Annotated in this window: 82 protein-coding genes and 1 tRNA gene; 42 read left to right on the top strand and 41 right to left on the bottom strand. The window is 48.8% G+C overall.

Going from position 1 to position 94,252, the window contains the following annotated elements; genetic code table 11:
• The 4 genes from ACN5NT_RS22270 to ACN5NT_RS22255 form a co-directional block, all read right to left on the bottom strand.
• Positions 1–221, bottom strand: a 221-nt coding sequence (locus ACN5NT_RS22270; protein ID WP_419176937.1) for a hypothetical protein, incomplete at its 3' end; no start/stop codon positions are given.
• A 65-nt stretch (positions 222–286) separates the two neighbouring features.
• Entirely contained in the window at positions 287–886 is a 600-nt protein-coding gene (locus ACN5NT_RS22265) for a stage II sporulation protein M (RefSeq protein ID WP_419176936.1), read from the bottom strand.
• Between the two features lie 104 nt (positions 887–990).
• Positions 991–1,365: a hypothetical protein gene (locus ACN5NT_RS22260; protein WP_136798481.1), complete on the bottom strand. Its 375-nt coding sequence runs from the start codon at positions 1,363–1,365 to the stop codon at positions 991–993.
• Between the two features lie 376 nt (positions 1,366–1,741).
• Entirely contained in the window at positions 1,742–2,083 is a 342-nt protein-coding gene (locus ACN5NT_RS22255; RefSeq protein ID WP_136798482.1) for a hypothetical protein, read from the bottom strand.
• A gap of 1,134 nt (positions 2,084–3,217) precedes the next feature.
• Between ACN5NT_RS22255 and ACN5NT_RS22250 the strand changes: the two genes are divergently transcribed.
• The gene (locus tag ACN5NT_RS22250; RefSeq protein WP_419176935.1) at positions 3,218–4,057 is read left to right on the top strand and encodes an AAA family ATPase; all 840 of its coding nucleotides are present in this window, start codon (positions 3,218–3,220) and stop codon (positions 4,055–4,057) included.
• A gap of 186 nt (positions 4,058–4,243) precedes the next feature.
• Here the strand turns inward: ACN5NT_RS22250 and ACN5NT_RS22245 are convergent, their stop codons facing one another.
• Positions 4,244–5,422 (bottom strand): mandelate racemase/muconate lactonizing enzyme family protein, encoded by a 1,179-nt coding sequence (locus ACN5NT_RS22245; RefSeq protein ID WP_419176934.1) that lies wholly within the window; start codon positions 5,420–5,422, stop codon positions 4,244–4,246.
• A 47-nt stretch (positions 5,423–5,469) separates the two neighbouring features.
• A complete protein-coding gene (locus ACN5NT_RS22240; protein WP_136798485.1) occupies positions 5,470–6,495 on the bottom strand; it encodes an alpha/beta fold hydrolase in 1,026 nt (341 codons plus the stop codon).
• Between the two features lie 162 nt (positions 6,496–6,657).
• Here ACN5NT_RS22240 and ACN5NT_RS22235 point away from each other — a divergent pair, with 162 nt between their 5' ends.
• The 7 genes from ACN5NT_RS22235 to ACN5NT_RS22205 all read left to right on the top strand — a co-directional run bounded on the left by ACN5NT_RS22235 (position 6,658) and on the right by ACN5NT_RS22205 (position 15,200).
• Entirely contained in the window at positions 6,658–8,142 is a 1,485-nt protein-coding gene (locus ACN5NT_RS22235) for a lytic transglycosylase F (RefSeq protein WP_136798486.1), read from the top strand.
• A gap of 304 nt (positions 8,143–8,446) precedes the next feature.
• Positions 8,447–9,565 (top strand): AI-2E family transporter, encoded by a 1,119-nt coding sequence (locus tag ACN5NT_RS22230; RefSeq protein WP_136798487.1) that lies wholly within the window; start codon positions 8,447–8,449, stop codon positions 9,563–9,565.
• Positions 9,562–11,085, top strand: coding sequence for an efflux transporter outer membrane subunit (locus tag ACN5NT_RS22225; RefSeq protein WP_136798488.1), 1,524 nt, complete (start codon positions 9,562–9,564; stop codon positions 11,083–11,085). The genes ACN5NT_RS22230 and ACN5NT_RS22225 overlap by 4 nt, the downstream gene beginning before the upstream one ends.
• On the top strand, positions 11,082–11,774 hold the full coding sequence (locus ACN5NT_RS22220; protein WP_136798489.1) for a potassium channel family protein: 693 nt from the start codon (positions 11,082–11,084) through the stop codon (positions 11,772–11,774). Before ACN5NT_RS22225 ends, ACN5NT_RS22220 begins: the two co-directional genes overlap by 4 nt.
• 25 nt (positions 11,775–11,799) lie before the next feature.
• Positions 11,800–12,951, top strand: a complete 1,152-nt coding sequence (locus ACN5NT_RS22215) for an HlyD family secretion protein (protein WP_136798490.1) — start codon at positions 11,800–11,802, stop codon at positions 12,949–12,951.
• A 9-nt stretch (positions 12,952–12,960) separates the two neighbouring features.
• Complete coding sequence (locus tag ACN5NT_RS22210) at positions 12,961–14,007, top strand: DUF2955 domain-containing protein (RefSeq protein ID WP_419176933.1); 1,047 nt, start codon at positions 12,961–12,963, stop codon at positions 14,005–14,007.
• Positions 14,008–14,201: 194 nt separating this feature from the next.
• Positions 14,202–15,200 carry a threonine ammonia-lyase gene (locus tag ACN5NT_RS22205; protein ID WP_136798492.1) on the top strand — a complete coding sequence of 333 codons (999 nt, stop codon included), beginning with the start codon at positions 14,202–14,204 and terminating at the stop codon, positions 15,198–15,200.
• A 41-nt stretch (positions 15,201–15,241) separates the two neighbouring features.
• Here ACN5NT_RS22205 and pyrC read toward each other — a convergent pair whose 3' ends face one another.
• From pyrC to ACN5NT_RS22160, 9 genes are all read right to left on the bottom strand, one after another.
• Positions 15,242–16,243: a dihydroorotase gene (gene pyrC, locus ACN5NT_RS22200; RefSeq protein WP_419176932.1), complete on the bottom strand. Its 1,002-nt coding sequence runs from the start codon at positions 16,241–16,243 to the stop codon at positions 15,242–15,244.
• Between the two features lie 72 nt (positions 16,244–16,315).
• Positions 16,316–16,846 carry a gamma carbonic anhydrase family protein gene (locus tag ACN5NT_RS22195; protein ID WP_136798494.1) on the bottom strand — a complete coding sequence of 177 codons (531 nt, stop codon included), beginning with the start codon at positions 16,844–16,846 and terminating at the stop codon, positions 16,316–16,318.
• A 205-nt stretch (positions 16,847–17,051) separates the two neighbouring features.
• Complete coding sequence (locus ACN5NT_RS22190; RefSeq protein WP_419176931.1) at positions 17,052–19,022, bottom strand: pyruvate carboxylase subunit B; 1,971 nt, start codon at positions 19,020–19,022, stop codon at positions 17,052–17,054.
• Positions 19,023–19,157: 135 nt separating this feature from the next.
• Positions 19,158–19,364: a hypothetical protein gene (locus tag ACN5NT_RS22185; protein ID WP_136798496.1), complete on the bottom strand. Its 207-nt coding sequence runs from the start codon at positions 19,362–19,364 to the stop codon at positions 19,158–19,160.
• A gap of 222 nt (positions 19,365–19,586) precedes the next feature.
• Positions 19,587–19,865, bottom strand: coding sequence for an antibiotic biosynthesis monooxygenase family protein (locus ACN5NT_RS22180; RefSeq protein ID WP_136798497.1), 279 nt, complete (start codon positions 19,863–19,865; stop codon positions 19,587–19,589).
• Positions 19,866–19,935: 70 nt separating this feature from the next.
• Positions 19,936–21,486: an acyl-CoA carboxylase subunit beta gene (locus ACN5NT_RS22175; protein WP_136798498.1), complete on the bottom strand. Its 1,551-nt coding sequence runs from the start codon at positions 21,484–21,486 to the stop codon at positions 19,936–19,938.
• 84 nt (positions 21,487–21,570) lie between these two features.
• A complete protein-coding gene (gene sucD / locus ACN5NT_RS22170) occupies positions 21,571–22,443 on the bottom strand; it encodes a succinate--CoA ligase subunit alpha (protein ID WP_136798499.1) in 873 nt (290 codons plus the stop codon).
• A gap of 32 nt (positions 22,444–22,475) precedes the next feature.
• On the bottom strand, positions 22,476–23,633 hold the full coding sequence (gene sucC, locus ACN5NT_RS22165) for an ADP-forming succinate--CoA ligase subunit beta (protein WP_136798500.1): 1,158 nt from the start codon (positions 23,631–23,633) through the stop codon (positions 22,476–22,478).
• A gap of 107 nt (positions 23,634–23,740) precedes the next feature.
• Positions 23,741–25,636 (bottom strand): propionyl-CoA synthetase, encoded by a 1,896-nt coding sequence (locus tag ACN5NT_RS22160; RefSeq protein WP_419176930.1) that lies wholly within the window; start codon positions 25,634–25,636, stop codon positions 23,741–23,743.
• 735 nt (positions 25,637–26,371) lie between these two features.
• Between ACN5NT_RS22160 and ACN5NT_RS22155 the strand changes: the two genes are divergently transcribed.
• The 3 genes from ACN5NT_RS22155 to ACN5NT_RS22145 all read left to right on the top strand — a co-directional run bounded on the left by ACN5NT_RS22155 (position 26,372) and on the right by ACN5NT_RS22145 (position 30,635).
• The gene (locus ACN5NT_RS22155) at positions 26,372–28,282 is read left to right on the top strand and encodes a cache domain-containing protein (protein ID WP_419176929.1); all 1,911 of its coding nucleotides are present in this window, start codon (positions 26,372–26,374) and stop codon (positions 28,280–28,282) included.
• On the top strand, positions 28,279–29,730 hold the full coding sequence (locus ACN5NT_RS22150; protein WP_419176928.1) for a sigma-54-dependent transcriptional regulator: 1,452 nt from the start codon (positions 28,279–28,281) through the stop codon (positions 29,728–29,730). The genes ACN5NT_RS22155 and ACN5NT_RS22150 overlap by 4 nt, the downstream gene beginning before the upstream one ends.
• Before the next feature lie 293 nt (positions 29,731–30,023).
• Entirely contained in the window at positions 30,024–30,635 is a 612-nt protein-coding gene (locus ACN5NT_RS22145; protein WP_136798503.1) for an acetate uptake transporter, read from the top strand.
• Here ACN5NT_RS22145 and ACN5NT_RS22140 read toward each other — a convergent pair.
• From ACN5NT_RS22140 to ACN5NT_RS22120, 5 genes are read right to left on the bottom strand one after another with little or no spacing between them, the layout of a single operon-like run.
• Positions 30,617–30,865, bottom strand: a complete 249-nt coding sequence (locus ACN5NT_RS22140; protein WP_419176927.1) for a hypothetical protein — start codon at positions 30,863–30,865, stop codon at positions 30,617–30,619. The two genes, ACN5NT_RS22145 and ACN5NT_RS22140, sit on opposite strands and share 19 nt — an antisense overlap.
• Before the next feature lie 25 nt (positions 30,866–30,890).
• A complete protein-coding gene (locus tag ACN5NT_RS22135; RefSeq protein ID WP_136798504.1) occupies positions 30,891–32,132 on the bottom strand; it encodes an ABC transporter permease in 1,242 nt (413 codons plus the stop codon).
• Positions 32,132–32,821, bottom strand: a complete 690-nt coding sequence (locus tag ACN5NT_RS22130; RefSeq protein WP_419176926.1) for an ABC transporter ATP-binding protein — start codon at positions 32,819–32,821, stop codon at positions 32,132–32,134. Before ACN5NT_RS22130 ends, ACN5NT_RS22135 begins: the two co-directional genes overlap by 1 nt.
• Before the next feature lie 17 nt (positions 32,822–32,838).
• Positions 32,839–34,287, bottom strand: a complete 1,449-nt coding sequence (locus ACN5NT_RS22125) for an efflux RND transporter periplasmic adaptor subunit (protein WP_419176925.1) — start codon at positions 34,285–34,287, stop codon at positions 32,839–32,841.
• Between the two features lie 8 nt (positions 34,288–34,295).
• Positions 34,296–35,807: a TolC family protein gene (locus tag ACN5NT_RS22120; protein ID WP_419176924.1), complete on the bottom strand. Its 1,512-nt coding sequence runs from the start codon at positions 35,805–35,807 to the stop codon at positions 34,296–34,298.
• 340 nt (positions 35,808–36,147) lie between these two features.
• On the opposite strand from ACN5NT_RS22120, the gene ACN5NT_RS22115 reads away from it, so the two are divergent.
• The 3 genes from ACN5NT_RS22115 (at position 36,148) to ACN5NT_RS22105 (ending at position 38,735) form a co-directional block, all read left to right on the top strand.
• The gene (locus ACN5NT_RS22115) at positions 36,148–36,795 is read left to right on the top strand and encodes a LysE family translocator (protein WP_419176923.1); all 648 of its coding nucleotides are present in this window, start codon (positions 36,148–36,150) and stop codon (positions 36,793–36,795) included.
• Between the two features lie 18 nt (positions 36,796–36,813).
• Complete coding sequence (locus tag ACN5NT_RS22110; RefSeq protein WP_419176922.1) at positions 36,814–37,020, top strand: hypothetical protein; 207 nt, start codon at positions 36,814–36,816, stop codon at positions 37,018–37,020.
• 536 nt (positions 37,021–37,556) lie between these two features.
• A complete protein-coding gene (locus ACN5NT_RS22105; RefSeq protein WP_419176921.1) occupies positions 37,557–38,735 on the top strand; it encodes an acyl-CoA dehydrogenase family protein in 1,179 nt (392 codons plus the stop codon).
• Positions 38,736–38,827: 92 nt separating this feature from the next.
• Here ACN5NT_RS22105 and ACN5NT_RS22100 read toward each other — a convergent pair whose 3' ends face one another.
• Complete coding sequence (locus tag ACN5NT_RS22100; RefSeq protein WP_136798511.1) at positions 38,828–39,268, bottom strand: hypothetical protein; 441 nt, start codon at positions 39,266–39,268, stop codon at positions 38,828–38,830.
• Between the two features lie 327 nt (positions 39,269–39,595).
• Between ACN5NT_RS22100 and ACN5NT_RS22095 the strand changes: the two genes are divergently transcribed.
• Positions 39,596–40,555: a bile acid:sodium symporter gene (locus ACN5NT_RS22095; protein ID WP_419176920.1), complete on the top strand. Its 960-nt coding sequence runs from the start codon at positions 39,596–39,598 to the stop codon at positions 40,553–40,555.
• A 31-nt stretch (positions 40,556–40,586) separates the two neighbouring features.
• Positions 40,587–41,453, top strand: a complete 867-nt coding sequence (locus ACN5NT_RS22090; protein WP_419176919.1) for a DUF2156 domain-containing protein — start codon at positions 40,587–40,589, stop codon at positions 41,451–41,453.
• 59 nt (positions 41,454–41,512) lie between these two features.
• Here the strand turns inward: ACN5NT_RS22090 and pyk are convergent, their stop codons facing one another.
• The 3 genes from pyk to ACN5NT_RS22075 form a co-directional block, all read right to left on the bottom strand.
• Positions 41,513–42,928 carry a pyruvate kinase gene (gene pyk, locus ACN5NT_RS22085; protein ID WP_136798514.1) on the bottom strand — a complete coding sequence of 472 codons (1,416 nt, stop codon included), beginning with the start codon at positions 42,926–42,928 and terminating at the stop codon, positions 41,513–41,515.
• Between the two features lie 136 nt (positions 42,929–43,064).
• Positions 43,065–43,424 (bottom strand): translation initiation factor Sui1, encoded by a 360-nt coding sequence (locus tag ACN5NT_RS22080; protein ID WP_419176918.1) that lies wholly within the window; start codon positions 43,422–43,424, stop codon positions 43,065–43,067.
• A 34-nt stretch (positions 43,425–43,458) separates the two neighbouring features.
• Positions 43,459–45,837: a DNA topoisomerase 3 gene (locus tag ACN5NT_RS22075; protein WP_419176917.1), complete on the bottom strand. Its 2,379-nt coding sequence runs from the start codon at positions 45,835–45,837 to the stop codon at positions 43,459–43,461.
• Positions 45,838–46,269: 432 nt separating this feature from the next.
• Here ACN5NT_RS22075 and ACN5NT_RS22070 point away from each other — a divergent pair, with 432 nt between their 5' ends.
• Entirely contained in the window at positions 46,270–47,574 is a 1,305-nt protein-coding gene (locus tag ACN5NT_RS22070) for a CDP-alcohol phosphatidyltransferase family protein (protein WP_136798517.1), read from the top strand.
• A 226-nt stretch (positions 47,575–47,800) separates the two neighbouring features.
• Complete coding sequence (locus ACN5NT_RS22065) at positions 47,801–48,133, top strand: hypothetical protein (RefSeq protein WP_419176916.1); 333 nt, start codon at positions 47,801–47,803, stop codon at positions 48,131–48,133.
• Positions 48,134–48,188: 55 nt separating this feature from the next.
• On the opposite strand, the gene ACN5NT_RS22060 is transcribed toward ACN5NT_RS22065, so the two are convergent.
• The gene (locus tag ACN5NT_RS22060; protein WP_136798519.1) at positions 48,189–48,560 is read right to left on the bottom strand and encodes a hypothetical protein; all 372 of its coding nucleotides are present in this window, start codon (positions 48,558–48,560) and stop codon (positions 48,189–48,191) included.
• Between the two features lie 409 nt (positions 48,561–48,969).
• On the opposite strand from ACN5NT_RS22060, the gene ACN5NT_RS22055 reads away from it, so the two are divergent.
• Entirely contained in the window at positions 48,970–49,431 is a 462-nt protein-coding gene (locus tag ACN5NT_RS22055; RefSeq protein ID WP_419176915.1) for a hypothetical protein, read from the top strand.
• 332 nt (positions 49,432–49,763) lie between these two features.
• On the opposite strand, the gene ACN5NT_RS22050 is transcribed toward ACN5NT_RS22055, so the two are convergent.
• The 6 genes from ACN5NT_RS22050 to ACN5NT_RS22025 all read right to left on the bottom strand — a co-directional run bounded on the left by ACN5NT_RS22050 (position 49,764) and on the right by ACN5NT_RS22025 (position 63,755).
• Positions 49,764–50,363 (bottom strand): superoxide dismutase, encoded by a 600-nt coding sequence (locus ACN5NT_RS22050; RefSeq protein WP_419176914.1) that lies wholly within the window; start codon positions 50,361–50,363, stop codon positions 49,764–49,766.
• 421 nt (positions 50,364–50,784) lie between these two features.
• A complete protein-coding gene (locus tag ACN5NT_RS22045) occupies positions 50,785–54,429 on the bottom strand; it encodes a DUF3683 domain-containing protein (protein ID WP_419176913.1) in 3,645 nt (1,214 codons plus the stop codon).
• A gap of 365 nt (positions 54,430–54,794) precedes the next feature.
• Positions 54,795–56,510 carry an exodeoxyribonuclease V subunit alpha gene (recD, locus tag ACN5NT_RS22040; RefSeq protein ID WP_136798523.1) on the bottom strand — a complete coding sequence of 572 codons (1,716 nt, stop codon included), beginning with the start codon at positions 56,508–56,510 and terminating at the stop codon, positions 54,795–54,797.
• Complete coding sequence (recB, locus tag ACN5NT_RS22035; protein WP_419176912.1) at positions 56,497–60,075, bottom strand: exodeoxyribonuclease V subunit beta; 3,579 nt, start codon at positions 60,073–60,075, stop codon at positions 56,497–56,499. Before recB ends, recD begins: the two co-directional genes overlap by 14 nt.
• Positions 60,068–63,253, bottom strand: coding sequence for an exodeoxyribonuclease V subunit gamma (gene recC, locus ACN5NT_RS22030; protein WP_419176911.1), 3,186 nt, complete (start codon positions 63,251–63,253; stop codon positions 60,068–60,070). The genes recB and recC overlap by 8 nt, the downstream gene beginning before the upstream one ends.
• Before the next feature lie 211 nt (positions 63,254–63,464).
• Positions 63,465–63,755 (bottom strand): hypothetical protein, encoded by a 291-nt coding sequence (locus tag ACN5NT_RS22025; RefSeq protein WP_136798526.1) that lies wholly within the window; start codon positions 63,753–63,755, stop codon positions 63,465–63,467.
• Between ACN5NT_RS22025 and ACN5NT_RS22020 the strand changes: the two genes are divergently transcribed.
• Positions 63,756–64,808: a hypothetical protein gene (locus ACN5NT_RS22020; RefSeq protein WP_419176910.1), complete on the top strand. Its 1,053-nt coding sequence runs from the start codon at positions 63,756–63,758 to the stop codon at positions 64,806–64,808.
• Between the two features lie 112 nt (positions 64,809–64,920).
• Here the strand turns inward: ACN5NT_RS22020 and ACN5NT_RS22015 are convergent, their stop codons facing one another.
• Complete coding sequence (locus ACN5NT_RS22015) at positions 64,921–65,415, bottom strand: universal stress protein (protein WP_419176909.1); 495 nt, start codon at positions 65,413–65,415, stop codon at positions 64,921–64,923.
• A gap of 322 nt (positions 65,416–65,737) precedes the next feature.
• On the opposite strand from ACN5NT_RS22015, the gene ACN5NT_RS22010 reads away from it, so the two are divergent.
• Positions 65,738–66,466 (top strand): MOSC domain-containing protein, encoded by a 729-nt coding sequence (locus tag ACN5NT_RS22010; RefSeq protein ID WP_217907603.1) that lies wholly within the window; start codon positions 65,738–65,740, stop codon positions 66,464–66,466.
• 96 nt (positions 66,467–66,562) lie between these two features.
• Positions 66,563–66,874 carry a DUF1820 family protein gene (locus ACN5NT_RS22005; RefSeq protein WP_136798529.1) on the top strand — a complete coding sequence of 104 codons (312 nt, stop codon included), beginning with the start codon at positions 66,563–66,565 and terminating at the stop codon, positions 66,872–66,874.
• A gap of 70 nt (positions 66,875–66,944) precedes the next feature.
• Here the strand turns inward: ACN5NT_RS22005 and ACN5NT_RS22000 are convergent, their stop codons facing one another.
• The 8 genes from ACN5NT_RS22000 to hisB form a co-directional block, all read right to left on the bottom strand.
• The gene (locus tag ACN5NT_RS22000; protein ID WP_136798530.1) at positions 66,945–68,888 is read right to left on the bottom strand and encodes an AMP-dependent synthetase/ligase; all 1,944 of its coding nucleotides are present in this window, start codon (positions 68,886–68,888) and stop codon (positions 66,945–66,947) included.
• Entirely contained in the window at positions 68,885–69,568 is a 684-nt protein-coding gene (ubiE, locus tag ACN5NT_RS21995; protein ID WP_228721361.1) for a bifunctional demethylmenaquinone methyltransferase/2-methoxy-6-polyprenyl-1,4-benzoquinol methylase UbiE, read from the bottom strand. The genes ACN5NT_RS22000 and ubiE overlap by 4 nt, the downstream gene beginning before the upstream one ends.
• A 42-nt stretch (positions 69,569–69,610) precedes the next feature.
• Positions 69,611–70,639, bottom strand: a complete 1,029-nt coding sequence (locus ACN5NT_RS21990) for a zinc-dependent alcohol dehydrogenase family protein (protein WP_419176938.1) — start codon at positions 70,637–70,639, stop codon at positions 69,611–69,613.
• A 231-nt stretch (positions 70,640–70,870) separates the two neighbouring features.
• Positions 70,871–72,244 carry an asparagine--tRNA ligase gene (asnS, locus tag ACN5NT_RS21985; RefSeq protein WP_419176908.1) on the bottom strand — a complete coding sequence of 458 codons (1,374 nt, stop codon included), beginning with the start codon at positions 72,242–72,244 and terminating at the stop codon, positions 70,871–70,873.
• Between the two features lie 20 nt (positions 72,245–72,264).
• Positions 72,265–73,158 (bottom strand): damage-control phosphatase ARMT1 family protein, encoded by an 894-nt coding sequence (locus ACN5NT_RS21980; RefSeq protein ID WP_419176907.1) that lies wholly within the window; start codon positions 73,156–73,158, stop codon positions 72,265–72,267.
• Positions 73,155–73,886, bottom strand: coding sequence for a tRNA lysidine(34) synthetase (locus ACN5NT_RS21975; RefSeq protein ID WP_136798533.1), 732 nt, complete (start codon positions 73,884–73,886; stop codon positions 73,155–73,157). The genes ACN5NT_RS21980 and ACN5NT_RS21975 overlap by 4 nt, the downstream gene beginning before the upstream one ends.
• A 182-nt stretch (positions 73,887–74,068) precedes the next feature.
• Entirely contained in the window at positions 74,069–74,692 is a 624-nt protein-coding gene (locus ACN5NT_RS21970) for a hypothetical protein (protein WP_419176906.1), read from the bottom strand.
• Between the two features lie 85 nt (positions 74,693–74,777).
• The gene (hisB, locus tag ACN5NT_RS21965) at positions 74,778–75,380 is read right to left on the bottom strand and encodes an imidazoleglycerol-phosphate dehydratase HisB (protein WP_217907604.1); all 603 of its coding nucleotides are present in this window, start codon (positions 75,378–75,380) and stop codon (positions 74,778–74,780) included.
• A 253-nt stretch (positions 75,381–75,633) separates the two neighbouring features.
• On the opposite strand from hisB, the gene ACN5NT_RS21960 reads away from it, so the two are divergent.
• The 5 genes from ACN5NT_RS21960 to truA all read left to right on the top strand — a co-directional run bounded on the left by ACN5NT_RS21960 (position 75,634) and on the right by truA (position 78,667).
• Positions 75,634–75,708, top strand: a tRNA-Gly gene (locus tag ACN5NT_RS21960).
• A gap of 70 nt (positions 75,709–75,778) precedes the next feature.
• On the top strand, positions 75,779–76,207 hold the full coding sequence (gene rplM / locus ACN5NT_RS21955; protein WP_136798535.1) for a 50S ribosomal protein L13: 429 nt from the start codon (positions 75,779–75,781) through the stop codon (positions 76,205–76,207).
• A gap of 18 nt (positions 76,208–76,225) precedes the next feature.
• Positions 76,226–76,618 carry a 30S ribosomal protein S9 gene (rpsI, locus tag ACN5NT_RS21950; protein ID WP_136798536.1) on the top strand — a complete coding sequence of 131 codons (393 nt, stop codon included), beginning with the start codon at positions 76,226–76,228 and terminating at the stop codon, positions 76,616–76,618.
• Positions 76,619–76,833: 215 nt separating this feature from the next.
• Complete coding sequence (argC, locus tag ACN5NT_RS21945; protein ID WP_419176905.1) at positions 76,834–77,874, top strand: N-acetyl-gamma-glutamyl-phosphate reductase; 1,041 nt, start codon at positions 76,834–76,836, stop codon at positions 77,872–77,874.
• 28 nt (positions 77,875–77,902) lie between these two features.
• Entirely contained in the window at positions 77,903–78,667 is a 765-nt protein-coding gene (truA, locus tag ACN5NT_RS21940; RefSeq protein ID WP_419176904.1) for a tRNA pseudouridine(38-40) synthase TruA, read from the top strand.
• A 101-nt stretch (positions 78,668–78,768) separates the two neighbouring features.
• Here the strand turns inward: truA and ACN5NT_RS21935 are convergent, their stop codons facing one another.
• On the bottom strand, positions 78,769–79,743 hold the full coding sequence (locus ACN5NT_RS21935; protein ID WP_136798539.1) for a LysR family transcriptional regulator: 975 nt from the start codon (positions 79,741–79,743) through the stop codon (positions 78,769–78,771).
• A gap of 289 nt (positions 79,744–80,032) precedes the next feature.
• Here ACN5NT_RS21935 and ACN5NT_RS21930 point away from each other — a divergent pair, with 289 nt between their 5' ends.
• From ACN5NT_RS21930 to ACN5NT_RS21860, 15 genes are all read left to right on the top strand, one after another.
• Positions 80,033–80,455 carry an NADH-quinone oxidoreductase subunit A gene (locus ACN5NT_RS21930; protein ID WP_136798540.1) on the top strand — a complete coding sequence of 141 codons (423 nt, stop codon included), beginning with the start codon at positions 80,033–80,035 and terminating at the stop codon, positions 80,453–80,455.
• Complete coding sequence (locus ACN5NT_RS21925; RefSeq protein ID WP_338031710.1) at positions 80,428–80,961, top strand: NADH-quinone oxidoreductase subunit NuoB; 534 nt, start codon at positions 80,428–80,430, stop codon at positions 80,959–80,961. Before ACN5NT_RS21930 ends, ACN5NT_RS21925 begins: the two co-directional genes overlap by 28 nt.
• 60 nt (positions 80,962–81,021) lie before the next feature.
• Positions 81,022–81,564 (top strand): NADH-quinone oxidoreductase subunit C, encoded by a 543-nt coding sequence (locus ACN5NT_RS21920; protein WP_136798542.1) that lies wholly within the window; start codon positions 81,022–81,024, stop codon positions 81,562–81,564.
• Positions 81,561–82,679, top strand: coding sequence for an NADH-quinone oxidoreductase subunit D (locus ACN5NT_RS21915; protein WP_419176903.1), 1,119 nt, complete (start codon positions 81,561–81,563; stop codon positions 82,677–82,679). The genes ACN5NT_RS21920 and ACN5NT_RS21915 overlap by 4 nt, the downstream gene beginning before the upstream one ends.
• 10 nt (positions 82,680–82,689) lie before the next feature.
• Positions 82,690–83,700, top strand: a complete 1,011-nt coding sequence (gene nuoH, locus ACN5NT_RS21910; protein ID WP_136798544.1) for an NADH-quinone oxidoreductase subunit NuoH — start codon at positions 82,690–82,692, stop codon at positions 83,698–83,700.
• Positions 83,701–84,141, top strand: a complete 441-nt coding sequence (locus ACN5NT_RS21905; RefSeq protein WP_419176902.1) for a NuoI/complex I 23 kDa subunit family protein — start codon at positions 83,701–83,703, stop codon at positions 84,139–84,141. It abuts the gene before it with no gap.
• On the top strand, positions 84,138–84,662 hold the full coding sequence (locus ACN5NT_RS21900) for an NADH-quinone oxidoreductase subunit J (RefSeq protein WP_136798546.1): 525 nt from the start codon (positions 84,138–84,140) through the stop codon (positions 84,660–84,662). The genes ACN5NT_RS21905 and ACN5NT_RS21900 overlap by 4 nt, the downstream gene beginning before the upstream one ends.
• Positions 84,662–84,988: an NADH-quinone oxidoreductase subunit NuoK gene (gene nuoK, locus ACN5NT_RS21895; protein ID WP_136798547.1), complete on the top strand. Its 327-nt coding sequence runs from the start codon at positions 84,662–84,664 to the stop codon at positions 84,986–84,988. Before ACN5NT_RS21900 ends, nuoK begins: the two co-directional genes overlap by 1 nt.
• Before the next feature lie 17 nt (positions 84,989–85,005).
• A complete protein-coding gene (locus ACN5NT_RS21890; RefSeq protein WP_136798548.1) occupies positions 85,006–86,499 on the top strand; it encodes a monovalent cation/H+ antiporter subunit D family protein in 1,494 nt (497 codons plus the stop codon).
• Positions 86,496–86,747 carry a hypothetical protein gene (locus ACN5NT_RS21885; RefSeq protein ID WP_136798549.1) on the top strand — a complete coding sequence of 84 codons (252 nt, stop codon included), beginning with the start codon at positions 86,496–86,498 and terminating at the stop codon, positions 86,745–86,747. The genes ACN5NT_RS21890 and ACN5NT_RS21885 overlap by 4 nt, the downstream gene beginning before the upstream one ends.
• The gene (locus tag ACN5NT_RS21880) at positions 86,737–88,527 is read left to right on the top strand and encodes a Na(+)/H(+) antiporter subunit D (RefSeq protein WP_419176901.1); all 1,791 of its coding nucleotides are present in this window, start codon (positions 86,737–86,739) and stop codon (positions 88,525–88,527) included. Before ACN5NT_RS21885 ends, ACN5NT_RS21880 begins: the two co-directional genes overlap by 11 nt.
• Before the next feature lie 27 nt (positions 88,528–88,554).
• The gene (locus ACN5NT_RS21875; protein WP_419176900.1) at positions 88,555–90,078 is read left to right on the top strand and encodes an NADH-quinone oxidoreductase subunit M; all 1,524 of its coding nucleotides are present in this window, start codon (positions 88,555–88,557) and stop codon (positions 90,076–90,078) included.
• 34 nt (positions 90,079–90,112) lie between these two features.
• Entirely contained in the window at positions 90,113–91,525 is a 1,413-nt protein-coding gene (locus ACN5NT_RS21870; RefSeq protein ID WP_136798552.1) for an NADH-quinone oxidoreductase subunit N, read from the top strand.
• Positions 91,526–91,672: 147 nt separating this feature from the next.
• Complete coding sequence (locus ACN5NT_RS21865) at positions 91,673–92,908, top strand: M48 family metallopeptidase (RefSeq protein ID WP_419176899.1); 1,236 nt, start codon at positions 91,673–91,675, stop codon at positions 92,906–92,908.
• Between the two features lie 189 nt (positions 92,909–93,097).
• Positions 93,098–93,991, top strand: coding sequence for a hypothetical protein (locus ACN5NT_RS21860; RefSeq protein ID WP_419176898.1), 894 nt, complete (start codon positions 93,098–93,100; stop codon positions 93,989–93,991).
• Positions 93,992–94,252: the final 261 nt, after the last annotated feature.

Here is a 94,252-nt window from a genome sequence, read left to right as displayed (position 1 = left end):
CCGTGCTGTTCATTTTCTAACGTCTTTTCTACAGACCTTGAACCAATTATCAATTCACCACGAAATTTCGCAGAGAAAATCTGCTTACGCAACTCTTGGTTGAGTTGCAAAACAGGAATATACATTTTCGAATCGCTACAAAGTTGGATGCTCTCTGTTTCTAGTGCTGCTCGAACTTCTGATTCGATTTCTTCCTTCGCTAACTGTTTGGGTAATTTCATTCGATTCCTATATTGCAGCTACGCACACAATGTTAAATCTAGGGGTGCGTGCCTGTTATGTTTTTTTAATTTATGCTTATCTCTATAAGTGCTACTTCGATCAAACCTGCCACGATTAATAACGGGATTATTATTAATATATAGTTGTGGGCAGCTCTTTTGAGGGTGGTTTTAATGTATTCAATTTTATTTGTATTAAAAGGCCATAGCCCCAATTTTACTCCTAGTGCTATTGCAAGCACAAAAGCTGGAATTTCAAAGATACCATGGGGTATTAACCGCAATATACTTTCAAGACTACTTATGCCGATATTACTTTTTGAAGTAGAAACAACACAACCTATTATCAATCCATTAGTTATAGCAGCAAAGACAGGAAAGATGGAAAAAATAATTCCAGCTAGTATTACAATCAATGCCGCTCTCGCATTTTGATAAAAAATCTTGGTAAACAGTTCAATTCCATGAAATTTTTGAAATTGAGCTACAAAAGTTAAAACCATTTTGTTTACTTCTTCGTTAATCCCCAGAACATCAGCAAATCCCGTGATACCGCCGACAATTAACATTAATACCGTAAAAAGGGTGTATTTTTTTTGCTCTTCAAATGAAGCCGCAACATATTGTATATAGATTTGAATGATTTGGTTACTGTTAAATTTCATTTATTTCAACGTATTTCATTGGGGGCTGGCCTACTTTTCTTAGAGTGCGTGCGTAGCCGGCACTTTGCCACTAAATTTTGCCTTTAGGCACACTTAGAACAGTATCATCTGTTTGTTTCCTGTTTGCTCGCATAATAATAGCTGTACGTCATAAGAATAATCAGAGCAATTGCAAAAAGAAACAGTGCCAAATTAAATTCAATAGTTTCGCCCAGAGAAAATATGGTTCTTACCATGGTGATCAATGTAACAACGATAATAGTTGGAATCAGCACCCACTTTCGTTCAATTGGTTTTCTGTCAGCCATTAGCAACATTAAGGTCCAAGAGAATGCAATGACAGAAAAGAGCCCCATCGGATAAGCAATTTCCTCTAAACCCATCCTTTCCGGTATCCAGGCAAGGATGGCAATAACGAAATCTGCTATTGCGGCGATCCAGTAACTCAACCTCAATAATAGTATCGTTTTTTTCATCATCTGTTCCGTTAGAAGACCTCAAATTCAGAGGCTGTCATGGTGGGATGAAATGAGTAAGTGACTAACACCCCACTCTCCGGAATTTCGAGAGCGAAGCGAGTTAAACTTCCAAGTTCGGTGCTTTACCAGTATGTTTATGTTTTAAATTTATAATATTTTTTAGAATAAATTGATTTTCCTTTGATTTTTTAAAGCCCAATTCCTCCAAGAAAAACACCAAAAAGATAGGCTCCATAGCACTCATTCTGGGTCCGTCCCGAATATTTATTGCATATAATTTTTCAAGGACAAAAGACCTTTTATCTATAAGATTGGAGACGAGGTACGTTCTTAGTGAGTAAACGAAGAACGAGTGTGCCAGCTAAAAATGACACTATCAATTAACACATTCTAACTTCTCATATATTGTTTCATAGCCTTGAGATATAGTATACTCAAGACCTGGATACTTTGCAGCAAAGTAATCAATAATAATTCCCTTAACTTTGTTATAGTTACGAACTTCTAAAAAATTTACTTCTAACTGATAGGCGCCGCTACTATGTCCATCGAATTCACCCAATTTCTTATTTTCTATTATTTCAGCAAGTTCATCAACTATAGCAAGGTGGCTGTTATCCCTAAAGAATGAATTTTCTTGTATCATTACCCATAATTCATTCTCGCCATCTTCTATACCATCTGATTTTCGAAATAATTTTCCAAATATTGTAAACATATTATTCTCTTTAACTATGACGTATGCAAGATTTAAGTAATAAGTGCAACACTCTTACCTTAAAAGGCTTCCAAGGGAGTTAGCCCTCCAAGTACCTTTCTCGGTGTTAGGTTTAACAATAAAATCCTATCCTCTATTTTCTGCTCCGACAGAGATGAGATATCAAATCCCTTGGGCCAGAAGCGCCTGATCCTGCCATTTGTGTTTTCATTGGTTCCACGCTGCCAACTCGCATCTGGCTTGGCAGATTAAATCTCCGCCCCTGTCGCTTCAGAAACTGTTAAATGATCGGCAATTTTCGAACCGTTAGCCAAGGGTAATTGTTCGGACCTCAGGCACTTTCTCAACAACGCTGTCATTACTGAGGCCACCTGATCTTTTGTTTTCTTAGAACTTCGTCGAACCAGTGTGAACCTGCTCATTCGAGCAACAAGTGTCATCAGGTAACCCTTTCTTGCCGTGGACAGCCTCCCTTTCCCAGTCACCAATGCGACTGCGCCTGGCTACAATTGCAGGTCTTTTTGAAATATCCTGTCGCTGAGGTATCAAACGAAGCTCCCGCCAGATGTCTTCTCTTGCCACCTTTCCAACGTTTTTTACCATGCCTTGGCAGTCGACTGAATAACATCCATCCACACGCTTTATCGTTATAAGTTCGTGTGTAGCCAGTACTAGGCATGGGGCCGATTCAGGCGGCAATTCAACTTTCATCCTCTGACTTATTGCTTCAGGAGACCAGCCAGGTGCTAAAGATTCAGAAATAATACGATCAGTTTCCGGAGATCGTTTGTTATGTTTATGGCTTCCTGAGCGTCTTTTGTCGGTAGTTTTTGTGTTGTTTCATACAGTGCAGACCTTGGTTAAGTGTAGGAGCTGACACCATGGACAACTCTCTCGCTTTTCCATCTTCAGTCTGTTGCACCTATTGTACGAATCCAGCACCTTTCGTCATAATAAATTAGCATAAATTATTATAGAGTTATACACTACTATGTAGTGGCTGTTATCGTCAGAGAACTGCAGTTCGTTTATCAGAATGTGAGTATTTCGTTTCTTCACTCTTCAAGATCTCCTTGTATGCCATAATCGCAGATTATGATGAATGCCTTAAAAGGCCAAACCTGAGGAGGACCTATGCCGGTCATAACAATTTCCAGAGGTTCATACAGTCGTGGTAAAGAAGTGGCGGAAAGACTTGCCGGGGAACTCAATTATGAGTGTATATCCCGCGAGATTCTGGTAAGTGCTTCAGACCAGTTTAACACCCCGGAAATTAAGCTAAAAAATGCTCTTCACAATGCTCCCTCAGTGCTGGATCGTTTCAGTAATGGACGGGAGAGATACATAAGCTTTTTCAAGACCTCCTTTCTTTCCTGTATGTCGAGAGGAAATATAATTTACCACGGCTTAGCAGGTCATTTCTTCCTTCAGGATATCCCCCATGTTCTCAAAATCCGGATAAACGCGAAAATGGAAGACCGGATTCAGGAGGAAATGAGAAGGGAGAAAAACAGTTCACCTGAAAAAGTTCTCTACAACCTGAAGAAAGATGATGAAGAACGACGGAAATGGGGGCTTAGCCTCTATGGGAAGGACACATGGGACAGCCGTCTTTATGATATGGTTTTCTGTGTAGATTCGCTAACAGTCGATGACATCGTAGATATTATTATTAAAACAATAGGGAAAAAGCAATTCCAGGAAACACCTGATTCAACAGCTCAATTAAGGAAAAAAGCTATGCTCGCCGAGATTGAGTCACAGGTTGTTCAATTGTCTCCCAAAACAAAAGTAACATTATCTGATGACTTTACCATTCAGCTTAGCGCAGTTAATGGGAAGCTGAAAGACTCTGATACCCGTGAACACTTTTTCAGACGGATGAAGGAGCAGTTCAATATTCAGCAGATAGTCTACCAGGAACCCTCTTCAAAAGGACATGTAAACAATTTCCATAATATTGATGCAGGCTAAACCACAAAGACCTGCCTGACAACCGTAACACTCTTACAGGAAGAGCCCCAGCAACTTGATATAATGAATCGATTCAAGGAGGGCCACTTGCCAATCTGCCACGTCTCACACCTGCCTCCTCTCACTTCACACCCCTGATCTTCTCCTTTTCAAGCCGAAGATCAGGGGTAATCAGAAATCAATACATCATTTCACTTCAACCGTTTTACGACTATAGCGCCTGAGCATTCCCTCATCCACCTCAATCCCGAATCCCGGACCGGCCGGCATTGGCGGCAGACTTCCGCCGTAACCAAACTGTTTGAGTGGGCTGACCGGATCCTCATGCAAAAGATACAGGCCGAAACACCCTTCGGCATACCGAACCTCGGGCACAGCCGCCAATAAAATGAGCTGGGCCGAAGACAGAAGAGAAGTTTCACCAACCTGAGCGCCTACCTGGATGATCATACCAGCCTCTATTGCGCGTTTGCAGCGGTTAAACGCGGCAACCAGCCCACCACACTTGGAAATCCGCACATTGACCGAAGTACAGGCCTCCTGCTCGATAAGTTTTTCCAGCGATTCAGCATCATTAAGGCTTTCATCCACCATTACTTCAAGCCCCGTTTCATTAACGAGCCGCGCCAGACCACCAATATCATCTGCCGCTGTCGGTTGTTCGAACGAGCGAATACCAAACTTTGCCAGCTCCTGCATAACCTCGACCGCCTCATCAATTTCCCAGGCCATATTGGCATCCACCCGGATATCGAACTTGCTGCCCAGAAGCTTTCGGCAAAATCCGGCTGCTTCGACCGCATCTCTTTTTTCTACTTTTAGCTTGGCCTGACGAAAACCATACAATCTATAGACAAGCGCCATTTTTACCGCCTTCCACCCCTTCTCGGCAGAAAGCACAGCACTATAGCGGATGTTATCAGCAGGTAATGCGTTGTTGGTCAGCTTGACCGGTTCAGCAAAAGCTCTACCAAACCCATCGAGCAGGGCAAGATCCACAGCGGCCCAGGCTGCAGTCTGAGGAGTCTCCGGATCAAGCCAATCAACCGGCGCTTTGCCATTGCATTCGGACAGGAAAGGAATCAACTGGGAAAGCGAATCAAACTCCATGCCCAGCAATGCAGGGAGAAGAGTGTCTTGTAACAGTTTAAACGCTCCATCGCGTGTTTCGCCGGTGACATAGGATCTTGGCAGACATTCGCCATAACCGTAGTGCACTCCGGGGGAATCAGCCCCATCACCACTTTCGACAGTACACTTGAGGAAAATACTGGAACTGGTTTTCCTGCTTGCTGCCGCATGCTTGAAAGAGTGTTTAAACGGGATGTCCAGTAAAAACAGTTCGAATGATCGTATTGCAGCCATAATAGTCTTTACGCTAAATTGGAATAACTACTCGCCCACCCTTCCATTCAATGGTGGACAAATTCATCCCGTTCATTCAGCCAGTTGAGAAGGTCTGTAAAAAACCGTTGTCTCTCAGGGCTGTATTCCAGAATGTGCCGGGCATCCTCGTATGTTACCAGCGTCTTATCCGGGTATGGTATCTTGTCGAAGAATTTTTCATTTTTCCGGTTATCACCAATGCGATCTTCACCGGCCAGGGCGACAAAGAGAGGTACTTTGAGCAAGTCTACCTGACGGGTGATAAATTTTCTCGCTTCATTTACCTGATAATAAAAATCTCCCGTTGCTGCCCGCAAGGCAAGGGTGTCACTTTCAATAAACACTTCGTATTCATCCAACTCAGAGAAGAGTTCCGGCTGTAGCATTACCGGCACCAGAAAATCCCGTTCTCCGGATTTACTGAAACCGATCCTCAGGATATCGCTGAAAGGAATACTGGTCCTGGTGTAGAACGCCGGTGTAGTAAGTACCAGCGCCTGCACTTTACCAGGATAAAGATATGCATACACCGTCGCCGGTATCGCACCGAAGCAGTGCCCGACCAGCAAATGTCGATCATAACCATGTCTGGCAAGCGCATATTCGGCGACTTCACTGATTTCTTTCGCCCATAATTTGAAATCTTTGATATCACCACGTGGAGCGGCACTTAGCCCGGAACCGCTTCGATCAAACACATAAACCGGATGGCCACGTTCAGCCAGTAAAGACGCTGATAAAGAAAACCATGCAGAATGACTTTGCAGACCATGGGTAAAAACAACAGGATAGTTTTCTCCCTCTTCACCAAACACCCGCACGGGAATCTGCACATTGTCATCCCGCTCAAGATATATCAATGATGACTGCTCCAGTGCCTCAATATACTCCGCCGGCGCAATGATATTCGAACGCCAGCTTTCCTCGGTGATGGCAGGCGTATCTTTTAAGCCGAGGTTACTCTTACTGCACCCCAACAACGCAATAAGCAGGAACAGGCAGCTGCAGAACTGTATTGCTGCGGGATGTCTTTTTGCCAAGGTGCCGATCATGAACTATATTATCTCAGGTTGATATTGCCCTTTACGCCAGTCAGCCAAGGAGAGACTACCGGTCTGATGGAAGTTGATATTCTCGTATTTTTCCTTATGCGGTAATTTTTTACTATTGTCTAAATCCACCAATTAATCCAGTTATTCGTTTCCAGTGTGTATATGTGTAATCACTCATTACTGAACAGGGCCTATCAGTTCATCTCTATTCTGCTGACAGCAATAACCGCAACCATGCTTATCCATCCGGCCTGTACCATTGCCGCTTTTCCAAACGAGATAGATCATGAGGCGATTCTTCAAAAGAATATTCCCTTTACCGGTGATTTCGATAAAATTCTTGAGCGCAGACTTATCCGCGTCCTTATTCCATACAGCAAAACATACTTTTTCTATGACGGCGCCGAACCTCGCGGGCTCAGCTATGACAGCGCTAAAAAGTTTGAAGCATACGTCAATTCAAAATTGAATAATCCCAGCCTCAGCATCTGGTTAGTTGTGGTACCCACCGCCAGGAAAGACCTTCTGACAAAACTTAATGAGGGATTCGGCGATATTATCATGGGGAATCTCACTATCACTGAAAATCGCCTGGAACAAGTGGATTTCAGTGATCCCTTCATGACAGACGTCAACGAAATCCTGATAACTCCCAAATCATACAAAACTCTGCATAGCGTTGAAGAAATTGCAGGGATTGAAATATATGTCAGGGAATCTTCCAGTTACTATGAGAATCTGCTGAAGCTGAACGAGCAGTTCAAGGAAAAAGGAATTGAACAGATCAATCTCACTATAGCCAACGAGAACTTTGAAGACGAAGACCTGCTGGAGATGGTAAACGCCAACATGATACCGGCAATCGTTATGGACGATCATAAAGCAGATTTCTGGAATGAAATTTTTGATAATATCCGCCTTCATCCCGATGTAAAGGTCGGGACTGAAGGGAACATTGCCTGGGGCATCCGTAAAAACAACCCTGAGCTTAAAAAAATAATCGACGAATTTCTGGCAACCCACAAACGGGGCACGCTCTGGGGAAACATACAGTTTGACCGCTACCTCAAAGACACCAGCTACATTACAGATGCTACCCACGCAGACAACCTGACTAAGTTCATGACGGTTGAGCCTTTTTTCGAAAAATATGGGACGAAATACGACTTTGACCCATTACTCCTCACAGCTCTTGCCTATCAGGAATCACGACTGGACCAGAATGCTATCAGCCTTAAAGGCGCCGTCGGAATCATGCAGATACTGCCTTCGACAGCCAAATCACAAGAAGTGGCTATCGGCAATATCAATACCTTGGAAAACAATATCCACGCAGGCACCAAATACCTGAGGTTCCTGGCAGACAGATATTTTTCCGAGTCTGAGAACATGGACCAGTTCGATCGCTGGCTGATGTGTCTGGCGGCATACAATGCCGGACCTGCCAAGATAATACAACTCCAGAAAGAGGCAGAAAATGAGGGCCTGAACCCGAATATATGGTTTGACAATGTCGAAATTATCGCCTCCAGGCGAATAGGTCGGGAAACTGTACGATATGTTCAGAATATCTTAAAATACTATGTTGCGTACAAAATGCTTACGGACAAGATCAAACGTAAGCGCGGCCTCACTGACGTCAAATGAAATACCAGGACATCCCGGTTACTTTCATACTCAGTACTGGTATAGCCTTGTTGTCTCCGCCACAGCACCTTGAGCTGGCCAAAGCCTATCCTTCTCCTGCAGCCCCTCACAATACAGAGATTTCTTTAATTTTCTCAATACAGGGCCTATACTGACTGTAGTATCAGCACACTAACAGCAGGGGACTCCACCTGTCCCGGCATACTTTCGTTTTCAGGCAGCTTGACGTCGTTCCCTCGCCGCAGATATGCATTTGCCGGATATTGTTTAACGTTCTTTCCTTTTGCCGAGCCAAAGGATTGTTATGGATACACGGGAAACACAACAGTACAACCTGGAGAAAGTTTTTGTAGAAGCAGCTATTCGTATTGCTCTGATCGCTATATTGGCCTTTGCCACAGTTCGCATAGTCACGCCCTTTATTATGCCATTTCTTTGGGGGGTAATTATTGCTGTCGCAGTCGCCCCGCTGATAGAAAAGCTTTCCGCGAAAGCAGCAGGTAAAAGAAAATTTTATGCAACTTTCTTTGCTCTCACGGTGATTACTGCCTTAGTTGTGCCTACGGTTATGCTGGTGGCCGAATCGGTGGAGAGTGTACAGACGTTTTCCGAACAGCTTGAAGAGGGCAACCTGCATATCCCCGCTCCACCCGAAAATATTCGCCAATGGCCGATTATCGGAGAGCCGTCATATTCGGCCTGGAAGCTTGCCTCCACAAATCTTGAATCGGCGCTGAAGCGCTTTAAACCCCAAGTGCGCTCTTTTGCAACCTTCCTGCTTGCCAAGGCAGGTTCAGGGATTCAAGGACTTTTGATGTTTATTCTCTCCATCGCCATCTCAGCGGTGTTACTTGCCACCGCCCCAAAGGGCGCTGTGGTCATGAACAAAGTTGCCAACCGTTTTTTAGGTAACAAAGCCAAAGAAATGGTCCCTCTTGCAACCGCTACAATCAGGGGAGTTATGCAGGGAGTCATCGGCGTCGCTATCATCCAGGCAACGCTTGCTGCTATCGGCATGGTCGCGGCAGGTGTTCCCGCTGCCGGATTCTGGGCGCTCGGTGTTTTGATTCTCGCCGTAATCCAACTACCTGCGGTACTGATACTGGGCCCCATTGCCGCCTGGGTATTTACCTTTACCTCTACCGTACCGGCGGTGGTCTTTCTGATCTGGGCTCTACTGGTCAGCGGTTGCGACAGTCTTCTCAAACCGATCCTCATGGGTCGTGGTGTTAATGCACCCATGATCGTGATCCTCATCGGGGCTCTAGGCGGTATGATTTCTTCTGGCATAATCGGGCTTTTCGTCGGGGCGGTTATCGTCGCAATAAGCTATACCCTGTTCATTGCCTGGGTGAACGATTACGATGAAAACAAATCACCAAAAGACAAGAACGAGCCACAACCAGACAAAGTACAAAAATGATCAGTCATAAAATCATATGGCCGACTCTCTTGTTGCTTATCGCCAACTGCGGTTGCAGTCCACTCGGCCCTGATTTCACAACCCCAGACGCCCCTATAGCTGATCAATGGTATTCCGACCAAAGTAACTATGCCACCCTGAGTCAGCGGGAAGAGTTATCCAGCTGGTGGCAGAAATTCAACGATCCGGTGCTCAGCACCCTGATCACAATGGCGGCAAACCAGAACCTCTCCCTGCAGGTGGCAGGCCTTCGCATTCTTGAGGCGAGAGCAAATCTAGCCAGAGTACGCGGTAATCTCTACCCTCAGCTTCAGGAGGCCAACGGCGAACTCTTAAGGACCGGCATACCGGAGCCCGCTCAAGAGAGATATTTCACGTCACTGGGCGCAGGCCTTGATGTTGCCTGGGAACTTGACTTCTGGGGTAAATTTCGCCGTGCCATTGAATCCGCTGACAGCTCTCTCTTCTCCTCGCTGGCAGACTATGATGATATTCTGGTGAGTTTAACTGCGGAGGTTGCTCAGACCTACATTGATATCAGAACGCTGCAGGAACGAATTGCACTCGCCCAAAAAAATGCCAAATTGCAGCAGGAGTCTCTGCAACTTATCCAAATTCAGCTTGAGGCCGGCGTAGTCACCGAACTTGACCTATTGCAGGCAGAGACACTGCAATCCACCACCCTGGCGACTATCCCCAACCTCAAGTCATCACTTCGCACTGCTCAAAACGGGCTGGCGGTGCTACTTGGCATGCTGCCCGGAGAAATAGAGGGGCTCATTGCGGAACGGGAAGGAATCCCTGAAGTATCTGAAAAAATTGCGATTGGTGCTCCTGCAGAATTATTACGCAGACGACCGGATGTAAAGCGCTCTGAAATGCAGGCCGCCGCCCAAAGCGCTCGTGTGGGTATCGCCATAACGGAACTCTATCCAAGCTTCAGCCTGTTGGGTTCACTTGGTTATTCCACTTCTGACAGTGGCTCAGATAACTTGGGAGATCTCTTCGACTCCGACAATTTCAGTTATACCTTTGGCCCGACTTTTTCATGGAAGCTTTTCCAATACGGCAGACTGAAAAATGATATCCGTATCCAGGATGCCCGGCTACAGCAGGCCATAGTCAGTTATCAGGATACGGTACTCAATGCAGCCCGGGAAGTTGAAAATGCCATGAGCAGCCTGGTTCTGGCCAAAAGAGAGGCCGAATATCTGCAGCAGGGTGTGCTGACCTCACAACGCTCTACAGAACTGTCGACCCTGCAATATACAGAAGGACTTACCGACTATCAGCGCGTACTCGATTCCATCAGGTCGCTCACCCAGAGGCAGGATCAGCACGCCCAGGCAAAGGGACGGATAGGCAGTTTTACCATAGCGCTCTATAAAGCCATGGGCGGAGGGTGGACAGCCGACAACAGGCCTGCCGCAATCTCCCAGCTCAACATCAACGCTATGGAAGTACGAACAGACTGGGGTCAATTTCTCGATAACATCCCTGCAGCCAAGGCAACTCAATGAAACAACACCGCTCAGAAGAGGCGATCAATACCAGCAGCTTTCGAAATCTGCTCGGGTTTCTGCTGATCTATCTCTTTGGTAGTCCCTTTCTCACGCCGTATCCATCGCTTGCGATTTTTGCCCATCTTATGCTCTCGGCCATACTATTTTTCAGCATCTATTCCGTTGCCAAATATAAGCATCACCGCTCAATCGCCATAGCTCTGCTTCCTGTTGTGCTGGTTCTCTATTGGCTCGGAATTTTTGAATTTATCAGACTCAGTAAACATGGCGCCTATGTTATGCAAATCGCCTACTTCGGGCTACTGATCTGGTCGTACGCCGGGCAGCTCAGAAAGACAGAGCGGGTAACTCTTGGAGTACTCTACGCAACCCTCTGCTTCTATCTGATTATGGGGATGTTGTGGGGTTCCGCCTACACACTTATGTATTTGCTGAGCCCCGACTCTTTCAGCGGCGCCCTGCTTGAACAAACAAGTGGAAATCATTTAATTGTTTTCAATTATTTCAGCATGGTCACCCTCACGACACTAGGTTATGGAGATATAACGCCTCAGACTCCCGGTGCCGGTGCATTGTGCCAGATGGAGGCAATTTTCGGGCAATATTTCATCGCTGTGATCATCGCCTGGCTGGTCGGTAACTACGCGGCTGACCGGAGGGAGTCTGGAGATAAGGTTCAAAAGTAAAAATCCTCATTCAGCTCAACAAGATATGACAGACGACAAGCAGAATACAGTTAACGGGCACTCTCAAAAGAGCAATCAGGAGACAGAGGCAACCGCTCCTGCCGAAACCAGCCCATCATCTTCGTCAGTCAATCGCTGGATTAGGGCCGCCATTGTTCTTTGCCTGCTTATCCTTGTCTGTTATGTGCTTGCAGACAAATTCACCCCGTATACAGCCAACGCCAGACTTGAGGCCTTTGTTGTACCGATAGTACCTCAAGTATCAGGACATATAACCGAAGTTACTGTCAGCAATAACTCACGTGTTGAAGAAAAACAAATTCTAGCTGTTGTCGACAGGGCCAACTACAACCTGGCCGTACAAAGGGCCAAGACAGAACTGCAGCAGGCAACCCAAAGCTCAGAAGCCGACGTGGCCGCAGTAACCACAGCCCAGGCAAAAGTTACCGAGGCGGAGGCAAATCTGGCCAACGCCGAGGTAAAAGGGAAGCGGATCATCGGCCTGGCAGCCAAGGGCGCAGCCTCACAATCAAGAGCAGACGATGCACGATCCAGGATTGCTGCCTCAAGAGCAAAGCTTGCCAGCGCCAGGTCGGAACTGAGTAAAGCAAAAAGCCAGCTGGGTTATGCTGGAGAAGATAACGCCAAAGTTCAATCCGCACTCATTGCACTTGAATCTGCCCAGCTTGATCTATCGCGAAGTTACATTCGTGCCCCATCTGAAGGCATAATCACCAACCTGCTCATTGATGTAGGTCATTATGCCAGCATCGGCACGCCGCTGATGACCTTTATCTCCACAAAATTAATCTGGATTCAGGCTAACTTCAGGGAAAACTGCCTGATGAACATCAGACCGGGCAACACGGTTGATATTGTCCTTGATTCGGCACCGGGCCAAATTTTTGAAGGCCGGGTTATGAGCATCGGCTATGGTGTTTCCGACAACGCCGACGATCCCATTGGCGGACTTTCCACTATTCAGCCAAGTCAGGGCTGGCTCCGGCAGGCACAGCATATGCCTGTTCTCATCACCTTCACCGATGACCGGGCCAACGACTATATGCGGGTTGGCGGCCAGGCAAATGTACTGGTCTACACAGGTGATCGGCCAATCCAGAACACTCTGGCCGGTTTCTGGATTCGCTTCATCAGCATACTCTCCCATCTCCATTGACGGCAGATCATGGATAAAGCAAGCCTGACCATATTACGGTTGGCCGTTGGCGTAACAACCTCTGTGGCGATAAGCTACGGGTTCAGTTGGCCCCTCTATTTTATCACCCCGATCTTTACTTTCATGTTCCTCGCCATACCCATGTGGATGGGCGCCAGATCAGCAATCACCCTGCTGTTTCGTCTCGTCTTTGCTCTGTTTTGTGGAATAATCATCAGTGAGTTTTTTCTTAACTACCCCCTGGTCTGTATTCCCCTGTATACAGTTCTGTTTTTTCTCATTTATTATAATGACACACCTGCTTCGCCACCAATGGCAACACTGTTCATGACCCTTGGTGTTACTCTGGTTCCTATCTCAGCCTTTGCCGGAGCAGGTGTAGCTCCGGTAGTTGCCACCTATCTGGTTTTGAACATGGCTGGCGGACTGCTATTGGCAGGATTTTTCCATGGACTCTTATCGACTTCTCCACCAGCTGCTGCCAACTTAAAAGCTGATGCTCGTAGCCAAGCGGTTACAGTGACGGTGCCACACTCTGAACGTATCCGCCTGGCCCTGGTCAGTACCCTGGTTGCATTAGCCGCCGTAATGATCTTCTTCTTCTTCAACCTGGGCCAGTATGCCCTGGCGATGATCTACATCTGCATCATGGCCGGCACACCGAACAAGAACAGTTCGATCAAGACACTAAAAGCTAATGCCACTGCCACCTGCATCGGCGGCATAGCAATCATTGTAAACTATAACTTGCTGGTACTTTGTCCAACCTACATTTTCCTCATCGCTGTTACATTTCTGGCCACCCTGCTCTTTGCCAGAATTATTGTAACCGGTGGGCCGATGGCACCCGCCTTCAGTTCCGGCTTTACTACTTTTCTTGTCCTGCTTGGCAGTTCCACTCAGGTAGATGCCACAGCCAGCGCGAACTTTTATCTGCGTATCGCCCAGGTCCTCTTTGCCGGGCTCTTTACCCTGGTCGCACTCATGATTGTAGAACGCCTGACACGCCCAAAAGCGTTCAGGATACTCGCAACTATTCGCCAACTTCACAGGTAATCTCAGCCAACCGGAGGGCAGATTACCGGAAATCCCGCCCTTCACCCCTCATTCTGTGCCGATTGGTTTTTTCTGATTTTGCATCTGTTTATCCGCCTTAACTACAGCTATTATTAGCCTTTGCAGAACAACTGCCCCCCCAATGGTGTATTTTCAGCAAACAGGATTGGTACCAAGTTTAAGGAGGAACAAATATGCAGGATTCTCTTCAATTATTGTCTTTATCCAACGTGCTGGCAGCCCGTGAAGTGCTGCGGCCTCTTCTAAGGCCAACCCCATTACGAAGTTATACCAGCCTCAACCGATTCATAGGTACTGAGGTTTATGTAAAACATGAAAATCAAAACCTCACAGGAACATTCAAAATCCGGGGCAGCATGAACCTGATGCATACCCTCAGGCGGAAGTCGTCACCACCAAACGGAGTGATCACCTATTCCACAGGCAATCATGGTATTTCTGTTGCCACCAGCGCACACCAATCTGAGCTCCCGGCAGTTGTAGTGGTACCCGAAGGTTCTAACCCGCTCAAAATGCAAGCCATTAGAGATGCCGGTGCAGAACTTATAGAACACGGCGCTAATTTTGAAGAAGCCGGCCAAAAGGTTAAACAGTTAGAAAATGAACGTGACCTTTACTTGGTCCATCCCGCCAACGAACCTCATCTGATCAATGGCGTCGCAACCGGTTTTTTAGAAATCCTTGAACAGGTGCCGGATCTGGATGTGCTTATCATCCCAATTGGCGCGGGGAGCGAGGCTGCGGCAGCCATCACCGTATGTAAACAGATCCGACCGCAGATTGATATTATAGGGGTCCAGGCCGAAGCTGCGCCTGCAGCGTATTCTTCGTGGCGGGAAAAAACTCTTGTCTCAGCTCCCAACACCACCTTTGCCGGGGGAGTCGCCACCGGCATCGCCTATGAATTACCCTTTATGCTCTATAGGGATCAATTGGCTGATTTCATTCTGCTCTCTGAAGATGAGCTTTACGAGGGAATTGCCCTGGCTGCCCACCATACCAGAAATCTGGCCGAAGGAGCGGGAGCATCGTGCTTGCGGGCGGCGATAAAAATACGTGATCGCATACAGGGCAGGAAGGTTGCCATCCAGATGAGCGGCGGCAATGCAGGGGCAGCTGAACTGAGGCAGGCGATGTCACTCCCCTGCCTGCAAGACGGTGTGGTTGATTAGCACAATTATTTCCAGCGATATAGAGGGGTGACTGGCGTCTGTTATTCCCCATCCCGCTTAACAGCCCAAAACAGACGTTCACCACCATAGAATGGTCGCACCGTGCCATATAACTCGGGCACCACCCATTCTTTCTCAGTAAGTGTTATCCGTTTTTCAGGTGGTGAGATCCGGTATCGTTTGCAGGCGTTATCAGAAACAAATGATTGCAATAGATCGAGACATCCTTCCTCCGCAAAGATTTGCGCCAGGAGTGGCAAAGCCACCGGCGCCGTGAAAACACCAGCCGCGCATCCCACACACTCTTTTCTGTGTCTGGGGTGCGGGGCAGAGTCGGAGCCAAACATAATTCTGGGATTGCCTGAAAACACTGCGGATCGTAGCGCCCCACGGTCCCTTGGCGTCTTTGCTATGGGTTTGCAAAACAGATCCGGCTGCATAAAGCCACCGACTACGTCATCGAGCGTGATCATCAGATGATGAAGAGTGACTGTAGCCGAAACATTGTCATACTTTTCCATAAACTCCACCGAATCCGCGGTGGTAATATGCTCCATAATGATATGCAACTTCGGGAAGTTGACCGCCAGATCTCTATAGACTTCAATAAATTCCCTTTCCCGATCCATCACGAAGCCACTGGTTTCGCCATGCACCAGGAGTGGAATAGAGAGATCCTGCATGTACTGCAGGGTTTCCTCAATTTCTGAGAAATCTGTTACCCCCGCTTCGCTCTGGGTAGTGATGCCGGCCGGGTACAATTTCAGGCCGATCACCTGATCTTTCACATTTTCAAGCTCAGCCAGACTGTACGGTTTGAAAAACAGCGTCATATACGGTGTGAACAGCTCCTGCCCACATACTCTTTCAATATCCCTTCGATACTGAGAGAGTTTATGTTCAGAATCCACCGGGGAAATGAGATTTGGCATAACCACCGCACCAGCGAAATCCCTGGCTGTCAGCGGTGCCACACATTGCAGCATCTCACCTTCCCGCAGATGCAGATGCATATCCAGTGGAGAATCAAGAATTATACTCATACAGATGGCCTCTATTGAATGGGCTAAGCCCGTATTTCTTATGAGAAACCAGGGCTCATACCCGGAGCTCTGTCAGTGTTGCTCTATCAATTCTTCTTTATACCATCCGGCATATTTTATGTAACTGTCAGCAATCCGCTCAACTTCACCGGAGATCAGCTCTTGGCTGATATTTTTGACCTTTTTGGCAGGAACACCGGCATATATCGATCCGGATTCTACGTGGGTTCCCTTGGTTATTACCGCACCGGCTGCGATGATCGTGTTGCTTTCCACCACACAGTCATCCATGACGATAGCTCCCATGCCGATCAGTACATTGTCATGGATAGTACAACCGTGAACAATAGCGTTGTGCGCAATGGAAACATTATTGCCGATATTTGTCGGTGACTTCTGGTAGGTACCATGGATTACCGCGCCATCCTGTACGTTCACCTTGTTCCCCATACGAATATAGTGAACATCACCTCGAACCACGGTGCTGAACCAGATAGAACAGTTATCGCCCATTATGACATCACCGATGATGGTTGCGTTCTCTGCTATAAAGCAATCCTTACCAAATTGAGGAGTGTGTCCATTTAGTTCTCGAATAATCATGATTTCGCCTTAAATGTGAATATATGCATAAAAAAACGGGTAGAATCCCTAAAGGTCTTCTACCCGTTTGCACTATTTGACCATATTTGTCAAATCAAGCAGCTATCCTGCCGGCGACTGATCATCATCAGCCCATACCTGCATAAGTGGAACCGGCGGATTCCAAGGCTTAATACTTCGGTCACAATGTTCGTGGAAATTCAGGCTAACCAATTACAGCAAGAGTCGCGCCTTTCACCACACTGTCACCAACACTAAAATTAACCGCATTAATGCTGCCGTCACAAGGTGCAACCAGGGCATTTTCCATCTTCATCGCCTCGAGAATCATAATGGTATCACCCTTTTTCACCGCATCTCCAACCTTCTTCTCAAAGCGTACGACCATCCCGGGCATCGGCGCAGTAAGCAGTGTGCCGTTGACCTCCTGGACCGACTCACCGTTTTTAGGTGCTGCCGCTGCAGTCGGTTTCGGAGCAGCCGCTGCCGGCGCTGGTGCTGCGGCACGTACAGGAGCAGGACCGGATGCAGAAATTACCGGCGCGCCGCCAACAGGGTCAACATCCACCGTAAAATACTCGTTGTCGATAAAGACATTGAAAGTCCTGGCAGCCTCTGATTTCTCCGGAGCATTTTCCGGTTTTTCAATTACTTTGCCCGCCTTGGCTTTCTTCACCAACTCATCGCGCTCTTTCACTTGCTCCATGGTAATCGGCTTGACGCTGTCCGGCACCTCGGCCTTGCCATACTTCCATTCCAGAAACTTCTTTCCGGTAACGGGGAAGATTGCATAGAGAATCTGATCGTCGATATCCTTTGCCAAAGATCCAATTTCTGCTTTCGCCTTCTCAAGCTCTGGCTCAAGCACCTCTGCCGGACGGCTGGTGATTGGCTCCTCACCACGCGGATACCCCTTAAGCGCCTTCTTCTGTAACTCAGGATCAATTGGAACTGCGGTTTTTCCGTACAAACCGTAGCAAAGATCTTTTACCTGACCGGTGATCATCTTATACCGTTCTTCCGGGGTATCGTGCAGTACGTTATTTACAGTCTGCACACCAACGATCTGACTGGTCGGGGTAACCAGCGGAATCTGTCCAAGCTCTTTACGTACTCTCGGCAGCTCTTTGTACACCTCGTCGATCTTATCGAGCGCATCCATCTCCCGCAGCTGGTTCACCAGGTTAGAGAGCATACCTCCCGGAGTCTGATGCAGGAGAACGTTGATATCGATAATGGACATTTTTGAATCGTCCAGCAGATGCTTGTACTTGGGCATTACCTCTTTTTCGAGGATTTCATTAATTACAGCCAGTTTCTTAATATCAAAACCGGTGTCACGGTTAGTACCCAAAAGTGTCATAACCAGTGGTTCCAACGCTGCGTGGGACGTACGGTAGGCATACGGGGTCATAACAGTATCGATAATATCAACACCCGCCTCAATTGCCTTGAGGTGCGTCATCGGCGACATACCGGAGGTAAAGTGGCTGTGCAGATGAATCGGCACCGTGACGTGTTTCTTCAGTTCCTTAATCAGGGCATACGCATCATACGGGGACATCAGCCCTGCCATATCTTTCAGGCAGATAGAATCGGCACCCATCTCTTCCAGGTCGCGGGCCTTCTTCACATAATATTCGATATTGTACACTTCACCACCCAGACGGGGTGCGGTAAGAGTGTAGCAGATACAACCCTGGAAGTGCTTACCGCACTTTTTGATCTGCTTAACTACAGTCTCAAAGTTACGGTAGTCATTCAAGGCGTCAAAGGTACGGAACACGTCCATGCCGTTTTCAGCAGCCCTGTCGACAAAAGCATAGGCAAGGTCATCGGCATAATTCCGGTACCCCACCAGATTTTGCGCCCTAAGCAGCATGGAGAACGGGGTCTTCTTAATATACTTCTTCAAAGTACGCAGACGCTGCCATGGATCTTCATTCAGGAAACGATGCATGGTATCGAAAGTCGCCCCGCCCCAGGTCTCGATGGCCCAGAAGCCTACCTCGTCCATGAGTTCTGCGACCGGGATCATATCTTCAGTACGTCCTCTGGTTGCAAACAGGGACTGATGTCCGTCACGCAGGGAAAGATCCATGATTTTCACAGGATTCTTTGCCGCCGGACGGTCAGCATCGTAATTCATTGCGGTCATTCTTACCTTGTCGCTCATTGTGCTGTCTCCTCTACTCATCTCAGTAGCCCTACCGAACTACCGTGAAATTCTGCAACCCCGCGCTGCCCTTTCCCTGCTTCTTCGATTCACTCTACTTTTTAAGCAGGTCACCATCAGCCGAGGCCGGCAATTTTATCGAAAACGATCAAAAACCCGTAACTGGACCAGGCGGCGCATAGCCATCATTTCCTGCCTGCCGCTGAAACTCCATTGACTGATCCCGACCTCAGAGGACACGGATGGCACTGCCGAGGCCTGCTGCACAGCTGCCTCTTCCTCCTGCATGTAGGCGCTCACAGCAGCCAAAGCCGCTGCCATCTTTTTCTTCTTATCTGCCATCTGTTCACCCTTTTATTTCGTTCATCAAACAAACTCTTCCGGGAGCCTGTCGGTGTTTGCAAATTTTTCCCCAAGCTAAGGCATCAAGTGAAAATTAGACTGACCCGCATAACCCAATATCTGCGTCTCACTCCGCTCGCTTATCTGCGAGCGGTCATTCTCCCTCGATGCCGAAGATTAGGAGAAAAAAAGCACCCTTCGACAACTACCTTTTGCGGGTAATCAGCCATATACCTCATACTCGGTCTGCTTACCGAGCAGGCTGTCAATTTCACCCTGGATTGACGCCCTGTCCGGGTTAGTAATCCAGGCGTTCCAGTCGTCCAGAGAGCGCCAGGTTGAAATCACCACACACTCACCCTCTTTGTCCATGCGTCGTAAAGTCTCACCGGAGACATAACCGGGCTGGTTCAGCGTAAGGGTACGAAGCTGTTTCAGCAGGTTTATCAATTCAACAAGACTTGCATCGGCTACCTTACGTTTAATAAAAACCTTTACCATATCTTGATCTCCCTGATGTATTACCTGATAATCGCGGGCATCCCAATCTCGTTTCCATACGAAAACAAGTCTATAGAGGAATATTCCCGTGCTTTTTCATAGGATTGGTATCCCGCTTATTCTGAAGCAACTGTAAAGCTCTGACAATACGCTCGCGTGTTCTGGCAGGTTCGATGATGTCATCGATATAACCGCGCTCGGCTGCAACATATGGGTTAGCGACAGTATTCTGGTACTCCTGCTCCTTTTCGGAAAGAAACTTCACCGGATCGTCTGTACTGTTGGCCTGCCGGCCGTACAGTACACCAACTGCGCCTTTCGCGCCCATTACAGCTATTTCTGCAGTCGGCCAGGCATAATTGATATCACCGCGAAGATGCTTGGAAGACATTACACAATAGGCGCCACCATACGCTTTTCTGGTGATGACCGTAACCTTGGGAATTGTGGCTTCGGCAAAGGCATACAGAATTTTCGCACCGTTTCTGATCACCCCGCCATACTCCTGAACGGTACCTGGCAGAAAGCCCGGCACATCGACAAAAGTGACGATGGGAATATTGAAACAGTCGCAAAAGCGGACAAAACGGGCACCTTTCACGGAAGAATCAATATCGAGAACCCCGGAAAGATGTGCCGGCTGGTTGGCAACCACACCCACACTCATGCCGTTATACCTGGCGAAGCCAACGATGATATTGGGGGCGAAATCTGCTTTCACCTCGAGGAAATTGCCGTCATCCACGGTGTTCAGGATTATCTCCTTCATGTCGTAGGCGGCATTGGGGTTTTCCGGAATAATCCCGTTCAACTCCTTCGTCGGACGCCCCGGAGGATCTTCACATGGAATAACCGGAGCGCTCTCCATGTTGTTTTGCGGCATGAAAGAAAGCAGTCCCTTGATATATTCAATCGCCTCAGCCTCGGAAGGCGCAGCGTAATCAGAAACACCGCTTCTGCTGGCATGCATTGCTGCACCGCCAAGCTCTTCAACCGTGACATCTTCATGGGTCACAGACTTCACCACTTTCGGCCCGGTCAGAAACATATATGACTGGTTCTGGACCATGGTTATGAAATCAGTCAGCGCCGGGGAGTAGACTGCGCCTCCTGCACATGGGCCGAAAATGGCAGAAATCTGCGGTACCACACCAGATGCCATTACGTTTCGCTGGAAAATTTCTGTATAGCCGGCAAGGCTCTCTATGCCTTCCTGGATGCGGGCGCCACCTGAATCATTTAGGCCTATGACAGGTGCCCCGTTTTTCATGGCAAGATCCATTATCTTGCAGATCTTTTCAGCAAAGGTCTCGCTAAGAGAGCCACCAAGCACGGTGAAATCCTGGGCAAACACATACACTACCCGGCCGTTCACTGTGCCATACCCGGTAACCACACCATCACCCGGATAGACCTGGTCCTCCATGCCGAAATCCCTGCATCTGTGGGTCTTGAACATGTCGAATTCTTCGAAGCTACCCGGGTCGAGCAACATATTAATCCTCTCCCGGGCTGTCATACTGCCTTTGGCGTGCTGCTTGTCTATTCTCTCCTGACCACCACCAAGACTCGCCTTTTGCCGCAGCTCCATCAATTGGTTGAGTCTATCACCTGTATCCATGCTGTCTCCTTGCACTGAAATTCTGCTGACAATCCTCTGCACTACAGACAAACATCTGACCCTGTCCTGTATCTGCTCAGCCTGTTATGAAAACGCCTCCTTACAAAGACGCCCCAAATGCCCCAGATCCTTACAGACGTAGATTCCACCCTCTTCCATAGCAGCTATTTTTGCTTCTGCTGTACCTTTTCCTCCACTGACGATCGCACCGGCATGCCCCATACGCCTACCTGGAGGTGCAGTCAGACCTGCAATAAAACCCACCACCGGTTTCTCCATGTTGGCCTTGATCCAGGCAGAAGCGTCCTCTTCAGCGGAGCCGCCTATTTCACCTACCATTACTACTGCGGTAGTCTCATTATCTTTGTTAAACTCCTCGAGACAGTCGATAAATCCTGTTCCGTTCACCGGGTCACCACCAATACCTACACAGGTGGTCTGTCCCAGACCGACTTCGGTAAGCTGGTGAACGACTTCATAGGTCAGGGTTCCTGAACGGGAAACGACCCCGACCGGACCACCAGCTGTATGAATCGCACCCGGCATAATACCTATTTTGCACTGGCCAGGAGTGATAATTCCAGGGCAGTTAGGGCCGATGAGCCTGCTGTTTGTCTGAGCCAGATAGTTCTTTACCTTGAGCATATCCATTACCGGCACGCCCTCTGTGATACAAACGATCAGCTCTATGCCCGCATCTGCTGCCTCGAGGATAGCGTCTGCGGCAAATGGCGGGGGTACAAAAATCATGGTGGCGTTGGCGCCTGTCGCTTTGCGTCCTTCGGCAACAGTGTTGTACACCGGTACATCATCCATTTTTTGACCACCTTTACCCGGAGTAACACCGGCTACGACGTTTGTTCCATATTCAATGCATTGTCTGGTGTGAAACTGCCCTTCTTTACCCGTTATGCCCTGCACCAGTAGACGGGTTGTATTATCAATAAAAATGCTCATGTCGCACCTTCACTTTGTTATGGTCATTACAGTTAGGCCACGATCCCAGCAACCTTGCCTGCAGCATCAGCCAGGTTAGTTGCATTAATCAGATTCAACCCGGATTCAGCAAGAATACGCCTGCCCTCTTCCACGTTGGTTCCTTCCATACGCACCACTACCGGCACATTCAGTTCTACCTTCTGGGCTGCCTGGACAACTCCCTGGGCCAAAACGTCACAGCGGAGAATGCCGCCAAAGATATTGATCAGGATGCCTTTTACATTCTTATCGCTTAAGATGATTCTGAAGCCATTCTCAACCATCTCTGCACTGGCCCCACCACCGACATCAAGAAAGTTGGCAGGGTTGGCCCCGGCCTGCTTGATGATATCCATAGTCGCCATAGCGAGACCGGCGCCATTGACCATATTGCCGACATTGCCGTCAAGCTTGATATAATTGAGATTGTACTGCGCAGCTTCCGCCTCGGTCGGATCATCCTCGAACGGGTCATGCATCTCTTTGACATCCGGATGACGATATACCGCGTTTGAGTCGATATCCATCTTGGCATCGAGGGCAATCACTTCGTTGTCTTCCGTCACTATCAAAGGATTGATTTCAACCATTGAGCAGTCATAATCAACAAACAGGCTGTAGAGATTTTTCAGAATCTGCCCGAAGGGCTTCATCAATTCCTTCTCCAGCTCGAGACCAAACATCACCTCGCGCAAGTGATAGCCCTGTATTCCAATCAATGGATTGATAAAAACTTTGATAATGCGGTCGGGAGTGGATTCTGCCACCTCTTCAATATCCATACCGCCATCCTGACTCGCAACTATTGCAATGGAGGCTGTCTCCCTGTCTGGAATAATTGAGAGATACATCTCTTTTTTAATGCTTACACCTTTTTCTATGAGCAATTTTCTTACCAATTGCCCAGAGGGTCCGGTCTGCTTGGTCACCAGCGTCATACCGAGGATATCCCCAGCTGCTGCTGTTAACTCATCCTGGGTTCTCGCGAGACGAACCCCACCACCTTTTCCTCTACCACCTGCATGAATCTGTGCTTTAACAGCAACCGGCAGGCCAAGTTCCGAGACAATTTTCTCTACCTGAGCAACTTCTTCAGCCACTCCTCCCTGCGGTGTGGGAACTTTGTATTTACGGAACAGTTCTTTGGCCTGATATTCATGAATCTTCATAAATACCCCCTCTGGGATACAACCGGCTCCCTCCCTCTCCAGGGGAGCCGGTTGTATCTATGGAAATAGTGAGATTTCAGCTATGGAACATAGCTGCTTGCTTGAAACTAAGCCTTTGGATAACCTATAGTTTTCAAGGTCTCGGTGATCTCGTCAAGAATTGCCGGATCATCGATGGTCGAAGGCATGTTGTACTCTTTGTTATTGGCGATTGCGCGCATGGTTCCACGTAGAATCTTGCCGGAGCGTGTCTTCGGCAAACGTGCAACCTGTGCTGAATCACGGAAGCAGGCAATCGGTCCGATCTGATCACGAACCATTTGTACCAGCTCTTTCTTGATATCTTCCTCCTTCCTGTCAACTCCAGCCTTCAACACAAAGAGTCCGACAGGCAGTTGGCCTTTCATGGTGTCGTGGGTTCCGAATACGGCACATTCTGCAACGTCTGGATGGGCGGAAATTACTTCTTCCATGGCACCGGTGGACAGGCGGTGACCAGCAATATTAATAACATCATCCATACGTCCCATGACGTAGACATAACCTTCTTCATCCATAAAACCACCATCACTGGTCTCATAGTAACCAGGGAAATTGGTCATATACGACTTGACGAAGCGTTCCTCGTTGCGCCACAAGGTGGTGAGGGTGCCTGGAGGCAGAGGAAGCTTAACAACAATATTACCTTCGGTATTAGGAGGTACCGGCTGGCAGTCGTTGTCTACGACCTGCACATCCCAGCCCGGCATAGCTTTGGTCGGAGAACCAACCTTAACAGGCAGCTCCTCAATACCACGGCAGTTGCCGACGATGGCCCAGCCAGTTTCGGTTTGCCACCAGTGATCTATAACAGGTACACCCAGCATATCTTTCGCCCAGTTCAGAGTATCAGGGTCTGTACGCTCGCCTGCCAGATAAAGGCACTCGAAAGAAGATACGTCATATTTCTTGTACAGCTCGCCGTTAGGATCTTCTTTCTTGATTGCCCGAAAGGCGGTAGGTGCGGTGAACAGGGCTTTGACCTTATGCTCAGAAATGACACGCCAGAATGCACCGGCATCCGGTGTTCCCACAGGTTTACCCTCATAGAAAACTGAGGTTGCTCCATAAATCAGAGGGGCATAAACGATGTAGGAATGACCTACGACCCAGCCTACGTCGGATGCCGACCACCAAACCTCGCCCGGATTAATATCATAGAGCGCCTTCATGGTGTAATGCAGGGCTACCGCATGACCACCATTATCTCTCAAGACACCTTTCGGCATACCTGTGGTGCCGGAAGTATAGAGAATATAAAGTGGATCGGTAGCATCAAGCTCAACACAATCAGCCGGTTTGGCATCTTTCACGAAGTCCTGCCAATCGATATCCTTGCCTTCTGTCATCTCGGCAGTGATAAAATCACGCTGAAACAGCACCACGGTCTCGACCTTATGGGTCGATTGCTCAATTGCAGCATCTACCAATGGCTTGTATGCCAGTTTTTTAGCGCCTTCAAGGGCACCTGAAGCAGTTATGATCAGCTTGGGTTGAGCATGATCGATACGAATTGCCAGTTCATGGGCCGCAAAACCTCCGAAGACTACAGAGTGGATCGCGCCAATTCGGGCACATGCCAGCATGGCAACAGCCGCTTCAGGGATCATCGGCATATAGATGATGACGGTATCCCCTTTAGTTACCCCTTGGGCCTGCAGTGCACCTGCGAAATTAGCCACCTGCCCTTGCAGCTCTTTGTAAGTGATTTTGCGGATGGTGTCGGTGACAGGGCTGTCATAAATGATTGCAGTCTGATCTGCCCGACCGTTCTCCACATGACGATCGACAGCGTTGTAGCAGGTGTTCATTTTCCCGCCGGAGAACCACTTGTAAAACGGTGGATTTGATGAATCAAGTACTTTGTCGCACCACCTATACCAGGTGATACCTTTTGCAGCTTCTGCCCAAAACTCTTCTGGGTTGTTGATACTACTTTGAAAAACTGCATCAAAACTAGTCATAATCACTCCCCTTTTGGTCTGATGTTTTGTCCACCTGTCCACCCTAACCACTCCCACTTGTATACAGCAATGTCAGCAATACATCAACACCTTTATTAAACATTGTTACATAAGCTCAACCTTATCTTGAAGACAAGAACACACTTTACCATGATTAATCCTTTTATATTCAGCATCTTCAACCAACATGGCTTCCCAGAGAACTTTTCACCCACAAGGGCTTCAAACAATACCGTTATTACCTTTATACCTACTGTATATACAGTAAATAACGCTATTTAATTGACACAACAGTCAAAACTTGGAATAGTTCGGATAACATTGTTACTGTCAACTTTTTTAGTGAAATTTAATTTATGAAAACTCCAACAATTCCTTATTGTTCCAGAACAACAGCCTGTAGCAGGGAGCAAAATATGCTGAACCCTATCCCACGGTTTTCATGTTTTTTTCATATATATGACAGGCTAGATATATTTCTTTGCACCTTGAACACCCGGCACACCGGCAACCAAATCAGCACAAGCTGAACAAGGGCATTTCTGGACAGGAAAAATATTGTTTCACATCAATGGAAATGAATTGAACCCCTTGAAATGCATACAGGCACCAGCCAATTTTGCATGAACATTCTGTCGCGACATGGAACACTGATGAACAATTCGGACTAAAAATCGATTCACAGACAGTTGCCCAGGTCATATCTGCACTTTGCATTCAGAATTACAGGATAAAATGGTTTCTTCTACTTCAACAAAAGCTGCAAGGTCTGTACCGCACACCATTCCGGTAAAAATAATCCTGCCGGTACTGCTCTCCATGTTTCTTTTTATCGCTACTTTTTTTGGCTATATTCTGCCAAGGATGGAAGAGCAGCTCATGGAGCGCAAGCGCGAAATGATTCTGGCACTCAGCACCTCAGCCATGAGTTCAATTCAGCACTATGCTAAAATGGCTGACGCAGGTGAACTGTCTATCAAGGATGCTCAGGCCAAAGCTATTGCACATCTGCGTGATCTACGATATGGCCCTGAAAACAAGGATTATTTCTGGGTCAACGACACGTACCCCCGAATGATCATGCATCCGTACCGGCCTGATCTGGAGGGGCGTGACGTTACTGATGAAACCGACCCTGCGGGCCAAAAACTCTTTCAGGACTTTCTCGCCGCCGTTAAGCAGGACGGGGCCGGTTACGTCACCTACCACTGGCAGTGGCAGGACGACCCAAATCGCATATTCTCGAAAATTTCCTACGTCCAGGAGTATAAACCATGGCATTGGATTATCGGCACCGGTGTCTATGTTGAAGATGTCCATAGCCAGATAGCCGCGATCACCCAGAATATGACGTTCTTTTTTCTGGCAGTGCTGATTGTCATTGCTTTTCTTTCGGTCTATATCATCCTGCAGAGTGCCACTGTCGAGAACAGACGAAGATTGGTAGAAATTTCTTTGAAAAAGAGCGAGACCCGATACCGGTTGCTGACCGAAACCGCTCGCGAGATGATCCTGCTGCTCGACCAGGATCTGAGGGTCAACTATGCCAATACAGCCTTCAGTAAAAACTGCAACTATCCTTTCTACATGATCCACGGCACCTCCATTCTCGATATTCTTCCCCAGACCAAGCATCAGCCATTCCTCAGGAAAATCGATTATCTCAACAGTGATGCCAGTGACGCCTCAATACTCGAGACGTACTTCATAACCAATGAGAGGAAGGAACTCCCCATCGAAGCGACTTTTGCCCGCATGGAATCACCTGAAGGATTACCCACTTTTCTCCTCACAGCCAGGGACATAACAGATAAGAAACGGGCAGAGGAAGAAGCCAGACTCCGACAGGAGCAGCTGATGCAAACCAGCAAGATGGTTGCTCTCGGTACCCTGGTAGCCGGCGTCGCCCACGAAATCAACAACCCTATTTCCTCAGTTATGCTTAACTTCCAGGTATATGAACGGTTCTGGAAGGCAGCTCAGCCTGTATTGGATGAGCATTGCGAGCGAAGCGGCCAGATCGACATCGGTGGCATGAATTACCAGCAACTCAAAGAACGAATGCCAAAGCTTCTGCAATACTCCCAGGAAGGCGTCTCGCGGGTGAAACGGATCGTCGGCGAGCTTAAAGAATTTTCACGTCAACACCCGGCCGATCTGCGTGAGGCAGTCAGCCTCAACCAGGTTGTTGAAACTTCAGTGGGATTACTGGCCAGCTTCATAAAAAAGGCGACCACCAACTTCAGTGTAGAGTATGATGACAATTTACCGACCTTCCCCGGCAACAGCCAGAGACTTGGCCAGGTGATTATCAACCTGCTGGTGAATGCCTGCCAGGCAACAAGCAGCACCGACATGCCAATTTCTGTCCGCACCTGGTATCTGGAGGAGTCTGAAGAAATCATCCTCGAAGTGCAGGATTCAGGTATAGGTATGACCCCTGAGCTGCTTGAGAGGATAAAAGACCCCTTTTTCACCACAAAACGGGACAATAACGGAACCGGCCTTGGCCTCTCTATCTCGGATACCATTATCCGCAACCACAGGGGCTGGCTGAACTTTAAATCAGAACCCGGTCGCGGCACAACCGCCACAGTAAGGTTGCCGCGTTATGACATGAACGAAGTTGCAGGAAGAATGATATGATGAACCTCAAAAATCCGTGCGACCCGATACTCGTGGTCGATGATGAAGAGTCCATTCTGCTCTCAGTTGACACCATTCTGCAAATGGCTGGCATGAACAACGTCATTACCTGTTCAGATAGTCGACAGGTACTATCCATTGTTGAACGCAATTCACCAAGTGTAGTGCTGCTTGATCTGAACATGCCCCACGTGAACGGGGAGGCGATCATTGAAAAACTGAGTGCACACTATCCGAGAATACCGATAGTCGTCATTACAGGACGAATCGATGCCGAAACCGCAGTGGATTGCCTGAAATCTGGTGCAGCCGACTATATTGTCAAACCGGTCGACGAAGAACGGCTTTTAGCAACCATCCGAAAAACACTGCGTTCAGGTGAATTGCGGGACAGCAAATCAGACTCGACCAGTAGCACTGGTGACAAAATTATCCGCCCGGAATGTTTTAGCCATATCATCACCCAGAGCCCGAAGCTGATAGAGATATTTGAGTACCTCGAATCTATCGCCTCCACCTCTGAACCGGTTCTCGTTCGCGGCGAGACAGGAACTGGCAAGGAACTCATCGCTCGGGCAATACATAATCTCAGCGGTCGAAAAGGTGAATTTGTCGCTGTTAATGTCGCAGGTCTTGATGACAACGTATTTTCCGATACATTGTTCGGCCACGTCAAAGGCGCTTTCACCGGTGCTGACATACAACGCTCCGGCCTTATCGAGCGGGCAGCTGAAGGCACCCTCTTTTTAGATGAAATAGGCGACCTCAGCCCTGCCTCCCAGGTAAAACTTCTGCGCCTGCTGCAGGAGCATGAGTATATGCCACTTGGTCAGGACAGCCTCCGCCGCAGCAGCGCCAGGATAATCACCTCCACGCATGTCGACATCTGGGATCTGCAACGCAGGAATATTTTTCGAAAAGACCTGCACTACCGGCTGCGAACCCACCGGGTCCTTATGCCGCCACTCAGGGACAGAAAGGAAGATCTGCCGCTGCTGCTGGACCATTTCATTGACAAAGCTTCGGACTCACTCCTTAAAAACCGCCCGAACAGGCCGCCGGAATTGCTCACGCTGCTTGAGACCTACACTTTTCCTGGAAATGTACGGGAACTACAGGCAATGGTCTTTGATGCCATTGCCCAGCACAAAAACGGCACCCTCTCAATGATTGTCTTTCGGGAACATATGGCCCGCATGAAACAGCTTGAAGCAGACGAACAGACCATACACTTCGCTGACATCACCGGAACCACGAACGAATACGCCGGCAGTCCGGCTTCATTCAAATCACTGGAGACCCTCCCGAGCATCAAACAGGCCACCAAGATGCTCATTGAAGAGGCGATGGAACGTGCGGATAACAACCAATCCATTGCCGCCTCACTCCTCGGCATCTCCCAACAGGCACTCAGCAAACGTTTAAAGAACCTCTCCCAGGAAAAATAATGTTGAGGCCCGCTATACGTTGCAGAAGCCCCTACAATAAAAGTTGTAACCACAACTTTTATTGTAGGGGCCCGGAATTGCCTGGTATAAGTGGATAAACGCTTTCCTTCCCTTCCCCTACAACTTTCGTTGTACCCCTCACCATCACACGGAATCTGCTTTAGACCCTGATTTATCGTCTATTTTATTAATATCACCATCTGGCACCAAACTTGCTCAATAATTACCAACATTAGGTCACCATCAGACAGAAAGGATGGCACACATAAACCCTTATTAATGGAGAGTAAAGTATGGCAGATGCAAAAGCTACCCCTATGGGAAATCCGGCAGTGGTCGGCCTGGCAGGTTTCGGTCTGACAACATTGATCCTCCAGTTCCATAACCTCGGTCTCTGTGGAATCGGCCCCGTCATCGCCCTGGGACTCATCTTCGGCGGTACGGCTCAGCTCATCGCCGGATATCAGGAGTTCAAGGTTGGAAACAATTTCGGCTACAGTGCCTTCTGCTCGTATGGCGCTTTCTGGATCGCACTCGCAATTATCCTGCTGATGAACAAGTTCGACATCTATAAGTCCAGCGGCACTGATGTTGGTTACTTCCTGGTAGTATGGACCCTGTATACCGGCATCATGTGGGTAGCCGCTATGCGCATCCATGGTGCCATGGCATCCACTTTCACCCTGCTTCTCGCCGGCTTCATCCTTTTGGATCTGGCCCATTTCGGCTTCCCGGCAATGACCAAAGTTGCCGCCTACGTACTTATCCTCTGTGCCCTGAATGCCTGGTACATGATGGCTCACGTCATCTTCATGCAGGTTTTCGGTCGTGACGTTCTGCCCGTCGGCAAGCCATGGATCGATCCCAAACCAGCCACAGCTGAGCTTCAATCCGCTAAAGCCTGATACAATTTGAGCACACAGTCGCTCATTTGACCCTTTCGGGAGTCAGCACCACCCACCACCCGCTGACTCCCGAAACTGCTGTACAGCTCGTCCCTGTCAGGTGACAGCTCACTTCCACCTGCCCTTCTTAAACCACCACCTTTTGAGATGGCCACCTGACAGGCATGAGTCCTCTTCTCATCGCCTGAGCGCACCAAACCGATTTCATTTGGCGTTATAACAACAGTCATTGGATGATCAGAAAATGAGCAAATGCTACGATTCGCGCAGGGCCTCCGCCGGATCAAGCATTGAGGCACTGTAAGCTGGATGCAGGCCAAAGACCGCACCAGTTGCCAGCGCAGACAAAGGAGCAAGCACAAAAGCCGGCGTTGAAAAGGCGATCTCCCACCCGGCATAGAGCTGTACCCCATAAGCAAGCAGCACCCCTGCCAATATCCCCCAGAGACCACCGGAGAACGTCATCACCATAGAATTCCACAAATAGAACCAGAGTATTCTTGCCCGACTCGCTCCCAAGGTCTTTCTCAAACCTATTTCCCGGGTCTGCTCCGAGACATTGGCCAACATCACATTCATCACCCCGATACCGCCAACCACCAGCGAGAGTCCGGCAATTACTCCCATGACCAAAGAAAAAAGTCTTTGATTTTCACGGACTTCACGCATCAGACTGACCGGCACTACTAACCTGAAGTCTTCGATTTCACCATGATTTCGACTGAGCAGATGATGAACCTGCTCAGCAGCCTGCAACACATTTTTTTCACTGCCGTCCACCAGCCTCAGCACAAAACCATCCAGACGACGGACATCATAGATAGATTGCGATATCGGCATAGTGCTGAGCACCATCATCACACTCTTGTCAAAATTCAGGGCCGACAGACCTGTTCCTTCGGTAAGCAATCGCCCTCGAGATTTTAAAGCGCCAATGACAGTAGCTGCATATCCCCCCAGGTGGAGATGACTGCCCTGATTCAGCTTAAGTTCTCTCGCGAGTTCTGAACCAACAATACAATAACTTTGGGCATCACGTTCATCACGGGTGTCAAACCAACGCCCCCAGCCCAGTTCCAGTTTCTCTGCCTTGAACCACTCAAGGGATACCCCCATTAAGGTCCCTGTCATCCGTCCCTTATCAGACGAGATATGCAACTCATCACGTCGCTGGTAGCCACCAAGATACCCCCTTGACCCAAGCCAGTTTTCTAATCTGTAAAGGTCGTCGATGGTCAACCCTTTTGACAGGTTCTGAACGTTCTCGCCAGAAGCAGCAAGACTATCGGTAGAATCTTCCACACGGAGTGTATCTGTTCCAAGCGAGCTAAGTTTTTCCACAGCCTTACGCCTGGCTCCCTCACTGATCGAAAGCATCGCGATGAGGGCCGCCACACCTATGCCGATGCCAACGCTGCTCAATACAAAGCGCAGGGGGCGTCGCCGTAAACCGAGAAATGCGTCACGTATATCACACCATAATTGTCCAGCATGCATCAGATCGCCCCGACGACTGCATTTTTACTCTTAAAAAGAGACAGGCGATAGCTGCCATACTTCACCGCATCCGCATCATGGGATACCATTATCACACTCCGCCCGAGCTCACTCTGCTGCTTGAGCAGCTTCAAAATTCGCCCTGAATTGTCCGCATCCAGACTCCCTGTAGGCTCATCTGCAAAAATAACCTCAGGATCCCGTACCAGTGCCCGGGCAAAGACCACCCGCTGCATCTCCCCTCCGGAGAGTGTCGCCGGGTAACGATTTTGCAGCTCAAGCATCCCTACATACTCAAGCATTTCACAACTTCGCTGGTATACCTTTGTACCGCCAATCCAGGCACCATACAGAAACGGTAAGGCAACATTTTCCAGCACCGTTTTGTGAGACATGAGATGGGGGGTCTGGTGAATAAAACCAAATGATTCATTGCGCAATTGCGCAACTTTAAAATCTGAAAGCGACGCCAGGGAGGTACCACGAAACTCTACAATGCCATCTGTTGGACGGTCGAAACCACTCAGCAGATTCAACAGGGTCGTCTTACCTGAACCGCTCGGCCCGGTGACAACCCAGAACTGGCCCGCATCCACCTCTACGTCTACAGGTTCAAGCGCCCGCACTTTTCGCCTGCCGATCGCATAATCCCTACTGATATTCTCAGCTTTGAGAATCAACTCTTCCATTTGTAACCATCCCGGTTTCAATAAAGCGTGCTGCGAATACGGTCTCCTTCCTTCAAGCCCCCGACCACTTGTACCCACTGAACTCCCTGGGCACCAAGTTCGATATCGGTGAGCTCAATGGAACTACCTGCCACCTTGTACACATTGGTCGAGTCATTTTTAAAAACCACCGCCGCTGCCGGAATCACCAGAACGTCATTGACCTCCTGATGAATTATCTCCACTGTTGCAGACATTCCCACATGAACTTCCGGAATTTTCTCATCAAGCTGAATTCGTGCAAAAAACCTGCGAATGTTGGCATTTTGCCTGTCATCTTCAGCAAGTGAAGAGACGTTCTCCACTTCGCCCTGAAGTCCTACCCAGGGCATTGCATCAAGTTTGACCACCGCTCTCATTCCTGATGAAATTTTAGCGACATCCACCTCACGAATCTGTATTTCCACCACCAGTTCATGGGTATCCGGTACCTCCAGGAAGGTCTGCCCGACCCAGATCGAGTCCCCAATCTGAATTTTGCGAGTACCATTTTCTCTTGGCACCTCTGAGTATAATAAAATTCCGTCAGCTGGTGCCCGCACTACACAATTTCGCAAATCGCCCCGGGCATTTTCCAGAAGATGCAAGCCGCTGGCTACCTTTCGCCTGGCTTTTTCAACCTGCCCGACCCTATTCTGAATCTGCAAGGCAGCAGTTCGCAGAACACGCTGCAATTCACTCCTGGAAGCGTTGACCAATAACTCGGCCTCCCTCATCATCTTTGGCCACTTGAATTCATTGAAATTTGCCAGCTCTTCCCTGGCGACATTTACCTCCTCTTTTGCTGTCTCAAACTCATCCTCTGCCTTTTCGAACTCCCTCTTGCTGGCATGTCCACGCTTCAAAAGCATCCGCATATCTTCCAGATACGACGCAGCCAATCGATGACGCCGCTCTGCCTGCATCACCTTCTGCTCAACCTGTTTTTTTTCCAGCGGGCCTGAACCATTTTTGATATTTTCAGCCTCAATTGCGGCAATCTCCACTTTTCGTTCGGCCTCTTCAATCTTGCCGTGTTCTTCCTCTTCCTGAAGCATCAGCAATTTTTCCGCGGCACCCAGGGTGGCATTGGCATCGCTGTGCTGCTGCTCCAGCCTGGCCACATCATCCTGAAATGGCTTCGTATCAAAACGCGCCACCACCTGTCCCTCATTGATTCGTACACCTTCCTTCATTAGCCACACGATCTTGGCCTTGTCTGACGAAATTTCACTTTTAATCGGAGCAATTCTCGCAGGCCTTACTACCCCTCGCTCTGCGATGGTCACGTTGAATGAGGCTCTTTTCACATCATAAATTGACTCGGGCGCCAAAGTTGCTTCTTCCTCCTGCCAGCTGCCTCGGGCCAAATACAGTGAAGCTGTTATGACAAGCCCGCCAACCAGCAGCCAACTCATGAAAAATGATCGTGAACGTTTGGTTTTCATAACGACTTTCACCTCACCGAAATACGCAGCCATTCGGTATTCAGAATTCCCATAACGTAGGCCAACTGGATTGCCGCGTTGTTGTACTCCACCAGCGATCGTGAAGTTCCCAACTCCGCGTCGGAGAGTGCGCTCTCGGCATCCAGCATATCCAGGTTATCGCTGAGCCCCTTCGCATAGCGACTCTTGGCCAGGTCTATTGCCAACCTTGCCTGCTCGAGTTGCCTCCGGCTCACCTGATGCCGCTGCTCTGCCATCTGCAGCTCGGCAAAGCCATCTTTTATTTCCCTCCTGATCTTTCTTCTGAGCGTCTCCCCTTCACGGCGCAAACGTGACATCTCCAGCTGTTTTCGTAAAAGCGCCGATTTTTCTGCCCTGTCATTTATCGGTGAATTCATCTGCACCTGAAATGACCAGTTCGTGTCATCCAGCTGAAGAGCCTCTTCAGCAGAATCACCTTCCCCTCGCTGCTCCACGGTAAAGCTCAGACCAACGTCGGGCAACAGGTCCCGTTCCACCTTGTACATCTCCCGCTTGGAAATCTGCACATTCATCAGATACTCCTGCCAATCCAGTCTGTTATCCAGCACGGTCCGTTCCCAGTCGGCCGGTAACACAGGCATAATTTTATCTATTCTTGCCTGCCATTCCAGTTCCGTCTCCTCAGGCAGGTGAAGCTGCTCCCTGAAATCGTCATACGCCTGTTGACGTCTGCGTTCCTGTGATTGCAGCATACTCTCCGCATTAAGGGCAGCCAGCTCTGCCCGGTACACATCGACTTTGGAGACAAGCCCAACAGACTGCCGTGAAACAGCTGAGTCCAGGTGTTCTTTGCTTCTCACCAATGCCTGCCGGCTCTGACGCAACAGTTGGTCTTCCAGCAGCAGGCTGTAATATTTCTGTGAAGTGGTCAATACCAGGGACTGCATCTGCCTGTCGCCATCAATGGATGCAAGTTCATTTCTCAGGCGCGCCACATCCAGATTAGTAAGGTTATATTTTCTGCCCCACCTTCTGAACAACCCCTGAGACACCCGTACAAAAGCGCTGGCCGAGTTACGGTTTTCAACCACATAGTCAGTGTCTTCATCTACCCGGTTACCAACTACGCCATAGGTGATATTTGTTCCCGTTTCGACCTCCTTTCTAAACTCCACCCCAAGCTGTTGTGAGCCTGTGCCTTCGGTAAAACCTATGGATGTCAAAGGCACTATCCTGGTATCGAACTGATGTTCAGCCAGGTTGACATCTATTTCGCTTATTTGGAGCGAATCCCGCACATCCAGCGAGGTATCAGATTGGATCAATGCGACATGAACAAAGTCGAGAAGTTCATGATCGACTGAACATAAGGCCGGGATTGGCTGCAGAAACAGGGCAACCATTAGCAACATACTTCCTGTTAAGCCGTAACAACAGGACATGGGATTTGTTTTCTCCTCTACTCTTTCCACCCTGCCGGGTCGCTCAATAAACAGTACCTGTGAACTGAAATCATTATGCTCGCCTATGGTGTGCATGACTCATTGATATCGAGTTCGCCACCGAAGCACTGCTATTCTAGAAATTATACAACATCACAGAGGCATTTAAGGGCATTTGCGTGTCAGGCACGGATTCCGTTTATCTCTTCTGTTTTTATCTTCAAACCTTTAAGACAAACTATCCGACCTGGCAGAATACCTGGCCGGACATTGAATTGATATACTCTGTAAACAGGCTGTTACCCTGGACGCTAACAGACCCGCAGGCAAATAGCCCCACCACAAAGTATGAAGCAGACCGCTGGAAACTTCGCTTGAGAACATCTGTTTCACTCATTATAGTACGTCGAATCCTTCATTTAACACAAATCATTTTATGGACTTTCTTCTGCCGACAATTTTCTTTTTATCCTTTCTCACAGCGCTCTCCGGAGCAGTGATGCCCGGCCCACTGTTCTCTGTTGCTGTCACCGAGACCCTGCATCGTGGTATAAGAACCGGACCTCTTATGATAATTGGTCACACAATGCTTGAGTTAGGGCTTGTAATCTGCCTGCTGGTCGGTCTGGCACCAGTTCTTACCAGGCCGGAAATCTTTATAACGATATCCCTGATTGGTTCTGTGATCCTTCTCTGGTTCGGTATCACCATGTTCCGTGACCTGCCGAAACTCACCCTCGTAGTCGAAGCGGAGAACTACAGAAACAAAAATCTGGTCCTTACCGGTGCGTTGCTCAGCCTTTTCAATCCGTTCTGGTTGCTCTGGTGGTCCACAATCGGCCTTGGCTATTTGCTGCAGGCGCTACACTATGGCCTCGCCGGAGTTACCGTTTTTTTCATTGGCCACGCCCTGGCCGATCTTGGCTGGTATGCGTTTATATCTTACGGGATATGTCGAGGACGCCACGTACTCAAGGACAGCCACTACAAAGTTGTGGTTGGTTGTTGCGCCGCATTTCTCCTGGCAACCTCCGGCTGGTTCTTTTACAACGGCATTCACAAATACCTATACATTTCCAAATAGTTATACCGGAGCGCAAGAGTGAATAAAAATACTGAAAACCCTGTTCCCGAAAATTCCGCAACAGCCTCCACAAAGCCCTCATCTTCTTATGGCTGCGGTGAGTATCGTGAGGAGATGATTTTAGCAGCACTGCAACGGTCACTCCAGAATCCGGAGCTGACTGATCAGCAAAAACAGACTATCGAAAAGCAGGTGAGAGAACTCGAAATATCGATGGGACTTTAAGAATATTACAATACCGCCTACAATGAATGGCCGGGAGAAGCCAGATAAAAGCGAAGGCAAGGCCAATAGCACAGGAAAGAGCAAAGCTCCTTCCTGTCTTAACCCTGCTCTGTTTTCTCATTATTCCTGAAGCCCAGCCAGAACTCGTCGGAAGTTCAACGTAACTGCGCAGGCGTATAGACTGTGAATGTAGAACTCATACACGCACTCACGGATTCAGCCATATTACAATTCATCGCATTGTAATACTAAAACCGATTTCGAGGTAGTTTCACCCTCCCCCTTTCCAGTGTCCCTTCACAAACCTTAAGCTGAAAATCAGTGATAATCAGATTACGTTTTGCACTCTTCTGCCACTCCGAGTGAACCAAATTTTCTTTTTCTATCGCTTTATTTGTGAATTACCCTGCACATTCATATACTTTAGAGAGGCATTTCGGTGAGCTTTAACCGGAAGCAATGCCCATCAATAAAATCCGGCACAAAACCGATACGGGAGAAAAAAAAATCTCACCTTCACTTAACCCGGAGGAAGAATGAAGAGTGTATTGGAACTTACAGACTACATGGGGTTTCAAGGTTTACTCGATGATGAAGAAAAGCTGGTCCGTGAAACGGCCCGCACTTTTGTCAACGAACAGGTATTGCCCATCATTGATGAGCATGCCCAAAATGAAACCTTTCCCCAGCACCTCGTTCCCATTATGGGAGAGATGGGTTTTTTCGGCCCAAGTCTGCCTGTCGAATACGGTTGTGCAGGCCTCTCCAATGTAGCCTATGGCCTTCTGATGTATGAGCTTGAGCGTGGTGACTCGGCCATTCGTTCCATGGCATCGGTACAGGGCTCGCTGGTTATGTATCCCATTTACGCCTTCGGCAGTGATGCACAGAAAAAGTACTGGTTACCAAAACTCGCTTCCGGTGAGAAAATCGGTTGCTTCGGGCTTACCGAGCCCGACTTCGGCTCTAACCCGGGGGGCATGAGGACTCACGCCGTAAAGGAAGGTAACGGACGCTGGCGAATCAATGGCACCAAGATGTGGATCACCAATGGTTCCATCGCCGACGTAGCGTTAGTCTGGGCCAGGACTGATGAAGGTATCCGCGGATTTCTGGTACCCACCGACAGCGATGGCTTTACTGCTCCACGCATGAAAGGCAAATGGAGTCTCAGGGCCTCGGTAACTTCCGAGCTGGTCCTGCAGGATGTCATGGTGGATGAAGAAGCGAGTCTTTTACCAGATTGCGTCGGCTTAAAGTGTCCGCTCAAATGTCTGACCCAGGCTCGTTATGGTATCGCCTGGGGTGCACTGGGAGCGGCGGACAACTGCTATCAGACCGCACTCGAATATGCCCAGAGCCGTATCCAGTTCGACAAACCAATTGCGGGTTTTCAGCTTCAGCAGAAAAAACTCACGGAAATGGTCACGGAACTGACCAAGGGACAGTTGCTGGCCCTGCAACTCGGACGCCTGAAAGACCAGGGAACCTTCACCCCCGCCCAGGTCAGCATGGCCAAGATGAATAATGTAAAAATTGCGCTCGATATTGCCCGTAGCGCCCGCACTATACTGGGAGCCAACGGCATCATGGGAGAATACCCGATAATGCGGCACGCCAATAATCTTGAGTCAGTCTATACGTATGAGGGTACCCATGACATGCATACCCTGATCATCGCCGAAGCGGTTACCGGCATCGCTGCTTACAGATAAGACACCAAGCACATATCAGATCCCGCGACATTGTCTGCCGCTTGCCGAACCAGTTGTCGGGCAAGCGGCAGACGTATCTCTTTTTTCGGCTCTTACAACTCCATGATCTCTTCGGCACCAAACTCGACCACATCGCCGTCGTGGGTCAAGCCTATCCAGTTACCTTTATCATCAAGCGCTTTGACCAGACACTCGAACTGACCGCCATCGAGCAGATCGATTCGGCACTCGCCTACCTGATCCAGGGTAACGACCTGAGCCAGAGTTCTTGCTTCGACGATCTTCTTGAACCGGGCGGTACCTTCCTCGAGCTTAATTATCTGGGCGTATACTTCAGGATCAATTTCAGCGATGCTACCTTTCAGCTCATCCACACGATTTTTCATCTCGACGATCTTACCGATGATCTCTTCCATCTCCTGCTTCTGGTTCTCTTTCATTGAAACCAGAATGTTCTTATGCAGTTCGATATCTTTCTCGATAAAGCTTATTTTCTGCAGCACCTGCTCCACTTCTGTCGCGGCCTCAGTCATTATCTTCACCCTCACCTACTGTAATTTCGTGGTTCATCTGCAATAATTTCAAAGAATACACTATGCCAATTGAATGGAAAAATGGCCATCACTTTCCAATCAGGTAAGCAGCTTCTGGTGCACCGTTCAGAGAAAAACCTGCACCAGGATCAGCGTTATTTCTATTCCACAACAAGATGAAATCTATTGAAATATATGCGATCATTCGACTACATTCGCCCATGGCCTTTTAACTGCCACATTGCCGGGGTCCCAAAGTTCATAGTATGTCATACTATTATTCTTTGCCCCCGTCTGAACCCTAAAATCATCGCGTGAGGAGAAATCGTGTCTCAGTGGTTGAAAAAAAACTGGTTCCTGCTTGGTCTGATAGGCGCAGGTGCTCTTCCTCTCATGGATATCAGCGGGATAACTGTTGATGCAGGCAGGTGGGCAAAAGCCAATCACGGTCCTGACATCATCATCGTACTGATATTTTTTCTCTCAGGCCTTGCCTTAAATACTCGCCAGATACGCGCCGGTTTCGCCGATTACCAGGGTACCTTACTGGCACTTCTGGTTATTTTTCTACTTTCTCCTATTGTGGCGATTGTATTTTCTTTCCTGCCACTACAGGCCGGAGTGCTGATCGGCCTGCTGCTGGTAGCCGCAATGCCTACAACGCTGAGCAGCGGTGTGGTTATGTCCGGCAGTGCCGGCGGCAATATGGCACATGCGCTTCTTATCACCATAATTGCCAACAGCCTTGCTGTGATAACAATTCCCTTCTGCCTGGAACTTCTTCTCTCTTTTGCCGGGCATGAGCAAGAGGTTGTCATCGATCAACTGCCCATTATGTTGAAAATTGCCAAGCTGGTACTTCTGCCTCTTCTCTTCGGTATCTTCATTCGCAATAACTTCGGAAAATGGGTCCAGCAGGTTCTACCCTACACCTCTATACTCAACCAGACCGGGATACTCACTGTTGTCTGGATGGCCTCCTGCCAGGGTCGCGAAGCCATAGTTGGCAGCCTCGGCTCCGTTCCACTGGTCATTGCGCTTACCTTCACCTTTCACCTCGTACTGGTGCTCCTTGCCCTCCTTCTTACAGGTTGTACCGGAATTGGCAAAGGCCGGCGGGAAAGTGTTATTCTGATGGGAGGCCAAAAGACCCTGCCGCTCTCCATCATCCTCCAGGTCTCACTTTTCCCAGAGTATGGTCTGGCGCTGGTAGTCTGTGTGCTTCACCACATAACGCATTTGGCAATGGATGGATTTCTGGTACAGTACCTCAAAGAAAAACAGTGATCAAAAGTCAATTTGAAAGAGAACTTCAGCCATGAACAGTATCCCGCTCTATCCGGATTCCTGCAGCCTCTCGATGCAACTGCGGCCTGTTCTGCACGATCGTCTGCGCCTGCTGCCCGAGGGCATATCCGAATTCACCTTTGCGAATCTCTACCTGTTTCGGGAAAAGCACCAGTATACGCTTTCCCGTCTGGTCAATGGGCAGCTCATAATTCTTGGAAATGATAACGGGGCAGACTTTTTCATGCTGCCATTCGGTCTGCCCGACCAAAAGACCCTGAGCCAGCTCCTCAAAGAGCATAGCTCAATGAAATGTGTCTCAGAACCGCAGGCGAGCCAACTCGAAGCCATGGGGTTTACAACGACAGAGGACAGGGATAATTTTGACTACCTCTATTCACGCCAGGAATTAGCCGAGCTGAAAGGCAGAAAATTTCACAAGAAACGTAACCTTATAAAAGCCTTCATCAACAACAACGAATACCTCGCTCAGCCCCTGCTTGACGAACATATAGCTGATGCCCTGCAGATTCTTGAGCAATGGCATAACGAAAATATCGAGAGGGGTGACAAAGATTACAATGCCGCCCGTGAAGCCCTGGAGCAATCCTGGGATTTGCAGCTCTGTGGAGGGATCTACTTCGTTGACGGTCAGCCGGCTGCTTACAGCCTGGGTGAAGAACTCGCCAACAGAACCAGCTTTGTCATCCATTTCGAAAAAGCGGTGGGCGGTTTTAAGGGCCTCTATCAGTTCATCAATCAGACTTTTGCCGCCATCCTGCCCAGTTTTTACATGACCATCAACAGAGAACAGGATCTGGGTGATCCCGGTCTTCGCCAGGCCAAACACAGCTACAAGCCCATTGGCTACGTAAAAAAATACAGGGCACGCCTGTAGGCGGCCCACCCTGTACAATGGAACTATCTCAAACTGGTGCACATCGCAGCACCTGTCGACTACATCAGCTTTTCCTTCAAATTCGAAGCAGTACTGATTTCGATATATGACGGACCATGACTGGCACCGAAGCTGCCGGCCAACACGATAATCAGGTCATCATCCTTGAACTGTTTCTCATCCAGCAACCTGCAGATTGACTTTCGGAGCGGCTCTGCAGAACTCTCCTCCCGGGATATGGTCTCTGCGTAAACTCCGTACGAGAGTGACAGGCGACGCATCACCTGCTCATCATAAACCTGTCCGTAAATAATATTGCAGCCCCGATATGCTGCAAGCTCCAGGATTGAGTTACCAGTCTGGGAGTCTGCAACAATGGCCTGGGTCTCAAGCCGCATTGAGGCTTTTACTGCGGCTTTGGCCAGGTAGGCGGCGATCCTGTTTTCATGGCTGTAAGCGACATCCAGGGGATTTCGCTTTTGCTCTTCCACCTCTTTGATTACTTTGGCCATGGTTCGCACTGCCTCCTCAGGATATTTGCCGTTGGCAGTCTCTCCTGAGAGCATCAGGGCGTCAGCGTGGTCGAGACAGGCATTTGCCACATCTGACACCTCGGCCCTGGTCGGCCGTGGCGATTCGATCATGGTATGAAGCATCTGGGTTGCGACGATCACCGGGCTGCGCCTTTCAACGCAGGTTTCAATAATCCGTTTCTGAATGAGTGGGATTTTCTCCGTAGGCACTTCCACCGCCAGGTCGCCACGCGCTACCATGATCCCGTAGGCGTGATCGAGAATCTCGTCAATATTTTCCACCCCCTGAGAGTTCTCAATCTTGGCAATAATCTTGATAGGCGAGTTCATTTCACCAAGTATCTCAGAGACTGCCAGCACATCTTCTTTATTTCTGACAAAAGAGTGGGCAATGAAATCAAGATTGTTTTCCGCTGCAAAGCGAATGAACCCCTTGTCTTTCTCGCTCAAGGCGGGCAATTTCACATGAACTGAGGGGATATTGATGCTTTTATGTTTTTTGATAACACCATCATTTTGCACAATACAGGAGAGATAGCTGTCATCTTTGGCGGTAACGGTGAGCCCCACCAGACCATCATCAATCATGATCGAGCTGCCCACAGGAATATCTTCGACGAATTTATCGTAATTGACACATATCACGTCATCATGGGAGTCCTCGTCCGGCGCGCCCTTGAAGCGGATGATATCATCCACCTTGACGTTCAGAGATTCTGCCATGTCACAAGTCCTGATTTCCGGGCCTTTGGTATCAAGCAGCAATCCGATCTTGCTGGAAACAGCCCTGGTGTTGCTGATTACCTCCAAGGCATCGTCGTGGGTCATATGCGCGGTATTGAGGCGAACCACGTTCACCCCCGCATCATAGAGCCGTTTGATAAATGGTACAGAGCAGTTCAGGTTGGAAATTGTCGCTACAATTTTTGTCTTTTTCTGCATGATTGTGACCTTCCTTGTACAAGGGGTAAGCTTTAAATGCCGTACTCCCGGCCGCAATAATTACAACGAATACAGCCACGGTTCACCAGAAGTATGGCATAAAATCCTCGTCCGTTCCACGCAGAAACCAACCTGTTTATCCTCCGGCCAGCTTCACCGTGAACCCTTTTTTCTTCAGGCACTCCACCAGGGCCTGTCGATGATCTCCCTGAATCTCGATAATACCGTCTTTCACTGTGCCGCCGGTACCGCAGTTCTGCTTCAGTTCTTTAGCCAGCTTTTTGAGTTCTGCCCCGACCAGAGGTACTCCGCTAACCAGCGAAACCCCGCTTCCCTTGCGTCCTTTGGTCTGGCGGCTCACCCTGACCACGCCGTCATTCGGCACATCCTGCCGCTTTGGAGCACAACGACACTTCTTTAATTGTTGCCCGCAATCGGGACATCGCCCACCAGTCTCGGTTGAATAGACCAGGGTGGAGTCACCTGATTTTCTCATGTTCTCAATTTCTCCTGATTCTCTTCCTGTTTCATCAAGCCTGATCAGCTGCATCTTTTTTTGCAACAGTCGGATTTTGGGCCGGACGCTGCTGCTGGCGGTTATCTCCCCGTCGCTGATCGAAATTCATAATATCACCCGGCTGGCCATTGTTATCATGCCGTAAGGGGTGACTTGCGTTTTCACATTTCCAGAAATAGAAATTGGCATTCTTCATGGAACGTATTCGCGTCATCTGTTTTTTGCACCCCTCAGCAGGACAAGGCACCTTGGCTGCGTTGGGATCGATGAGCGGCTCTCCCGGTGTACCATTTTCATCCCGCAACAGAGGGCATTTCCCTTCCTTTCCTGTGGAACATGCCCAGAAGTAACTACCCATTCTTCGGTTGCTTTCATAACGGATGAGATAGCCTTTTTCACAGTGAGGGCATTTCGGCCCTGTCTCAGGCCTATCCATAAAAGCAGCGCCGGGGGCACCATTGTAGTCCGAACGAAGGGGACAACCTTTCTCCTCACCGGCGTCACACACCCAGAAAAATCGCCCTTTCTTGGTTTTCGACTCCAGCCTGGAAAGTCGACCGCCGCAGAGGCATCTGTATATCTTGCCGGTAACCTTTTCGGAGAACCTGGTAGCAAGGGCATAACGCACCATGTTTAACATTCGCCGGGTGAGTTCAGCCATAAACGCCTCCCGGTCAAGATCTCCCTCACAAATTCTGTTAAGAGCATCCTCCCAGATTGCCGTCATGCCTGGATTCTTCAGCGACGGGTGGATTTTATCAATCAGTTCCCGGCCAAGGGGTGTGGAAATAAGCACCTTACCCTTCTTCTCCAGATAGGTGCGGTTCTGCAACTCACCGATAATATTGGTTCTGGTAGCAGAGGTGCCAATCCCCGAGTTTTCCTTGAGGCGTGCCTTGATCACAGGGTCATCCACATATTTATGTACCTCGGTCATAGCAACCTGCAGAGATGCCTCGGTGAATCTGCTGGGTGGTTTGGTGAACTTCTGTTCCTTTTCCACCTGCTCGATGCCAACAGGATCACCTTTTTTCACTCGAGGCAGCAATTTCTCTTTGGTCTGCTGATCGTTCAGCACCATCCACCCCTTATCCTTGATGGCAATTCCGCTGCCCTTCCACAGCTCTTCCTCGACCTCTGCCACTATCGAGCTGGAGTAGTACTGATAATCCGGGTAGAACTGTTTCAGAAATCTCTTTGCCACCAGCTGGTATATGTTCCACTCTTCTTCAGTGAGACGCGGCGGTTTCACCTCTGTGGGAATTATTCCATGATGGGCCTCGGCACCCTGCTTTTTCGTGTTCCAGGCCGGGGACTGAATTGTGGGATCTGCCTCATGCGCCCCGTCCATATTCTGGGCTCGCAAAGTGGCCAGAACACGTGGTGCATCCTCAAACATTTCGTTGGGCAAATACCTGCACTCTGTACGCATATAGGTAAGGACTTTATGCTTCTCATACAACCCCTGGCCAATATCCAGGGTTTGCTTAGGCGAGTAGCCGAACTTGTCTTCCGCTTTTTTCTGTAAATCTGAGAGCAGAAACGGCAAGGGCGGGCTCTTCCGCTTGAGGGTATCTTTTTTACTTTTTACGACTCCATCTTTACCGCTGACCTTGGCGATTACCTGCTCTGCCACTGCCGGGTTGACCAATCTGCCCTCTGCATCTAGCCCGGAAGTTAATTCGTCCGGTTCCCAGGTTGCGACAAAATTGCCTTCAGGATGCTGGACAGTAGCCCGTAATACCCAATAGGGTTTCTTGGTGAACTGCTCGATTTCCCGGTCCCGGTCCACCACCAGCGCCAGGGTCGGCGTTTGCACCCTGCCAGCTGAGAGTACATTGTTCTGGCCGGCTGCCAGGGTAAGGCCACGGGTGACGTTGATACCCACCAGCCAGTCAGCATTTGAGCGACAGATGGCGGCATCTTTGATATTTCTGAACTCGTTATTGTCTTTGAGGCTCTTGAATCCTTTTTCAATAGTCCGCACATCAAGCGCCGAGATCCAGAGCCGATCCGCCGGGCCGGTGTATCCCAGGTAATCGAGAACTTCGTCTATGATCAGCTGCCCTTCCCTCTCGGGATCTCCGGCATTGATCACCTTGTCGGAATTTTTCAAAAGACCTTCAATTATAGCCAACTGTTCCCTGGAACGTGGAATTGGCTCGAGTATCCATTCATCCGGAATTATCGGCAGATCGTCAGCACGCCACCGCTTGAATCTGGGGTTATAGACATGCGGGTCGGCCTGCTCAAGGATGTGGCCTACGCACCAGGTGCAGACAATATCCCCCTTGCATTTGTAGTAACCTTTGCCACGGCCCACGATTCCCAGGTAACTGGCGAGATCCTTACCAACACTTGGTTTCTCTGCTATAAGCAGCGTTATTCCCATCAATAAAACTCCTGACAGCTAAAGGCGTAAAAACATACTGATAACATAGTTGACCCTCCCCAGCATAAACCGGTAACAATAAATTAGCAGACACTATCCTAAGAAATTCTAAAAAAAATAGTTGGGGTGAGATGAATTTTCGCGGGTTGCGAATGTACCATGGAAGAGATGATAATCACAACCGCTATTGAAAGTTTCTGACGGGGATCATGCTGCTGCCCCACGCTGAGTCCGCAGGATGTGGTAAGAATAAATAATTTTAGAGGGTGATTGTTACTCGCACTGAGGTTGCCTTATATAAAGAGAGGACAAACGTTCTCACCAATGGACTATTACCGGCAAAAATGGTAAACAGTGCTCCGTAAACTCGATATACGCTCCCATACCAATCACAAGTAACTCATGGGAGTTCAAGACATACAAAGAGAAAATATGGAAAGAGTACTCGTCATTATCATCGCTTCCCTTATCGGAACCTCGTTTTATATCTGGATTGCCCGCATGGTGCAGAGGCCATCGTTCAGGGAACTGATCTATTCACACCAGTGGCTGCTTCACCCCAACTCAATCTGCTATTGGCGTACAGCCATGGCGGTGGTCGGTTTTTTTCTTTATTTCTTCAGCCCGTTCCAGTCACTATCCATAATCATCTTCACCTTTGCCGCAATCATGGACGGTGTAGACGGAGTTGTTGCCAGGGGCGCTAACCTCGGCACCAAATGGGGGGAATGGCTTGATCCGTTATGCGACAAACTCACCTACTTGCCACCGTTACTGGGCTTTGCCTATATGGGCATAATTTCAGTAAAGCTTGTCTGGATATTGATCGTTATCGAATTCTTCGGGCAGTTCCTCGCCCGCCATGTGCTCAACCTGCTGAAAACCTCCGGTGCCGCCAATAACTTCGGCAAAATTAAGGCGATTATCTGTTTTGCACTGGTGATCTTCTGCGCCCTGCTGGATGCCAACCCTGCACTTATCAACCTTGGCAATGAGATACTCATCGCCTGCATCATTTTAGCGGCTGCCTCTATTGTCTTTAAGTTTATTCCAAACCGCCTCTATGCAGACCTGCTCTCTACCATGAACTTCTGCTGCGGTGTCGCAAGCCTCTACCTCGCTCACAATTATCTTTTTTCCTGGGCAATCTGCATCATAATCATGGGTCAGCTTTTTGATCTCTTTGATGGCAGAATGGCAGAATTACATGGTGGTACCAAATACGGGCCCTACCTTGATGATATCGCAGACTTCGTCAGCTTCGGGCTAGCTCCTGCCTATATGCTGATCATACTGGGCGGTAATTTCGCCTGGCTTTTTGCCGCCATATACCTGGCTGGTGTGGCTTTCAGGCTTATCCGGTTCGTCACTGTAGACAAGATGCGTAATGACCTGCCCGAGGGTATTTTCAACGGCCTGCCAAGCCCCGCCGGAGCCCTGTTCGTGCTGGGCGCGACCCTTGTCTGCCCACCTGTTCTCCTGCTGGGCATGGCTGGACTTTCCACCGCTTTCATGGTGAGCCATATCCGATTCGCCCATTTTGGACGCGTAATCATGAAGCAGATTCCCCGTCCTGTCTTTTTTGTTATCAGTTCCTCAATAATTGTTATGCTGGCATACATTCTTAAGACAAAAAATATCGAGATGTTCGGTTATCTCATATTGGGTTCTGTACTACTCTATATGGTAACCGGCAGAATGTGGCTCCCAGCTGCGAACCCGCCTCCCAAGGCATAGCTTCAGTTATCGATTCCGGGGCAGGTCTTTCTAAAACTACTGCCCCGGAAAATTCGCTTTTTTACCCCATCATTTCGATATATTACAATACATTCTCTAATTTTTACGTGACAGCCTGTACGTATGTCTTACAATTTACCTGATAAAGATTATTAAGATCAATACCATTACAGGAGAGAGCGCTTACCTGATTGACCGTGATCAGATTTTATGCCTCATTTTTGTCATGTTCCAACCATTAGATACACCACAACCAAAACAGCTTCCGCGCACTGTCGAGGAGGTTGTCACCATCCTGCTAAACGACCTGCCGCTTCGAGACAGAGTTGTACTTTCCACACTCAGCGAAGAAGAACTCGATACCTCTGTTTACCTTGCTCTCGCCAAATCCATTCGCGAAGAGTTCGGTCTTTACAACGGTAACGATTCTCTTATCGCCTCCTGCAACTCATTTCTCGGCGTGGAGTACGACAGCTATGAAGACCCGGCGATGGTTATCATCAAAGAACTCTGGAAAAAGATCAAAAGAAACCATCGCCTGAGAGTCATCAAAGGCTGAGTCGGTACCTACTCTCACCACACGTAGCCCCTGTCCCTGGTGGTGCTTGCTGGTGCTACATCCTGATCTTTGCTTCAGTCTTGCTTGGATTTTTCAATAGATGCGTATATCTATTGCATGCCGCTGCCGCAAACCTGTCGAGTATATTACTCAGATCTGAAGCGTTCCAGATAGTTTCGAAGTCGGAATTTGAAGTGATTGTATCGCTGAAGTTGAACTTACAGCTACTCTCCGGGGGAGTGGTATTGAGGGAGATATCCTCATAGCCTGGTCTCAACTTATCTTCGGAAGCCCGGTTGATAAGTTCCATAATTGTGTGAACAAAGAATTTTTTCACATCCTCTGTTGATTCCGCCGAGCCAATCTGTTGCCTGAATGCCGGCAGGAGTTCTTTCTCAATCTTGGAAAATGAATGCTGTACAGTCATGTACACTCCTCCTGATTACCACAAAGCTGTTGTGTTTGGATAACTTCAACCAGAGCTGACTTGAACTGTCAATCTCCTGACAATTTGTCCAGTTTCCTTCTAAAATTACCCCTACTCAAGAAATCTAGGATTTGATTATCCGACTGTCAATGACCCGCAGTGTCCTCGGTGAAATCCTCCGGACCCATTGCAATCACAACTCTTGTCTTTTTTGCCTTAAGGACACACAATGAAGTGATAGCCTCACCGGATAGAGGCTCGAGATGCGTTGATTTCAAGTTGACCACAGCAATAGAACAACCTCATCTTCCCGCCTCATCGTCGCAAGCCGGGTTGCATCCCATAATGTAATGAAGATATAGAGAATTCTACACTCTCAGGGATTGATCCTGCCTGCCAGGAAAGAAACATGAAAGTACTGACATCCGCCATTTTCATGCTTGGCCTCCTCACATTCCCCTCGACTTCAATGAGTGCATGGGATTGCAATGGCCCCTGGAAAGTAATGAGAAACAGTAAAACTTCGCCCTGCAAAACACTTGCTTTAAACAGCAGGACCGCAAACTGCCGCGCCGGTGATAAGTATGAGGTATTCTGTGATGACGACAAAGGAGGAAAATACCGGATCTGCCAAGGCACTCGCCGATGTCCTTCAGCGCGTAAAAATGATCATGACTGCACCTATTGGGATTATAACAACGACCGCCCCTGCCCTCCTGGCTACAGAAATAACGACTGTTATGGCGACTGTAGTTCCTACCGGAAAGAAAAACACTACTATAACTGCCTGGACTGGGATTACTATTATGATCGCCCGTGTCCCAATGGATTTAAAAATTATGACTGCCGTGGCGGTTGCGAACCCAGATAATGGCTACTAATTACCACAATCTCCCAGCTTCACTCAGCAATGCGTGAGGGGTAAGAGTAAGGTATTAGGTAATAGGTGTTAGGAATAACAGCTTAAAGCAAAAAGAAAAAAGAGAATTCCCGGCAACTCGATGCGATGATTCGAGTAGCCGGGAGGGCTACCTGTCAATTTGCCATGCCTTTCATATCTCACCTTCCGCCGCAGCTTTTCGTGCTGAAAGTACGTGGTGATCACATTCGTTTTAACTACCAAAACCCGTTCACCATACCAGGAGAACGGGTTTCTTTGGTTCTGAGTAAATGTGTGTAGCAACACCCTGCTACACCATGTAATTATCCTGCTTCGAAATATTCATTCACCTTTTCCCAGTTCACTATCTGCCAAAACGCTTCAATATACTCAGGTCTGCGATTCTGGTACTTCAGGTAGTACGCATGCTCCCACACATCAATTCCGAGCACCGGCTTTCTGCCTAGACTCAGCGGATTATCCTGGTTGGCCGTGGTTACTATGGTGAGCCCGTTTTCCTCTTTCACCAGCCAGGCCCAACCGCTGCCGAAGAGCAGTGCAGCAGCATTGGAGAATTGATTTTTGAAATTCTCGAAGCTGCCGAATTGGGCAATAATAGCCTCAACTGCGGGGCCTTGCGCTGGTACATCTTTCTTTAATAGCGGCCAGAAGAATGAATGATTGGCATGACCACCTCCGTGGTTGCGAACTGCTCCCCGAATTGCATCCGGCACCCGATCGAGGTGAGCGATCAACTCTTCTGCGCTCTGCCCTCTAAGATCATCATGACCCTGCAGAGCTGTATTCAGTTTATCAACATACGTCTGATGGTGCCTGCCATGATGAATCTCCATGGTTTTCGCGTCGATGAAAGGTTCCAGTGCGTCATAGGCATAGGGTATTTCCGGCAGTACGTGACTCATATAGACCTCCAGCTCTGTATGTAAACGGGCAATCACATCGCCCGATTCAATCAACAGCTCAATGGTGATATGTGAATAACTCCTGGATCACGGTCAGCATTGAGTTGCCACCTCCATCCGACATTCTTCGACATTTTGTCAACGCTTGCCGAACGTTACAACTACCACATTGTAGTCTGGAAACCTTTTTGTCAAGCACTGCCGCTACCGATTTTTCTATGTAATTTCAAGTCCCAAAGTAGCAATTTCAGAAAAAGCTGAAGCTGACTGCTGGAGAGACTCATTTCACGTGCATTTTTCTCCATAGCGCGAGTTTACTTTCAGCCGCGCCGGCCGAAAAAAAAGGCAGCATCTCCATATGCTGGAGATGCTGCCTTGTAATACGACAACAACTATCTTGATTATAATATATAAGACAGGATTAAAACGTCACTTTCTCTGTTTTGGCCACCAGCTTGTCAAAATCGATTGCCCAGGCTTCTCCGCCAAGGGACTTGGCAAGGATAACTGCCATGTGCTGAGGCTTAACACCAAGATCACGGTTGCGTCCAAGCCCTGAAATACAGGAAGGACAATTCGTCACGATAGTGGGTTCACCGTAAACACCTTTTTTCGCCTCTTCGATGGATTCACGCTTTCTCTGCATCATCTTAAAGCTGATGTCAGGCCGGGAGATAGCAAGCGTTCCGGCTTCGGAACAGCAATTTGCCACAGGACGAACTTCCTCCGCAATCTGTCGTGCCAGCATTACCCCCTCACCATCAAAAGAATCATGACACGGAGCGTGATAAAGCACCGTTTTCATCTTACGCTCAGAGAAGTTCAGAGCACTGTTCTCCAGGACAAAGCTGCTCACATCCTCTACCCCGCAGCCGAAGATCTCTTCTGCACCGATTTCATGGAGAGACTCGCGACAGGTACCGCAACTCACCACAAACTTATCAAATACGATATAGCCCAGCATCTCACGAATCTGGCTGAGAATAATCGAATTTCTAAGGGTGATCTCGTCATGCATTTCCTTCTTGGCATTCACCTGGGCAGGGAAACCACAACAGAGGTACGGTGGCGGCAGGATAACCCTGATATTGCTCTTCAGCATCACATAGATCGCAGCCATTGAGATATCTGAGTAGAGACGTTCAGAACCACAGCCAGGAAAGTAGAACACGGTTTTAACCGGCTTCCCTTCCGGTAGCAGCATCAGCGCCTCGTTGGCAGAACATTCAGGCAGGTTAGCCCAGAGGTCCTTTCCGGGTGCAGGCATCATGGGTGATTTGAGCATGGTGACATACTGCCAGTCCTTCTCCTGTAACTTGACTGGCGCCATCTTCAGCGCTTTCACTCCAATCTGCTGGGCTGCACTACCCCACTCCAGAACACCTTTTCGGAATACAGAGTTAAAGGTTTTGTTACGATTTTTAAGAAATGTAAGGGACAACCTGGTAGCGGGCGCGGTATGTTTATACCCGAGATCACTCAGGATTTCTCGTTCAAGGACACTCACTTCAGCAGTATCGATATTCACCGGGCACGGGCTGAGACATTTACCGCACATGGTACAATGATCGGCAATCTCTTCCAGGTTCTTCATCTGGGTGAAACGCGGCTGATGGGAACGCTGAATATCGTAGAGCAGAGCCTCGATCAGGGAGCCAATCACCATGTTTTTATTGCGTGGATGCATGAAGATATTGGAACCGGGATAATAGACACAGCATCCCACCATGCACTTTCCGCAACGGACACATTTGGAAATCTTGGCAGCAAGGGTTTCGAGCGAGCCATGTTGCAGAATCCTCGCTTCAAGCTCGAGCAGGTTGAAAGAAGGTGTGAATACCTTTTCAATTATCTCAGGGTCCGTCAGCATACCCGGGCTCATCAGGCCTTTCGGATCCACTTCCTGGCGGTATTTGATAAGTTCCTGGCGACGTTCCTCCTCCATGAACTTCATCTTGGTGATACCGATGCCATGCTCACCACTGACAACGCCATCGAGCTCTACCGCTTTGGCCATTACAGCCTCGGCGGTTTTATCAGCACGTTTCATCATCTCACGGTCATTGGAGAAGACCGGGATATTCACATGGTTGTTACCATCACCGGCGTGCATATGGGTGGCGATAACAATTCTGCGCGACCGAACGTGTTTATAAATGTCTTCAATGCGTTGAGACACCTTGGCATAGCCGGAAAAGAGCTCCAGGAGATCTTTCATCAGCTGCTTTATATACGCCTCGTGCCGAACAGACTCTGTGGTTCGCAGTTCGAGCTTGGACAGGGTATCTTCACAAAGTTCAAGCGCCTTTGGAATTTTGGCCTCCAGCCAGTCCGGGTCCTCGATCGGCTCAGCCTGACGAAGGTACCCCATCACCTTGTGAATAAACTGCTGCTTATTATAGATATCCTCGTTGATATTGTGCTCATCGACAAAACGGGTAAACTCCGCCAGTGCCGCCAGAGGCAGGACGATATCTTCATTCAGCTTAAAAGCGTTGGTACGGGCGGCAATTGCACCCAATCGCTTGCGATCACGCCAGAAACGGGCGGCCTCATCAGCATCCTGGGCAATAAACAGCTCGGTGTTACCATAATTTTCAAGCAGTTTTATCAAACGGGACTTGCCGCTCTCGATCTGGTCTCTGTTATGACCAACCATATCGATCAGCAGTACCGCTTTCGGATGTTCGCTACGGGCCGCCTTGAATTTGTACTGGATAGCGTTGATGTACTCTTCATCAAAGTGCTCCAGGGCGATCAGGGCTTCTTCACCCTCATTTTTAAACTCATCGGAGATCTCGACAATGACCCGGCTGGCCTCGTCCATATCTTCTCCGTAAAATTCCAGACAGTAGGTGATCTTGCGTTCATAGGCAGTATAGAGGACGAACTCCGCGGAGGTGATGACACCATCCACACCCTCTTTCTGCAAACCGGGAACGCCGCCCAGTACTTTGTTGGTGATATCCTTCCACAAACCTTTCTTGCGGATATCTTCGGCGGCCAATTCGATGGTTTTCTGCACCTGCCCTCTGGCATCGGTAATTTCATAGGTGACTATGTCACCCGGCAGAATTTTGCGCATCGGGTGATTCAGGCGAGTTACAGTCAAAAGCCCACTGCCCGGCATTGCAATTTTAAACGAGAGCAGGTTATCAATGGCGGTTCCCCAGAGAACTGCGGTTTTGCCACCGGCATTCTCTGCGATGTTGCCGCCGATAGTCGATGCCCATGAGCTTGTCGGGTCTGTTGCAAAAACAAGTTCGGAAGCCTTGGCATGAGCCATCGCATCCGAGGTGACCACACCGGCTTCCACCTTGATTACCGGAACATTCTTCTCCTCTTCTTCAAGATGGGCGAACTCGCGGTACTCGATGGGATAAATCTTAGTCAGTTTTTCGGTATTAATGATGACACAGCCGCTTGCCACCGGCACACAACCACCGGTAAGACCTGTACCGCCACCACGGGGGATAACATGCAGACCAAGTGATGCTATGGCGGTCATCAGCGGTACAACCTGACTCTCACGGGAAGGACGAACCACGGCCACCGGCAGATAAAGACGCCAGTCAGTTGCATCAGTTGCATGACCGATCAGCGTGAACGGATCGAACCAGACGTTATCTTTACCGAGAATTGGTGTAAGTTTTTTTAGAATCTGCGCACGATGTGCAGCGGCACCGCTGATCTCGGTCTTCATCTGCTCTAATCGCTCACGGCAGATACGAACCAGGCTGAGGACCTTGCCGGAACCTTCGGAATCACCCTGCCAGGAACCTGCAGCTTTTTCGATAAGAGAGAGATCCTCTTCTGCGGTATCAAAGAATTGCTGACGACGGGACGACGAATCGATGAGTTCCTGATACAAAAAGGGGTTTCTGCGGAGAATAAAAAGGTCTCCCATGAAACGCATCACCAGACGGGCAGACCGACCGGTAATACGCTGGCTGCGCAATTCCTGTAAGTCCTCCCAAACCTCCTGCCCGAACAGGTGGTTGATGATGAGCCGATCATCGGCCGAGGTAAAGTTATAGGGAATTTCCCGATAATCTTCTTTCTGCATCGTTGTGTCCGCCTTTTCTTTCAAGGATTTCTTCAGAGATGAGCAAGCTTCTGGTCATCATTTTACGTTTTCTGTAATTTCCTATGGGGTACAGCTCTACATTCCTTTAAAAACAGCAGCGACCAGATCAGACAACAGCATCAAATTACGAATTCCGCAGTCCCTGTTTTACAAAAAACACTGGTGCCTCAGCCGTCGTACTGACAAAAAAATCAGTTACGACAGACCAGAAAATTTAACATTTCAAAGGTCTTAAACGCGGGATTTGGAGCGAAACGCCCGACTGAACTGCTTCGGGATACTCGTCGTCATTTGCGACGAGCCTTACGAGGGCATTGGGACAACACCCTACGGACTCCGTACAATCACTGCCTTTTTTCGGTATCTCCAGCGAGCAGCATATCTGACAACCCACTGTATCTTGGATAATCGAACTGGAGAGCATACACTAAAATCTTTTTAGATGCTACTATATGTGCAAATTCTTTTGCCCGAGTAACACCAGTATAGACCAGTTGGCGGTTGAGCAGAGGTCCCTCTTCTTCGGGCAGCATGATCAGTACTTCCGAAAATTCCGACCCCTGACTTTTATGAATGGTCATACCGAATACAGTCTCACACCTCGGTATTCTGTAAGGAGGGTATTTTTTCACTGAGCCATCCGGCTTTTCAAACCACACTTTCATGGCTCCGTCGCCATCCGCAGCAATATCCGGTAAACATATACCAATATCACCATTAAACAGCCCGAGATTATAGTCATTTGCGGTGATCATTACCGGTCTGCCCAGATACCATGGAGATTGATCGACCTCGTATCCATTTGTTTTCAGAATCTTTTCCACACCGGCATTAATCCCCTGCACTCCACGGGCACCGTGACGACCGGCACAAAGGACCTGAAATCTTGAAAATACAGCAAAAACCTCAGCAACACCACGATGTGTCATTTGCTGAGCGACACTTCGCACCTTCTCCATATAGACGAGATACCTGGCACCGACAAAACGAAAATACGAATTCCGCAGCAGAGTGACATTGCCAAAATCATCACCGACCAGAAGCTGCCATGCCTGTTCCCCGTCTCCAGAATTAATGGCCTCGGCCAGACTCTTTATTCCCGCATCGAATCGATAACTTTTCTTCAGCTCACCGGTATTGTCCGGCAGGCTTCTAATGCAGTCATTGAGTACTGCTCCCGACTCAACGGAGGCTAGCTGGTCTTTATCGCCAAGTAGAATAAGACGTGCGCCCGACGACAGAGCGTCCACCAGCTTGCTCATCATTGCCAGATCGATCATCGAGGCTTCGTCAACTACCACGATATCCCAGCGCAAAGGGTTATCTCTATTATGCCTGAAACCGGGAGAGTTCTTTCTAACTCCCAGTAACCGGTGAAGAGTTGATGCAGTCGTCGGAATTCGCTCAATTATCTCTTCCCCGAAACTGATCCCCTGCAGGCTGTTGCCAATGGACTCCTGCAGACGCATTGCGGCTTTACCGGTGGGAGCGGCAAGAGCTATCCGTATTTCCAGTCCAAAGACCTCCAGCAGCAAGCCGATAATTTTTACCACCGTGGTGGTTTTCCCGGTACCGGGTCCCCCGGATATTATGCAGAGCGACTTTTTCAGGGCTACTTCAGCTGCTCTGCGCTGGTAATCAGGCTCAGTCCCTTCCACCCCGAAAACCCGATCCAGCAGTACCTGAAGATCCTCGGCTGAAAGTTGAAATTCACTATCGCTTACGCTGGAAAATGCTTTCAGCTGAGATGCCAGTCTGCGCTCATACTGAAAATAGCGCTGCAGATATAATCGTTCACCCCGCAAAACCAGAGGAGTATCGGAGGTGGCTGAAACCAGAGGTGAGCTACAGAGTAGATCAACCTCTTCTCCACTCACCTGAATACAGCTGTGACCGCTCTCCATGGCCAGCGAAAGTTGCTGTATCAGAGTTTCAAAAGACTCTTTTTCCTTACCCACCAGGCCGGATCGTTTAGCCATAAAACGTGCGAAGTGTAGATCGAGCAGTCGCGGCTGTTTCTCTCTGGCCGGTAATGCCACGGTTTCATCAGCAGATTTCATCCCTTCCCCCTATGGCCAGATCGAGCTGCCTGAGTATTTCATAATCGGGCATATCGCTATAAACCCCACTCGCTGGAAACGACGGATTCATTCCACGCACAAAGAGATACATCACCCCTCCGAAATGCTGCTCATAACTATAGCCACCCAACATGTTATCAAGAAACCTGTGCAGTACCAGGCTGTAAATCCAATACTGCAGACCATAATTGTGATGGGCCATAGCTTCGGTTAACTGCTGCCCCTGATACTCCTCGGATAGTTCACCGAGGAAGTTGGTTTTGTAATCGAGTACGTAAAACCTGCCCCGATATTCACAAACCAGATCGACAAATCCCGTCAGGTATCCCTGCATTTGCCGTGGTGTCAGCGGCACCACGGCAGGTTCATGGGCCAAAAGAGTATTGAGCCGCGTGGTATCGAGATTTTTCATATGAAAATAGAACGGCATCTCCTTCATGCAGCGGCTCTCATCGAGATCAGCCAGGCTGAAGCTGTCGTCATTACCAGCTAAAGATTCAGCCCTGAGAGGTGTCTTAACCACCGAGGCCAGAATCTCCTGCACCCGCTCCGCCTGTACATCCACGCCATATTTTCCGGAGAGTCGTTCAATCTCCGGCTTATATTCAGGGAACTTGTCCCGTATCGCCAGTTCCGCAAAGGGAATCAGCTCCAGGCTGTCATGAATGAGATTACCAAAGTTGGCGCCGGCCGGCAGACCGCGATGCAAAATCGGCTCTTGGCTCTCCAAATCTATCAACTCCAGCGACGTTTCTGAGCCGTGGTCCTCCTGCTCACTCAGGGCGGCCATGGCCGAATAACTGGACATCTGGTAGTCGGTTTTAAACAGGCGCCCACCCGCGACCCTCGCTTTAAGCGGCTCGGCTGCCACCGGTTCGGGACTGTATTCTGCCTGCAACTCTGTATCCCAAGCTAAAATGCTGTGCTCAACCCCGGGATTGGCGGCAAGATCGGCAAACAATTCCTGCTGAACGGTAGAGCTGCAACTCCGCTTTGCGAACAAGAGGTAGCCGAGCGCGGACTCAAAAGACTGCATTACCTTACCGTAGCTCTTTACATCGGCCCACATGGTATAACAGCGTAACTCGGCCCTGGTCAGCGCCACATACAGCAGGCGCAAATCTTCTGCCAGCTCCTCGGCAAGGGCTCTTTCACGATGCATTTCAAAGTTATCCGAACCGATATCAACCACCAGACGGTGATCCTCATCGTGGCAACTGAGCAGTTCCTTCTGCATCTTGATCATGCCTGAGCGATACCAGAGCACCGGGCAGAACACCACCGGATATTGCAACCCCTTCGCGCTGTGCATGGTGACTATACGAACCGCCTGCTCGTCACTTTCAAGACGCAGTTCGCGGTCTTCATCCCGCTGATCTCCGGCTACCCGTGCCTGGAGCCAGAGCAGTGTCTGATCCGGGCCGAGCTTTTCTTCCGTCTCCGCTTCCTGCACCAACTCGATGAGATGCATGATATTGGCAATTCGACGTTCGGCCAGGCTTTCCTGGGCCAGGTTCACATAAACATCTTCAGCGCTCAGCAACCGGTTCATCATCGACAGAAAACCTTTGTCCTGCCAGAGTTGATAGTACTCAAGAAAGCGATTGAACCAGTTATCATACTCTGTTTCGCTCTCCCAGATACGCTGCAACTCGTTGCCGGTATGGCTGAACCAGGAAATTGTCATCGCAGCTTTAAGCCGGTAACTGTCACCGGGCACTACCAGTCCCTGCAGAAGACTATGAAGTTCTCTGGCCTCTGTGGTCTCAAACACTCCTGTTTTGCTTGTCACTATCGCCGGCACGCCGACCCTGGCAAAAGCCTGCAGATACTCGTTTGCCTGTCTGTTGGTTCGTACCAGCACCGCGATATCCCGGGCCTGCAGTTTCCGTTCATCGACCTTACCATCCAGCACTTTACGAACTTTAGCCGGTTGCTCATGGTGCAGTAGACGACATGTTTCGTAAATCACATACTGCTGGAATTTCTGAGCCGCTTTCCCCGAAGCCCAGCGTCCGTCTTTAGCGCTCTCCATCTCAGCCAACTGACAATAGTGCATCACACCGAGTGGCTCACCTGCAAGCAGCAAAGTACCATCATCTGCCGTTTTTGCCGGTTCTACCGGATAAAACGGCATCTGCGTCTCATCAAAGTCAAAGGGCCTGGTGCGGGCAGAAAACAATCGATTCACTTCTTCAACCAGCTGCGGATGGGAGCGATAGTTGCGTTGCAGAGTCAATTGATCGCCGGCTTCATTTCGTGCCTTGAAATACGAGTAAATATCAGCGCCACGAAAGCGGTAAATAGCCTGCTTAGGGTCGCCGATCAGGTAAAGATAGTGTTGGTCATCGCCGAACAGCCTTGAAAAAATACGCCATTGCGCCGAATCCGTATCCTGAAATTCATCAATCAAGGCCATCTTAAAGCGTTCGCCAAGCTTGTCAGACAACAGATCATCAGCCTGATCCAGCGCTTCATCCAACCTCCTGATCAGGTCGTCGAACGACATGTAGCCCAACTCCTGCAGGCGGGTGCGCAGTTCACTCTCAAGTGTTTTGATAAGCTCGCTGCGAAAAGAGAGCAGGAGTTCAGTTGCAGCCTGGTCAAAATCATGGGGGAGATTGCTGACAGGTAGTGGCCAGTCAGCCAGGAATGCATCCTGAACATTTTTTTTCACCTTCCTGCTGTTCAATTCCCCTTTCAGGCCGTCAACGGTAAGCCAGTTCAATGAATTAGGGAGAACAGAGGATTGGCCACCGAAAAACAATTCGGCACGCTGCCACCACTCGTCAAAACCTTCCTGCAACTTTTTCTTAAACTTGCCGTCCGCCAACGCATTCTCAAAAAACGGTCGCAGTGTATCGGCATGGGCAGCCCACCAGCGGCCCAGATCATCATAGGATGTCTCGAAGCGGGTAATAATATCGGCCAGAGGCATGAGCTGAGGCTCCAGGCTGTCATAGCCCGATGCCACGCCAAAGACACTTTTATAGAGCTGACCCGGGGTCTGGTAGTGATCGGTGAGCACACCGCACACCCGGGGTGACAACGGATATACCTGGTTGCGCCAGAAATCCTGCACTACCTGCTCACGAATCCGATCAATGTCGGCCAGCAACTCCACATCGAAGAGCTGACCGCTCTCAAGGGCCTGCTCGGTCAACATACGCTGACAAAAAGAGTGAATGGTGAAGATACCCGCCCGGTCGATATCATAAAGCCCAAGTTGCAGAAGCTTTTTCGCCCTCTCCCTGTCCTGAACAGTTTCCAGCCAACTCAGTATGGTCGCATCAGCCGTTGCCCCGCCATCGAGCAGGTCACGGGCCTGGGCAAGCCTTTGCCGGATTCTGCCACGCAACTCCTCCGTGGCGGCCTTGGTGAAAGTGACCACCAGAATCCGGTCTATGGGTATTTCAAGTTCGGTGATCGCCCGTAAAACCAGCATACCAATGGCATAGGTCTTGCCGGTGCCCGCGCTGGCCTCTATCAGGTTTATACCGGTATTGAGCTTCGATCTGGCACTATCGAGAAATTGATCAACCATCAGTCTGACTCCAAATCGGTAACAATACTGTCCGGCAGAGTTCTTCGAACTCCGAATCAAGAAAATCTACCGGATCACTGTTGCGTAACAACAGGGCCAGCTCTGCATCATATCCATTGTCCAGGGTTCTATTGAGCGCTGTCAGAGCCGCCTGCAACATACCCTCACCTTTCGGTAGCCTCTTCACCCATTCGATACCGGGCTCGACCAGCAACCTGCTTGGCGATTTATTGCCTGCCACAAACAGGTCGAGCATCAGCTCAAGGTTTGGCATAAGCCCTGAGCCACCAGACAATACCCTGCGGTCATCACTACCACATACATAGGTTGTGGTAAAACAGCCCGTGACCTCCCGGTAAACGAGATGATGCAACCAGCCTTTCAGCACATCTCTGCCACGCATTTTCCCGTAACGGCAGAGCAATATCCCCTGCTCGTAGATATTGGTAAGCCGACCCCGCAAATGGTACCCGCCAACATCGAGTTCGATATCAAGATCCTCAACTCTCTCTCCCAGATCAAGTTCTGAAATTGACAGGGCAAACGACTCCATTTCACTTCTCTTTCTTTCAAACTCAAGGTTACCTGGGGCACCGAGCGGCCAACGCCCTGTCGTTGTCAGTTTATTGAACCTGTCGTCCAGGCTCTCCCTGTTCAATATCGCCTCGAGTATCTCCTGATCCAGCAGATACTTTTCAAGTCCATCGGCCTGAAACGGCTCACTCTCATCCACGGTCTCCGCGTCACTTCCAAGCTGAATATTCAGGCAATTCCGGACAAACCAACGCTGTGGATTGGCATAGAAAACGAGGAGATCTGCAAAGTTTATCATTCCGTTTTCGATATCCCGGCTGCCGCTCCACCAGGCAGACCTTATCACCCGATCACCCCGAAGATTTTCTGCCACTTGCAGATAACGTTCATCATAACTGAACAGCGTACCGGACAGACCTGAGAAGTAGTGACGGCTAAACGGATGCAGAGGGTGCCGAACAACGAAATTCCGGCGTTGATAATAATCTTCGAGAATTTCAAGCAGCTCAGATACTACCACCGAGGGGGGAATCTCCTCATTGGTTCTGATGGACTGACCGATGTAGCTTATATAGAGCTGATCACGGGCCGCGAGCAATGCCTCCAGGAACTGGTAGCGATCATCCATCCGCCGCGATCTGTCACCCGGTTTATGTTGAAGGGCAAGCAGATCGAAAGTTGCATGGCGGTCATTGGTCGGGAACACCGTATCGTTCATGCCGATCAGACACACCACCTTGAAAGGGATGGAACGCATGGGCAGCATTGAGCAGAAGGTTAACTGTCCCCGCAAAAACCCTGAACTGGAACGAGTTTCCCGAGCGGTATGATCCAACCAGGTTCGTACCACTTCAAAATCCACAGGACTGTTGTGAAAATGCCCCGGCCCATCGGCCAGATCAGCCAGTACTTCCTGGAGTTCCAGGAATTCCTTGGTGATAAAACGTTCACTCTCGTCGCGGAACAGTTCACGGCAATAGTGAATAAACAGCTCAGCCCATTCTTTTAAGGTGTAACGTTTACTGAAATCTCTCTGGGCCCGTTCTATGATATCGATAAATTTGCAGAGACCACCGAGCGAGGCGGCACCGCTTCCTTCAATATCCGTGAAAGGCAGTACACCGGCCACGAACTCGTCACGGTCCATGGCATAGCCCATCAGCAACCGCTCCAGCCCGACCCGCCAGCTCCCCTCACCCATCTCAGGCAGCCCCATCTCTTTCCGTTGCCGGGCCGACAGCCCCCAACGAATGCCGGCCCGCACCACCCAGTCATGGAGCTTTTCCAGATCAGCCGGAGCAAGATGCAGGGGCTCGGCAATGACCGGTTCTTTCAACAGGGTCATGACCTCATCCCAACCGAAACGTCCCTTGAACAGGGCCAGAAACTCATCAAATGCAGCGAATACACTATTTCGCTTACGGAGGCTTCTATCGGAAATCGAGTGCTGAATATCATCAAAAACTGAGGGAATCAGCGCTGCATACTCCTGGATATCCGGGGCCATAACCACAATATCCCGTAACTGGAGTGCAGAATCATCATAGAGCCAGCTCTTGATATGGTCTTTGAGGATGGAAAGTTCACGCAGCCTTGAATGGCTGGATACAATACGGATGGAGTGGTCATCTGCAGGCCATTCCTCATCGCTTCTAGCCACCTCTCCCGCCAGCAGGTCGGACTGCAGCGTCTTGAGCAATGACGGTTCACCATCCTCCAGCGGGTCGTAATAACTGTCAAAGTCGAGATCGAAATCGACGCCCTCAAGCAGCATCCGTTGAAAATCCCTGCCTTGCCGTCCCAAGGAAATAAGCAGAGGATGGCTTTCCGGTGTTTCTTCGATTTCCATAGGAAAGTTCGATGCACTTATATCGTTTTTCAGGCTCCTGAGCAGTACCTGCCGGCGACTTTCGATATCTCCCCAGTACTCCCGGCATGGGGAAAGCAGAAAGAGATGAACGTCGGAGTGACGGGCCAGGCCCTGAAGAAAATTCAGGAAAAGCGGCGGCATTATGGAAAGACCGAAAACCGACACTCGCTGGGGTACAATATGGCTCAGATCATCCCCCTGCTGCAAACGTGTCACCAGTCGGCCCAGTACCTGGCCACGATGGGGCATATTGCCAAGACGCGCGGCCAACCTGTTCCACAGTGCGCACTGCCAGCGCTCGGCGGGATCGCTGGACACCATCCTTTGCTCGGCCCAGGAATCTATCATCTGAGGGCGCATAAGCTGGTACTGATCAAATACATTTGATAACTGGTCGGCAAGCTGAAAGCGCTTCAATTCCAGATTCTGCCCCTGCAGATAGTTGATGAGCGGAGAATAGACCTCGCCATCGAGGTCACGAAGGATCTCTTCCAACTGCCAGGCTACTGATTTTCTGTCATAACCATCAGGCGTGATATCCATATCGAGACCGGCGGCAACATGGCGGAGAAAACCGAGCGGCAGATGGTATTCGAAATTACAGAAACTGGTGAAATGATCGGCCAGGGTCTGGGAGATCATACGCTCCATCCCCTGGCTCTGGATCAGGAAACACTCCGGGGCAAACAGATCCCGGCGCAGGTCCACTTCGAAAAGCTGAACCAGGTGATGAAGCAGGTTTTCCGTTCTGTTGGAAACGTGAAGATAGAGCATAGCAGCTCACAGTTGTGAAGTTCAAACCGCTGCGGAACCCTCGGCAGAGCCTGGAGAGTAAAGCGGTTGCCGAAGCGTTAGCTGAACAGGAAATTTCAAAATCAACAGGAAAATTCAACAAACATGTCAAGCCGATACAACTCCGCCTGAATTAACCTGGTGATACCGGGAAATCTCAAGTTCCGTGTTTACACCTATGGTACAGATGGTATTATTGCGTCACGCCTGCATAATCGTAAATGCCGTAGATCAGGCCTGCCATAATACCGATGGCGAAGAACAAACGTAAACGTCGATCCCAGGGCATTGTTTTGCCGCCTGCCATATATTGCAGTAGGGCAATAACAATATAGGTTATACCTGCCACATACGGTGCAGTCTGCAATATCTGCCAGCCGGTGGCCTTGGCGGTCGCCATGGCATCGCTACCCAGCCTGAGGTTAAAGAGCAGGTAGAGAACTGCTGACAATACAAAAGTAATTCTTTCCTTAATTTCTGACATATGAGCACACTAGAAGCGTTATATTTTCCCGGAACAGAACTTTACTCCGGAAGTCAGTTCCCGATTTTTCTTTTTTTGGACAAGGTTCATCTGCTTCAGCCGGTCGAGGAAGAACATGCCGCCGGCGACACCGCAGATATATTCATAACACGAGGTCTCTGTCAAGCACATACTCCGGTGGTTCTTGGCGAAAATCGTGACCGATTCTTGCGCCTTATCTCCGACATCAGGGAGCGTAAAGATGACTACGCCGCCCAGCTCAGCGGTCTGACCATAGCCTCATTATCGCAAAAAAAGAGTTCTATAGACGATAGTCAGTTTGGAATTATTTCCTCCCTCCTGGGTAGTCAGGGGGTTAAAGCACAGCCTGAGCAGGAGGATGATGTAGAACTCTGGCAGGCTCGCCTGGTATTAAAGATCGGGGAAATTCTTGACCGTGAGGATGAAGAGATAGCTATGCAGATGGCTGTTTTGGAGGACGATGAACAAGGTCTGTTCAAGGCGCTGCAGGGCGAATTTGATGATGACGAGGAATCTCTCTTCGATGAGCTGAAACAACTCAAGGAAAACATCTCCAAGCCAACCGCATCCACAATAGCGAACAGACTTTCCGCGTGGTCGAAACTTTATCGGGCAGGAGAAATCCCTTCCCGGTACATCTGGCTGACTCATTCTGAAGAAACTGGTGATACCATGCTGGAGAGGTATCAGGAGCAAACAAACATCGCGCCCGTGAAACTGGTACAATTTACGCTGCCGGCCAATATCGGCTGGGCGCGCACAGAAGCAAGCGATGCAGCCACCGCCTTTCGCAGCCAATACCCTGAACTGATAGAAAAAATTAACGAAGGCCTGCACAAAAAAGACAGCACCAGCCTGCAGGAATTGTCAGCCGAATGGTCACAGGCTCTGGAAGCACATTTCCCTGCCTCCCAAACCGGCAGAACCGAGCTTGAGTTCTATACCATCGCTGACCGGCCATGTGATGAACTTATCGGCTCTGAGAAAAAAGATTCCGGCATGCTGCTCGGCATCGTTCGCTGGAAAGAGTGACAGGCTTTTTCCGGCCACTAGAAAGCTCAACAGACTACAGATATGAAAAGGGGCTGCCCGTACATTACGGGCAGCCCCTTCTTTTTTCTGAGGTCTAAACGTATTTCAGCCCTCACTTCTTTTCAGGTGCAATGCCACACTTATATGGATTAATGGTTAAAACCGGACACTGGGCTGCCCGAACCACTTTGTCTGCCACACTGCCGAACATGATCTTCTCAAGCCCTTTGTAACCATGGGTTCCCATGATGATCATATCACCTTCCACTTCTGTCACAAACTCTACAATCTGTTCAGCGACGTCGCCCATGAACACTCGACTTTCCAGTTTTGTAACACCATATTCGTCGCACTTTTTCTTAAGCTCTTTACAAAAACTCTCCATCTTATCCTCAGCACCTTCCACCAGTTCACTTTCCAGATTGGGCATGCTCATCTGGGGAACAAAGAATCCCGAGTAATCTTCAAAGTTCTGCACAACAAAAACGAGATACATCTCGGCCTGGAACTTTCCAGCCATATAGGCCGCCGACTCTGCGATCATTTTTGAGTTATCAGAGAAATCGATAGGTGTGACAATGCGGCGAACGTCCATAATTGTATTCATACAAACCTCCTGTTGCTCCAGTCCAACTGCTTATAGAATGATATCCCATAGAGCCGGACATCACCCAGCTGCAGCACCGGTTTAGGGTTTCGGTCTATTGTGTTAATTCTTATATTATCTCTATTTTTTCACAGCACTGTAGAATAATCAAGGGGTTATTCCACACCTGATTACCCATTCCAGAAGGAATTATCATACCACATCAATAACTGACCTGTTAACTGTTGAAAATTTGTCATTACTGAATATTGTGTTCGGGTTATTCGAATTTATCAGACGCCCAGACAGTGAGCGTATTCTTGTATTTTTTTGGAGGAATGAGATGATGCGGATTAAGGCAATCTCGATCAGTGATCGTAAAGGTGTTCGAAAGAAAAATATCGATTCAGTCAAGCTGATCGAAAGTTTTGGTCTTGAAAACGACGCACATGGTGGAAAATGGCACAGGCAGGTGAGTTTTCTTGCTGAAGAGTCCATTCAGACCATGCGCGATAAGGGCCTTGAAGTAGTGGCAGGAAACTTTGCCGAAAACATTACCACAGAAGGTATCGATCTCTGCAATCTCCCGGTGGGTACCCATATTCGTCTCGGCCGGACTGAGCTGATTATCTCCCAGCTTGGTAAAGTCTGCCACAATCCCTGCGCAATCTACCACCAGGCCGGTGATTGTGTCATGCCGCGTGAAGGGATTTTCGGTGTGGTCATCCAGGGTGGTGAAATCTCCGTTGGTGACGAGATAGAGGTTCTTGAAAAGCGCTCCAGTTCAGCAGCTATTATCGGCAACCGTGACAGTGAGAAACAGTTCGGTGAGCAGATCGGTGAGATTCTGGTAAACAAGTGGCAGCCGGGCTTTATCCGTTTTGACACCTTAAAGCAGAAAGAGGATAATCTGGAAGCTGTTTTAACGGATTTGATTGAGACTCAGAATGTGAGCAGAATCGTGATATTCGACCCGAGCGGAAAGCATGCGCTGGCGCTGGCCGGAAGAACTATACCTGACAGTGTCGAACTCCACTATTGCAAGTCCATCGAAGAGCTTGAGCAGCTTTAGAGCACGGCTTCTGGCCATGTGCGGTCACATCAAGCTGTCCGCACATGATCAATTACTATAAGATTCATTCATTTAACCTCCCCGGATCACTCAAGTATGACCGTATACCGCGTTCACTTCACCTGGAAAGAAAAAGAATACTCCCTGAAGGCGACCAGCCTTGACCTGACCCATCCCTATTTTGTCTGCATCAAGCATATTCTGCTGCCCGAAGAGAAAAGCTACCTGATCAATCCTGCTGACGATGAGATCCGCAAACATTTCTCTGAGGTGAGGCAGTTGATGCTGCCTTTCCAGTCTGTTTCCCTTATTGAAGAGTACCCGGAAGACCCCGACCTGAAGGGAAACGACGACAACGAATCACCTGCCGGCAAAGTAATTACCGATCGATTTTCCAGAAAAAGCTGAAACGAAAAAAGCCTGACGGGTAATCCCGACAGGCTTTTGGTAACAGATCCCACAACGACTGATTGCTGATTTAATGTAAAATCTCGTTAATCAGCTTCTTATACTTCTTCTCGATTACGTGGCGCTTCTTTTTCAGCGTGTTGGTCAGCTCCTCTCCCAGCTTGAACTCATTGTCCAGGAAGGCGATGTTCTGCAATTTCTCATAGGGTTTGAACCCCTGCTTTGGCATGAGAAGACGATTCATCTCTTTTTTCACCATATCGAGTACATGGCGATCTTTGAGTAATTCTCCTTTCTCTTTCTTCAGATCGTCGTATTTTTTCTCAATAAATGTTTTCAGCTCTTCCATATCGGGGACCACAAGCGCGCCGAGTCCTTTTTTGTCCTGACCGACCAGAATTGCATCCTGCACGAAGGGGAACATGGAGATAGTATTCTCGATACGGGTAGGATCGATATTTTCACCGCTGGCAAGTACAATAATTTCCTTGGCCCGACCGGTAATAACCAGCTCGCCGCCGAGGGTCATTTTGCCCAGATCGCCGGTTCTGAAGAAACCGTCTTCGGTGAAAGATCGTTGATTCTCTTCATCCGCATTATAATAGCCGCTGGTAACCTGGGGACCTCGTACCTCAATCAAACCTTCAGTCCCTGTGGGTACAGGCTCGCCATGTTCTGAGACAATCCGTATCTCGGTTTCGGGAACTGCAGGCCCGAGAGTCCCATACACCCGACAGGTCAGGCCACGCCCGGCAATTGCCGGAGAGCATTCCGTCATGCCGTAGGCGTTGACTATGCGTACACCAACCGCGTCGATCCATTCTTCCAGATACCCCGCCAGGGTTCCACCACCAGATATGGCAAGCCTCAATCTACCGCCAAAACGTTGCTGAACAGCAGCCAGCTTCTTCTTGGCAAGCAGATAAAGTGGAAATATCAGGACAATCTTCAACGCAGCAAGAGCCATCTCAAACCACTTGGCACCAAACCATTTCTCCTCATATACCGGCAAGCGGCCAAGAAGCTTACGTTTGTTTCGACGAAAAACCGTAGAGGCCCACACCAGGGTACGAAAAATTCGGTTGGGTGTGGCACCCTTTTTACGGATAGCAGCCTGCACCCTGGAATAAAGAGATTCCCAGACCCGGGGAACAGTCGCCACCATAGTCGGTTTATAATGTTCCAGATCCTGGGCAAAGGTTTTTACAGAGGAATAGACCAGGGTGGTCCCACCCGCGAGGGCTACGTATTCCGCAGTACGTTCGAAAATGTGCCAGGTCGGCAAAATCGAAAGCCAGGTGTCTTCTTCGGTTAACTTGATCAGGCCCGGAATAACCCGAACATTATGCATAATATTGGCATGTGAGAGTTGTACACCTTTCGGAAGCCCTGTTGTGCCTGAAGTGTAAATCAGGGTGAGCAGGTCATCTTCATGTATCTTTTCTCCCCGGGCGATAAATTTATCGACATCCTTCTGGGTGTAGGTTCGATCTGTCAATAAATCGGTGTAAGAGTAGGTATGATTAAAGAGGCTGTGCAGGGAAGGACCTGTCATCACAAGGATATTCTTCAGGTTTTTCATCCCTTTGATGTATTCGTGATGATATTCAAGTAACTCGGGAGTCTCGATAACCAGATGGGTGGCATCAGAGTGGGAGATAATATATTCGAGTTCCTGAGACGGTGTATCCGCGCCCCTGGGGACATTGACCGCACCAAGGCTCATTATGGCAAGATCGGTTACAATCCAGGCATAACGATTATCGGAGAGCAGCATAACTTTCTGCCCTTTAGAGATCCCTCTCTGCTTGAACGCCCTGGAAAGGAGTAACACGTCTTCAAACAACTTCGAATAACTGACATGATGCTCTTCTTTGCCGTTACGATAGGTGTAGGCGATATTTTCTTTATAGCGGTTGGTACTGTCAAGCAACAGATCAAAAATAGTCTTCAGCACACGGGGTTCTTCCTGATCCTGGTAGGTGATAATTTCGTTATTCACGGTATCGTTCATTTTATTCCCCAATGTACACCGATAGTACCCAACATAAATTTTTTGTAGCCAACCTTTGTAAATCCTGCCTCAACAAAAGCATCCGCCAGCCCCTCAGCTGTATAAAAATCCATTGTTGAACCGGTCAGATAGGCGTACGCTGCTTCATCATTGGCAATCATTTTGCCGAGAAGTGGGATACCAACGGCAAAATACATGCGAATAAAGGGATAAAGCAAATTTTTATTTGGCGGTGTTGTGTCAAGACACACAACTCTGCCACCCGGCTTTAAAACCCGGTTTACTTCCTTGAGCACATTTACGGCATTATCGACATTTCTGAGTAAATAGCCAAAAGTTACTGACTCAAAAACATTATCCTCATAAGGTAAATTATTAGCATCCGAGACCTGCCAGTCGATATCAAGATCAGAAAAACGTTTTTTTGCCTCATACAGCATGTTCTGGGAGAAATCTGCGCCAATCACCTTGGCGTCCTGGTACGATTCCCTGCTGAGAGCCGCGATATCTCCGGTTCCGGTGGCAAGATCAAGAACCCAGCCATTGCCAGGGTCACCCGCTTTGTCCACCACAAACCGACGCCACTTCTGGTCTTGCCCCATAGTCATGACCCTGTTCATCAGGTCATACCTACCGGCTATGGCGTCAAACATTTTCTGTACACCCGGCCCCTTACTCAAAACGCGCTTCCTCCCTTGCCTTACTCTGCTGAAACTCAGCTTTTATCCCATGACCAGCACCCGTGCTCCAGTGCCTTTAGAAAATTTCAAATCTCTCAGCGCCTCGTTGGCCTGAGAAAACGGATATTCAGTAACTTGCGGCCGAATACGCAATCTATCGGCAATACGTAAATAATCCCGTACATCTGCCCGGGTAATATTGGCCACAGATTTAACCTCTTTCTCTAACCACAAATGCTCCGGGTAATCAATGGTCTTGAGTAATTCGACATCATGACCTTCCTTGCGGATGGCATTTATAATCAATCTTCCGCCAGGTGCAAGCATTTTAAGGCTCTTGAGAACCGGCAACCAGGCCGGCGTGGTATCTATTATTGCCTCGGGAACAAGGGGCGGAACCTCATCCGTCCCACCGGCCCAGAATGCGCCAAGTTCACGCGCCAGGGCTTGCTGCTTCTCACTTCTGGCAAAAACCAAAACCTTACTTTCAGGATACAATCCTTTGGCAAGCTTGAGAACAAGGTGGTTCGAAGCACCAAAGCCGGTAAGACCGAGTACATTACCGTCTGCTATCGCAGCAAGCTTGAGCGAACGATATCCAATCGCACCGGCACATAACAGCGGCGCGGCTTCAACATCGCCTATTGCTGCTGGAATTTTATACGCGAAAGATTCAGCAACGACCATGTATTCAGCATATCCGCCATCCCGGTCACGCCCTGTGGCAAGAAAATCAGCACAAAGATTTTCTCGGCCTGAACGGCAAAAATCACATTCTTCGCAACAAGAGAATATCCAGGCCACGCCTACCCTGTCTCCAGGTAAAAGAGTGGTATCGGTCCCTGTTTCTACAACTTCCCCAACCACCTGGTGACCGGGAATAACTGGAAACGCTTGAGGAGGAGTACGCCCTTCAATCTCGTCGAGTTCGGTGTGACACACTCCACATACCGAGACCCTGATACAAATCTGTCCGGAACCCGGAGACGGGATCGGGACAGATTTCGACACGAGTGGAGCGGAGTTCCGATCTATCCGACCGGTCTTTTCGAGCAGATAGGCCTGCATCATCTTCGCCACTGTGGTTCTCCTATTTCAATTTTGGCCCCGATAATTTTAAAGAACCATATCTCCAGGATCAGATATCTCGGAGATCAGGAGTGTGTATCTGAGAAATATAACTTTTGCTAAGACCAAGGTCTTAGGGGAAAATTAAGCGGAGTCTTATGCTGGAATATTTCGAGCATTAATTTTCCCCTGATAATGCAGAAATTGGCTAAAAGTGCTTTCTCAGGCATGCTCCTAGCAGGGGGCTGATCCCGGCGTCCTCGGGAATGGGATAACCTCCCGGATATTGGCCATACCGGTCACGAACTGCACCAATCGCTCAAAGCCGAGACCATAGCCGGCGTGCGGAACGCTGCCATACTTACGCAGATCAAGGTACCATTCATATTCTTCAGGCTCGATACCAGCCTCAATCATTCTTTTTTCGAGAACTTCGTAGCGCTCTTCACGCTGGCTGCCCCCGACAATCTCACCAATTCCCGGCACCAGAATATCCATGGCGGCAACAGTTTTACCATCATCATTCACCCTCATATAAAAGGGTTTGATGGACGCAGGGTAATCGGTAACGATCAATGGACATTTATACAATTCCTCACTGAGGTAACGTTCATGCTCAGATTGGAGATCTATGCCCCATTCAACCGGAAACTCAAACTTCTTATCAGCCGCCAGCAATTCATCCACGGCTTCGGTGTAGGTGAGATGTACGAAATCTTTGTCGATTACACTCTTGAGCTTGGCGATAAGACCTTTCTCGATGAACTTGTCGAACAGGGCCATATCTTCAGCACAGTTCTCAAGTACGTCGCTCAGTACATACTTGAGCATTTCCGTGGCAACCTGCATGTTACAGGAAAGATCACAGAAGGCCATCTCCGGCTCAATCATCCAGAATTCTGAGAGGTGTCGACTGGTGTTTGAATTTTCCGCCCGAAAAGTAGGGCCGAAAGTGTAAACGTTGCCGAGAGCCAGGGCGTATACTTCAGCCTGGAGCTGACCGCTGACAGTGAGCCCCGCACGTTTGCCGAAAAATTCTTCTGCATCATTTTTGGGCCTTGAACCGTCTTTCCCCACGGTCGTTACCTGGAACATCTCACCGGCACCTTCACAGTCACTGGTGGTGATAATCGGAGTATGTACCTGGGCAAAGCCACGCTCATTGAAAAACTGATGGATTGCGTAGGAAAGCCGGGAGCGCACACGCGCCAAACCGCCCAAAGCATTGGTACGGGGTCTGAGATGACTCATTTCACGCAGAAACTCGAATGAATGACGCTTTTTCTGCAGCGGATATGTCTCCGGTTCCGCCCAACCGACAACTTCCACTTTTTCCGCGTGCATTTCAACATTCTGGCCTTTAGCCGGAGATTCCTTAGCGATACCGGTCACGATAACACTACAACCGGTGGTGAGGTGTTTTATCTCAGAATCATAGTTCTCAAGAGTTTTTTCGGCAATTATCTGTAAATTGGCCAGACATGAACCGTCATTGACCTCTAGAAAGGAGAAACCGCCTGTATCCCTTCTGGTTCGTATCCAACCCTGCACAACTATCTTCTGCTCGACAGGTTGTTCGCGCAACACTACATTTATCCGTTGCTTCATAGTATTCCCCATCTGAATATTTATTTCTGTCTTGAATGGTAGACAACCATTTCGCCATTTCCGCTTAATGTATGTACATTATCAGAAATGTCTGCCAGATGCTTACCTACCATTTTACATTTCACTGTCAAGAGAAAGAATATCTCACGCTCAACTTCGGAAAGCGTCTCAAAATTGCCCTGCCCTTTGGATATCACCAGATCGGCTGAATAAAAATGCTCAAGAAACTCTTCTGAGCAGCTCTCGATGGGCGTGCCGGGACACGCTGTGCCATTGGTGATAATATTGGCAAATCGATCAAGTCCGGCTTCGCATGCGTCTTCCTTGAGGGCATCATTTATAATGGGCGCTTCCTTGACGGCCACGGTTACCTGAAAACCCCTCTCTGCCAACAATTCCACCAGCAAGGTATCATAGACGATTTCCCCACAGTTATCTGTGAGATACAATATATGATCACCCTGGCTGAGAGTGTCCAGTTTATCCAGGAGCCAGTTGCGATGATCTATGCCAAAATCCATATTTCGGCTTTTTTCGAACATCGCCTCAACATCAAAAGTGGCCATTGCGCCATAGTCGATAATATTGCCCGCTATGGCAAAACCGATGGCAGCAAAAAGTGGCCTCTCAGCGCTACGCACCTCCTCACGCAGTTTCGGTAAAAGAGCGAGTGCCCGCGAATTCTCCTGCCGTTTAACCTGATAATAGGGATCAGCCACCCCACTGACCCTGGCAATTGTGTCATATATTGCAACCGCATTGGCAGGTGGTGTTTTGTCTGGATCAAGTGTTGTTATAACTTCAGCGACCGATTTCAAAATTTCTACGCTTCGCTTTTCATCACAATCCTGCAGGCGGGCAACGCGCAAGGTTTGATTGAGAAAACACGGAAGACAATCAGGACTGGTTTTCATAGCATATATCCCTCTCGAACATTGGCCAGGGCGGCAAACATAGAGCGTTTTGCCCCAGGTTCACGCTCGTAGATATCGGCCAGGATAGAGCGCACCTTCTCACGCCGCGTGTCCTCCGCCAGAGGGCAAAGATTGGGAACCGGATTCATACCGTGGGATTCGGCAATGTTTATCACCTCATCCTTTTCAAGGTACGCCAGGGGACGGATAATGGACAACCTCCCCTCAAACAGCTGCTGTTTGGGGAGCATAGTAGAAACATTACCACTATAGAGTAGATTGAGAAACAACGTCTCAATAAGATCGTCCTTATGGTGACCCAGGGCAATCTTGTTATATCCCCTCTGCCTGGCGAGATCGAACAGCTGGCTTCGACGGTTTCGAGCACATTGATAACAACTACGATTCTCCTCGGTCATGTCCCAGGCCCGCTCCACCGTATATTCAATGCCGAGTGGGGTCACCTGGGTACCGATACTCTCGTGTGGACCTACAGATCCCTCGTGCTCTTTCCAGAACTCATGGTCAACAGTTATGGCATGCAACGTATAGCTAATTGGTGCTTTCTTCTGCCAGAAACTGAGTGTCCAGGCCAAGGCAAGACTGTCTACACCACCCGAGAGCGCAAGGAGCACCCTGTCCCCATCCTCAAGCATTTCATAATCATGCATCGCCTGACCGATCCGTCTATTAACAGATGGCAACAGCGTTGGTTCAATTTTCTTCATACTTCAATTCACATCCCATAAGACAAAACGCCCGCGTGCCGACCAGAACAAAGTCGACAACACGGGCTCAATTTTCAATACGGCGTTCCAGGTTTCAGTTTCTCAACTATAATACGACAGGACTCTGCTGCAACGTGCTGCTGCATCTGCTGTGGCAGGCATACTCCGGCTATTGCTCATATCTATATCTTGATATATGGACACTCCGCAAGTCGTTCCTTTACCCCCTGAGAGACAAGCTCTTCGACAGTAATCCACTTAAACCCTCTGCTTTGCGCTTTACCAAAAGAAAAAATATTACTGAACAGTGACTGTTGGGTCTCATTGAAGTCAGCTGCCCAGAGAACATTTTTGCTTTTCGCATCTACGATCCTCAGATCAAAGGATGCTGAAGCAGGAGCATCAGCTGCATACTCACCACCTTCCCGCTGTTTAAACCGACGAACGGTTGTGATCATTACAGCATCACAACCAGTAATCTGACTGACATTTCGAATTACTGCCAATAGACCTGACCCCTCGCCTGTATAAAGAGAGTCCAGCTCATCAGAGCTCAAGACCCGGACATTGACATTGGCGCCGATCTCCCGGGCCATGAGTGTATCAATAAGAGCGGCTCCTCGCCTGAGAGTTACAGACTGGGTATTTCCGGTCTCATCAGCCAGCGCCCTGGTAGGAAGCACGGCGACACAGTTAACAGCTTCAGGAATTTGACGGGCACTATCCTCTGATGACTTCTGACCTGCACAGGATGACAGCAGTAGCAAACAACCAATAAACAATACTGCAGTTAGCGAACGTTTCACGGGACCCTCCTTTGAGTTAAACCTCAATTGCGGTTAACACCTCCCGGGTCAGCCAACGGAATTATCGCTGCAGGTCAGAGCAAAATCACAGGCACCCTTTGCTTGACATGACTATGCCGGAGGCCAATGGTCTGGTCGCGTCATTCATTGCTCTGCCAAGAGCCTTGAAGACTGCTTCTATAATATGATGTGCGTTCTCTCCATGTAACAGGTCAACATGCAGGGTTATACCAGCATGCAGACTGAAGGCCCTGGCGAATTCCTTTGCCAGACAGGTATCGAAGGTTCCGACTTTTGGGTCGGACACAGGTGCATTATAATGCAAAAACGGACGATTAGAAAGGTCTACCACCACTCGAACCAAAGTTTCGTCCATGGGCAGATAGCAGCTGCCATAGCGTTGAATTCCGCTTTTGTTACCTAATGCCTTGGCAAATACCTGCCCAAGGCAAATACCGATATCCTCAACAGTGTGGTGATCATCGACCTCAGTATCGCCATCCGCATCAAGTCGCATATTGAAAAATCCATGCACCGTGAATAGAGTGAGCATGTGGTCAAGAAATGGTACGCCCGAATCAATCGTGCATTCACCTTTTCCGTCAAGTTCCAGGTCAAGCTGGATGTCGGTCTCAGCAGTCTTCCTGGCAATAGATGCCTGCCTGGTCGTTATCATTTCATCACTCATGAAAGATTCTGCTCCATATAAAGTATTAAAATTGGGTTGAATAGTAGGATAATTTCAAGTGCGAGATTTCAATATTGTTTAAATCTGCGCAACTGATTATCATACTCTAGAAGCATTAAACGATCTCTATTTTTCGTGACACGAATCGCCAAAAAAATTATAATTAAATTTCAAACGTAACGGAATTTTTTATTGACACAGCGCCATCCAGCTTGTATATATGCCGCTGTTTTGACATTACTCAACAGCACGAGCGGGAATAACTCAGTGGTAGAGTGCAACCTTGCCAAGGTTGACGTCGCGAGTTCGAATCTCGTTTCCCGCTCCATTTGCGAATATAAAAGGTTCGGCGCTGCTGAGCCTTTTTTTATTAATTGACAGCTATTTAGAGGGACACAATGAAAACCTATCTTGCTCCAGTCAACGAGATCGAAAGAAAGTGGTACGTTGTCGATGCAGAGAACATGGTACTGGGGCGTCTGGCTACAGAAGTTGCCTCTCGCCTGCGTGGAAAGCACAAACCGACTTTCTCACCGTTCATGGACAATGGTGACTTTATCATTGTCACCAATGCTGACAAAATCCAGCTTACCGGCAATAAGATGGACGCTAAAATGTACTATCGCCACACCGGTTACATTGGCGGTATCAAGGAAGCTACAGCAAGAGAACTTCTTGCAAAGCATCCTACCGACCTGGTAATGAAGGCCGTAAAAGGCATGCTGCCAAAAAACAAGCTTGGCCGCGCACAATTGAAAAAACTTAAAGTTTACGCTAGTGCAGAACATCCACACGCAGCACAGCAACCTGAAGTTTTAGCTATTTAATCCTGGAGAAAATACACCATGGCTCAAGATCGTTTTTATGCCACCGGCAAGAGAAAGAACGCTATTGCACGTGTTTGGCTTACCCCTGGTACCGGCAAGGTAATCGTCAACAAAATGGATGCTGACGCATACTTTGGTGGCACCTTCAAATCCCAGAAAATTGAAAAGCCTTTCAAAATCACTGAAACCGCTGAGCAGTACGATGTTCTTGCTACTCTTAAAGGTGGCGGTAAATCTTCACAGGTCGATGCGCTGTCCCATGGTATCTCCAAAGCATTGCTCGAGGTCAGCCCTGAGAACCGCTTGCCATTGAAGAAATCCGGCCTTCTTACCCGTGACCCACGTGTCAAAGAGCGTAAGAAATACGGACAGAAAGGTGCACGCGCTAAATTCCAGTTCTCCAAGCGTTAATCAACGTATTTTTCAATCCTGTTTTTTCCACTCCAGGGAGATTATACGACAGGGTTGTTACCTGAACGGAATCGCTTTTAAGAAGGCAATGACAGCTCGGCTGTCATTGCCTTTTTTCGTTTTCACAATTGAACTCCAGGGATATACTCAACACTTTTCTTCGCAATGTATGACCTGGGGGGCTGAACTGCCTACACCAACTTGAGGATATCCAGATGATCAAGGTCGCCATTATCGGAGCTTCCGGTTATACCGGGGTCGAACTTTCCCGCATTCTCTGCAATCACCCACACGTTACCCTTACAGCCGCCACATCGCGCCAATATGCAGGCCAGCCATTAAGCGAGGTATTTCCTAATCTGCGCGGTAAGGTTGATCTCGTTTGCGAGAATCTCTCCACCGATGAAATTGCAGAACGATCGGATGTTGTTTTCACGGCAGTGCCGCACAAAACTGCCATGGATATCGTTCCTCAGTTACTGGAGGCTGGGAAAAAGGTTGTTGACCTCTCCGCTGATTATCGACTTCGAGATCTTGCAACCTATGAGAACTGGTATCAACCACACTCTTCATCAAGTTACCTTGCGGAAGCTATTTATGGTCTACCTGAGCGCTATCGGGATGATATTTCCAAAGCCCGCCTGGTTGCCAACCCGGGTTGCTACCCTACCTCGATAATTCTAGCTCTCGCACCACTTCTTGAAAGAGGAGCAATTGACAGCCGCACCATTATTGCAGACTCTAAATCCGGCACTTCAGGTGCAGGACGGTCAGCAGCTGTGGGCACTCTCTTTTGCGAGGTTGCCGACGGCTTTCGTCCCTACAAAGTCGCCGGCACCCACAGACACACCCCTGAAATTGAGCAAGAGTTGAGTTGCGCAGCAAAAACTGATATCACCGTCAGCTTCACCCCACATCTCCTGCCCATCTCACGCGGTATTCTCAGCACCATTTATGCTGAATTACAACCTGACTTTGATGCAGAGAAAATCGGGGCCATATACAAACAAGCCTATGAGAGTGAGACATTTGTGCGAGTGCTCCCCCACAATTCGCTCCCTGCAACCCAATATGTACGTGGTTCGAATTTCTGTGACCTGGGTTTTGCCATAGATACGCGCACCAACCGCATTGTGGTTGTGTCGGCAATTGACAATATAGTAAAAGGCGCTGCTGGCCAGGCAGTGCAAAACATGAACATCATGCTGGGCTTGGAAGAAGATGCCGGTCTTGCCGGAGCGCCTTTTTTTCCATGATTTTCAAATCATCAACAAGCTGGGACAAATGACAGCAGAACGCAACATAAAGCTTTCTATTGCCTTTGACGGTACCGACTTCAATGGCTGGCAACGTCAGAAACACGACGTTACCATTCAGGGCGAAATAGAGAAATGCCTCGCCACCATGACCAACTGCCAGACAGATCTGCATGGCGCCGGCAGGACTGATGCCGGTGTCCACGCTGATCAAATGATTGCCCATTTTTCTACCACGTCAGGTATCTCGACCACCGCATTTCGTAAAGGGCTCAATTCCATGCTCCCTTATGCGATCAGAATCTTAGCTGCCGAGGAAGTACCTTTAGACTTTCATTCACGCTTCTCAGCCAAAGGCAAGCAGTACCAATACTCGTTATATACTGGGGAAGTAATGCCTCCTACAGAGAGACTCTATGCGCTACATGCCCCTTTCTATCTTGACTTCGATCGTATCCGGGAGTGCCTTGACCTGCTGATTGGGACTCACGACTTTTCGTCATTTGAAAATTCAGGGTCGAGAGACAAAGAGAAAGAGTCAAGAAAAGGTGCTGTCAGAACGATCATGGTAGCCAAGGTCGATAATCTCGATAAATATCGGTACAATTTTACATTTATTGGTGAAGGCTTTTTACGCCATATGGTTCGAAATATTGTCGGCACCCTGCTTGAAGTCGGTAAAGGCCGGCGCACAGTCAACGAATTTGGCCATGCACTGCAAGCAAAGGACAGGTCTGCCGGTGGTGCTACTGCTCCCGCCCATGGCCTTCGGTTAATAAAAGTACTTTACTGATTTTTCTTTTACCCCGGAAGAAATCAAAAAAAATCCCCGTAAAGCTCCTGAAAGCCTTACGGGGATTTTTTCTTTCTCTCTCTTCTTTTACGCTCTCTGTCTCAGCGCTTCTGGGCAGAATGACGGGCTAATAGTGACTGTAGTTTCCATGGCGACGAAAGACAAACTCTGTCCTCGTTGCAGGTGGTCATAACATCACAAAAATTCAGAAACTCTACCAATTCGTCAGTCAGTTCCTTATCTTTTCTCTGGATAACCCTGAGCTGACGTTTCATATCCAGCCCTTTCACCTTCAGAGCCTTAATCCAGCCATGTTCCGTCTCGCGACAAACACTTAAACTAGACAAACACGCGAGCCCCGCGCCGGACTCCACAGCCCTTTTAATTGCCTCCGGATGACCCATCTCCATAACCACATTCATCTTGTCGAGATAATCACCCATCTTCTCCCTGAAAGTGGCATCAGTGCCAGATCCCTTCTCGCGCATAATCCATTTTTTACCCTCTAAATCACTGTTCACATCGAAAGATTCGTTGTGTGCAAGAGGGTCGGTAGGTCCGCACAATATAACAAGCTCATCCTGAAACCAGGGGCGCACCTTAATATCACTGTTTTTACTCAGTATACCTTCGACATAGCCGACATCGCTATGGCCATCGGCCACCAGCTTTTCAGCCTGTGTAGTGTTATATACCAGTAAATTGACATGCACTCTTGGGTGAACTCGCTTAAAGGCGCCGATCAAATATGGCAGGATATAATTCCCGAGCGTGGTACTTGCAACGACATCAATGTGTCCTTCGAGGGTATCATTACGTTCAGACATGATCGATTCGACGTTGGACACCTGACAAGTAATATCCTTCGCAAGTGGCAAAAGATATCTTCCCCGCGCATTCAACAGCAAACTGCGTCCATGACGATCAAAAAGAGACCCGCCGAGTTGATTTTCGAGTTCAGCCAGGGCCATACTGACGGCCGACTGGGTCACAAAAAGTTTTTTGCTTGCTTTGGTGACCTGTGCGGTCTCCGCAACTGCTATAAATATCTCTAATTGTCGTAGGGTGATAGACATTTTATACGCCGTTTTCAGTCAAATTGATACATTCCATCTTCTTTTTGAATTTAGGCTACCATAATAGCATGAATTCAGGGATTCTCAAGTTTTTTCACTGTATAAGGAGATGAAAAAAACCTTGCGCACACGGCCACCTTGTGGCATCGTCAAAAGCGTTCAAAATATTATTGACATTGCTATTTAAGTTTTCTATATCACGTATGACTCAGTTAAGTTGAGCAAATAGTTCAATATTATTGAAAGGACTTCCAGACAGCACTTCTCTCTCTTGAAAGGACAGTAACCTATGGAGCCTCAGTTCACCGAATTGTTGTACCGTGATCATATCCTCTGGGTCACGGCTTTTACCCTCGGCGGTCTCGCCTTTGCACTTGGACCTATCGCGATCGTCTATCTGCTAATGCCATTAAAAACCCGGCAGATTCTCTCCAAAACCGAACAATACGTCGAATGTGGAATGGATCCTATCGGAGACAGCTGGATTCGATACGGCATTGTCTTTTATCTCTATGCCTTGATTTTCCTCGCTTTCGACGTCGACGTACTTTTTCTTTTTCCCGTAGCTGTAGCTTACAATTCTGAAATGTTCACGTCCTCTATCCGGGACTTCGTAGAAATAGTCATTTTTGTAGGAATTTTAACATTAGCGGTAGTTTACGCATGGATCAAGGGAGTATTTACGTGGGAACGGAGAACATACCTTCGATAACTGAACCAGTACCCTCATCAATTGTCCAGTTTGCCGTTGCAGACAAACTTATCAACATCTGCCGTGCCAACTCATTATGGCCACTGACTTTCGGTATTGCCTGTTGTGCTATCGAGATGATGGCTACTGGTTGCGCACGCTTCGACATGTCCCGCTTTGGTGCCGAGGTGTTTCGCCCCTCGCCAAGGCAGAGTGACGTCATGATCGTTGCCGGTACTATCACCAAAAAAATGATGCCCGGCATCAAAACTCTTTACGACCAGATGCCCGAACCTAAGTGGGTAATGGCCTTGGGTAACTGTGCCATTTCCGGCGGACCGTTCGCCTTTGAGGGACAGTACAGCATTGTCCTCGGTGCAGATGAATTTCTCCCTGTGGATGTGTATGTGCCAGGATGTCCTCCTCGTCCTGAGGCTCTACTGCAAGGCATAATCGAACTTGAGCATAAGCTGTCCGGCTGGAAGCGCTTCGAAAACCCGGAAGCGTCAGCCACCATGAAAGCGTAGCATAGTTCGCCTGGATTCACAGGCATCACATATACCCAGCATCTTCGGAGCACACAGGAAATGATTGCAGAAACAACCCTAAAGGCCTTACAGGCCTTGTTCCCCGAGCCTCGGCCAGAAGAAACAGTAGCAGATGTTTCTGATGTTACAGAGGAAATCGAGCAAGAAGATCAAGAATCACCTCCCAAGGATGAGCCCCGTCCTAACGGTGTTATCGAGCGTGATTACGCCATCCATGGGTACCACCTTGATGCCCAGGTCTCACCCGACCAGCTTCTCGAAGCCATCGATATCCTCGACAAGGCCGAATTCTTTATCGAAACCATAACCGGCGTGGACTGGATCAAGGAAAACCAGTTTGAAGTCATCTATGACTTCAGCCGCTATGACTTCGATATCTGCCGAGTTGTTATCAGAACCCGTGTTCCACGAGATGAGCCGGTTGTACCCACAATTACCGGAATCTATACCGGCGCAAACTGGCATGAGCGTGAAACACACGACTTCTTCGGAATCAAGTTTGAAGGACATCCACATCTTGTCCCTCTTCTTCTGCCCGAAGATGCAGATTTCCATCCACTTCGAAAGGATTTCAAGGCATGAGTAAACCTATTAAGCTTGGGCCGGACGAAACTTTTGTCCTGAATGTTGGACCCCAGCATCCTGCAACCCATGGTGTTCTTAGGGTTAAAATGCGGATGGATGGTGAGTATATCGTCGAGTCGGAGACCGTTATTGGTTATATCCACCGAATGCATGAGAAAATGGGTGAGCTCAAAACATACCCTCAGTTTCTCATGAATCTCAGCCGCATGGATTATCTTGGCGCAGTCGGCTATAGCCACGGCCATGTGCTCTGCGTAGAAAAAGCCGCGGGCATCGAGGTTCCGGAACGAGCTGAGTATATCCGCGTCATCATGGTGGAACTCAACCGGATTGCCTCGCATCTGTTCTGGTTTGGCGCCTTCGTAATGGATCTTGGTGGTTTCAGCCCACTGATGTACGCCCTGCAGGACCGCGAGCACATCCTCGACATGATGGAAAAAGTGACAGGTTCCCGTCTCACCTACTGTTATTTCCGTTTTGGTGGTCTTTACAATGACATCGACGATGAATTCATCGAAGATGCCAGGCGCTTTATTCCACGCATGAGAAAATCTCTCGACAAGTATCACAAACTCGTTACCGGCAACATTATCTTCAGAAAGCGGCTGGAAGGCAACGCCCACCTTTCCAAGGAGACATGCCGCAAATACGGCGCATCCAGTGCTGTAGCGCGCGGCTCGGGAATTAACTTTGATGTACGTCGTAACGAACCATATTCAGTCTACCCTGAGTTTGACTTTGACATTCCGGTCTTCCATGAGTGCGACTCCCTTGCCCGATACAACGTACGCATGGCAGAGATTGAGCAATCACTCCGCATTGTAGAACAGGCCCTCGATAAGCTCCCTGATGGCCCGATCATGCCCCAGAAAGCACCAAAGATTATCAAACCGCCTGCAGGCGACTACTATCAGGCAGTGGAGACAGCCCGCGGCAGCTTCGGAGTACGCCTGGTAAGTGACGGGGGGAAAACTCCTTACAGGCTGAAACTTCGTTCACCGACTTACTCAAACATGCATCTTTTTGACGAAACATGTGCAGGCATGCTGATCATGGACGCTCTTGCATTCATGGGCAGCCTGGACCTCGTTATCCCAGAGATCGACAGGTAAGGAAACTAATATGAGCTTAACACTTTTCAACGTAATCGGTGCCGTAATTGTCGCCATCGCCTTCGTTGCATTGAACGCTGCCTACCTCGTCTGGGCAGAGCGTCGAGGCGCCGGTCGCATTCAGCGCCGTCCAGGTCCGAATATCAATGGACCGCTCGGTCTTTTGCAGCCACCTGCTGATGGTCTGAAACTGATGGCAAAACAGCTTATCATACCAGGCGGTGCCGACAAGGTTCTCTTTGTTGCCGCCCCTGTGCTGGCTATGTTTCCTGCCCTGATGAGCTTCGTCACCATTCCTTTCAGCGAGACTATCGTCGCCCACGACATCAACGTTGGTTTGCTGATGATTTTCGCTTTTGCTGCCAGCGGCTCCATGGCACTGCTTTTTGCCGGCTGGAGTTCCAGAAACAAATACGCGATGATGTCAGCCGTACGATCCGTATCCCAGGCCGTCGCTTATGAAATTCCTCTGCTGATCACCGCTATCACCATCGTCATGATCACCGGCTCCCTAAACCTGATTGACATCGTCAACCAGCAGGGACCATCCGTACTTCACTGGAATTTCCTGCCGCTTTTAGGTGATGGCAGCCCTAAAAACCTGCTGATGCCGCTTTCCTTTTTGCTCTTTTTCATCTGCACCCTGGCTGAGACAAATCGCGCACCTTTCGATCTAGGCGAAGCTGAAAGTGAACTGGTAGCCGGATTTCATATTGAGTATGGCTCAATGGGATTTGGTCTGTTCTTCATGGCCGAGTATGCAAACATCGTTATCGGATCCTGCCTTACGACGCTACTCTTTCTCGGTGGTTGGCATCCGCCTGTGCCGTTCCTGAGTTTTGTTCCCGGTGTAGTCTGGTTTCTGCTCAAGGTGTACATGCTGATTGCTACAGTCATTTGGATTCGCTGGACATTTCCGCGAACAACTATTTACGGCCTGCTCAACCTGTCGTGGAAGGTCCTCATTCCATTCTCTCTTTTCAACCTGCTCTTGACCGCAGGATTACTGAAGGTGTTTTAGATGGGTGCCTATTTCAGTGACATCTTTAAAGGGCTTTGGAGCCTCCTGGTGGGTATGGGAATCACTTTCAGGGAATTTTGGAAACCTGTGGTGACAGTTCCGTATCCTTATAAAACCTTTACAATGCCTGATCGCTACCGCGGTCACGTTGAATTGATCGAAAATGAAGAGGGCAAGCCGAACTGCATAGTCTGCATGGCCTGCCAGCGCGCCTGCCCTTCCGACTGCATTGCTATCAAAGGTGAAAAACCAGAAGGGTCGAAGAAAAAAGTACTCACCAGTTACATGCTTGACTTTACCAAGTGCTCGCTCTGCGGTTCCTGTGTTGAGTCCTGTAAATTTGACGCTTTGGAATTTTCCAAGGAGTACAACCTGGCCAGTACCCGGAAAGAAGATTTTTATTTTGATCTCCTGAAACGTCTGGAGGACCGCAACTCATGAATCCATCACTTTTCAGCGCGGATGGGCTCGTTGGCCTGATATTCCTACTGACCATAGCCCTGACTATTATTGGCGGCCTGATAGCCTGTAACGCAGAACGACTCGTTCGGGCAGTCGCAGGACTCATGATCTGCTTTATCAGCGTTGGCGCCCTCTACTATTTTCTGAACTCGCCCTTTGTGGCGATGATGCAGGTACTTATTTACATTGGTGCCGTTGCCGTTACCATCTCGTTTGCCATCATGCTGGCTGCTCCTGAACAAAAACGGGATCACGGTCCCGGGCACGTCCTGGCAGGCCCTTTAGGCTTTATTACCGCAGCCCTTCTCACAGCGGGGCTTTCAACCCTCGCCTTGAAAACCGAATGGGCCAGCGAAGCTAAAGTTAATGATGGTTCTGTGAAAACTATTGGTGTTCAACTTCTCACCGATCACTCCATGGTGTTTGAGCTGATCTCCATCGTTTTACTCATTGCAATCATCGGAGCCCTTGTTATCGCTCGGGAAGGGAGGAAAAGCTGATGTCAGTTCTTGCCTTGTATGACAATCTTAACAGCTATTTACTCGTCGGTGCTCTGCTCTTTGGCATGGGAGTTTACGGTCTCTTAACCCGTAAAACCCTTATCGGAATGCTCATTGCTGCAGAGATGATACTGGTAGGTGCCTCTGTGAATTTCATGGCCTTCAACCGCTTCAGCGTCCCTGATCCGGCAACCGGTCAGATTTTCGCACTATTCATCATGGCAATCGCAGCCGCTGAAGCCGCCATCGGTCTCAGTATCGTGATCGCCATCTACAGGTATTACCGATCAATCGATACTAAGGATATCGTTAACCTCAAAGGCTAAGAAAGGAACCATCTGGTATGGATTACAATACTATACATGCTCCTGAGCTACTCATCGCACTGCTCATCCCCCTGATTGGCACCCTGGGTGTAATGTTCAGGGGCGGCGATGAGAACATTCGCGAGGGCATATCCTCTGTCGCGTCGATACTGCTTTTTGCACTCGTCTGCACCATGATCCCCAAAGTGCTCCAGGGTAAAACGCTCTATTTCAATATGTTTGACATTCTGCCGGGTGTATCTGTTACCCTCCGGGCAGACGCAATGTCTATGATTTTTGCCCTGGTGGCATCCTCACTGTGGACCATCGCGGTATTTTACTCCATGGGTTACATGAGAGGGCTGAAAGAACATGCCCAGACACGTTTCAACGCCTGTTTTGCCCTGTCGATATTTGGGGCCATCGGCGTGGCGTTCTCGGACAACCTTTTCACCCTCTATCTCTTTTATGAGATTGTCTCCATCTGCACCTATCCCCTGGTTGCCCACCATCAGGATGAGGAAGGATACGATGGCGCACGCAAATACATCATTTATCTGACCACCACCGCCAAGGCCTTCCTGTTACCCGCAATGATCCTGATCTATGTGCTCACCGGCACCCTGGATTTTGCCAGTAACGCCTCCACCGGTATTTTCGATCCCGATACCAATCGCTGGATCGTGACCATGCTCTATGTTTTCTGCCTCTTCGGTTTTGCCAAAAACGGTGTGATGCCGTTCCATCACTGGCTGCCTGGAGCGATGGTTGCGCCTACACCGGTCTCCGCCCTGCTCCATGCGGTTGCTGTCGTTAAGGTCGGTGTGTTCTGCACCACCAGAGTGATGCTCTACGTTTTCGGCGTAGATATGATGGATGCTTTCAATCTTGGTATCCCGACAGCCTACTTCGTCGGTTTCACTATTATTATGGCTTCAATCATAGCACTCTCCAAAGACAATCTGAAATCACGGCTTGCCTACTCAACGGTCAGTCAGCTTTCATACATCATCCTCGGCGTTGCCTTACTTACACCCACAGCCATAGAAGGTGGACTGATTCACATCGTCAACCACGCCTTCTCAAAAATCACCCTCTTCTTCTGCGCCGGTGCCATCTACGTCGCGACCCACAAGAAGTACATCTCAGAAATGGAAGGTCTCGGCAAAACCATGCCTTTTACCTTTGGTGCTTTTGCCATTGCCTCACTTTCGATGATCGGTGCTCCGCCAGTTGCAGGGTTTATTACCAAGTGGAACTTGCTTATCGGGTCAATAGAGGCACACCAGCTTGGAATTCTTTTTATCTTGCTGGCCAGTACCATTCTCAACGCCGCCTATTTCGCCCCTGTTACCTACAAGGCTTTTTTTGGCAAACGACCTGAGGGTGAACCCTATACCGGGATCAAAGAGGCTCCGCTCTCCATGCTTATTCCGATTCTTATCGCAGCAACAATATCTGTAATTATAGGCATATATCCGGACTTCATGTTAAGCTTCGTCAAGGCTGTAACAGGAGGATTGACAGTATGATTGTGAACCTCATTGAATCACTTAAGCGACATGCCCAGATGGTCAAGCTCTGCTGCTACATTGGGGTCGGGCTGATCGTATTCTGGAGCGCTGTCGCAGTGGACACTCACCACGCCCACACCTGGCTTGAAAAGATTCCAGGATTCTGGTCGCTGTTCGCCCTGCTTTCCTGCATAGTGCTCATTTTCTTCGCAGTCTGGTTCGGCAAAGCCGGAATTCAGACACGGGAGGACTACTATGACAACTAGTTTTATACATCCCGCCCTCATTTTGATCTGCGGGGCGCTGATCCTCCCACTTATAAAAGATCCGTTCAGAAAGCCGTATCTTGTTCTGATCCCCTTTCTGACCTTCATCGATGTCCTCTACCTGAGCCAGCATCATGGTGTCTACGGTGTCTTCACCTTCATGGAAGACTGGACACTCACCTTTGGTCGGGTTGACAGCCTCTCGTTGGTGTTCGCCTTCATCATGGCGCTGATGTCAATTATCGGCACTGTCTACGGACTCCATGTCGAAGACGAATGGCATCATATTGCTGCCTGGTTTTACGTAGCCGGTTCACTGGGCGTAATCCTTTGTGGGGATTACCTGGTACTCTTTCTCTTTTGGGAGATCATGGCGTTTGCTTCCACCTTCCTGGTCTGGTTCAACAAAGAGGAAGGGTCACTCGCCGCAGGTTACCGCTACCTGCTGGTTCACACCTTTGGTGGACTCGTTCTGCTCCTCGGTTTCGTACTCCGTTACCAGGCAACCGGCGATCTTTCATTCAGCCACATGGATGAATCCAACATGCAGCTGTACACCTGGCTGATCATGATCGGCCTGATGCTGAACGCTGCTGTTCCACCTCTGCACTCCTGGTTGCCGGACGCGTACAGTAAGGCCACTGTGGTCGGTGCCGTATTCATGTGCGCTTTTACAACCAAAACCGCAATCTACACCCTTGCCAGAGCATGTGCCGGATTCGACATACTGATTTACCTTGGCGTCTTCATGGCCATTCTCGGCATTATCTATGCGTTAATCGAAAATGATATCCGCAGACTACTCGGCTGGGAAATTGTCAGCCAGGTAGGCTACATGGTTGCCGGTGTCGGTATCGGTACAGCACTGGCCATTAACGGTACCGCCGCTCACGCCTTCGCCCACATTCTTTACAAGGGGCTGCTGTTCATGGCTGCCGGTTCTGTCATATATGCGACAGGGAAATCGAAATTCACTGAGCTTGGTAATCTCTATAAGAAAATGCCACTGACCCTGATGTTTATGGTCATTGGAGGCCTGTCTGTCTCGGCCTTTCCATTTCTCTCCGGATTTGTTTCCAAATCGATGATTATCAGCGCCGGATTTGAAGAACACCTGCTGATCCCGGCATTCCTGCTCACCATGGTTTCTGCCGGAACGTTCCTGGTTGCCGGCCTGCGTCTGCCATATCTGATTTTCTTTGGCGAAGACCGTTGTTCCGAAGAAACACGGACCAAAGCTATCGATCCCCCATGGAATATGACCATGGCCATGGGCATAGCAGCATTCTTCTGTCTCATCGTTGGCTGCTATCTGCCGTTTCTCTATGACATGCTTCCGTTTCCTGAGGTCAGCTACCACCCATACAGCGCATATCACATGAGTGAGACCCTGCAGATACTCGCTCTTACCGCTCTGGGCTTCTATTTCTTCAAGGACCGGATTGGGCCCAAGGCAACTATCAGCTTTGATCTGGATTGGTTCTACCGCAAAGGCGGTCAGGCTTTCTTCTGGCTGGCCAGGAAACCTATCCAGGCTGTCGATACCGCCTGGGGTGAAGTCTACAAAGTAGTCGGTCTCAGTTCACTTATGACCACCGCCAAGTTCTGGGGCTGGTTTGACTGGCACGGCATTGACGGAGTTGTGGACGGTACTGCCCGTCTGGTTCGTAATGTGGGTAGCAGACTGAGCCGCACCCTGCAGAGGGGACAGATTCAGGTCACTCTCTACTTTACGATATCATTTGCAGCCGTCTTGCTGTTTGCCTTCGCCTGGCTTTAATTCAACCTATTTTAAGGATCATTGGTAATGGATCAGCTACTGATTAATCAGGGACCTCCACTGCTCAGCATACTTATTTTCCTACCGATAGCTGGAGCCTTCTTCATGCTGTTGGTGAACAATGAGGATTTTGCCCGTTATTGGACGCTCGCCGTGACCTCACTCACTGCCGTTTTGTCCCTGCCTGTCCTTTTCGGCTTTGACAGATCGACGGCCGTCTTCCAGTTTGTTGAGAAACATACCTGGATTGAGTCTTTAAATATTAACTATATAGTTGGTGTCGACGGCATCTCAGTGCTTCTGCTGTTGATGACTACCTTTATAATGCCATTCTGTGTCCTCGCCTCCTGGACATATATCAAGTCACGTGTTCAGGCGTTCATGATCTGCCTGCTCATCATGGAAGCGGCCATGGTCGGTGTGTTCGTGGCGCTTGACTTCGTACTTTTCTACATTCTCTGGGAAGCGATGCTCATCCCGATGTACATGCTTATCGGCATCTGGGGTGGACCGAGGAAGATCTATGCTTCAGTCAAATTCTTTCTCTATACCCTGGCTGGCTCCGTATTACTGCTGGTTGCTATCATCTGGCTCTACTTCGAAAATAACAGCAGCTTCTTCATCCCGGATATGATGTGGAACGGCTATTCATCGATGGCCCAGATGCTTCTTTTCCTGGCGTTTTTCCTGGCATTTGCAATCAAGGTGCCGATGTTTCCATTCCATACCTGGTTGCCTGCAGCTCACGTTGAGGCCCCCACGGCCGGTTCTGTGATCCTGGCTTCAATCCTCTTGAAGATGGGTACCTACGGTTTCTTACGATTTGCCCTGCCAATGGCTCCGGAAGCAACGGTTACGCTAATGCCATTCGTACTCTGGCTCTCCATTGCCGGCATTATTTACGGAGGATTCACCGCCCTCGCCCAGAGCGATATGAAAAAGCTTATCGCCTACTCTTCAGTTGGTCACATGGGTTTCGTGACCCTGGGTATCTTCGTGCTCAACCAGAGCGGTATCGAAGGTGCAATTCTGCAGATGGTCAATCACGGTATCACCACCGGTGCCTTGTTTCTCTGTGTGGGGATGATTTACGAGAGAACACATAGCCGTGAGCTCAAATCAGCGACAGGCGTTGGCCAATACATGCCAGTCTTTGTCACCTTCCTCGGATTCTTCTCACTTTCTTCGTTTGCATTTCCTGGCACCAACAGTTTTGTTGGTGAGTTCATGATTCTTGCCGGAGCTTTTGAACATAGCATTCCGCTCGCCCTTGCCGCTATTCCAGGTGCAGTACTTGCCGCGGCATATATGCTTCGCATGTTGCAGAAAGTTGTCTGGGGCGGGACTGATAATCCTGATCAATCCTGGCTCAAAGATCTGAATGTGAGAGAGATTGTCACTCTTTCACCATTCCTGTTCTTCGTTTTCTGGATAGGACTGAGTCCTCAACCCTTTATCAACCTCATGCGTGTCAGCGTTACAAATCTGATGAATGACTTCAACGCCTACAGCAATGGGGCTATGGCAGTTGCTGAAGCGATAATACGCTAAGGATTAACCACAAACGACCCTTAAAGGTACAGCGATGCTATTTCTACCTGAACTTACATTACTGGGAGCAGGACTCGTCTTTTTCGCACTGAGTCTTGGAAATCATCCCTGCGACACCATCAGAAATGTGGCGATCACCTTATTTGCAATTGTCTTGGCCACAACTCTCGCCACTGTCAACATGACAGGAGGGCTTTTCTACGATGCCTTCAGAGTTGATCTGTTTTCCCAGACATTCAAAGTGCTGATCGTGCTTGCCACACTCATAGTGGTAGTTTTCACCGACACCATGCCCGGGGTCAGTGCCAAATATAAAGCTGAATACTACATATTCCTGTCAATGTCGGTACTCGGCCTGATGATGCTTGTCTCAAGTGTTGAATTACTGGCAATCTTTGTTGCGCTTGAACTCTCCTCCTTTGCTGTCTACATCATGGTACCAATGCGCAGCACGGAACATGGCAGCAAGGCTCAAATGGAAGCAGGCATCAAATACCTGCTGTTTGGTGTTGCCGCGACAGGCTTCATGCTCTTTGGTATGAGCTACCTCTTCGGTCTCACCGGTTCCACCAGACTCGACGTAATAATTACCCAGCTTTCTACCATGTATACCCAGCCAGTAGTCGTTATAGCTGTGGCACTGGTATTGTCTGGATTCTTTTACAAGTTAGCTCTCTTTCCCTTCCACTTCTGGGTACCGGACATTTATCAGGGGGCCTCCAATGAGACCACCGCGTTTATCGCTGCTGTTCCCAAAATTGCTGCGGTGGCGATGTTGACCCGGTTTGTAATTCTCGCAGGAGACACTGGTCAGGTGATGGTAAACCTGCTTATGGTTTGCGCCGTTGCCTCGATGTTTTATGGCAACCTGTCTGCTCTGGTTCAAAAGGATCTCAAGAGAATGCTGGGCTTTTCCGGTATCGCCCATGCCGGTTTCGTGTTAGTCGGCTTGCTCACGTTTAAAATAACTGGTTATACCGCGGCATTATATTACATAACTGGTTACGTCTTCATGAACCTCGCCTGTTTCCTGGTCATCTGCAGCGTTTCAAAAGACGGCACGAATCTCGCCATTGAGGACTTAAGTGGTTTATACAAGAGAGCACCCCTCCTGGCTTTGACACTTACCATCGGGCTCTTTTCTCTTGCCGGCATTCCTCCTTTTGTAGGTTTTACAGGCAAATTCATGTTACTCGTCAATGCCTTAAAGGAAGATTACCTGTTACTTGTTGTGCTGGCTGCGATTAACACCGCCATCGCAATCTACTATTACCTCTCCGTTGTTCGCCTCGCCTTCTGTACCGATACTGAAGACCGCGGACAAGTACAGACAAGCTTTTTAACGAATGCCGCATCTGTACTACTCATTATCTGTATAATTGTGATGGGTATTTTACCTTCCCAGTTCCTCAACCTTGCACAGTCATCCATCTCGGTTATCATGTAATCAGTTACAGGTATTGCGTATAAACCACAAAGACCCGAAGGCAGAGTGCCTTCGGGTCTTTTTTTTATCGTATACTGTTATTAACATGAGTACATTCCTGCCAATATCGATGTTAACCGCTCAATACAATAGACTCAGGAACAGTAAATGAATAGCTGGCTTATATTTCTCTTGGTTGTAATCATTGGAAGTTATCTTCTTGAACTCACAATCTCCTACCTCAACCTGAAGGCGCTTGATCCTCAGTTGCCAAAGGAGTTTGACGATGTTTTTGATGCTCAGGAGTATGCAAAATCACAGGAATATACTCGTGCCAGGACCAGCCTTTCACTTATTTCAGGCAGCATCGGCACCTGCGCAACACTTACCTTCCTGCTCCTTGGTGGCTTTAACCTTGTTGATTCCCTAGTTAGAAGTCTTGAACTCAACTCCATCCTTACTGGTCTTTGCTTCGCAGGTTTTCTTGCACTGCTAGGCTTTCTCCTGAACCTACCTTTCTCGCTCTATTCAACTTTTGTCATAGAAGAGAGGTTTGGCTTTAACAATACTACAGCCACAACATACGTACTTGATATACTCAAATCCGCACTGCTTATGGTGGTATTGGGTGGCCCTCTGCTCGCCCTTATACTGTGGTTTTTTGAAGCAGCAGGTTCACTTGCATGGATATATTGCTGGATTGGAGTTGTTCTTTTCTCAATTTTGATACAATTTCTCGCTCCTGTGATTATCATGCCGCTCTTTAATAAATTTTCACCTCTCGAAGATGGTGAACTTAAGGAGACAATCAATGGATATACCGAGCGTGAAAAGTTCCGGATTCAAGGCATATTTACCATGGACGGCTCTAAACGCTCCAGTAAGGTAAACGCTTTTTTTACCGGCTTTGGCAGATTCAGGAAAATTGTATTTTATGACACACTTATGGAAAAACTCACCACAGGGGAGATAGTTGCGGTTCTTGCCCATGAAATGGGCCATTTCAAAAAGAAGCATATTATAAAGATGCTCGTGATCTCAGTAGTGCAGACAGGGATAATGTTCTACCTTCTGTCACTTATCATGCATAATCAGGGGCTCTTTGAGGCCTTTAAAATGGATCATATCTCAACCTATGCCAGCCTGATATTTTTCGGATATCTTTTTTCACCTGTCAACATGTTGGTGTCCATCGCTTTTAATTTTATCTCAAGAAAACATGAATATGAGGCCGATGCTTATGCTATCGACAGCACCAGTACAGTGGATGATCTTATCAGCGGTTTAAAAAAATTAAGTCAGGCTAACCTGGTGAACTTAACCCCTCACCCGGTGGCGGTCTTTGTAGAATACACGCATCCTCCGGTTCTGGAACGCATTGAAGCCATCAGAAAATTGTCTTAGACTAAGAGTATAACTGCATGGATAATGGTCTTGACAGGAATCGTCATTCGCGGTTGATTATAAGAGTTATCTATCCCTGCTCATCCCACCCTATTATATGTTGTACTATGCTAAGAAATAGTTGATGTTTTTTAGGGGCAGGCTGCTAATTAAACCTCAAGCTATTCCTCGAATTTTAGGAGAAAACACATGAAAAATAATGAGTTTCGCACCCCTCTCATCCAGTCGGGTGTCCTGCTTGTAGCAATCGTGCTCATCATCTCCATGGTCCCCTCAGGAGAAGGCACGGGTGCCGGCGGTTTCATCGGTGCAGCTGTATCAGGCTTTTTCAGTCTAATTCTGTTTCTTATTGCACTGACCCTGGCGATTGGTGTTTCCATTGCTGTCCTGATAGCTATCTTCATCGGCGCAATAGCCTTACAATCACCAGAAAGGGCGTCTTCCCTCTACGCGGAGACAAAACAGAGATTCTTAAACCTTCTCCAGAACGCAGCAGCAGGTTCCAGTGCTACAGACGTTTCAGATACCGGTATCTCTCAGGAGGATTATGACACTATGAAAAACGAGCTCGTATCACTTCAGGGCGCCAACCAGAAATTGCAGAACAACGTCTCAACTCTTAATTCAAAGAATGAGCAACTGCAGGAAGACCTTCACGGGTTAACCCTGATGGTGGATGAACTCAAGGAATCTGAGAAAAAAATTAATGAACTGATTCAAAATCTCTCTACTAAAGTCGATGAGGATCCGGATAGTGCTATTAAGGATCAGATTCACAAGCTGGAAGAGATGTACGCCAAAACCAATGAGAATATCAGCAACCTGGCTGGCAGAATAGAGTCTATTGAATCCAGTTCCGCCAAAACGGCTGTTGGTAGCCACTCTTCAGGTATATTCCAGTATATAGAGTCCGAAGATGATAAAAAGCTATTCTCAGACAAGATCCAGGAGGGTGTAAGCCAGGAACTTACCTATGCACAATTTGACAGCTTCCTTTCAGAAGCACTCCCAGCCCAACTGGATAAAATAATCAAGGATCACCCTTCACTCACTAAAGATTATATCCGTAGCATGCGTAAATAGTTATCGAAGAGCAGATCCTGGAAGATTATAAAAAAGGCCGGCAGAGTACTCTGCCGGTCTTTTTTATTTGCGAACCATGTTTAGAATTTCGCGTACTCGGGCAGTTAACACTCCTTAGATACTCACCTGAATTTCAATTGAAAAGAATACTGAGCCCTCACAACAAAACCTGTTGACAGTCTTCACCTCATCCTGTAGATTGCCGCGGTCTTTGAAACACGGAGAACAACACTCGACGACTAGAAGTCGCGCAGCTGACTG

It is taken from the genome of Desulfosediminicola sp., from assembly GCF_048381775.1.
GTDB classification, from domain to species: Bacteria; Desulfobacterota; Desulfobulbia; order Desulfobulbales; family Desulfocapsaceae; genus Desulfopila; species Desulfopila ganghwensis.
Note: the sequence above shows the minus strand (reverse complement) of the source record. Positions and strands in the feature narration are given on the sequence as shown.

Coding starts and splice junctions, on each gene's coding strand:
- ACN5NT_RS22265 (WP_419176936.1), bottom strand. CDS start 886: ATGAAATTTAACAGTAACCAAATCATTCAAATCTATATACAATATGTT.
- ACN5NT_RS22260 (WP_136798481.1), bottom strand. CDS start 1,365: ATGATGAAAAAAACGATACTATTATTGAGGTTGAGTTACTGGATCGCC.
- ACN5NT_RS22255 (WP_136798482.1), bottom strand. CDS start 2,083: ATGTTTACAATATTTGGAAAATTATTTCGAAAATCAGATGGTATAGAA.
- ACN5NT_RS22250 (WP_419176935.1), top strand. CDS start 3,218: ATGCCGGTCATAACAATTTCCAGAGGTTCATACAGTCGTGGTAAAGAA.
- ACN5NT_RS22245 (WP_419176934.1), bottom strand. CDS start 5,422: ATGGCTGCAATACGATCATTCGAACTGTTTTTACTGGACATCCCGTTT.
- ACN5NT_RS22240 (WP_136798485.1), bottom strand. CDS start 6,495: ATGATCGGCACCTTGGCAAAAAGACATCCCGCAGCAATACAGTTCTGC.
- ACN5NT_RS22235 (WP_136798486.1), top strand. CDS start 6,658: ATGTGTAATCACTCATTACTGAACAGGGCCTATCAGTTCATCTCTATT.
- ACN5NT_RS22230 (WP_136798487.1), top strand. CDS start 8,447: ATGGATACACGGGAAACACAACAGTACAACCTGGAGAAAGTTTTTGTA.
- ACN5NT_RS22225 (WP_136798488.1), top strand. CDS start 9,562: ATGATCAGTCATAAAATCATATGGCCGACTCTCTTGTTGCTTATCGCC.
- ACN5NT_RS22220 (WP_136798489.1), top strand. CDS start 11,082: ATGAAACAACACCGCTCAGAAGAGGCGATCAATACCAGCAGCTTTCGA.
- ACN5NT_RS22215 (WP_136798490.1), top strand. CDS start 11,800: ATGACAGACGACAAGCAGAATACAGTTAACGGGCACTCTCAAAAGAGC.
- ACN5NT_RS22210 (WP_419176933.1), top strand. CDS start 12,961: ATGGATAAAGCAAGCCTGACCATATTACGGTTGGCCGTTGGCGTAACA.
- ACN5NT_RS22205 (WP_136798492.1), top strand. CDS start 14,202: ATGCAGGATTCTCTTCAATTATTGTCTTTATCCAACGTGCTGGCAGCC.
- pyrC (WP_419176932.1), bottom strand. CDS start 16,243: ATGAGTATAATTCTTGATTCTCCACTGGATATGCATCTGCATCTGCGG.
- ACN5NT_RS22195 (WP_136798494.1), bottom strand. CDS start 16,846: ATGATTATTCGAGAACTAAATGGACACACTCCTCAATTTGGTAAGGAT.
- ACN5NT_RS22190 (WP_419176931.1), bottom strand. CDS start 19,022: ATGAGCGACAAGGTAAGAATGACCGCAATGAATTACGATGCTGACCGT.
- ACN5NT_RS22185 (WP_136798496.1), bottom strand. CDS start 19,364: ATGGCAGATAAGAAGAAAAAGATGGCAGCGGCTTTGGCTGCTGTGAGC.
- ACN5NT_RS22180 (WP_136798497.1), bottom strand. CDS start 19,865: ATGGTAAAGGTTTTTATTAAACGTAAGGTAGCCGATGCAAGTCTTGTT.
- ACN5NT_RS22175 (WP_136798498.1), bottom strand. CDS start 21,486: ATGGATACAGGTGATAGACTCAACCAATTGATGGAGCTGCGGCAAAAG.
- sucD (WP_136798499.1), bottom strand. CDS start 22,443: ATGAGCATTTTTATTGATAATACAACCCGTCTACTGGTGCAGGGCATA.
- sucC (WP_136798500.1), bottom strand. CDS start 23,633: ATGAAGATTCATGAATATCAGGCCAAAGAACTGTTCCGTAAATACAAA.
- ACN5NT_RS22160 (WP_419176930.1), bottom strand. CDS start 25,636: ATGACTAGTTTTGATGCAGTTTTTCAAAGTAGTATCAACAACCCAGAA.
- ACN5NT_RS22155 (WP_419176929.1), top strand. CDS start 26,372: ATGGTTTCTTCTACTTCAACAAAAGCTGCAAGGTCTGTACCGCACACC.
- ACN5NT_RS22150 (WP_419176928.1), top strand. CDS start 28,279: ATGATGAACCTCAAAAATCCGTGCGACCCGATACTCGTGGTCGATGAT.
- ACN5NT_RS22145 (WP_136798503.1), top strand. CDS start 30,024: ATGGCAGATGCAAAAGCTACCCCTATGGGAAATCCGGCAGTGGTCGGC.
- ACN5NT_RS22140 (WP_419176927.1), bottom strand. CDS start 30,865: ATGACTGTTGTTATAACGCCAAATGAAATCGGTTTGGTGCGCTCAGGC.
- ACN5NT_RS22135 (WP_136798504.1), bottom strand. CDS start 32,132: ATGCATGCTGGACAATTATGGTGTGATATACGTGACGCATTTCTCGGT.
- ACN5NT_RS22130 (WP_419176926.1), bottom strand. CDS start 32,821: ATGGAAGAGTTGATTCTCAAAGCTGAGAATATCAGTAGGGATTATGCG.
- ACN5NT_RS22125 (WP_419176925.1), bottom strand. CDS start 34,287: ATGAAAACCAAACGTTCACGATCATTTTTCATGAGTTGGCTGCTGGTT.
- ACN5NT_RS22120 (WP_419176924.1), bottom strand. CDS start 35,807: ATGCACACCATAGGCGAGCATAATGATTTCAGTTCACAGGTACTGTTT.
- ACN5NT_RS22115 (WP_419176923.1), top strand. CDS start 36,148: ATGGACTTTCTTCTGCCGACAATTTTCTTTTTATCCTTTCTCACAGCG.
- ACN5NT_RS22105 (WP_419176921.1), top strand. CDS start 37,557: ATGAAGAGTGTATTGGAACTTACAGACTACATGGGGTTTCAAGGTTTA.
- ACN5NT_RS22100 (WP_136798511.1), bottom strand. CDS start 39,268: ATGACTGAGGCCGCGACAGAAGTGGAGCAGGTGCTGCAGAAAATAAGC.
- ACN5NT_RS22090 (WP_419176919.1), top strand. CDS start 40,587: ATGAACAGTATCCCGCTCTATCCGGATTCCTGCAGCCTCTCGATGCAA.
- pyk (WP_136798514.1), bottom strand. CDS start 42,928: ATGCAGAAAAAGACAAAAATTGTAGCGACAATTTCCAACCTGAACTGC.
- ACN5NT_RS22080 (WP_419176918.1), bottom strand. CDS start 43,424: ATGAGAAAATCAGGTGACTCCACCCTGGTCTATTCAACCGAGACTGGT.
- ACN5NT_RS22075 (WP_419176917.1), bottom strand. CDS start 45,837: ATGGGAATAACGCTGCTTATAGCAGAGAAACCAAGTGTTGGTAAGGAT.
- ACN5NT_RS22070 (WP_136798517.1), top strand. CDS start 46,270: ATGGAAAGAGTACTCGTCATTATCATCGCTTCCCTTATCGGAACCTCG.
- ACN5NT_RS22065 (WP_419176916.1), top strand. CDS start 47,801: ATGTTCCAACCATTAGATACACCACAACCAAAACAGCTTCCGCGCACT.
- ACN5NT_RS22060 (WP_136798519.1), bottom strand. CDS start 48,560: ATGACTGTACAGCATTCATTTTCCAAGATTGAGAAAGAACTCCTGCCG.
- ACN5NT_RS22055 (WP_419176915.1), top strand. CDS start 48,970: ATGAAAGTACTGACATCCGCCATTTTCATGCTTGGCCTCCTCACATTC.
- ACN5NT_RS22050 (WP_419176914.1), bottom strand. CDS start 50,363: ATGAGTCACGTACTGCCGGAAATACCCTATGCCTATGACGCACTGGAA.
- ACN5NT_RS22045 (WP_419176913.1), bottom strand. CDS start 54,429: ATGCAGAAAGAAGATTATCGGGAAATTCCCTATAACTTTACCTCGGCC.
- recD (WP_136798523.1), bottom strand. CDS start 56,510: ATGAAATCTGCTGATGAAACCGTGGCATTACCGGCCAGAGAGAAACAG.
- recB (WP_419176912.1), bottom strand. CDS start 60,075: ATGGTTGATCAATTTCTCGATAGTGCCAGATCGAAGCTCAATACCGGT.
- recC (WP_419176911.1), bottom strand. CDS start 63,253: ATGCTCTATCTTCACGTTTCCAACAGAACGGAAAACCTGCTTCATCAC.
- ACN5NT_RS22025 (WP_136798526.1), bottom strand. CDS start 63,755: ATGTCAGAAATTAAGGAAAGAATTACTTTTGTATTGTCAGCAGTTCTC.
- ACN5NT_RS22020 (WP_419176910.1), top strand. CDS start 63,756: ATGAGCACACTAGAAGCGTTATATTTTCCCGGAACAGAACTTTACTCC.
- ACN5NT_RS22015 (WP_419176909.1), bottom strand. CDS start 65,415: ATGAATACAATTATGGACGTTCGCCGCATTGTCACACCTATCGATTTC.
- ACN5NT_RS22010 (WP_217907603.1), top strand. CDS start 65,738: ATGATGCGGATTAAGGCAATCTCGATCAGTGATCGTAAAGGTGTTCGA.
- ACN5NT_RS22005 (WP_136798529.1), top strand. CDS start 66,563: ATGACCGTATACCGCGTTCACTTCACCTGGAAAGAAAAAGAATACTCC.
- ACN5NT_RS22000 (WP_136798530.1), bottom strand. CDS start 68,888: ATGAACGATACCGTGAATAACGAAATTATCACCTACCAGGATCAGGAA.
- ACN5NT_RS21990 (WP_419176938.1), bottom strand. CDS start 70,639: ATGATGCAGGCCTATCTGCTCGAAAAGACCGGTCGGATAGATCGGAAC.
- asnS (WP_419176908.1), bottom strand. CDS start 72,244: ATGAAGCAACGGATAAATGTAGTGTTGCGCGAACAACCTGTCGAGCAG.
- ACN5NT_RS21980 (WP_419176907.1), bottom strand. CDS start 73,158: ATGAAAACCAGTCCTGATTGTCTTCCGTGTTTTCTCAATCAAACCTTG.
- ACN5NT_RS21975 (WP_136798533.1), bottom strand. CDS start 73,886: ATGAAGAAAATTGAACCAACGCTGTTGCCATCTGTTAATAGACGGATC.
- hisB (WP_217907604.1), bottom strand. CDS start 75,380: ATGAGTGATGAAATGATAACGACCAGGCAGGCATCTATTGCCAGGAAG.
- rplM (WP_136798535.1), top strand. CDS start 75,779: ATGAAAACCTATCTTGCTCCAGTCAACGAGATCGAAAGAAAGTGGTAC.
- rpsI (WP_136798536.1), top strand. CDS start 76,226: ATGGCTCAAGATCGTTTTTATGCCACCGGCAAGAGAAAGAACGCTATT.
- argC (WP_419176905.1), top strand. CDS start 76,834: ATGATCAAGGTCGCCATTATCGGAGCTTCCGGTTATACCGGGGTCGAA.
- truA (WP_419176904.1), top strand. CDS start 77,903: ATGACAGCAGAACGCAACATAAAGCTTTCTATTGCCTTTGACGGTACC.
- ACN5NT_RS21935 (WP_136798539.1), bottom strand. CDS start 79,743: ATGTCTATCACCCTACGACAATTAGAGATATTTATAGCAGTTGCGGAG.
- ACN5NT_RS21930 (WP_136798540.1), top strand. CDS start 80,033: ATGGAGCCTCAGTTCACCGAATTGTTGTACCGTGATCATATCCTCTGG.
- ACN5NT_RS21920 (WP_136798542.1), top strand. CDS start 81,022: ATGATTGCAGAAACAACCCTAAAGGCCTTACAGGCCTTGTTCCCCGAG.
- ACN5NT_RS21915 (WP_419176903.1), top strand. CDS start 81,561: ATGAGTAAACCTATTAAGCTTGGGCCGGACGAAACTTTTGTCCTGAAT.
- nuoH (WP_136798544.1), top strand. CDS start 82,690: ATGAGCTTAACACTTTTCAACGTAATCGGTGCCGTAATTGTCGCCATC.
- ACN5NT_RS21905 (WP_419176902.1), top strand. CDS start 83,701: ATGGGTGCCTATTTCAGTGACATCTTTAAAGGGCTTTGGAGCCTCCTG.
- ACN5NT_RS21900 (WP_136798546.1), top strand. CDS start 84,138: ATGAATCCATCACTTTTCAGCGCGGATGGGCTCGTTGGCCTGATATTC.
- nuoK (WP_136798547.1), top strand. CDS start 84,662: ATGTCAGTTCTTGCCTTGTATGACAATCTTAACAGCTATTTACTCGTC.
- ACN5NT_RS21890 (WP_136798548.1), top strand. CDS start 85,006: ATGGATTACAATACTATACATGCTCCTGAGCTACTCATCGCACTGCTC.
- ACN5NT_RS21885 (WP_136798549.1), top strand. CDS start 86,496: ATGATTGTGAACCTCATTGAATCACTTAAGCGACATGCCCAGATGGTC.
- ACN5NT_RS21880 (WP_419176901.1), top strand. CDS start 86,737: ATGACAACTAGTTTTATACATCCCGCCCTCATTTTGATCTGCGGGGCG.
- ACN5NT_RS21875 (WP_419176900.1), top strand. CDS start 88,555: ATGGATCAGCTACTGATTAATCAGGGACCTCCACTGCTCAGCATACTT.
- ACN5NT_RS21870 (WP_136798552.1), top strand. CDS start 90,113: ATGCTATTTCTACCTGAACTTACATTACTGGGAGCAGGACTCGTCTTT.
- ACN5NT_RS21865 (WP_419176899.1), top strand. CDS start 91,673: ATGAATAGCTGGCTTATATTTCTCTTGGTTGTAATCATTGGAAGTTAT.
- ACN5NT_RS21860 (WP_419176898.1), top strand. CDS start 93,098: ATGAAAAATAATGAGTTTCGCACCCCTCTCATCCAGTCGGGTGTCCTG.